The organism is Pseudohongiella nitratireducens (assembly GCF_001642735.1).
In the GTDB taxonomy this organism is placed as follows: Bacteria; Pseudomonadota; Gammaproteobacteria; order Pseudomonadales; family Pseudohongiellaceae; genus Pseudohongiella; species Pseudohongiella nitratireducens.
In genome coordinates, this window is sequence record NZ_LWHM01000003.1 from 1 (window position 1) to 115,343 (window position 115,343).

At 51.0% G+C, this 115,343-nt stretch carries 95 protein-coding genes and 2 pseudogenes (1 of these 97 running past the window's edge); 42 read left to right on the forward strand and 55 right to left on the reverse strand.

Going from position 1 to position 115,343, the window contains the following annotated elements:
• Positions 1-817: pseudogene (locus PSCS_RS16030) on the reverse strand (transposase); the annotation flags it as partial.
• On the opposite strand from PSCS_RS16030, the gene PSCS_RS16210 reads away from it, so the two are divergent.
• A complete protein-coding gene (locus PSCS_RS16210; protein WP_267890006.1) occupies positions 802-1,008 on the forward strand; it encodes a putative 2OG-Fe(II) oxygenase in 207 nt (68 codons plus the stop codon). The pseudogene PSCS_RS16030 and the gene PSCS_RS16210 overlap by 16 nt on opposite strands.
• 95 nt (positions 1,009-1,103) lie before the next feature.
• Here the strand turns inward: PSCS_RS16210 and PSCS_RS01450 are convergent, their stop codons facing one another.
• Entirely contained in the window at positions 1,104-2,051 is a 948-nt protein-coding gene (locus PSCS_RS01450; RefSeq protein ID WP_082866374.1) for an SDR family NAD(P)-dependent oxidoreductase, read from the reverse strand.
• Between the two features lie 269 nt (positions 2,052-2,320).
• On the opposite strand from PSCS_RS01450, the gene PSCS_RS01455 reads away from it, so the two are divergent.
• Positions 2,321-3,562, forward strand: coding sequence for an alginate export family protein (locus PSCS_RS01455; RefSeq protein WP_068810028.1), 1,242 nt, complete (start codon positions 2,321-2,323; stop codon positions 3,560-3,562).
• A gap of 193 nt (positions 3,563-3,755) precedes the next feature.
• On the opposite strand, the gene PSCS_RS01460 is transcribed toward PSCS_RS01455, so the two are convergent.
• The 3 genes from PSCS_RS01460 to PSCS_RS01470 all read right to left on the reverse strand — a co-directional run bounded on the left by PSCS_RS01460 (position 3,756) and on the right by PSCS_RS01470 (position 9,019).
• Positions 3,756-6,149, reverse strand: coding sequence for an ABC transporter permease (locus PSCS_RS01460; RefSeq protein ID WP_068810029.1), 2,394 nt, complete (start codon positions 6,147-6,149; stop codon positions 3,756-3,758).
• Positions 6,150-6,324: 175 nt separating this feature from the next.
• Positions 6,325-7,656, reverse strand: coding sequence for a sensor histidine kinase (locus PSCS_RS01465; protein WP_068810030.1), 1,332 nt, complete (start codon positions 7,654-7,656; stop codon positions 6,325-6,327).
• On the reverse strand, positions 7,637-9,019 hold the full coding sequence (locus PSCS_RS01470) for a sigma-54-dependent transcriptional regulator (protein WP_229694663.1): 1,383 nt from the start codon (positions 9,017-9,019) through the stop codon (positions 7,637-7,639). The genes PSCS_RS01465 and PSCS_RS01470 overlap by 20 nt, the downstream gene beginning before the upstream one ends.
• A gap of 320 nt (positions 9,020-9,339) precedes the next feature.
• Here PSCS_RS01470 and PSCS_RS01475 point away from each other — a divergent pair, with 320 nt between their 5' ends.
• The 5 genes from PSCS_RS01475 to PSCS_RS01495 all read left to right on the forward strand — a co-directional run bounded on the left by PSCS_RS01475 (position 9,340) and on the right by PSCS_RS01495 (position 18,278).
• Positions 9,340-10,020, forward strand: coding sequence for an ABC transporter ATP-binding protein (locus PSCS_RS01475; RefSeq protein ID WP_317621774.1), 681 nt, complete (start codon positions 9,340-9,342; stop codon positions 10,018-10,020).
• Positions 10,021-10,033: 13 nt separating this feature from the next.
• Positions 10,034-12,463 (forward strand): ABC transporter permease, encoded by a 2,430-nt coding sequence (locus PSCS_RS01480; RefSeq protein WP_158662861.1) that lies wholly within the window; start codon positions 10,034-10,036, stop codon positions 12,461-12,463.
• 5 nt (positions 12,464-12,468) lie between these two features.
• Positions 12,469-13,722, forward strand: a complete 1,254-nt coding sequence (locus tag PSCS_RS01485; RefSeq protein WP_068810032.1) for an efflux RND transporter periplasmic adaptor subunit — start codon at positions 12,469-12,471, stop codon at positions 13,720-13,722.
• A 30-nt stretch (positions 13,723-13,752) separates the two neighbouring features.
• Positions 13,753-16,266, forward strand: coding sequence for an ABC transporter permease (locus tag PSCS_RS01490; RefSeq protein ID WP_068810033.1), 2,514 nt, complete (start codon positions 13,753-13,755; stop codon positions 16,264-16,266).
• Between the two features lie 179 nt (positions 16,267-16,445).
• Positions 16,446-18,278: a carboxylesterase/lipase family protein gene (locus tag PSCS_RS01495; protein ID WP_068810034.1), complete on the forward strand. Its 1,833-nt coding sequence runs from the start codon at positions 16,446-16,448 to the stop codon at positions 18,276-18,278.
• Between the two features lie 62 nt (positions 18,279-18,340).
• Here PSCS_RS01495 and PSCS_RS01500 read toward each other — a convergent pair whose 3' ends face one another.
• Positions 18,341-19,387: a hypothetical protein gene (locus PSCS_RS01500; protein ID WP_068810035.1), complete on the reverse strand. Its 1,047-nt coding sequence runs from the start codon at positions 19,385-19,387 to the stop codon at positions 18,341-18,343.
• A gap of 225 nt (positions 19,388-19,612) precedes the next feature.
• On the opposite strand from PSCS_RS01500, the gene PSCS_RS01505 reads away from it, so the two are divergent.
• From PSCS_RS01505 to PSCS_RS01520, 4 genes are all read left to right on the forward strand, one after another.
• Positions 19,613-21,769 carry a TonB-dependent siderophore receptor gene (locus PSCS_RS01505; RefSeq protein ID WP_082866376.1) on the forward strand — a complete coding sequence of 719 codons (2,157 nt, stop codon included), beginning with the start codon at positions 19,613-19,615 and terminating at the stop codon, positions 21,767-21,769.
• A 72-nt stretch (positions 21,770-21,841) separates the two neighbouring features.
• The gene (locus PSCS_RS01510) at positions 21,842-22,132 is read left to right on the forward strand and encodes a hypothetical protein (protein ID WP_068810036.1); all 291 of its coding nucleotides are present in this window, start codon (positions 21,842-21,844) and stop codon (positions 22,130-22,132) included.
• Complete coding sequence (locus PSCS_RS01515) at positions 22,129-23,796, forward strand: PepSY-associated TM helix domain-containing protein (protein WP_068810037.1); 1,668 nt, start codon at positions 22,129-22,131, stop codon at positions 23,794-23,796. The genes PSCS_RS01510 and PSCS_RS01515 overlap by 4 nt, the downstream gene beginning before the upstream one ends.
• Positions 23,793-24,131: a DUF3325 family protein gene (locus PSCS_RS01520; RefSeq protein WP_068810038.1), complete on the forward strand. Its 339-nt coding sequence runs from the start codon at positions 23,793-23,795 to the stop codon at positions 24,129-24,131. Before PSCS_RS01515 ends, PSCS_RS01520 begins: the two co-directional genes overlap by 4 nt.
• A 6-nt stretch (positions 24,132-24,137) precedes the next feature.
• On the opposite strand, the gene PSCS_RS01525 is transcribed toward PSCS_RS01520, so the two are convergent.
• The 4 genes from PSCS_RS01525 to PSCS_RS01545 form a co-directional block, all read right to left on the reverse strand.
• Positions 24,138-25,775, reverse strand: a complete 1,638-nt coding sequence (locus PSCS_RS01525) for a gamma-glutamyltransferase family protein (RefSeq protein ID WP_229694664.1) — start codon at positions 25,773-25,775, stop codon at positions 24,138-24,140.
• Positions 25,776-26,051: 276 nt separating this feature from the next.
• Entirely contained in the window at positions 26,052-26,621 is a 570-nt protein-coding gene (locus tag PSCS_RS01530) for a CBS domain-containing protein (protein ID WP_068810039.1), read from the reverse strand.
• 523 nt (positions 26,622-27,144) lie between these two features.
• Positions 27,145-28,437 (reverse strand): sensor histidine kinase, encoded by a 1,293-nt coding sequence (locus tag PSCS_RS01540; protein ID WP_068810041.1) that lies wholly within the window; start codon positions 28,435-28,437, stop codon positions 27,145-27,147.
• A gap of 1 nt (position 28,438) precedes the next feature.
• Complete coding sequence (locus tag PSCS_RS01545; protein ID WP_068810042.1) at positions 28,439-29,122, reverse strand: response regulator transcription factor; 684 nt, start codon at positions 29,120-29,122, stop codon at positions 28,439-28,441.
• A gap of 211 nt (positions 29,123-29,333) precedes the next feature.
• Here PSCS_RS01545 and PSCS_RS01550 point away from each other — a divergent pair, with 211 nt between their 5' ends.
• The 4 genes from PSCS_RS01550 to PSCS_RS01565 are packed head-to-tail and all read left to right on the forward strand — an operon-like array spanning position 29,334 to position 35,093.
• The gene (locus PSCS_RS01550; RefSeq protein WP_068810043.1) at positions 29,334-30,596 is read left to right on the forward strand and encodes a TolC family protein; all 1,263 of its coding nucleotides are present in this window, start codon (positions 29,334-29,336) and stop codon (positions 30,594-30,596) included.
• Positions 30,593-31,699 carry an efflux RND transporter periplasmic adaptor subunit gene (locus PSCS_RS01555; RefSeq protein WP_068810044.1) on the forward strand — a complete coding sequence of 369 codons (1,107 nt, stop codon included), beginning with the start codon at positions 30,593-30,595 and terminating at the stop codon, positions 31,697-31,699. The genes PSCS_RS01550 and PSCS_RS01555 overlap by 4 nt, the downstream gene beginning before the upstream one ends.
• The gene (locus PSCS_RS01560) at positions 31,699-34,806 is read left to right on the forward strand and encodes an efflux RND transporter permease subunit (RefSeq protein ID WP_068810045.1); all 3,108 of its coding nucleotides are present in this window, start codon (positions 31,699-31,701) and stop codon (positions 34,804-34,806) included. The genes PSCS_RS01555 and PSCS_RS01560 overlap by 1 nt, the downstream gene beginning before the upstream one ends.
• Positions 34,803-35,093 (forward strand): DUF3240 family protein, encoded by a 291-nt coding sequence (locus PSCS_RS01565; protein ID WP_068810046.1) that lies wholly within the window; start codon positions 34,803-34,805, stop codon positions 35,091-35,093. Before PSCS_RS01560 ends, PSCS_RS01565 begins: the two co-directional genes overlap by 4 nt.
• Positions 35,094-35,121: 28 nt before the next feature.
• Here the strand turns inward: PSCS_RS01565 and PSCS_RS01570 are convergent, their stop codons facing one another.
• The 5 genes from PSCS_RS01570 to PSCS_RS01590 all read right to left on the reverse strand — a co-directional run bounded on the left by PSCS_RS01570 (position 35,122) and on the right by PSCS_RS01590 (position 43,738).
• A complete protein-coding gene (locus PSCS_RS01570) occupies positions 35,122-36,900 on the reverse strand; it encodes a hypothetical protein (RefSeq protein ID WP_157885585.1) in 1,779 nt (592 codons plus the stop codon).
• A gap of 18 nt (positions 36,901-36,918) precedes the next feature.
• Complete coding sequence (locus PSCS_RS01575) at positions 36,919-38,745, reverse strand: hypothetical protein (RefSeq protein WP_068893740.1); 1,827 nt, start codon at positions 38,743-38,745, stop codon at positions 36,919-36,921.
• Positions 38,746-38,994: 249 nt separating this feature from the next.
• Positions 38,995-39,861 (reverse strand): tungsten ABC transporter permease, encoded by an 867-nt coding sequence (locus PSCS_RS15435; RefSeq protein WP_188619149.1) that lies wholly within the window; start codon positions 39,859-39,861, stop codon positions 38,995-38,997.
• Positions 39,862-39,916: 55 nt separating this feature from the next.
• Positions 39,917-41,917, reverse strand: a complete 2,001-nt coding sequence (locus PSCS_RS01585) for a TonB-dependent receptor plug domain-containing protein (RefSeq protein ID WP_068810188.1) — start codon at positions 41,915-41,917, stop codon at positions 39,917-39,919.
• A 138-nt stretch (positions 41,918-42,055) separates the two neighbouring features.
• Positions 42,056-43,738 (reverse strand): MDR family MFS transporter, encoded by a 1,683-nt coding sequence (locus PSCS_RS01590; RefSeq protein WP_068810050.1) that lies wholly within the window; start codon positions 43,736-43,738, stop codon positions 42,056-42,058.
• A 198-nt stretch (positions 43,739-43,936) separates the two neighbouring features.
• Between PSCS_RS01590 and PSCS_RS01595 the strand changes: the two genes are divergently transcribed.
• Both PSCS_RS01595 and PSCS_RS01600 read left to right on the forward strand, forming a co-directional pair.
• Entirely contained in the window at positions 43,937-45,628 is a 1,692-nt protein-coding gene (locus PSCS_RS01595) for an SEL1-like repeat protein (protein WP_068810051.1), read from the forward strand.
• Positions 45,625-46,524, forward strand: coding sequence for a formylglycine-generating enzyme family protein (locus tag PSCS_RS01600; RefSeq protein WP_068810052.1), 900 nt, complete (start codon positions 45,625-45,627; stop codon positions 46,522-46,524). Before PSCS_RS01595 ends, PSCS_RS01600 begins: the two co-directional genes overlap by 4 nt.
• A 23-nt stretch (positions 46,525-46,547) precedes the next feature.
• Here PSCS_RS01600 and PSCS_RS01605 read toward each other — a convergent pair whose 3' ends face one another.
• Together PSCS_RS01605 and PSCS_RS01610 are read right to left on the reverse strand one after the other, a co-directional pair.
• Positions 46,548-47,486 (reverse strand): copper resistance protein B, encoded by a 939-nt coding sequence (locus PSCS_RS01605; protein ID WP_157885586.1) that lies wholly within the window; start codon positions 47,484-47,486, stop codon positions 46,548-46,550.
• Positions 47,483-49,288: a copper resistance system multicopper oxidase gene (locus PSCS_RS01610; protein WP_082866378.1), complete on the reverse strand. Its 1,806-nt coding sequence runs from the start codon at positions 49,286-49,288 to the stop codon at positions 47,483-47,485. Before PSCS_RS01610 ends, PSCS_RS01605 begins: the two co-directional genes overlap by 4 nt.
• Positions 49,289-49,484: 196 nt before the next feature.
• On the opposite strand from PSCS_RS01610, the gene PSCS_RS01615 reads away from it, so the two are divergent.
• Entirely contained in the window at positions 49,485-50,165 is a 681-nt protein-coding gene (locus PSCS_RS01615; RefSeq protein WP_068810053.1) for a heavy metal response regulator transcription factor, read from the forward strand.
• Positions 50,158-51,558, forward strand: coding sequence for a heavy metal sensor histidine kinase (locus PSCS_RS01620; RefSeq protein ID WP_068810054.1), 1,401 nt, complete (start codon positions 50,158-50,160; stop codon positions 51,556-51,558). Before PSCS_RS01615 ends, PSCS_RS01620 begins: the two co-directional genes overlap by 8 nt.
• Here PSCS_RS01620 and PSCS_RS01625 read toward each other — a convergent pair.
• A complete protein-coding gene (locus PSCS_RS01625; RefSeq protein ID WP_082866379.1) occupies positions 51,555-52,133 on the reverse strand; it encodes a DUF488 domain-containing protein in 579 nt (192 codons plus the stop codon). The two genes, PSCS_RS01620 and PSCS_RS01625, sit on opposite strands and share 4 nt — an antisense overlap.
• 132 nt (positions 52,134-52,265) lie before the next feature.
• Here PSCS_RS01625 and PSCS_RS15785 point away from each other — a divergent pair, with 132 nt between their 5' ends.
• Entirely contained in the window at positions 52,266-52,403 is a 138-nt protein-coding gene (locus tag PSCS_RS15785; protein ID WP_157885587.1) for a hypothetical protein, read from the forward strand.
• Entirely contained in the window at positions 52,400-52,555 is a 156-nt protein-coding gene (locus tag PSCS_RS15790) for a hypothetical protein (RefSeq protein WP_157885588.1), read from the forward strand. The genes PSCS_RS15785 and PSCS_RS15790 overlap by 4 nt, the downstream gene beginning before the upstream one ends.
• Positions 52,556-52,579: 24 nt before the next feature.
• Here PSCS_RS15790 and PSCS_RS01630 read toward each other — a convergent pair whose 3' ends face one another.
• Positions 52,580-53,422 (reverse strand): M15 family metallopeptidase, encoded by an 843-nt coding sequence (locus PSCS_RS01630; protein WP_082866380.1) that lies wholly within the window; start codon positions 53,420-53,422, stop codon positions 52,580-52,582.
• Between the two features lie 160 nt (positions 53,423-53,582).
• On the opposite strand from PSCS_RS01630, the gene PSCS_RS01635 reads away from it, so the two are divergent.
• Positions 53,583-54,545, forward strand: a complete 963-nt coding sequence (locus tag PSCS_RS01635; protein ID WP_229694665.1) for an alpha/beta fold hydrolase — start codon at positions 53,583-53,585, stop codon at positions 54,543-54,545.
• A 91-nt stretch (positions 54,546-54,636) separates the two neighbouring features.
• Here the strand turns inward: PSCS_RS01635 and PSCS_RS01640 are convergent, their stop codons facing one another.
• Entirely contained in the window at positions 54,637-57,120 is a 2,484-nt protein-coding gene (locus tag PSCS_RS01640) for a DUF305 domain-containing protein (protein ID WP_068810056.1), read from the reverse strand.
• A 188-nt stretch (positions 57,121-57,308) separates the two neighbouring features.
• Here PSCS_RS01640 and PSCS_RS01645 point away from each other — a divergent pair, with 188 nt between their 5' ends.
• The 9 genes from PSCS_RS01645 (at position 57,309) to PSCS_RS01685 (ending at position 67,511) form a co-directional block, all read left to right on the forward strand.
• Positions 57,309-58,961 carry an N-acyl-D-amino-acid deacylase family protein gene (locus tag PSCS_RS01645; protein WP_106387064.1) on the forward strand — a complete coding sequence of 551 codons (1,653 nt, stop codon included), beginning with the start codon at positions 57,309-57,311 and terminating at the stop codon, positions 58,959-58,961.
• A 70-nt stretch (positions 58,962-59,031) separates the two neighbouring features.
• Positions 59,032-59,682 carry a hypothetical protein gene (locus PSCS_RS01650; RefSeq protein ID WP_068810057.1) on the forward strand — a complete coding sequence of 217 codons (651 nt, stop codon included), beginning with the start codon at positions 59,032-59,034 and terminating at the stop codon, positions 59,680-59,682.
• On the forward strand, positions 59,683-60,111 hold the full coding sequence (locus tag PSCS_RS01655; RefSeq protein WP_068810058.1) for a FixH family protein: 429 nt from the start codon (positions 59,683-59,685) through the stop codon (positions 60,109-60,111).
• A gap of 8 nt (positions 60,112-60,119) precedes the next feature.
• Positions 60,120-61,385 (forward strand): cytochrome-c peroxidase, encoded by a 1,266-nt coding sequence (locus PSCS_RS01660; protein ID WP_068810059.1) that lies wholly within the window; start codon positions 60,120-60,122, stop codon positions 61,383-61,385.
• A 114-nt stretch (positions 61,386-61,499) separates the two neighbouring features.
• Positions 61,500-62,744, forward strand: coding sequence for a serine hydrolase domain-containing protein (locus tag PSCS_RS01665; protein WP_068810060.1), 1,245 nt, complete (start codon positions 61,500-61,502; stop codon positions 62,742-62,744).
• 233 nt (positions 62,745-62,977) lie between these two features.
• Positions 62,978-64,255: an efflux RND transporter periplasmic adaptor subunit gene (locus PSCS_RS01670; RefSeq protein ID WP_068810061.1), complete on the forward strand. Its 1,278-nt coding sequence runs from the start codon at positions 62,978-62,980 to the stop codon at positions 64,253-64,255.
• A 16-nt stretch (positions 64,256-64,271) separates the two neighbouring features.
• Entirely contained in the window at positions 64,272-64,964 is a 693-nt protein-coding gene (locus PSCS_RS01675) for an ABC transporter ATP-binding protein (RefSeq protein ID WP_068810062.1), read from the forward strand.
• A 13-nt stretch (positions 64,965-64,977) separates the two neighbouring features.
• Entirely contained in the window at positions 64,978-66,285 is a 1,308-nt protein-coding gene (locus PSCS_RS01680; protein WP_068810063.1) for an ABC transporter permease, read from the forward strand.
• Positions 66,286-66,296: 11 nt separating this feature from the next.
• Entirely contained in the window at positions 66,297-67,511 is a 1,215-nt protein-coding gene (locus tag PSCS_RS01685; protein WP_068810064.1) for an ABC transporter permease, read from the forward strand.
• 63 nt (positions 67,512-67,574) lie between these two features.
• Here the strand turns inward: PSCS_RS01685 and PSCS_RS01690 are convergent, their stop codons facing one another.
• The 3 genes from PSCS_RS01690 to PSCS_RS01700 form a co-directional block, all read right to left on the reverse strand.
• Positions 67,575-68,087: a DUF6702 family protein gene (locus PSCS_RS01690; RefSeq protein WP_157885589.1), complete on the reverse strand. Its 513-nt coding sequence runs from the start codon at positions 68,085-68,087 to the stop codon at positions 67,575-67,577.
• Positions 68,071-70,512 carry a M1 family metallopeptidase gene (locus PSCS_RS01695; protein WP_106387065.1) on the reverse strand — a complete coding sequence of 814 codons (2,442 nt, stop codon included), beginning with the start codon at positions 70,510-70,512 and terminating at the stop codon, positions 68,071-68,073. The genes PSCS_RS01690 and PSCS_RS01695 overlap by 17 nt, the downstream gene beginning before the upstream one ends.
• A 73-nt stretch (positions 70,513-70,585) precedes the next feature.
• Positions 70,586-71,188, reverse strand: coding sequence for a YbhB/YbcL family Raf kinase inhibitor-like protein (locus PSCS_RS01700; RefSeq protein ID WP_157885590.1), 603 nt, complete (start codon positions 71,186-71,188; stop codon positions 70,586-70,588).
• Between the two features lie 249 nt (positions 71,189-71,437).
• Here PSCS_RS01700 and PSCS_RS01705 point away from each other — a divergent pair, with 249 nt between their 5' ends.
• A complete protein-coding gene (locus PSCS_RS01705; protein ID WP_068810067.1) occupies positions 71,438-73,201 on the forward strand; it encodes an ABC transporter transmembrane domain-containing protein in 1,764 nt (587 codons plus the stop codon).
• Positions 73,202-73,304: 103 nt separating this feature from the next.
• Complete coding sequence (locus PSCS_RS01710; RefSeq protein WP_082866383.1) at positions 73,305-74,882, forward strand: histidine kinase N-terminal 7TM domain-containing diguanylate cyclase; 1,578 nt, start codon at positions 73,305-73,307, stop codon at positions 74,880-74,882.
• A 7-nt stretch (positions 74,883-74,889) separates the two neighbouring features.
• Here the strand turns inward: PSCS_RS01710 and PSCS_RS01715 are convergent, their stop codons facing one another.
• A complete protein-coding gene (locus PSCS_RS01715) occupies positions 74,890-75,636 on the reverse strand; it encodes a TrmH family RNA methyltransferase (protein WP_229694666.1) in 747 nt (248 codons plus the stop codon).
• Between the two features lie 181 nt (positions 75,637-75,817).
• Here PSCS_RS01715 and rlmE point away from each other — a divergent pair, with 181 nt between their 5' ends.
• A complete protein-coding gene (gene rlmE / locus PSCS_RS01720; protein WP_068810070.1) occupies positions 75,818-76,438 on the forward strand; it encodes a 23S rRNA (uridine(2552)-2'-O)-methyltransferase RlmE in 621 nt (206 codons plus the stop codon).
• 34 nt (positions 76,439-76,472) lie between these two features.
• Here rlmE and ggt read toward each other — a convergent pair whose 3' ends face one another.
• From ggt to PSCS_RS01740, 3 genes are all read right to left on the reverse strand, one after another.
• Positions 76,473-78,209: a gamma-glutamyltransferase gene (gene ggt, locus PSCS_RS01725; RefSeq protein ID WP_229694667.1), complete on the reverse strand. Its 1,737-nt coding sequence runs from the start codon at positions 78,207-78,209 to the stop codon at positions 76,473-76,475.
• Positions 78,210-78,269: 60 nt separating this feature from the next.
• Positions 78,270-79,148: a D-amino-acid transaminase gene (locus PSCS_RS01730; protein ID WP_068810071.1), complete on the reverse strand. Its 879-nt coding sequence runs from the start codon at positions 79,146-79,148 to the stop codon at positions 78,270-78,272.
• Between the two features lie 940 nt (positions 79,149-80,088).
• A complete protein-coding gene (locus PSCS_RS01740; RefSeq protein WP_157885591.1) occupies positions 80,089-81,276 on the reverse strand; it encodes a serine hydrolase domain-containing protein in 1,188 nt (395 codons plus the stop codon).
• An 81-nt stretch (positions 81,277-81,357) separates the two neighbouring features.
• On the opposite strand from PSCS_RS01740, the gene PSCS_RS01745 reads away from it, so the two are divergent.
• The 3 genes from PSCS_RS01745 to PSCS_RS01755 all read left to right on the forward strand — a co-directional run bounded on the left by PSCS_RS01745 (position 81,358) and on the right by PSCS_RS01755 (position 83,919).
• Positions 81,358-82,185, forward strand: coding sequence for an NAD-dependent protein deacetylase (locus tag PSCS_RS01745; RefSeq protein WP_229694668.1), 828 nt, complete (start codon positions 81,358-81,360; stop codon positions 82,183-82,185).
• A gap of 111 nt (positions 82,186-82,296) precedes the next feature.
• Complete coding sequence (locus PSCS_RS01750) at positions 82,297-82,617, forward strand: 2Fe-2S iron-sulfur cluster-binding protein (RefSeq protein ID WP_068810196.1); 321 nt, start codon at positions 82,297-82,299, stop codon at positions 82,615-82,617.
• Positions 82,618-82,647: 30 nt separating this feature from the next.
• Positions 82,648-83,919, forward strand: coding sequence for a cytochrome P450 (locus PSCS_RS01755; RefSeq protein ID WP_082866384.1), 1,272 nt, complete (start codon positions 82,648-82,650; stop codon positions 83,917-83,919).
• 76 nt (positions 83,920-83,995) lie between these two features.
• Here PSCS_RS01755 and fabV read toward each other — a convergent pair whose 3' ends face one another.
• The 17 genes from fabV to PSCS_RS01840 form a co-directional block, all read right to left on the reverse strand.
• Complete coding sequence (fabV, locus tag PSCS_RS01760; RefSeq protein ID WP_068810075.1) at positions 83,996-85,192, reverse strand: enoyl-ACP reductase FabV; 1,197 nt, start codon at positions 85,190-85,192, stop codon at positions 83,996-83,998.
• Between the two features lie 13 nt (positions 85,193-85,205).
• The gene (locus tag PSCS_RS01765; RefSeq protein WP_068810076.1) at positions 85,206-85,694 is read right to left on the reverse strand and encodes a GNAT family N-acetyltransferase; all 489 of its coding nucleotides are present in this window, start codon (positions 85,692-85,694) and stop codon (positions 85,206-85,208) included.
• Between the two features lie 56 nt (positions 85,695-85,750).
• A complete protein-coding gene (locus tag PSCS_RS01770) occupies positions 85,751-87,166 on the reverse strand; it encodes a M20/M25/M40 family metallo-hydrolase (RefSeq protein ID WP_317621775.1) in 1,416 nt (471 codons plus the stop codon).
• Complete coding sequence (locus PSCS_RS01775) at positions 87,167-87,463, reverse strand: hypothetical protein (RefSeq protein WP_068810078.1); 297 nt, start codon at positions 87,461-87,463, stop codon at positions 87,167-87,169.
• A 3-nt stretch (positions 87,464-87,466) separates the two neighbouring features.
• Positions 87,467-88,270, reverse strand: a complete 804-nt coding sequence (locus PSCS_RS01780) for an SDR family NAD(P)-dependent oxidoreductase (protein WP_082866385.1) — start codon at positions 88,268-88,270, stop codon at positions 87,467-87,469.
• 18 nt (positions 88,271-88,288) lie between these two features.
• Positions 88,289-89,326, reverse strand: a complete 1,038-nt coding sequence (locus PSCS_RS01785; RefSeq protein ID WP_068810079.1) for an asparaginase — start codon at positions 89,324-89,326, stop codon at positions 88,289-88,291.
• A 96-nt stretch (positions 89,327-89,422) separates the two neighbouring features.
• Entirely contained in the window at positions 89,423-89,962 is a 540-nt protein-coding gene (locus PSCS_RS01790) for a DUF924 family protein (protein WP_068810080.1), read from the reverse strand.
• 1 nt (position 89,963) lies between these two features.
• A complete protein-coding gene (locus PSCS_RS01795) occupies positions 89,964-90,239 on the reverse strand; it encodes a DUF167 domain-containing protein (RefSeq protein WP_068810081.1) in 276 nt (91 codons plus the stop codon).
• Complete coding sequence (locus PSCS_RS01800) at positions 90,236-90,766, reverse strand: DNA-deoxyinosine glycosylase (RefSeq protein WP_082866386.1); 531 nt, start codon at positions 90,764-90,766, stop codon at positions 90,236-90,238. Before PSCS_RS01800 ends, PSCS_RS01795 begins: the two co-directional genes overlap by 4 nt.
• Complete coding sequence (locus PSCS_RS01805) at positions 90,763-91,338, reverse strand: YbhB/YbcL family Raf kinase inhibitor-like protein (protein WP_068810082.1); 576 nt, start codon at positions 91,336-91,338, stop codon at positions 90,763-90,765. The genes PSCS_RS01800 and PSCS_RS01805 overlap by 4 nt, the downstream gene beginning before the upstream one ends.
• Before the next feature lie 52 nt (positions 91,339-91,390).
• Positions 91,391-91,639: a GlsB/YeaQ/YmgE family stress response membrane protein gene (locus tag PSCS_RS01810; protein WP_068810083.1), complete on the reverse strand. Its 249-nt coding sequence runs from the start codon at positions 91,637-91,639 to the stop codon at positions 91,391-91,393.
• A 147-nt stretch (positions 91,640-91,786) separates the two neighbouring features.
• Positions 91,787-92,197, reverse strand: a complete 411-nt coding sequence (locus tag PSCS_RS01815; protein WP_068810084.1) for a GFA family protein — start codon at positions 92,195-92,197, stop codon at positions 91,787-91,789.
• A gap of 41 nt (positions 92,198-92,238) precedes the next feature.
• Positions 92,239-92,604 (reverse strand): SpoIIAA family protein, encoded by a 366-nt coding sequence (locus PSCS_RS01820; protein ID WP_308426223.1) that lies wholly within the window; start codon positions 92,602-92,604, stop codon positions 92,239-92,241.
• A 29-nt stretch (positions 92,605-92,633) separates the two neighbouring features.
• The gene (locus PSCS_RS01825) at positions 92,634-93,365 is read right to left on the reverse strand and encodes an META domain-containing protein (RefSeq protein ID WP_068810086.1); all 732 of its coding nucleotides are present in this window, start codon (positions 93,363-93,365) and stop codon (positions 92,634-92,636) included.
• A gap of 80 nt (positions 93,366-93,445) precedes the next feature.
• Positions 93,446-93,787, reverse strand: coding sequence for a zinc ribbon domain-containing protein YjdM (locus PSCS_RS01830; protein WP_068810087.1), 342 nt, complete (start codon positions 93,785-93,787; stop codon positions 93,446-93,448).
• Entirely contained in the window at positions 93,780-94,025 is a 246-nt protein-coding gene (locus tag PSCS_RS01835; protein ID WP_068810088.1) for a hypothetical protein, read from the reverse strand. Before PSCS_RS01835 ends, PSCS_RS01830 begins: the two co-directional genes overlap by 8 nt.
• 77 nt (positions 94,026-94,102) lie before the next feature.
• Positions 94,103-95,056, reverse strand: a complete 954-nt coding sequence (locus PSCS_RS01840; RefSeq protein WP_068810089.1) for a hydrogen peroxide-inducible genes activator — start codon at positions 95,054-95,056, stop codon at positions 94,103-94,105.
• 253 nt (positions 95,057-95,309) lie between these two features.
• On the opposite strand from PSCS_RS01840, the gene PSCS_RS01845 reads away from it, so the two are divergent.
• Positions 95,310-95,960, forward strand: a complete 651-nt coding sequence (locus tag PSCS_RS01845) for a carbonic anhydrase (protein ID WP_068810090.1) — start codon at positions 95,310-95,312, stop codon at positions 95,958-95,960.
• A 15-nt stretch (positions 95,961-95,975) separates the two neighbouring features.
• Positions 95,976-97,628: a SulP family inorganic anion transporter gene (locus PSCS_RS01850; protein ID WP_068810091.1), complete on the forward strand. Its 1,653-nt coding sequence runs from the start codon at positions 95,976-95,978 to the stop codon at positions 97,626-97,628.
• Positions 97,629-97,924: 296 nt separating this feature from the next.
• Here the strand turns inward: PSCS_RS01850 and PSCS_RS01855 are convergent, their stop codons facing one another.
• The 8 genes and pseudogenes from PSCS_RS01855 to PSCS_RS16380 form a co-directional block, all read right to left on the reverse strand.
• Positions 97,925-98,386 (reverse strand): YaiI/YqxD family protein, encoded by a 462-nt coding sequence (locus PSCS_RS01855; protein WP_068810092.1) that lies wholly within the window; start codon positions 98,384-98,386, stop codon positions 97,925-97,927.
• Positions 98,387-98,394: 8 nt separating this feature from the next.
• Complete coding sequence (locus PSCS_RS01860) at positions 98,395-98,838, reverse strand: ABZJ_00895 family protein (protein ID WP_068810093.1); 444 nt, start codon at positions 98,836-98,838, stop codon at positions 98,395-98,397.
• Positions 98,839-98,905: 67 nt separating this feature from the next.
• Entirely contained in the window at positions 98,906-99,526 is a 621-nt protein-coding gene (locus tag PSCS_RS01865) for a peroxiredoxin family protein (protein WP_068810094.1), read from the reverse strand.
• Between the two features lie 52 nt (positions 99,527-99,578).
• Complete coding sequence (locus PSCS_RS01870; protein WP_229694669.1) at positions 99,579-99,854, reverse strand: putative signal transducing protein; 276 nt, start codon at positions 99,852-99,854, stop codon at positions 99,579-99,581.
• A gap of 104 nt (positions 99,855-99,958) precedes the next feature.
• The gene (locus PSCS_RS01875; RefSeq protein ID WP_068810095.1) at positions 99,959-101,938 is read right to left on the reverse strand and encodes a DEAD/DEAH box helicase; all 1,980 of its coding nucleotides are present in this window, start codon (positions 101,936-101,938) and stop codon (positions 99,959-99,961) included.
• 146 nt (positions 101,939-102,084) lie between these two features.
• A complete protein-coding gene (glpQ, locus tag PSCS_RS01880) occupies positions 102,085-103,140 on the reverse strand; it encodes a glycerophosphodiester phosphodiesterase (RefSeq protein WP_229694670.1) in 1,056 nt (351 codons plus the stop codon).
• Positions 103,141-103,359: 219 nt separating this feature from the next.
• Positions 103,360-105,234 (reverse strand): YadA-like family protein, encoded by a 1,875-nt coding sequence (locus PSCS_RS01885; protein ID WP_397387142.1) that lies wholly within the window; start codon positions 105,232-105,234, stop codon positions 103,360-103,362.
• 39 nt (positions 105,235-105,273) lie between these two features.
• A pseudogene (locus PSCS_RS16380) lies at positions 105,274-106,188 on the reverse strand (hypothetical protein); the annotation flags it as partial.
• A gap of 90 nt (positions 106,189-106,278) precedes the next feature.
• Here PSCS_RS16380 and PSCS_RS01890 point away from each other — a divergent pair.
• On the forward strand, positions 106,279-108,663 hold the full coding sequence (locus PSCS_RS01890) for an ATP-binding protein (protein ID WP_068810097.1): 2,385 nt from the start codon (positions 106,279-106,281) through the stop codon (positions 108,661-108,663).
• On the opposite strand, the gene PSCS_RS01895 is transcribed toward PSCS_RS01890, so the two are convergent.
• The 3 genes from PSCS_RS01895 to PSCS_RS01905 form a co-directional block, all read right to left on the reverse strand.
• Complete coding sequence (locus tag PSCS_RS01895; protein ID WP_068810098.1) at positions 108,658-109,314, reverse strand: hypothetical protein; 657 nt, start codon at positions 109,312-109,314, stop codon at positions 108,658-108,660. The genes PSCS_RS01890 and PSCS_RS01895 overlap by 6 nt on opposite strands.
• Complete coding sequence (locus PSCS_RS01900; RefSeq protein WP_068810099.1) at positions 109,295-110,380, reverse strand: VOC family protein; 1,086 nt, start codon at positions 110,378-110,380, stop codon at positions 109,295-109,297. The genes PSCS_RS01895 and PSCS_RS01900 overlap by 20 nt, the downstream gene beginning before the upstream one ends.
• Positions 110,381-110,526: 146 nt before the next feature.
• A complete protein-coding gene (locus PSCS_RS01905) occupies positions 110,527-111,816 on the reverse strand; it encodes an aminotransferase class V-fold PLP-dependent enzyme (RefSeq protein ID WP_068810100.1) in 1,290 nt (429 codons plus the stop codon).
• Between the two features lie 304 nt (positions 111,817-112,120).
• On the opposite strand from PSCS_RS01905, the gene PSCS_RS01910 reads away from it, so the two are divergent.
• Both PSCS_RS01910 and PSCS_RS01915 read left to right on the forward strand, forming a co-directional pair.
• On the forward strand, positions 112,121-114,538 hold the full coding sequence (locus PSCS_RS01910) for a TonB-dependent receptor plug domain-containing protein (protein ID WP_068810101.1): 2,418 nt from the start codon (positions 112,121-112,123) through the stop codon (positions 114,536-114,538).
• A gap of 179 nt (positions 114,539-114,717) precedes the next feature.
• On the forward strand, positions 114,718-115,343 hold the 5' portion of the coding sequence (locus tag PSCS_RS01915) for a thermostable hemolysin (protein ID WP_082866389.1). It continues 76 nt past the right edge of the window; the window shows 626 of its 702 coding nt (coding positions 1-626); its start codon is at positions 114,718-114,720; its stop codon lies off the right edge, out of view.

A 115,343-nucleotide genomic window follows, 5' to 3' on the forward strand; every position in this document is an offset into this window, starting at 1 on the left:
AACGAGGACTCCGATGCCACATATACGCCCTGGTCCATCAATGCCGGTACGATCTGCGTCGGTGCCAGGTCTACAAAGGCCGTCAGGTTGCACAAATTTACGATCTGCTCTTTTTCCTGGTCACTGAGCTTGTTCGTCGGCGCTGGCCTCATGGCTTCGGGGCGCTGATCGGCCTGAACCTGACCGTCCTGATACCAGCGTCGGTAGGTACGAAGGCCGATCTGCGCCTCAGCACAGGCCTTGTGCAGTCGCGCGCCGCTGCCTACTGCTTCGTGTATCAATTCTATAATAATCAGGCGCTCTGGCAGCGCGGTCAGTCGTCCGCGTCGTTGTTCTCCCAGAGCGCATCCAGCTTTTTTCGCAGCACCAGCAGCGCCGCGGTTTCTGCCAGTGCTTTCTCTTTACGGCGCAGCTCCTTCTCAAGCTTTTTGATCTGCTGCTTATCCGCCTTTGACTGCTGCTTGAGCGTTTTATCCTGCTGCTCGGCACTTTGGAACCCGGCCAGCGAAGCTTCTTTCCAGGCCTTTACCTGCTCGACGAACAGACCTTTCTGGCGACAATACTCATTAAGCTGAGCCTCGCTCATCGTGGCTGTTTCTATCACCGTGGCCAGCTTTGCTTCAGCTGACCACTGGTCTGTGTTATTTGGTTTGGGCCCCGGCACGGCGCGTCCTCTTAATCTGGCTTGCTTGCGCCAATTATAAAGGGTTGCTTCGCTGATGCCTTCAACTTTTGCCAGATCCGATACCGTCATGTTGTACGGCGGCAGTAACCGGCTCAAAACTGCTTCCTTACGCTCCTGTGAAAATCGCGCCACTCATATTCTCAATCCGCCCATCTGGTAAAAGTAGATGGTGTCAACTATCCTGCCAGAGCGGGATACAGATGCGCCCCGAAGAAGGACGCCTCTATGTATTCCCGGGATGGCTGGAGCACGGCGTGGAGGAAAACAGGAGTGATCGTGACCGGCTGAGTATCAGTTTTAATGTGCTGGCGGCGAGTCGGTGAACACCCACTCCTGGCGCTGAGCAGCTGTTACAAGCTCACGCGACCAGCCGCATCTGGAACCGCACCTGATGATATCCATTACGTTGATATATCTGTTATGAAGCCGGCGGCAGATTGGCCAGCCTGCGACTCAAGGCATCCAGCGCTTCGCGCGCTTCACTGTCATACGCCTGGTCATTGGCGCGGGCCTCTTCCTGGCCATTGAAATAAAGGCCACTACGCCCGCTGACATCATCACCAACAGCCAGATTAATAACAGCGCTTGCACCTTCATCAACGGTGCTTCTCACCCGTTCACCCATCTCGCGCACCATGGACGTGTCCATCATGGTGGCGGGATGCAATGCATTGATTGTCACCCGGGTGTCCGCCAATTGCTCCGCCAGCGTAAAAGTGTGCATCACCATTGCCAGCTTGCTGTGCGCATAGGCGGTTCCTGCATCAAATTCAGCCGGGTCGGTGATATCGCCAAGATCAAGCGGACGCTGGGCAATGGAGGCAACATTGACGATACGTGACGGTGCACTGTGCTCCAGCAGTGGCACCAGCAAGTCAGTCAGTAAATAATGCGACAGGTAGTTAACCTGAAAGATCATCTCATAACCATCATCGCTCATTGCCTTTTGCCCATCATTGAAGCCACTGGCAATGCCTGCATTATTCACTAACAAATGCAGTCGCTGGTTATCCTGTATGACCTGAGCCGCCAGATCGCGAACCTCCTGCAGGGAACCCAGGTCAGCGCGGTAAAACGCTGCTGTCCCTGGTCCTGCATTAATGCTTTCCACGACTTCCTCGCCACGCTCGACATTACGCCCATGCACCAGGACATGGGCGCCCAGCAGGCCCAGCCGCGTAGCGACCTCGCGTCCCAGGCCGTCGGTGGAGCCTGTTACCAGCACGGTTTTACCAACCAGGGAGGGATGTGCCTGAGAAAAGGCCGGTGTCGGAAAGGCGGCGAAGGTCAGTGCCAGGCACACCAGGGCCGCCAGAGCGAGAAAAGTACGCCTTACAGTATCAGTACCAATCTGCTTCACTTGCATAACCAGTTCCTCCTACTGTGATTGAGGGTCTATCAGGCTATATCAAATTACTCATCGGCTGCAATCCACCCTTTCATATCCAACTTTACAGTCACTCCGGTATATCGCAAGATACAACGTTTTACTTGAATCATTCAGAGTAGGCATCCTCTTGTTGTATAGGTATAGCAGTCAACAGTGGATTTACAGAGAAGCGCCGCCCGAAATAAGGTAATAACAGCATGCCCCCCCAAAAACTTCCCCTCTTTTCCTCCTCCCTGATCCTACTGATGGCTGCACCTGCAGTTATGGCAGCCGAGAACAACACCTGGTCATTCGACGGCAGTGCCCGGCTTCGCTATGAGAATCTGCAAAATACGGTTCGAGCGAACACCTCAGGTAATGACCAGGTTCTCGTTTCTCAGGTATTGTTAAGAGCAGGGTTTGAGAGCGAGCAGGTCATTGCCGGCTTTGAACTCTCGGATCAGCGGGCCTGGATGCATGACTCAGGCACACCCCTGGGTACTGATGATGTCAACACATTGGAGCCGATTAATGCCTGGGTGGGATGGCAGCAAGATGACACCTTCAGCGTCAAAGCCGGTCGCATGACGCTGGATATCGGTAGCCGTCGACTGATGGCAAGGCAGCGCTACCGCAACACCATCAGCGCCTATGACGGGATCTATGGCAGCTATCAGATGGATGGGTGGCAGACACAAGCATTCTACTTTGCCCCGGTTGAGCGACGCCCAGGGGATCGTGATGCCCTGGAAGACAATAAGGCCAAGCTGGACAAACAAAGTGATGAGAGGATCTGGGGCATTCATTTCAGCCAAAGCGACGACACGAATCTGGAGCTTTATTACTTTGGCCTCGATGAAGACGGCAATGGTTCAGACATCAGCACCTTTGGCGCTCGCAGTTTAAAACCTGCATCCGCACAGCAATGGCATTATGAAGTGGAAGGCGCTTACCAAACTGGTGAGATAAATGGACAGCAGGGCAACCTTGATGTCTCTGCGGCACTGCTACATGCCCACATCGGTTACCAGTTTTCCGACCCGCTTTCATCACGCGTCGAACTGATCGCTGACTATGTCAGCGGCGATGATGATCCGAATGATGATGAATTTAACCGTTTTAACTCGCTTGGCGGAGTGACCCGACCCGATTACGGCCCGACTGGGATATATGGTGCCTTTGCTCGAAGCAATATTGTTTCACCCGGCATAAAGTGGGCATTCCAGCCAAACGCAAACGATACGGCCTTCATTACATACCGGGCCATGTGGCTGGACTCAGCACGTGATGCTCAGTCTCGTACCGGCCTGCAGGATGTGAGCGGCGACAGTGGCCGCTTTGCCGGGCACCAGGTCGATGCCCGCTGGCGTTTGAATTTCACTGACCAGTTCCGGCTGGAGCTGGGTGCCACGCATCTTGTAAAAGGTGAATTCCTCGAGGATGCGCCCGGTGCACCCGACACCGGGAATTCGACGTATGTTTATTCACAGGCGTCTTATCGGTTCTAATCAGGCGGCTGATTTTTCCCGCATACGCAACGCTGATCTTGGACGATTTTCTGTTGATCGCCTTGTACGGATCATCAATAAACTGGATGAAGCAACTGAAGTCTCTGTTCAATTAGCGCCAAGGGCAAAGGTCCGTGCCGATGGGGTTCAATACCCAGTTCAATAATCAGAAAACCGTCTTCAAGCATACCCCTTATTCATAATGCAAAGTAGTTACTGGGTTATTCCGCACGACCCGCCAGACATTGCTCGAAACTGCCAGGGCGCCAAGTAGCACCACGGCCAGGGTTGCCTCAAAAAAATACGATAATTCGACCTCAACAGTATCCGAAAAATCAGATAACCACAGTTCAATCAGAAAGAATCCGGTCGGCCACGCGATAACGTTTGCAAGCAATAAAAGTACACCGTACTCTCGTAAGTTGAACCTGAGGATATCAATACCAGAGGCCCCGAATACCTTGCGTATTGCCGTCGCTTTTGCATATTGATTTGCAGAGAATGTCGCATGCCCATACAGGCCCAGGCATGCAATTAGAATAGCAATGAAGGTGAACTCGAACAGCTGGGATGAAAATTCGACTTCCTCTCCCAGCAGGCCTTCTACCCTGTTACTTAACATTTCATACGCAAACGGGTGTTCCGGATAGACGCGCTCCCAGATGGATTCAATTTTTGCTAATCCAGTTTCCATCGCTTGCGGCACCATACGTATACTCACAGCCCAATCAGGTTCGGTCCGGTAGTGGAACACGAAAGGTTCAAACGCATGTTGAGGTCCCTGAAAACGAGCATTAGCAACGACCCCCACAACGCGATAATTCCTTCCATTGCTACCTCTCAGGATTTGACCCACTGGAGTATCTGACCACTCGAAGCTCCGCGCTGCTGCCTCGTTAATAATCACGGAACGCAATTCCGGATTGGTCATCGTGTCATTGAAGTTTTCACCTTCAGCCAGGCTCAGCCCCATAGTTGAGATGAAGTATGGATCTATCAGGGCATAGTTCATCAGCGTTTCTCTATTACTTTGAAACCCTTCCTGAGGCGCATAACCTAACTTACCTACCAAACCGCCGGGGAGGTAACTACTGTTGGTGAATGAAGAAATCTCGGGCAGAGCTTCAAACTCATCAGCGAGTGCCGGATAGCGGCTGAGCATGGACCGTTCACGAAAATCGAGATAAACCACGTTCTGAGGAGAAAAACCAAGTGAGCGGTTTTGCAGAAAGCTAATTTGAGCATTAATGACGAGTAATGCAATGATCGCAATTGTCGAAATAGCAATTTGTACAATAACCAGCCCCCTACGGATAGCGACTCTCGCCCCACTATTCGAGTAGTCGCTCTTGAGACCTCCAATAGACCGTTGAGAACTCAGCATAAACGCGGGGTACACACTCGCAATCACAGCAATACTCATCAAAGTTGCTGAAGCACCCAGAATAAGTATCGGGTTTGCGAATAAATAGCTTAGCGGTCTTTGAATAGTCGGAATCGTTATCCAGGGAGAAATCAGCGCAATGGCAACCAGACTCAGCAGCGTAGCCATTGCCATCATCACGCAAGACTCAGCGATGAACTGTGCGATCAGCTGACTTCGGGACGCACCGACAGTTTTACGAATGCCTACTTCTTTTGCCCGCATCACTGCTCGTGCTGTGGAAAAATTTATGAAATTGCATACAGCTATCATCAGCAGCAACACGGCGATAGCACTCAGTACATACATTTGACGGAAGTCACCTTTGTCTGCATTGACCTCGCTTTGCACTCCCTCAGAGTAGAGGTGGATTTCCTCAAGCGGCTGCAGTACGACCGACATGTATCCGGATTCTTCTCGCTCTTCCATTATCTGCTGAATCTTGTCTTCAACCACTGCTGCGTCGCTGTCCGGGTAAAGTTTGATGTAGGACTGCATGGAGATAGAGCGCCATGATTCCAAATCAGCCGCAACATTCGTTGCGACTTCTGGCGACCACGAAGGGTCCGGTCGGTCAGACATGATCAGGTCGGCCTGTATATGTGAATTTTCAGGCATATCCTCCATGATGCCGACCACTTGCATGTCACGACTATTGAATATATTGATGACTTTACCAATAGCCTCCTGCTCTCCAAACAGCTGCCTTGCGAATGACTGCGAGAGTACGACAGTATTAGGTTCATCCAACGCTTCTCTGCTCTCCTCCGTAATCAGCGGAAAATTAAAGACATGAAAAAACTCAGGGTCAGCCAGAAGTGCTTCGTCCAAATAATGGACCTGCTCACCTTCCCTGACTGTGACAGACAAGGAAAATCGAAATCGAGTCGCCAGCTCGACTTCCGGAACTTCGTTGCGTATTGCCGGAATCAAAGCATTGGTGACCATGCCGGCACGATTCGAATTCGACTGGCTGGTATCTACAGATAATAATCTGTAGATTTGACCAGAATCAGTATGAAAACGATCAAAAGAATTGTGGTAACTGACATAAGTAAAAATGATCAGGGCGCAGGTAATCGCCACGGTGAGGCCTGCGAGATTGATCACACTGAAGGATTTGTCGGCCTGGAACTGACGCCAGTATTGAGTGATAAATCCCATATATGCTCACTTCTTGTTTTCTGCTTTAATACAAAGGAAAGCAAGTATCTAGCCAGGTTGCAATGTCATGTTTATTAAAAAGTTATGAAAATTTCATCGCTTTGTTTTACAGGGCTGTTCCAATTCAGTACAGTGCGGCGTATCAATTTGGTACAGTTCTAAGAAGCCAGATTACTCAGCCAAATGTCAGCAAAAATGTGCTTCCATGTCCCACCTCACTCCTGGCGATAAGTGTCGCCTGGTTCTGGTGCGCAAGTTGCCGGGACAGACTGAGCCCCACGCCAGTTCCTTTTTCTTTTGTGGTGAAGAAAGGTGTGAAGATATCCGGTAGCTGACTCGGGGGAATCCCCTTACCGGTATCAGAGATTTGTATGACAGCACGTTGATACTGATCCAGGCTGCATTCAATCGATACCTGTCTGTCAGATCCTTTCTCAACGGCATCCAGGGCATTATGCAAAAGGTTCAGCAGGATCTGTTCAACCTGATGAGTGTCGGCCTGCACGCAAAGATCATACGGTGTCACACTGATTAACAAAGTGGCATTGATCTCCTGCAACCTGTCCAGCATCAGTGTTTCAATACGTTCCAACAAGCCTGAAACTGAAATTTCTGTCGGCGTTGGTTTTGGGAGCCCGCTTAATGAACGATAGGAATTGACGAAGCTCAGCAGCCCCTGACTGCGTGACGCTATCGACTTTACACTTTTGGCAATATCACTTTCGTCATCTGGTCCAAGATTTTTTTCCAGGTGCGTACTCAACGACACAATGGGCGTCATTGAATTCATGATTTCGTGTGTTAATACTTTGATCAGCTTTTGCCAGCTTGCCATCTCTGTTTCATCAACCGCTGATTGCACATTTTGTAAGGAAACCAGTTTGTGTTCCTTACCCAGCAACCGGAACTCGCGAGCGGCCAGTAACAGCTGCATACTGTCACCGCCAATTTCGGTTTTAACCAGAGTACTCTTTCCCGGTTTCAGTTCACGGATTTCTTCACCAAGTTTGCCGTTCTCCCGATCGACGGCTACCATATTGATAATAACAGCCGTTTGCAGCAACTGCCTGGCAGCCCGGTTGCTGATCACAACCTTGCCGCTGTCATCAAAACACAACAGTGCTGTATCGACATGCTCGATAACCATGCTGAGATATTCATGCTGAGCGGAACGTTCAGCTTTAAGCTGACGATATTTTTCGATCAAGACCTTCTGCGCATCCAGTAAGTCCCTGGTTGCATGATCGCCTTGTAATGCGGTCGTCGTGGAAAAATCATTATGAGCAATGTTTCGTATAAACTGCGCAAAGCGCTCATGGCTTTGATCGACCCTGGTGATTAGCCTGTAAGTTAAAACAATCACAATGGCGCCTGATAATACTGCCAACCCTGGCCACAGTTGCCGTATCACTGAATAGCTCAATGTAAACATGGTCACCAGCAACAGCATGACTGTCAAAACCGTTCTGACTTTATTGCTGATTGTTTTATTCGCTATTGATGCCATATTTTTCCATTTTCCGGTAAAGCGTTGTTCTGCCAAGGCCCAGTGCTTTCGCCACTTTCGTCATGTTGCCACCAAACGCAGTGAGTGCATCTTCAATTACTCGCTGCTCTAACACCTCAAGATTAAAATCTTCTCTATGGCTGCTGGCGGAAGGAACTTCTGACAGAAAATTCTCTGTTTTTAACTCATTACTGCTTGCAACGATAATCGCCCTTTCTGTGGCATGTTTTAATTCACGGATATTCCCCGGCCAGCGATAGGAAGTCAGTTTCTCCAGCGTTGCTGACGATATATACGTATCGGTTCTACCGTATTTATTACCAAATATTGTCTGGTAGTGTGACAGCAATAACGGGATGTCTTCTTGCCGCTCCCGTAGTGGTGGAATATTCACTTCTACTGTATTGATGCGATACAGCAGATCCGACCTGAACTGATCCGTATCCGATAGCTGTTCACGGGATACGTTGGTGGCACTGATCAGCCTGATGTCAACGGGTATTGAGCGGGTTCCACCTACTTTGGTAATACTGCGTGATTCAAGCGCTCTCAATAACTTGGCCTGGATGTCCAGTTCGAGATTACCAATTTCATCAAGAAATAATGTTCCTCCCGACGCTAGTTCAAACTTTCCTGGCTTCTCATTTTTGGCATCGGTAAACGCCCCTTTGGCATGACCAAACATTTCAGACTCAAATAACGAACTGGGTAGTGCACCGACATCTACTGAAACCATCGGTCCCTTTGCGCGCTGAGACTGCTGATGAATAGCCCGTGCGATGAGTTCCTTGCCAGTACCATTCTCTCCTGTCACGAGCACATTTGCATCCGAAGGCGCCACACGTGATATCAGTTCAAGGACTGATTGGAAGGCTGGCGATTGGCCAATGAGGTCGGGAGAGTCAGTTGCTGGCTTTGTGACAGAAAATGCCTGATGCGAATCCCGCAGCATCTCTATCTCGCGTGTTGAGACGCTGATCTTTGCGCAGGCTTTCAATGTCGCAACCAGCTTCTCGTTCAACCAGGGCTTTTGCACAAAGTCTGCAGCGCCCTGCTTGATCGCGGTCACAGCCAATTCAACTTCCCCGTATGCGGTAGACATGACCACCTGAATATTCGGATCAAACCCCTTGATCTTACTCAGCCAGTACAACCCTTCATCACCACCGACCAGCCCTCGGGTAAAGTTCATGTCGAGCAATACAACATCGGGCTCAAAATGTGACAATGTTTCTTCAAGCTCAGCCGGATTTTCAATACAAAGGACATCAGCAAATTCATTTTTCAGAATAATTTGTGCGCTGAGCAATATATCGGGGTCGTCGTCTACCACCAGAATACGTTGCATATTAATGTTGGGCATGAACTTGAGTTCTCTTAATTCGTGTTCCTGACACTCGTTTCGTTTCAAAATAGAACAGAAGTACTGCTTTCGTCCAGTTTTATGGCAAATTTTAATGATGAATATTTCACGGGTACGAATCCAGAGGATATAAATCCACAATTATGTATCACTATGGAACACTTGCTTGTTTTACTATGAAACAATCTGATTCAATCGCGCCTCAAATAAATTATAAGCAACTGAAAATAAAAGAATAAAACTGTTTGGCTCGTAACTTGCTATATTTATAGGAACAATAGCTAACCACCGCTTGCGCAACCGCTCAAAGGACGAATTTCATGATCATAAGAACAAAAGGGCTCAGCAAACTGTTTCGAACCGAGGAAGTTGAAACCACAGCGCTGGATGGCGTTGACCTGAGCATCCAGGAAGGCGACTTCACTTCCATTATGGGACCATCGGGTTGTGGCAAATCGACGCTTTTGCACATTCTTGGGCTGATAGATAACCCGGAATCGGGTGAGTACTGGTTCATGGGCGAGGAGGTCTCTAAATACACTGAGCGTAAACGCGCCATCCTCCGCAAACATAACATTGGTTTCGTTTTTCAGAGCTTCAATCTTATCGACGAATTAAACGTCTATGAAAACGTCGAGCTGCCCCTGATCTACACAAAAGCCTCAGCCTCTGAACGAAAACAGAAAGTTGAATATGTGTTAGAGAAAATGAACATGGCACATCGCACCAAACACTTTCCCAGGCAGCTCTCAGGTGGCCAGCAGCAACGCGTAGCCGTTGCCCGGGCGATTGTTAACACACCTAAACTTATCCTGGCAGACGAGCCAACGGGTAACCTGGATAGTGAACACGGTGCAGAAGTCATGAATCTGCTGAGCGGTTTGAATGCGGAAGGTACCACCATTGTCATGGTAACTCACTCTGCCGAGGATGCTGCTGTCGGCAGCCGGATTATACGCGTACTGGATGGTCGAATCGTTAGCGAAGCGGCTAACGTTTGACGGGAGAGAGGGTATGCTGATCCACCTGAAACTGGCTCTTAGAACACTAAGACAGGAACGCTTCTACGCAGCTATCAACGTAACCGGGCTGATGATCGCCTTTATTTGCACCTTATTAATTGGACTTTATGTATTCCAATCACTCACATACGACCAGCATACGGAAAGCCACAAAAAACTTTATCGCGCGACAATTGACCTGATCAACGGAGACAGCCATAACACATTCGCACTCATGTCAGACGCAATGGCTCCAACACTGGCATTGCAAAACCCGGATATTGAAGGATATGTACGATTCAAAACACTGCCCGAGAAACCGATTGTCTCCATAGGAGAAGAGAAATATTTGGAAGATGCTATTTTCGGCAGTGACAGCAACGTATTTCAGCAGTTCGGTCATCAATCTGTATATGGAGATCCATCAACTGCACTAACTTCCCCTACTTCAATTGCTATTAGCGACTCATTCAACCAGAGGCATTTTTCCGGTGAGAACTCCTTGGGTAGCATCATTACAGTCAACGACATTGATTACCAGGTTACTCTGGTATTTTCAGATGTACCGGGAAATTCGCACCTCAAGTACAACCTGCTTTTCCCCATCAACAGCCCAGGGTTTATTCCATCACCAGCAAATCCGGTCATGGCGCTGTTCACCGTCAACACCTACACCTACTTTATCTTGCCAGAAACCTATGATGTCCAAAAGTTCTCCGACTTCTTTGACCAGTTCTGGGAGGAAACAACAGCAGAAGTTCTGGGTGACAGCGGTATTTCAAGTTCAATGGCGTTAACACCTGTTGCGGACGTGCATTTTGGTCCAACAGTAGAATTCGATCAGCCCACAGGAAATTTACTGACCGTGTATGCCTACGGGATAATCGGTGTGTTAATCATGCTGGTTGCGATTGTGAACTATATCAATCTGGCAACTGCACGGGCCACTCGTCGCTTCAAGGAAGTTGCCATTTCACGTTTACTCGGTGCAAAGAAACGTTCACTAATCATGCAGTTTTTGTATGAATCCATTATGCAGGCACTGATTGCTGCAATACTGGCGTTGATCATCATAGAAATCATCTTCCAAGCTAATGCACCTGCCAGTCTGGTTAATGCGCTTGATCTCACTTCATTACGTACGCCACTGGCAATCACTGGCATACTGTTCTTTGCTGGCATACTAGGAATGCTGGCCGGGCTTTATCCTGCAAGCTGGATTTCGAGGCAAAAATTTTCTTCAAGAACTGTGACCTCCGGGCACAACAGGACAGAACCCATTCTCAGACAGGTGCTGATTGTCTTTCAGTTTGCTGTCACTATTTCAGTTATTGCCAGCACCATACTTGTTCTTAGCCAAATGTACTTCATATCGAACATGCCGCTTGGTTTTGAAACCGAAAACCGTATGGTTATTACAGTAAAAGGTGCATCAGCAATATCAAGAGTACCCGCGCTAAAGAATAGCTTGAATAGCCTGCCACAAATCGAGTCCACCACTTTCACTAACTTCGATCCTGGCGTTGGGTTTTCAGCCGGAAACTGGCGAATCGAATCAGCACAAAGCCAGATGGAAAACAGTTTCATGTCATACCAAAACGCTGACGCTGATTACCTTCAGTCTATGGGTCTTGAACTGATTGAAGGCCGCTTTATGAGCCCGGATGACGAAAATAGAACCGTTGTCGTAAATGAAACTCTGGTTAGAACAATGGGATGGACAAACCCCATTGGAAAACGTTCGGGCATGCCAGGTTCACCTGAAACGCAAGATTCAGAGATTGTTGTTGGTGTTGTCAAAGACTTCAACTTTGACAGCTTGGAAGTACCAATTAACCCCTTGATCATAAGGCTGACTCGACCCGAGTATTATCAGTCCTTACCTGACTCTGTCGCGCCGCATCAAATTGCACGCTTGACCATCGTTTTATCTGGGCCAGCAAGTGGGCAATTGATACAGCAACTTTCATCAACCTGGCAAGAGCACATGCCGGAACTGCCTTTTGAGTTCCGCTTTCTTGATGACATCGTCGCGTCTCGTTATACCAGCGAAACTGGCATATTCAACTCATTATCCTATTTCTCTGGCATATCTGTTTTTATCTCTTGTATTGGTCTGCTTGGGTTAACTGCTTACACAACTGAAAGGCGTACCCGGGAAATTGGTATACGCAAAGTTCTTGGGGCACACCCCAGACAGCTGCTTGGCATGCTGTTTAGAAACATTTTTGTTTTGATCCTGTTCGCAGCAATCATTGCTTCAGTTGTATCTTACTTGTCGATCAATGCCTGGCTGTCTGGTTTTGCTTATCGGGATGAAATCAACCTGTTGGTTTTTCCTGCAGCAGCCATTCTGACTTTCTGTCTGGCTTTATTGACGATGACCTTGCAAGCCTGGAAACCAATCCACCGCAACCCAGTACATGCGCTAAGGTATGAGTAGTATCGATGGACAGAGTGATTGAAAAGCAGCCTCGTCCCTGGTGGCAATGGGTTCTTGCAGCGATCACTCTCGCGGCCGCCGTTTGGGGCATAGTGACACTTCTTCAGGATGCGTCGATTCGTACGCTCAGAGTATCTGCTGATGAATTAATCATTTCCGACGTTTCGTCTGGCACATTGGAAGACCTGACACCTATCAGGGGTTCAGTACAGCCTCTCAATACGGTTTTCCTTGATGCCGTCGACGGCGGTGTCGTGGAAGAAATACTTGTTGAAGAAGGCAGTTATGTTGAAATTGGACAGCCCCTGCTGCAACTCAGCAACAATACCCTTCAACTTCAGGTCGCTAACAATGACACGCAGACCACGGAGCAGCTTAACAACCTGAAGAATATCAGTAATAACCTGGAAACCACTCGCCTGCAAACTGAGAGGCAATTGATCGATATTCGCTTCCGCATTAAAGAGCTGGAACGTAACTATGCCCAACTTACGCCGTTGCTGGAAAAGAATCTGGTTTCAAGATCGGAATACGAAACTGTTCGTGATGAACTGGAATATCAGCGCCAGGTCTATGCCAACACGCAGGAAAGACAAGAGCTGGAAGAGAAGATCCGGGTTGAACGCCTCACCCAGATAGAAGGCCAAATGAGCAAACTGGAAGAAAACCTGGAACTTGCCAAAAATACATTTGAGAACCTGCTGGTCAGAGCACCTGTCTCAGGGCAACTGACATCGCTGCCCATTCAAATTGGCGAAAACATGAATCGCGGTGAACGCCTTGGACAAATTGACTCAGTTGATCAATACAAAATCGTTGCCCAGGTTGATGAATTCTATGTCAGCCGTGTCTCCCCCGGGCAAACAGCACGATTTACTTTGTCAAACCGGGAGAGAGCAGCAGAAGTGACCAAAGTCTATCCAGAAATCACGCAGGGCAGTTTCACCATTGATCTTGAGTTCTCAGGCCCGATGCCGGAAAACATCCGACGGGGACAGACACTGCAGCTTGAGCTGACACTCGGCCAATCCATAGAGACGCTGCTGATTCCCGTCGGTGGCTTCATACAGGATACCGGTGGCAACTGGGTCTTCGTCGTTAATAACGACGGAAGCCAGGCTCATCGCAGGGACATTACCAGTGGCAGACGAAATAATCGCTTCCTTGAAGTGCAAAGCGGCCTTGAAGCTGGCAACAGGGTGATCACTTCCAATTACTCCCAGTTCCTAAACTACGAACGTTTGGACTTGAATGACTGATGCTTTTGATCAGACAATCCGGAGACAGATATGTTGAAGCACTACTTGCTGGCTGCCTGGCTGAGTTTCCGGCACAACACGATATCGAGTATAAGTAATATCTTGATGTTATCGCTTGGCCTTACCTGTTTTATATTTACTTTTAGTCTCACTGAATACTGGAATAATGCGGAGAGTCATTTTCCCAATGCCGATCGCACACTGGTCATAGGTTCCCAATGGCAACTCGCAGATGGCAGTGCTTCCGGAGGCGTTAATCTCCCTCTGTCTCCTCATCACTTACGGGGCTATCTGGAGTCTGATTTCCCTCAACTCGAATCTGTCGCACGGGTTCTCTTTATCAATCAGGACACACCGGTTAGAACTAAAAATACAACACAGAGACTACGCACCTTTGCCGCAGACCCTGAGTTTCTGGATATATTTAATTTACCCTTTGCCCAAGGTGGCTACAGTAATGCCCTGCAATCCCCTAACAGTGCCGTAATAACTCACGATACCGCCATTAAGCTCTTCGGTAATATAAATGTGATTGGTCAAACTATTACATTTAACGAGAACGCCGACTTAACAATTACCGGCGTACTTGCCCCCTTGCCTCAACCCTCTCACATTGGTAATACCAGCAGCTACTCACCGATTAATTTTGAGTTGCTCGTGTCCAGGGACGTTTATGAAAACCTTGTACGCAGAAGAACTGGTGGCAGAGATACCACCGAACTCCCTGCTGACTGGTTTAACCGTGTCAATACGACCTATGTGCTTTTCCCAGAGAACAGCACTTTCAACACGCAACAGTTCTCTGAGCAATTATCATCATTTTCACTGCGTCATATCCCTGATAATTATCGTCAAATAGCAGAGTTCAACTTTAATGCCATTCCAGTAAACAACCTTATGGGAATGGCAATTCGGGACACCATTTTCCCTCAACTCAGTGCTGGTTCAGTACAGGTCGTGTTACTAACCCTCGGGACTATCGTAATGATTGTCGCTTGCGTGAACTTCACTAACCTTGCGACAGCAAGAACAGCGACGCGAGCCAATGAAATAGGCGTTCGGAAAGTTGTTGGCGCTCAGCCACGTCATATTATTGGACAATACTTTTTAGAAGCTGGACTACTAACGACACTGGCAATGGTTTTCGCTATCTTGCTACTTTTTATTGCGTTTCCCTTGATTCAAAACTACGCTGAAATCAGCCTGGATACTCTAGTGTCACCAGGCATCATTGTCAGGGGTGCTTTATTCATTGTAGTGCTGGGCTGTATTACCACTATTACTGCTGGTTTTTACCCCGCCGTTGTGCTTTCTAAGATTCAACCCCTGTCGATTCTCAACTCGGGCGTATTCCGCGGAGGTTCCCTTTTATTTTCAAAAGTCTTAGCCGGCATTCAATTCTCGATAGCAGCCTTTTTGCTGGTCATTATCACTGTCATTTACCAACAGAATGTAAACATCAAAAGCGCTGAAAGTGAAATTGACGGCAGCACGCTACTGGTTATTGAGAATAGTCCTGATATCACAGGGTTGGATCAGGAGACACTAAGACAGCAGTTGCTGCAGCTTCCCGTGGTTGACTCAGCAACGACAATGGAGATCTTGCCCTGGACAGAGAATCCAGCGCGCATGATGTTAGCGTCGTCTCCCGCAGCAACTGCTGTTGAGCATAGCGCCAGTGTTTATGTCGTCGGTGAGAATTTTTTCAATGTGTTTGATATAGACATCATCGCCGGAAGATTGTTTGATCCACTTAGAACAGAGGATATAGCGGCTGCCGGACCAGCCGGAGTGCAACAACAGAACCTGGTTATCTCAGCCACATTAACAAAAGAGCTTGGATACACAAGTGCTCAGGATGTGATCGGTGAATCGGTGTTTATTCCAGGAAATGTTCTCGGTGGCACCCAGGCAAGACCTTACAGAGTCATAGGTGTTGTTGAAGACACAACACTCTCTATTGCCAGCCGTTTCGGCTCCATACCCAAAGTGTTTCTCTATAACCCGGAACTGCGATTTCATATTGTCCGTTTATCAGGCAGCAGTCACACAAGCTCAATCGAAGCCATTGATACGCTATGGGAAACACTTGTACCTAACGTTGCAATAAAAAGACGCTTCTTGAGTGAGTACTTTACAGACAGCTTCGCTGGGTTCAGGCGAATCACCCTGGGTATTTCAACGCTTGCTGCCGTTGCATGGTTCATTTCGATCGTCGGTTTATATGCAATGGCAACTCTGATTGCCAAACAACGCATACGGGAAATTGCTATTAGAAAAGTTCTGGGGGCTGAGAGAAAAGATATTGCACTCATGCTCTTTAAAAACTTTAGTACTCCCGTCATTATCGCGAACTTTATCGCCTGCCCTTTTGCTTATTTTGCCTCCCGCTCATACCTCGATTTGTTTAATGACTCCATCGATATATCACCATGGCCTTTTATTCTGACCATCGTGGCAAGTTTGACGATTACATCAATAGCGACTTGCGGACAAACATGGAAAGCTGCGAGTACCTCAGCGCGGCAGTTTATGCGAACTTAACCAGCAATCGCGATGTAACATTATTAGTACCTATATAAGGAAATGACATTGGCCAAAATTACTGCTCTCATTAGCATTCATCTCAAAACTCTCATCACTAATCCTATCGCCTGTTGACGGCCTCCGGGCATCAGCACATAGTGAACCCATACTCATTGTTGCTGCCCGAGGTTCATCAAATGCCATCCAACACAAGCCTCCAACGATACCTGACACCAGTTCTCCTGCTGGGGTTACTGGTAGTCTCCAACTGTGCACCGGAGCGACCACAACAAACCTCGGCACCTCAATCAACTGAAGAACCAGCCGCGACTGACCCGACTTTAAGAACCATCGAATCAGGCAGATTATCAGGACTGATACAGGAGAACGGCAGCCTGGCCTGGCGCAACATTCCTTATGCCCGGCCACCCGTTGGTGACCTGCGCTGGAAGCTGCCGCAAGGGGTTGAAAACTGGGATGGGGTTTATGAGGCTGTAAACACGATTCAGCCTTGCCCTCAGTTTGTTTCCGGATTGAGTGCAGGCATCCCAGACACCGATGGTGACGGCATAGTGGGCAATGAAGACTGTCTCTACTTAAGCGTGTATGCACCGAGTGACATTCCGGAGGACGAAGCGCTTCCGGTCATGTACTGGATATTCGGTGGCGGCAATAACAGCGGTTACGCTGGCGACTATAACGGTGGCATTCTGGCTGAATCACAGGACGTGATTGTCGTGACGGTGAATTATCGGCTTGGCAGTCTGGGCTGGTTTCTCCACCCTGCCATCCTGGAAGATAATGCCAGCGGCGCTGCTGCCAGTGGCAACTGGAGTACTGTCGATACCATAGCCGGGCTGGAATGGATTCAGGATAATATTACTGCGTTTGGTGGCGACCCGGATAATGTCACCATCTTTGGTGAATCAGCTGGTGGCGGCAATGTAATGAGCCTGGTCACCAGCCCAATGGCAGAAGGACTTTTTCATCGCGCTATTGTGCAAAGTGGCGGCATTGGCACCACCAGCATTGAAGCTGGTATCAATTACACCGATGACACCGTACCCGGCCATGCACACAGCAGCAAAGAAATCGTTAATATGCTGCTGATACGCGATGGTCTGGCTGCTAACCGGGACGCGGCTAAAGTACTGCAGGACAGCATGACCAACGATGAAATCCGTGAGCTGCTTTACAGCCAGTCTGCTTCCGAGTTTCTGAAACTCTATAACCCCAATGCTGCCCGCAATTACCCGGCTCCCAAAAAATTCACCGATGGCACGGTGTTTGTTGAGCAGGATCCTTTAGAGCAACTGGCTTCAGGCAACTACAATCAGGTGCCGATCATACTGGGCACCAATCGTGATGAGCGCCGCATCTACCTTTATGGTGCCTGGGCAGATACCATTCGTAGTGACCCTGAAGAATATATTCGTTTTGCTCACTATCCTTCCCTGCAATGGAAATGGCGTGGTGTTGATAATCTGGCCCGGCGCATGACTGATGCGCAGCAGGCTCCCGTCTACGCATTTCGCTTTGACTGGGACGAACAGCAAACCCGCGAGGATGGATTTGACATGGGTATTGCCATCGGGGCAGCGCACTCTACTGAAATGGCCTTTGTGTTTGGCGACTGGGGCGTCGGCTTTATCAACCCCGACATGCTTTATGATCCGTCCACCAATGCTGGCCGGGATGCACTTTCAGATGCCATGATGTCCTACTGGTCAAACTTTGCCTACAGCGGAGAACCCGGCCAGGGTCGCAGTAACAACCTGCCGGAATGGCAGGCCTGGCAAAATGGAGACGGTAATCCAAAAATGATCATTCTGGATTCCGAGGCCGATGGCGGTATCCGGATGTCAACGGAAGAAGTGATTCAGGAAAGTATCAAAGCCAGTTTTATGGCGGAGTCCTGGAGTGACCCACAAAACCGTTGCCGTGCTTACCTGTCCACATTTGCGGGCACAGCCGCCTTCGATCAGACTGAGTACGAAGGCCTGATTGAAGGCGGTTGTTCTCGCGAATAATCTAGAAAATATGATGCACGACCTCGATAAATTAACCCAGTCGTGCATCATTAATACTAGGTCTACATACTCTGAATTTTACCACCGCTTGCCGAAACCATCAGTTCCACAATCCGTTTAGTCACATTCGGCTCCAGTCCTTCGGTATGACCTTTATCAAGCCTCACTACGTCTGCCACGACCCGCCCATCCGAGCAGTTCGGATACTCATAGATATCCGCAGTACCCAGTCGTGCTTCCCGGCCCCAGACCGGATAACCGGCACGGCCGGTGTCATACAGCCAGCCAGGCTCTGTATCCACCACCCGGGTGTGCTTGCGGGCATCACACTGATAACGTTCAGCCCAGGGAGAGGCATCCGGTAGAGACTCAATTTCATACTCGCCAATGGCAAAAATGTGGGAGAAATTGCAGTCAGGTAACGTCTCCTCAGCCATGCCACGAGGTCGTGATGGCGGAGGTGAACCGTCTGGCAGGGGTGGACCGAAGTTATCGACAAACGGTGCCTGGCCAATCCGTCCACCGGAGAGGCTAAGCATCCCGTCGACTTTATCTGCAAAGAAATCGCTGCAAACGATACGGCGCGATGTCATGCCCCCCTGACTGTGCCCGGCCAGCCAGAATGACTTGATGTTTTCTGCGCCGAATGCACCAATCACCTGCTCGGTGATAGCCTGCAGGTGAGCGTCATCGGCCTGCGGCGTCCAGACACGAACACCACTGCCGCCGCCCATGGACGCTGAACCTGCAGCCGTTGGCGTGGCAACCACCAGTTTATAGTCATCCTTGTAGTCCATGGCCGGAAAATAATGACGCTGCCAGTTGCCGATAGAACCGGCACCGTGAATATTCAACACGAACAGTACATCTTCACCCGGCTGCAAATCGCAGGGGTAATCCAGGAAATACTCCCGACCGCTGCCAGGTTCGGTGACATTGCCACCAACGGCGGTTTTACTGGCACAGTCTCCTTCTGCACAGTGAACCGGTGGCGGCGTCTGACAGGCAACCCCCAACACGTCTGCAGCAAAAGCCAGTGGCGTGGCTGACAATAGTACAAGCGCCAACAGACTCCTTTTCGTGTAACTCACCAGATAGTTAACTTGCATCCTTTCTCCCCTCATCAGTATTCAGATACTGCCTGACTTTACGCTTTGTCAGTCACTTAGACAGCCCTCTCGCGTTGAACTGGATGGAATTTGCGTTCAACGCTGAAAAGGACATAACTGCATGATCTGGCTAAATGGCCATTCGATTATTTTTACCCCTGATATTGAAAACAATAAGTATTATCATTACCATTGCGTTCTTTATAACGATCGGGGGAGACCGTCATGCCACATTTCCAGAGCTCCGCGTTGCACCGCGGCATTATTTCAACCATCAGCGTTCCCATGTTTGTCATGACCATGGCATCAGCAGCACAGGCACAAGACAGCGGAGCAGATGACAGCATTCAGGAAATCGTCGTCACCAACCGCTACTCGACAAACGACCGCCTTGATACCGCTACCGGCCTGGGTCTGACCCTCCATGAAACCCCACAATCGGTGAGCGTGGTGACCGCAGAGAGAATCAGCGACCAGAACCTGCGCTCACTGACTGATGTGATTGACAATGCGGCTGGCGTTTCCGCCCGGGCGCAGGACAGTTCACGGTCCACGTACGCTTCTCGCGGATTCTCCATCAACAATTACCAGATTGATGGCGTGCCGATTTACTGGCAGCCAGGCAACAACGCAGGTGAAACCCAATCCGATACCAGCCTCTATGAGCGCGTGGAAGTTGTCCGTGGCGCAACTGGCCTCCTGACCGGTGCTGGCAACCCTTCGGCCTCAGTTAACCTGGTACGAAAACACGCCGACAGCAAAGCATTTACCAGCACCCTGGATATGTCAGCGGGTAGCTGGAACAACTACACCGCCACTGCTGATGTGGGTACCGCATTAAACAGCTCAGGCACCATTCGTGGCCGCGTTGTCACGCATTTTGCTGATGGCGACTCGTTCCGTGATCTGGCCAGTGAAGAAAAAACCGTACTCTACGGTGTGATTGATGCCGACCTGAGCGAAAATACGCTGCTACGTGTCGGTGCTACCTACCAGGACAATGAGCCAGGTGCCTCTACCTGGGGTGGTCTGCCTGTCTGGCATGCTGATGGCAGCCGAACCGACTGGGATCGGGAGAAGACCATCGCAGCCGACTGGACGACCTGGTCATCCACAGTCGAGAACTACTACCTGGACCTGACACATGAATTCGCGAACAGCTGGACAGCCAAGTTCAGCATCAACAGCAACAGCAATGACTCAGACCAAATGCTATTGTATTTGTCAGGTGCCCCGGACCAGAATACCGGCCTGGGCATGGGCGCCTCACCACGCAACGCAGAAACAGAACGGGAGCAGTTAAGCTACAGCCTGAACGTGAATGGTGAGTACTCACTGTTTGGCCGAACTCATGAACTGACCTTTGGCGCGGTTGATCACAGCGAAGATAATATCGCCTGGTCCCGCGCCCGTAGCAACGTCGCTCCTGTGGGTAATTTCAACCTCTGGGACGGCAGCTATCCACAACCTGACTGGGGCGCACAAGGTGTGGATGTTGACGTCGAGACAGATCAGTTCGGTTTGTATGGTGCCACTCGCCTTTCATTGACTGAACAGTTCAAGTTGATCCTGGGCGGACGTGTTGCTGACTGGGAGCAGGAAGGTCTTTACTACGGCACACCGCGCTCATTTGGTGACACCAATGTTTTCATCCCTTATACCGGCGCCTTGTATGAAATCAATGATCAGCATACGGTTTACGCCAGCTACACCGAGATTTTTCAGCCACAAAACCTGCAAGACCGGAATGGTGATTTCCTCGACCCGATCAAAGGCCAAAGCCAGGAACTGGGTCTGAAGAGCCTGTTTTTTGATGGTGCCCTGCAAACGACTGTCGCGGTATTCGACATTTTACAGGATGACCTGGGGCAGCCAGATGGCAGCTTTATTGTTCCCGGCACTATTAACGGCCAGGCCTATTTTGCCAGCGAAGGCACCGAAAGCCGTGGCTATGAACTCGAAGCCGTGGGCGAAATTCTGCCTGGCTGGAACGTCAGCCTCAGCTACACTAACTTCGATGCTGAAGATGCCAACGGTAACGAGGTCAATACCGACCACCCGAGAAAGCTGTTTAAACTCTACACCAACTACCGCTTCCGCGGTGCGCTGGAAAATCTGACAATTGCAGGCGGCGTAAACTGGCAGGGCAAAGAGTACATGGACACCAGCAACCTGGTGACGGGCGACCCCGAACGGCTGGAGCAGGATGCCTTTAGCCTGGTCAGCATGATGGCGCGGTATGACCTCACATCCAATCTCTCGGCACAGGTGAATGTTGAGAACCTGCTGGATGAGACGTACTACAGCCAGATTGGTTTCTACAATCAGCTTGAGTACGGTCAACCAAGAAATATTACTGCGAGTGTTCGTTATCGATTTTGATAACTCACTCAACAAAGAAGCCGACGTTTAGTCGGCCTCTTTCGTTACCATCCTGAAAAAGAGCCAAAGCACATGAACCTCTCCGCTCCACGCCTGATTGCCCTTGTTGCAGCTGCTCTCATTGGCGGCTACTTCACCGCCATATCCAGTGGTATTTTTGCAGGCAGCCTGTTTGGTTTGATCTGGGGGACTCCTCGATCTGAAGCTGCCCTCACAGGCCACCTGTTAAGCTTTATCAGCTATGCCTTTATTGTGATCTGGGTCTTTCATGACCGTCGCCCCCTGTTTGTCTGGAGCATACTGAGCGTGATTACGCTACTGATGACAACTATCGGGATGTGGTTGGGAGGAATGTTGGCATGAGCACTGACATAACCAAAGGCACCCCGTCTACCAGTTATAACGGAGGATGGCGTACCTCTTCAGCTTGGTTACATACCTGGTCGGGCCTCACACTGGGATGGATACTTTACTTTGTTTTTGTGACTGGCACAGTTGGCTATTTTGATACTGAGATCGACCGCTGGATGCAACCTGAATTACCTCGTTCTCAAACGGGTACCAGCACCGACGAAGCGGCAAACGCAATACTCAATTTTGCCCAGGCCAATGCCCCAGGTGCTGACCAGTGGCTGATGTCCTTGCCTGCCAGTCGCAACCAGCCCTTTGGCAGCCTGTATTGGCGTGGTGCATCCATTGAGTCAGGTGCTGTTTCTGCATCCGGTAATACGCTTATCGACCTGAACAACATCACTGCGCTGAATGCCAGGGAAACCGGTGGCGGACAGCTACTTTATCAGATGCACTGGCGCTTTCCTTACATGACTCGAAACTATTCAGACTGGATCATCAGCATTGCAACCTTCTTCATGTTTGTTGCCATTATCTCCGGCATCATTACTCATAAACGCATCTTCAAGGATTTCTTCACTTTCCGGCCAGGAAAAGGACAGCGCTCCTGGCTCGATGCACACAACGTGCTTAGCGTCGTTGCCTTGCCGTTTCACCTGATGATTACTTACTCCGGCCTGCTCTTTATGGGATTCTCATTCATGCCGCTGGTATTCGCAGCGTACTACGGCAATGACAACGGTGCCCGTGGTCAGTTTTACAGTGAAGTCTTTGATCCCCCTGGCATGGTCGCAGCCGCAGGTGTCGCAGCCCCACTGACGGACCTTGATGCTGTCATCGAGGAGGCTGAGTCTGTGTGGGGAGAAAACCGTATTGCCACGATCGATATCCGCAATCCCGGGGATAGTCAGGCAAGAATTTTTATCTCGGAGAACTTCGATCAGACTGTCGCAGCAGGAGCCGGGCGTCTTGTTTTTGATGGTACTAGCGGCGAATTACTGCACAATGCTCCTTCCGCTTCCTCTCCTGCGAAAGCAGTAAGAGATGTTTCATTGGGGTTGCACGAAGGTTTGTTCGCGACCACTTTACTACGCTGGCTATACTTTTTTGCAGGTGTTGTAGGTACGGCCATGGTAGGTACCGGGCTGGTCATGTGGACAGTCAAACGGCGACAACAGGCTTCCTCCGAGATAGACAAGAAGCACCGAGGCATTCGTCTGGTTGAGAAATTAAATGTTGGTACGGTGGCCGGACTGTTTGTCGCTCTTGCCGCCTACTTCTGGGCCAATCGCCTGCTGCCAGCCAGCATGCCCGGCCGAGCTGATTGGGAAGTCCATACCATGTTCCTGACCTGGGCGCTGATGCTGATGCTGTCAGCTGTCATACCTGCACGGCTGGGCTGGCCACTGCAATTCAGGCTGGGCGGCTTCGCATTCGTTCTATTACCTGTCGTGAATATGGCGACAACAGAACGAGGGTTGATCCACAGCCTGGCGACAGGTGATTGGGTTTTTGCCGGTTTTGATCTGACAGCACTGCTTTGCGGAGCCCTGCTGTTCTGGATTGCTCAACGCGCAACGCAGGTTATGAACAAACACCAGAAACAACGCGCACCACAAACAGGATCGACCAGCCCCATACCGTCAGAACATCCCGTTGAGGGAGCCAGGCAATGAACTCACAGTTACTGACTCTGGCATACAGCCTGCTTCTTGCCGCCGTTTTTGCTGCTATTTGTATGCAAAGTCTTCGCTTTCAACGCCAGCAACAGCAAAACTGGCTTCCCGTTAAAGTGCTGAAATTGTCGGCCTGGCCACTGTTACTTTGTTTAGCCATAATCGCTATTGGCAAGATGGGCTGGGGGTTCGGTCTGGTCACACTGTTTGCTGCCACCAGCCTGGCGGCAGTCACAGTGGTTGCTACCTTTACATACAAGCCTGGCAAGCTGCCTCTGCTCTACAGTCTGAGCTTACCCACCGGCAGCATTTTTCTGGCACTGGGATTACTGTAAGCGTTTCTACCATCCAACCGCCTGACCATCTTTACGGTGGTCAGAGCCGGCACGGTAGATACCATTTACCGGCATATCATCACTTCCCATATCCGGCAGCGGAGCATCCGGATCCAGCGAAAATAGAATGGCATTGTAGCCACCCACGGCTCCACCATTAACCGGTCGCACATTGTGGCCTTTGGCTTCTAGTGCTGAACCCACCAGGTTATAAAGATCAAGCTCCAGCGACAGCAGGTCACGGTTCTGGCTATGCGTAAATCGGGCAACGTCCGTGCTCATTTGCAGGTTCATACCATGATCCACCATATTAACTATATGCTGCGCATGCGTTTCCGGCTGCACACTCCCCCCCATATTGCCAAACGCCATTAGCGGCTGATTATCTTTGGTGACAAAACCGGCAATAATGCTATGAAACGGCCGCTTACGTGGTGCTACCTGGTTCGGGTGACCGTCTTCCAACGTAAAACCGACACCGCGGTTATGCAAAATGAAACCATAACCGGGTACGGTCACCCCACTCCCGTAAACTGAAAATACACTGTGGACCAGTGACACCATATTACCCCAGCGATCTGCAGCACTCATGTAGATAGTGCCACCATCGATGCCTCCAGTGACTGACGGTGGGGTCGCCTTGTTAAGATCAATGCGATCACACTGATCTGCGGCATAGGATTTGGACAGGAGTTGATCCAGAGGAACATCTTCAAAATTCGGGTCAGCGTTATAAGCCTGCAGATCCGAATAAGCTATCTTCTTGGCTTCAACCATGTAGTGCCAGTAGTTCGGGTTACTGGGGCCAAGGTCAGCCAGGTTCAGGTTATGAGTGGGGGCACAGACTTCCAGAATGTTGAGCATTTCCAGTGCCGCAAAACCTTGCCCGGGCGGTGGCAACTGATGCACATCATAGCCATGATAGTTGGTGGAAATCGGCTCAACCCATTCCGGTTCATACTTGGCCAAATCTTCGAGTGTCATGGCGCCACCGGATGCCTGAATCTTATCGACAATCGCTTCTGCAATGTCGCCCCGATAAAAGGCATCTGCACCTCCTTCCTGGATGATTCGCAACGTTTTTGCCAGATCCGGATTACGAATGATGCTGTACAAGGCAGGTGGCTCGTTATCAATCAGGAAGGTATCTACAGTATCCGGGTCGCTTTCAATACGCGTCAAGGCACTGCGCAAATCCGCGTGCCTTCGCTCAGTTAATCCCCAGCCTTGCTCTGCAATGGTCGCCGCGCGTTCAAAAGTCTCAGCAAATCCCATGGTGCCGAAACGTTCAAGCATGGCTTCATAACCAGCGACTGCTGCATCAATGGCATTGCCACCATTTTGCAGAATTTCCAGTCCAGCTTGCGAGGCCAGTGGATCGCTGGTGGCTACCATCCCGTTTCGAGCGAGAACTTCAGAGCGACCTTGAGCCTGCCAACCTTGTGCACGTGAACCGGGAGCCGCGGTCACAATGGCTGCCGGAGAAGGAACAGACTCACTGGGCTCACCAAAGGCATTGGGTGACTGAGCATTTGCAAATGGCGTCATCAGAGTCAAAGCCACTAAACCAGAGAACCGATAAAAATGCGTAACGGGTGTGCGGTCAAGTAATGTGTGAAAGCCTTTCATCGAATCACGAATCATGTGCAGTCTCCAGATTTTAAACACAGGTTAACAACATCTCGGCTTGACCTTTGTTGTTACGCCTTTGTTCCAAAATAGGCAACAAAATTTACTTGCCAATTTTAAACAAGTTAAATCAATCTGTTACATGCACAATAATGGGAACGAGGCGCGCACTTTTGGGGCACCAAATAGTACGAAGTACGATACTGCCAATTAACCAACGCAATAAAAAAATTGGAGCCAGCACAGCACTCCCGTGCTGACTCCAAAAACCGCCAGTAGAGGCAAGAGTTATTACATAACAGGATGTCTGACGTTATTGAAAATATCGATAAACGTCGGGATCTTTTCGATTCTGATCGGCACATGGAGGCGGCGCTCCACTTCACTGGCAGCAATCAGACCACGGATATGGTCACGGCTTTTATCGACAACCAGGCAATGCGACTGACCGGATCGCTGTAATGTCTCAATGACATCACCGATGGTGGCATCCTCAATTTCATGTATGTCCATGGCAAGAATGTCGCGCTTGGGGCACATCATCTCACTGACCGTGACATCTTTCAGACGCTCGCCATTTGCCACTTTCACCATGAGATTCACATCACTGAGGTCATCTATTGTAAGGGTGCCTATGAACTCGCCTTTAACATCGGTCACCAGTTTCATTCTGGCATGTGACCGGCGCATTAGCATGGCCGCATCCAGTGCTGGCGTGCCACCTTCAATGATTAAAGGACGGTGTTTTTTGAAATCAGTAAAGAATTCTGTGGCTGGGGAATCCATATCAAGACCACCAAATTCTTCTGGTTGAACCAGATGACTGACATTGTCCACATGAAATAACGTAATCTGTTGCATAGCATTCTCCTGATACAGCTCGGGGCTGGTATCAACGCTCTCAATCAAACAGAGTCAGATTGTCTGAACCCTGGTTGTTAATTTGAAATAAATTGACGCTTGCCTGAAAAAGGCAGATGAGATGCTATTGCGCAGGTGGACCGCGAATGAACTGAAGGGCAGGTTTGTGTATTGCAACTTGAACGACAGAAGGAAGGAAAACACTGCAGTAACCTGACGCAGTGTTGAGGCTGGTTTCACTCCATAGCACATCGCCATGGTCATCAGGCGTGCTTCGAACACAACCACCATACTCACCGCTATGCGCCTGTATCGATGCTTCCCCAAGTGAGGATGATGCCTGACCTGTCGCGGAAAACGACAGGAAGCAAAATAGCGCTGTGAAAATGATTAGTAAACGTTGCACGGACTCACCTGATGCGGGTAAAACCTTATTACCTTCTATTTCAGTCTATGCCTTTCGTCACCATTGTCAAAAGAAAATTGTAACGGGATGCAACAGAAGTAGAATAAGCGCATACGCCTATTTTTTATGGTGCTCAAAACGAATGCTTACACAGGTTCCAGACCCGACTTGACTGTCTATTGAAACTTTCCAGCCCAGACGGTCGCATAACCGACGCACCAGGCTCAAACCCAATCCAGTACCTCCAGGGCGCGTCGAGAAGCCGCCATCGAAAACCTGAGATAAATGCTCATCAGAAATTCCACTGCCGGTATCAATCACCTTCAACGTAGTATCACTGCCAATCACCTGGATTTCACCATCGTGTGTGTGCTGGATCGCATTCCTTATAACATTACTCACTATGACCTGAAGGAGTGATTCAGACTGATAAAGGGGTATTTCGTTTATGAAATGCTGTTCCACCCGAATGTTATGATCATTGAGCTGTGTTCGATATTCGTCAATGATCTGACTGACCAGCTCTGATAGATTAATTGCCTCATCTGACTCCACTGGGTGAGCACTTTCCCGTGATAACAGCAGGCTGACCTCCATGAATCCCTGCATGTCATGACATGCACGGTTGATTCTGGAAAGAGCCCGATGGACGGATTCGTTTGATGATGACTTTATATCTGGCTGCGACTCGAGCACTTCAGTCGCGCCCATGACAACCGACAATGGGGTTCTAAGTTCATGGCTGGCAGCCTGTGTAAACAACTTCTCTCTTGATACAAATTCATCAAGCCGTTCCATGTAGCGGTCAAAGGCCTGTGCAATCTGAGCCACCTCCTTGCCATTGTACTCGGCGCTTAACCTCACACCCCGTTGCTGAGGCTTGATATCGTTCAAAGAAGACGTCAATCGTTGCAAGGGGGATAGTATCGTACTTGCTGCCTTTACGCCTGAAACCGCTGCTATAACAAGAACTAAAAGTGCACCGAACAGCATTATCTCTAGCACCCAATGCTCTTGTTGTTCCCATTCAGTAATATCATAAGTCAGGACAACTTTGTCCAAACCTTCTCCGCTGACGCGTACCTGCAGATATTGATCTTCAACAGAAAGACTGTGATATGAGCCGGCACTTAATTCCTGAAGGCGACCTGGTAATTGTTGCAAATCCGAACCGGCATAAAGCACCCACCCATTCAGTAAATCTGTATCAATCGAGCTGAGGTCATCTGTTGCCTGTCGCAAAAGTTCAAGCTGCGAGTCCACCATGTGACCAAATACAACCTCTTCCAGCCCAACCTTGATTTTCCACACAGCAACCGCAAAAATTGCGCTGGTCACCGTCACAAGAAGAATAACAGCCAGTACGATTCTTTTTCGAAGGCTCAGCGATGTTTCTTGAATATCAATCATATTATTCGTCACTATTCTGGCTTAACCGATACCCTATGCCATGCGCTGTATGTATCAACTTTTGGGAAAAGGGTTTATCAATAATATTACGCAATGAATAGATATGGGTGCGTAAAATATCACTGTCTGGCCGGTCTTCTCCCCAAACCTGATGCTCCAGCTCCTCTCGCGATACGACCCGGTGTGTGTTTTTCATCAGTAGAATCAGCAGTTTTCGTTGAATAGGATTTAACTCTAGTTCTTTCCCTGAGCGGGTCGCCTGTAATGTTTCCTGATTGTACAGTAGCGGGCCCACCGTCAATTCTTCACAATGTTCCCGCCTGTCTTTTCGATCAACCAGTGCATGCAGTCGCACCTCAAGCTCTTTAATCGAGAAAGGTTTAACCAGATAGTCATCGGCACCTGCCGAAAAACCAAGCAATTTATCATCCAGTTCGTCACGAGCCGTCAGCATGATAACGGGAACGTCTTTATTTGAACTCTCTCTGATACCCCGGCACACCTCGATACCACTAAGGCCCGGTAGCATCACATCCAGAATAATGACGTCATACTGTGAGTTTGTCGCCAGCTCCAGCCCTGATCGGCCACTAATGGCGAAATCAAGGTCATGCCCTAATGGCTCCAGATAATCTGCAATATTTTCCGCGATATCGCGGCTGTCTTCTACGATCAGAATTTTCATCATTCAGCCTGCCAAGTACAGATGCACACAGCTTGTATCACCATTGTGCCGGCCATCATGCAAAAATTTTGTCAACAAGCAAAGAAAACTTGATCTAAAGCAAATTAATTAATGGCTGTTAGCGCCTAACGGCGTTTGTAGACAAAATTTCCACATTTGACTGGCTATCCTTGCCAGCAAATTGTAACCGCTCGATCCAGAGGACTATAGCGTGACGAAAACTTTTTCTCCCGGCAAACGAGTCAATATTTGGACAGCAGCAATAGTTGTTTTCCTGCTCCCCTTTAGGCTGACCGCCGCAGAGCATGATCATCGAATTACTCTGAGCGACATCAGCCTTGATACCGTTCTGGAGCATGCGCTTGAAGCAGCCCCAGAGCTGATCCTGGCCGATTCAGCTCAACTGCAAGCTGACTCCTTTACCTACCTTGGTAGTCGCTGGATCAATGGCTCCCCTTCTCTCGAAACGACCTTCATTGATGATGCCATGGGTAGCGATGTTGGATTGCGCGAGATGGAGGCCGGCGTCAGCATCAACCTTTGGCGCCCGGGTGAACGCCAATCTGCCCAGGCATTAGGTAATGCCTATCGCCTCAGAAGCGAAACATGGCAAGCATGGTTTGAATGGATGGTTGCCGGACGCGTGCGAGACTCATTGGCTAACCTGGAGAGCGCCGACCTGGCGTTACAACGTGCCGAACAGGCAGAAGCCGATGCTGAAGCTCTCTTCGAAATGGCAACGACATTGAAAGAAATCGGCCTGATTTCGGACATGGACCTCTACCAGGTGGAATCACTCTGGCTAAACGCGCGTAAAAAGACAGTCGCCTCAGAAGCTGTCCTGGTTGATGCCGAACGGGAATACCAGGTGCTGACTCAAGGACTTGATACACGCCCAGATACTCCCTTGCGTGAGGAACAGTCTTCAGTTGCGCTTATCGACAGTCAACACCCAGCCATGGCGTTACTGCAGTCCGACCTGAATATCAATATGGCAGAGATAGAAACCGCCAAAAGGCAGGCCAAAGGCAGTCCGACGATGCGGATGGGCGTCCGAAGAGAGCGAGGTGGTTTTTCCCAGCCTTATATCGACAGCCTGGGGGTCTCAATATCAATACCACTGAACTCAAAACATATGATTGATGCCAGCACCGCAGATGCTCGGGCAGCAAGGAATGACGCAGAACTGACTGTTATCAATCAACACCGTCTGCTGACAAGTCAGCTTCATGAAATCGAGCACCGCCTGTCTTCTTTTAAAACCGAAATACCCTTGGCCGAGCGGGAAAACGAGCTGGGAGAGCGCCGCCGAAAAATGGCTGAAATCGCCTATAGCAACGGCGAGATAGACTCTACTCAGGTGATCCAGGCCATTCAGCAAGCACAACAAAGTGCTTACGCCTATCAACGCGTACTGATGGAACAGCAGCACCTCATTTCTCAATACAATCAAATTGTCGGAGTCATACCATGAAAAACAGGGTTTCCACGAAAGTCATTATCATCGCGGCTGCCTTGTTACAGTCAGTTGCCTGCATGAATAACGTTTATGCCCAAGCACAGATCCCCTTGTCACAACAGGAGATTGAGGATCTGGGTATTGTCTTTGAACCTGTGGTAGCTGTCTCTGACAGTGATGGCGAGAGGGTCTCGGCCAGCATCATCACGGCTCCGGATGTGAACAATACCGTGAGCGCCTGGTTTGATGGACAAATTCTTTCCTGGGAGGTCGCTCCTGGTGAGGCCATAAATGAAGGCACGCCTGTGGCTATCGTATCCAGTGAGTCATTCATAGAAGCCCAGCAGGCGTACGTGGATGCCAGAATTGAAAATCATCAGGCTCGCATTGCCCTGGATAGAGATCAGCGTTTGTATGACGCTGGCATCATTGCCGCTGTTCGCCTTGAAGAAACTCGCCGGCAACAGCAACAAGCAGACATCGCTTATCGCTCAAGACGTCAACGATTGCTCAACGCAGGCGTATCCACTGCAGACCTGGAGCAGCTCGATACCGGTAGTGTAACCCTGGGCGAATACCGGGTCCGCTCCCCCTTGTCAGGCACTGTTGCACGCCGTTATGTCATGGCAGGCGATCATATCAGTGAGGGTTCACCATTACTGGGTGTCGCCAATACCGCTGAAGCCTGGTTGTTTGCCCGGGTACCCTCTTACCTCTCCTCGTCACTGTCTGCCGGTCAGACGCTGACGCTCAGCGAAAGTGGTGAATCACTGCGTATCCAGTCTGTCGATCGCCAGGTGGATACCTTGACCCAGTCGATTGGTGTATATGCCACATTCACTGAAAGCACTGACTGGTTACCAGGGCAGCAGGTATCTGTGCGGCTACCTCCCGCCGCACAAGGCATGAGAGTGCCCGACAGCTCAGTGGTACACAATGGTCACGAAACAACGATCTATGTCCGCACGGAAAATGGTGTAGAAGCACGCACCCTGATTTTGCAGCCAGCTGGTCGAAACTATCTGGCAATACAAGGCTTGACTGCATCCGAACAAATAGTGACTCGCGGTACGGCTGTATTAAAAGGCATCCAACTCGGATTGGGAGGAACTGAATAATGTTAAGCAAACTGGTCCAGTTTTCTCTCAGCCAGCGACTGCTGACGGTGTTGTTCGCCTTGATGGTAGGCGGTTTTGGCGTTCGCGCGTTAATGCAATTGCCGATTGACGCGTTTCCGGATATTTCTCCAACGCAGGTGAAAGTCATCATCAAAGCGCCTGGCATGACACCTGAAGAAGTGGAGGCTCTGATTACTCAGCCTGTTGAGGTAGAACTGCTGGGCATACCCAGGAAAACCATCCTGCGTTCAATCTCCAAGTATGCCTTAAGCTCTATCACAATGGACTTTGAAGAGGGCACCGACATCTACTGGGCACGACAACAAGTTGCCGAACGGCTGTCTAATGTCTGGGGCGACCTACCAGGAAGTATCAGTGGGGGATTGGCACCCATGAGCACCCCATTGGGTGATATGTTCATGTTTACAGTGGAGAGTGACGCATTAAGCCTGGAAGAGGAACGTTACCTGGTCGACTGGGTAATACGCCCTGCCTTGAGGACAGTACCAGGCGTTGCCGATGTTAACGCACTGGGCGGCTTCGTTCGCACTTATGAAGTGATTCCCGACCCCGAAGCCATGGCAACCATGAATGTGAGCCACGACGCTATCATTGATGCCCTGGAAGCCAACAACAGAAATGATGGTGCCGGCCGCATCGACCAAGGTGAAGAGACATTACTGGTACGTGTTTCAGGCGCCATCATCGACCTGGAAGATATCAAGAGCATTCGTGTCAGCACCACAGATGGTGACTATGTCCCGCTGAACCAGGTGGCTCACCTGACGACGGGGCAGCTTGAGCGCTATGGTTCTGTGACAGGAGATGGCGAATCCGAAGTGGTACAGGCTCTGGTTATCGGCATGACCGGCGCCAACGCGCGTGAAGTGGTGAATGGTGTGAAAGCAAAACTCAGCGAAATTGAAACCACATTACCGGAAGGCACTTATTTTGACGTGTTTTACGATCGCAGCATTCTCATTCAGGGCGCCGTAAGTACCGTTTCACGCGCTTTGATAGAAGCCGTAGTACTGGTAGTCATCTTGCTGATGCTGTTTTTGGGCAACGTCCGGGCAGCCCTGACGGCAGCCATCATTCTGCCGTTCTCGGCACTGGTCACCTTCCTGATGATGAACAGCATGGGTATGAGTGCCAACCTCATGAGTCTGGGCGGACTGGTCATTGCCATCGGTATGCTGGTGGATTCCGCCATTGTGGTGGTGGAAAATATTGTCTCCACCATGAGTCATCACCAAGCCAGCAATCGACTCCCCAGACTTCATATCATCTATCGTGCGGTGAAGTCTGTCGCCACGCCAGTCACCTCCGGCATCCTGATAATCATCATCGTCTTTCTGCCCTTGCTGTCACTGGAAGGACTGGAGGGCAAACTGTTCGGCCCAGTGACCATGACGATTGTGTTTGCCTTGATTGCTTCGCTGACACTGTCTCTGACAGTTGTCCCGGTCGTGGCCTCTTACTTAATAACCAAAGCCAGCCACGAAGATCCATGGCTGGCTCGTAAACTGCTCGGCTTGTACCAACCATCGCTGAAGAAAGCACTCGCCAACCCCATTTATGTGGTTGCAACAGCAGCTATCATGTTGGTCTGCACCGTCGCCATTTTCCCTCTGGTTGGCAAAACATTCATGCCGACCATGGATGAAGGCGATATGATTATCCAACTTGAGACCATTCCATCGATCAACCTGGAAACCTCAACGGCTATCGTCTCACGGGTGGAAAAAGCGTTATTGGCAGACATCACTGAAATTAAGCGCCTGGTATCACGCTCTGGATCTGACGAAATTGGCATGGATCCCATGGGACTCAACGAAACAGATATGTTTCTGCACCTGAAGCCCATGGATGAATGGGAATCTGAGAGCAAAGCCGAACTGGAAGATAAGATTCGCAACATCATGGATGGCTTCCCCGGCATTAACTACGGTTTCACCATGCCAATCGATATGCGCGTGTCTGAAATGCTGACTGGTTCTCGTGGAGATGTCGCCATCAAGTTATTTGGTTCAAGCCTGGACACATTGAACGGCTATGCCCAACAAATTTCCGACCTGGTGAGTGGAATCCCAGGTGCAGTCGATACCACCGCATCGCTTAACGAAGGTGCACAGTACCTGCAAATTACCGTCGACAGAGTTCGAGCCGGTGAAGTGGGACTGGATGCTAATCAGTTACAGCGACGTTTACGCGCTCAAATCGAAGGACTGGAAGTCGGCACCGTGATAGAAAACAGCGCCCGCGTCCCTCTCATGATCCGCTTCGACAAAGTCGCCGGTGATGGCCTTGCAGCCATGCGCAACAATCTGATCAGCCTGCCTGATGGCGATTCCATACCATTGAGCAGCATTGCCCAGATAGAGCGTGTAGAAGGCCCAGTCGGCATCAACCGGGAAAACAGTCAGCGCTTCTCAGTGATTCGTACCAATGTTGAAGGCCGGGACCTGGTTGGGTTTGTCGACGAAGCCAGAAACCTGATTGCGGACGAACTGCCCTTACCCGAAGGCTATACACTCGAATGGGGCGGAGAGTTTGAAAACCAGCAACGTGCTTCTGCGAGATTGGCCCTGGTGATCCCAATTGCTCTCTTGCTGATTGCTCTGGTGCTGTTTATGACGTTCCGATCCATTAAACAGACCCTGATTATTCTTTCTAACATTCCCTTTGCCATGACGGGTGGATTGATGGCGCTTTGGCTGACGGGTGAATTCCTGTCAGTCCCTGCCTCGGTCGGTTTTATCGCCCTGCTGGGTATTGCCGTATTGAATGGCGTAGTGATGATGTCGCACTTTAATTACCTGGCAGACAAAGGTTTGAGTGCTGCCGAAGTTGCCTTTGAGGGTGCCCTGCGCCGATTGCGACCGGTCATGATGACCGCTTCGATTTGTGCTATTGGACTGGTGCCCTTGCTACTGGCCTCAGGTCCCGGTTCCGAAATTCAGAAGCCCCTTGCCATTGTGGTCATAGGCGGGCTGATCAGTTCAACTTTGCTCACCCTGTTCCTGCTACCCATCATTTATGAATTCTTTCATCGCAGTGCAGTACAGGGTACCAGTGCGATGAATATGCAAGGAGCTCAATCATGAGAACATTATTAATGATTAATATTCCTCCGACACTGGAAGAAGACATGGTGGATTACCTACTTGCGCTGGATGATGTCGACGGGTTCACCACATTTGCCGTAAACGGTCATGGAGAAGGCAGTTATGCTAATGTCGCTGAGCAGGTCAGTGGTCACCGTCGGCGCATACATTTCGAGGTCCTGGTGGAACCCGGCACTGTGGGAACAGTCATTGCCGGGCTCGCCAATCAGGTCGGCAAAGGTATTCATTATTGGTATTTGCCGGTTTCTGGTTTTGGCCAGACCTGATGAATTACAGATCCACCACAGCCAATACTTAATGTAACGGCGGGACTGATCCGAAAGGCCGCCAAATAAATGAGCTGACATTCTGCCTGTCTAATGAGAACGTCAATGCGTATTCTCCATTGACCAATACGTTGTACTCACCCGCGGGTGCTGCATATACGGGTAATGGATAAACAAAGTCAAAGTTTTCGTCGCCCGTTGCACATATGCCTTCACTTGCTTCAGTCTCATCAGGCAAGTATTCGTAAAAATTCACTTCCAGTGTATTGGTCACGTTATCAAATCTTGAAACAAGATTACCGGGCCCATTGCAGCCATGACTGTAGCTACCTTTGACATTGAGAAAAACCTGTTTGACATCATCACCAAATTCCAGCAATTCAACAGTGTCGATTCTTTCCAGCATGTTGGCTTGACGTAAGTCAGCTATTTGCCAGCGGTTCTCAGCCACTTCACGAAGCTCAATATTTTGATACCGCCCCGCTTGGTCTGGCATATCAACAAAGGGTAAAACCAGGGTGGAACCATTCAATGTTGCACTATAATTCTTTGGCTCGACTACCGTGCTACCAGCTAGTTCCTGATGCACATTATCATCGTTCAATGTTAATGGGAGTGTATAATTTCCGTTAACGACAACCCGGTACTCTCCTGCAGGCAACCCATACACAGGTAACGGCTGATAGATAAGATAATCAATAATATTACCGGTGCAAGCACCTTCACCTGGGGGTAACTCCGATGTTCCATTGTAGAGGTCAACATAAATTGTCTGGGCACTCTCATCATAGTGAGTCACGCTTGCACCTAAACTGCCACACCCACTTGAAAAATAACCTCTGACTGTCACAAACATCTGCATTGCACTGTTCTGATCAACGGCAAAACCTGAAAAACCAACACTATTCACATGTAATAAATGGTGTGAACGTCTGACACTTTTTAATTCAAACAATTCATCACTTATCGGTTCTAACTCAACACGCTGATACACCTCCCCATCACTCTCATTTCTAACGAGCGGAACGTGTAACTTGTTTCCTGTGAAAAGTGGGTTTTGGGGTATGGTTGCGTATATATCTTCTCGACTGGCAGGAATTTGTTCACCTGGCGCCTCATCAACCAAAAACCCTTGATAACTGGACCAAAATCCTGACTCCATTTTATCCAGGATGTAATTGCAATTAATCACTGCTGTGGTTTCTACATACTCAGGTACCTCTCCGGCCAGCCCAACATTATCCCTGGTCACCCAGCTAAGAGAGACTCCACCGTCGAGGATAACTCGCTGAAACTCTGCTTCTAGTTGCGCTTTTCCTTCAGGGGATAACGTAGCAATAAAATCCAGATAATGTTGATCCAAGCTCTCTGTCGCAAGGATACGCTGTGCATCCAGTATTCCTGCAATATCCAAGGCTGCTGTCGAAGACTCACGTTGGCTGATAGCGCTAATTTCCTCGCAATCTGTCGACATCCGGTTTAACACCGGCACATTGAACTGGGCATGCCGGTGAGAGGGAAGCGCCAGCATTTTATCCCAGTCATCACCACTAAACTTGTAACGATGCAAGATCGGATTCCATAACAGATCCTGGAAGACTGTTTTATAGCTGACATTAAGTGGCAGGCCTTCCGGGTTATCTTTAGTGCTGGCATTGATCACGTTATTAAGGAGAGCTTCCTGAACTGTCTCTCTGGAATAAAGCTCAAAAACCTCTTCCAGTGACATACTGGACGCTGATGTCGTTGGTACTGACAAAAACATTATACATAGGGTGAATAAACGGATTTTTCCCACTACAGTCATGACCCACTCCCTGATTACTTATATTCGACAGTTACCACAGTTGATTCTAGGTATGAAGTCACCTGTTACGTATGTTTGCGCTTGCGTCTCATCACTGATGACTTCTAAAGAAACATGATGCTCATTATTAACCTGGACCTGATACGTACCTTCTTCGACATCTAAGAGCGAAACGGGATAGACTAAATCGAATGCCTGACTCTGCTCGTTACATGACTCACTGGTACCATGGTCACTAAAGAAGTTCACTTCTATCACCTTATCTTCTTCACGGAAGCGTGATACCACCTTCACATTCGTGCATGTAGCCTGATACTGCCCCTGCACCCTTATCAGGGCCTGAATAGGTCGATTACCTGTTTTGACAACTTCCACATTCTCTATGCCATCAAGCAAATCGGGTTCTGCTAGTTTGACCAGTGCCCATTCATTAGCAGCAGCCGGACGAAACTCTGCACCCTGATAGGCACCCGCCAGATCAGGCATCATTACAGTAGGTACCTGCACGGCATCGGACTTTAACTTCGATAAACCCGAATATGGACTGATCACTGTCGCATTGACATGCTCAGGAATCACATCATCGTTAGGTAGTAATACCGGATGAGCTTCATCATCATTGATGATCAGTTGGTACCAGCCCTCATCGAACCCGTAAGTTGGCAGAACCACATGAAATGAATAGATGGAAAGTGGATGAGTACAATCACCATCATGCTCTTGACTGCCAGTGACGTCCTTAAAGAAATCCACATAAAAGGCGCGGGTATCTTCATGATAATCTACCGTCACTTCGCTGATTTTTTCACAACGACTTGTATCAAGCTCGAGTGTCCCCTGTACCACTATTTGCCCTTCCCCACGCCCAAAGTTCGGGTGCACATAGATATTTTTTACTGCTTTCAGGCGATGTACTTCATTTACACTGTCTACCACCCATTGGTTATTCGACAGTGGACTCAGCGACACATCCACGAGGCTATAATGAGGTGTTGTCGAGCGGATCACTGACATTTTCAAGCTTTCCCCATCATAGACCGCTCCTGGTGTGGAAAATCGCTTTGTGATACTACCTCGGGGCGCAGGTGGACGTGAATAATCAGGCACCTTGCCTGCAATGAGACTTGATTGAGCGACATCAAAAAGGGAAAGATCAACCACCTCCAGGCAATCCACAAACACCTTATGTCTATAGTAATCAGGTAATGTCTCGGCGACGCCTATCTGATCCGTTTTCAGCACTGGAATGGATATCGCTTCTGCGGGAAATTGAGCTCTGCTTACAATTTCTCCACGTGCATTTTCTGACAACCTGGACAATAAATTTTCATAATGAACCTCCAGGCGCTGGCGATCATTTATCACTGCAGTATTCATTAGCCTGGCTAAAGCAACAGCTTTTTCCTGTGTGTCTCTGCTACTATACGTGATATCAAATGCGGTTCTGCATAAGGCTTTTTGTTCTGTGATTGCTGGCACGATAAAGGCTGCATCATCGTGATCAGGAGCAGACTCCAGAATCTCCCAGTCTCTTTCAGTGAAATTCCAACGCAGCTCCCTGTCAGGCCATGCCAACAATCGATATATCTCACGTCGATAAAGTGTTGCCTTAGGATACTCCTCCGGTCCGAAATGCATAATATGTGTGTTCTCAGCATAGGCTCTGCGAACCTCATCAATACTATATTGACGAGAAAATTCGCTTTGCAAAGGTTGCTTGGCATTCGCTGAAGAAATGTGGACAGAGAAACATATCCACACGCATAACACTTTAAATAAAGCAGAGGCAGACATTGAACGGGTCTGGCATAAAATTACATGTAGAATTTGTGCTTTCTCAAACATATGTACCCCTCTTGTCTATCTTCACTGATGCCAACAGATCACTCCATAGCATGCATCTTAGAGGGTTAACTATTTCACACAATTAACCAATAGTCGTAGTGATGAGATAAAGCGTGTGACTGAGTGCACAAAAGGAATCAAAATCTGAGACAACGCCGATTAATGATCGGTTTTAAGGCTGGGCAAAGTTTGAAGTTTGAGACTAACTAGTAGTGTCAGATAACACTATTCAAAAATATAGGTACTACTTTATTCTTCATTGCCCCTTGTCAGTTCTATGCTGGCTTCTGCCCGCGGCAATATCCAAACGTCGTCCATGGCTCCTTCCGGCAACATGGCCGATTGACCCGCGTCTGACAATAGGAAGTCAGCCAGCCGAGCGGCTTGGACTTTGGCACTTTCAGCTGCGGGATGGTTGATGCCAGGTGTGGCAATCACATACGCTCTGCGCATGACAGGGTCACCAGTCACCATGATCTCCATACCTGGCGACGACATACGTCCAAACGCCACAGGGATATGACCGACCAAAGCATAAGCGCCACGCTGTGAAGCCTGGCGTAAAATCTGTTGAGGACGTCTCGCTCCATCTGCTACCCAGGTAAAGTCTGCTGGCGTCATACCTGCTTGCTCGAACAGTTTTTGCAGGATGTTGTAGCTGCCCGGATCCCGGAAGAGCATGACGGGCTGACCAGCAGCCTGAATACGCTGCACCGCCTCCTGGCCACTTTCCGCTCCTCTCACTCCTGCCGGATCATTCTCTGGGCCGACAATGGCAAACTCGTTGTATCCCCAAGTGCGAAGCATGTCGGCGTAACCCAGTGCCTGAAGAGCAAAGGTTTCATCACCACCGTGTATCAGCAACAGTTCGGCGTGGCCATTCATGAAAGCTGGTACGATTCCCTCTTTTGGCGAAGCCATGACAGTATTGATCGTGATGTCAAGCGCCTGCTCTGCTGCGCTGACGACTCGTGACCAGACACCGCTCATTTCAATGCCGCCAACCACAGCGACACGAACTGATGCCTCCTGAGCGTTTGCATAAGGCGCGCCTGGCATCATGACAAGCAGGAAACAGCACCATAACCGCAGCACCAACCCAGACCATTCTGCCACCTTATTGAACCACCGAACTTTCCGAGCGCAACCCATCATAAAATCAACCACTGCTTCAAAGATTAAATGTCACATTACTGTACCAGCGGCGTCCCGGCATCGGTATACCATCTGAAAGTTCATAAGCGTTGTCTGCGACATTATCGATACCCGCCTGCAGATTAATGCCCTGACTGACCCGCCAGGTGCCATTAAACCCCCAGTTGCTGAAGCCACTCAGATCAACAACCTGGGACTGTCCAGACCCCGCGAATGGCACTAACCGGCCCGATTCAATTTCCAGTGTCACAGCCAGGGTAAACGCCGGCGTCACAAACCAGCGACTATCTGCAAAGAGCCGGTGTTCCGGTGTACCGGTCAGGGGTATTGACGAATCCTGCAAGTTATCCCGATCCAAATACGTATACGCCAGGGAAGCTGAACCTAAGCCCGACCAGCGCTGATTAACTGAAAGTTCAACCCCCTGATGCCTGGCCTCACCAACATTTTGGGCCTGGTCGCAAAACTGACCACCGCACTGATCTGATATCACCACATTGTTTTGAATCAAATCATCAATCCGGCTTTGAAAAAGCGCTACGGTGAGATTGGCACCCTGCCAAGGACTTGTTTGCACACCAATCTCGGCATGTAACGCCGTCTCCGGGCGCAGATCGGGGTTAGGCAAAGCACGTCCCAGCCTGGCAGAGTATCGATCCTTGATCGTTGGGAAACGCGTTTTGTGAGCCAGAGAGGTGAAGATATCCAGTTGCGGGCTCAGGTTGCGCTGGTATTCAATCATGGCGTTGCCTGCATCGGCAGAGCCAGTCTCCCACTCATGAACTTCCCTGCCCTCTCTTGATTCATAGCTGCCCCCGATTCGTAGTTGACTCGCCGCATCAATATCAATGATGTCCTCTATCGCAACGCTCTGTGTCACATCACGATAACGAGCAGCCGGAGAGGTGGAGGCAATTTCTTTGTGTCGATCAACTTTATGATGCAGCGCCAGATGAATTTCATGACCACTAAAGCTCTGATTGATCCACTCAACCGAAGCTCCTACATTTTTATCATCGTATACACTGGGGAAAAAATTGCGCTGACCGGGCCGTGTGTATGTATCATCGGCGAATGCGTTAATGCGGTTTTCGTACGTGTCATGGAACAGTCTGACTTGCAAACGATTGTTTGCATCCAGCGCGGTATTACTGAGGAAATAAAGGCTGTCCTTGTTCCAGTAGGGCCACTGCCAGTAGCGAATCCCCTGTTGCGATTCACCCGTATAAACAGGGTTTCCTTTTTCTCCTTCCTGCCTTGAATAGCCCAGCGCATACTCATCGGTTCTGTTGGGCGTGTAGCCGATTTTGGCTGACAGTTTCCAGTCATTTGAGTAGGCGTTCTCTCGATCATTGCCTGTATCTGTCGGGTTATTCTTGCGATCCACAAACCCGTCAGCCAACGGGAAGCTGTTTACATCCAGGTAGGACAATCCCGCTTGTGCATACCAGTCACCCTGGCGCGCACCCAGATTCCAGGCGGCCATGCTTCTATCACCGCTACCTGCTCCCAGCCTCAGATCGCTTTCAAACGCTTCCTGAGGCTGACGCGAAACCAAATTGATGGCGCCACCGAGCGTGTTCGGTCCGTAAAGAAGTGACGCGTTACCTTTACCTACACGGATCTGAGCCAGGTCATATGTCGTAAATCGTCCAAAATCGACATACCCATCGTAAGGAATGTATAACGGAACACCATCCAGATAGACTGGCACCTGTCGTGAATCAAAACCGCGAATCGAGATAATATCTTCATTACGTGCATTACGTGATAACGACACACCTTCCTCAGTGGCCAGTGCCACACCCACTGTTTCCAGGTTCAGTTTACTCAGGGTATCTTGCGTAATCACCGACTCGCTTCCCGCGCCACCGGCACGTGCCCGAACATCCATAATACCCAGAATAAAGGCATTTTCGGCGGCACCAGCCTGCGACTCTCCCGGCTCCTCTGTCGCAATAACCATTGGGCTGATACCCAACGAGAAAATAGCAAGAAACCGTGCAGACCTTCGCATAATCACTCCCGAATGATTGATAAAGACAATTTCAATATATACCAAAGTATACATTGAAATTGCTATTTATCAAGCCAGATACTGAAAGGCGCTTTCACAACGCCATTCTAATCACCTGTTATCCTGCAACAATAGTGACTATTCGCCGCCCTCTTGCTCTTCAGCCTTGCCCGTATGGGAATGATCCCTCAGCGGTATAACGGGAATAAACAGCGTCACCAGCAGACCCAGAATAATGATCCACAGGCTGGCCGAAAACATACCGGTGATGGCATTGGCAAAGGCAACCTTCAGTCCTTGCTGTACGCGAGAGACCAGCACATCGGTGTCCATCGCAGCCAGTTCCGGGGATTGTGCCTGCGCCGCCTCAACCCCGGCACGCAATGCTTCTGGGTTCATGGCACTGGACTGCGCCTGACTTAAATCCAGCGCCTGGCCCGATGTTTGCGCCTGTGCCAGCATCGGCACCTGCTCTGGCAACTCTGCTGTCAAATTCAACGTCAGCAACGTGCCAAAGACGGCAACCCCAACTGTATTGCCGATCTGCCTGAAAAACTGGGTAGAGCTGGTGGCGACCCCGATCTGGGACATAGGGAAAGCTGCCTGGACAACCAGGTTCACCAGACTCTGTGATGGGCCAAGCCCCAGACCGACAATGACCATGCGCCAGCTTAAATCCACCATACTGGTATCTGGCCCCACCTGCGTAAGCAACCAGACACCCACTATCAGCATGGCCGTGCCGCCCACCATCCAGGGTTTATAGTGCCCGTTACGTGACACCATACGACCACTGAGCAGGCTGCCCACCATCATGCCAGTCATTAGTGGAAACATGGTAAAACCACTGTTCGTTGCACTGACGCCCATCGCCACTTGCATAAACAGCGGCATGAACATCACTACGCCAAGAAAAGCCATATTGACGACAAAGCTGCTCAGGTTGGTGATCACAAACACGCGGTTTCGAAACAGATTCAGCGGCATGACCGGGTCGTCGACCCTGGACTCCACCAAAATAAACAGACCCAGTGCTACCAGACTTGCCATAAACATGCTCAATAAGGGGACCGACGTCCAGGCATATTGATTGCCACCCCAGGTCAGCGCCAGCAGGAAGGGAACAAATGCCACCAGCAACAGTGCCGCGCCAAGATAGTCAATCTTGCCACCGGTTCCGGTATTCAGTGGTGGTGTTTTGCGAATAATCATAAACAGGGACACTAATCCCAGCGGTATGTTTACATAGAACACCCAACGCCAACCCGCTATCTCCAAACCAAACCAGTTCACCGTAGCGAAATCCGTCAAAAAGCCGCCCAGTGCCGGGCCAATGATGCTGGCCAGGCCAAAGATGGCCCCGAACAGTCCCATAAACCGCGCACGCTGCATCGGTGGGTACAAATCCGCAATAATGCCGATAGCACTGGTAAACAGGGCCGCACCGCCAATACCTTTAACTGCCCGGAAAATGATCAGTTGCTGCATGCCATCACCAAGTAATGGCAAAGTACCAAACTCACCACTGATACCGCACAGAACGGAACCCAAAAGAAAGATGGTGATACCAATGACCAGAATACGTTTACGCCCGTAAAGGTCACCCAGCTTGCCATAAATAGGCACCAGTACCGTGGATGCCAGCATATAAGAGGTGCTGACCCAGGCATACAGTTCCAGGCCATCCAGCTCAGCCACAATTCTAGGCATCGCTGTCGACAAAATGGTCATGTCCAGGGCAGCAAGCAAAAAAACAATCAACAGGGCAATCAGCGTCAGCCGTTTATCAGCGTCACTAATGGTCAGGGCGGGGTTATCCATGGCGAATCCTACAACAAAGATACAACAAGTAGGCCGCGTAGTTTACGCCTGCTTCCCCCGGAACGACAATGGCATACGCCTCAGATACCCGTCCGCTAGCCCTGCAAAAAAATAATCCCATGCTGTGAAAATTGAAGAAACCGAGGCGCTGACATATACTCGCTGACTCCTAGAATCACAATGCTCAGATGTATCCCCATGAGTCAGCCCAGCAAATCAGCACGACGCAACAACAAAAAAAACCGTGCCAGCCAGACACAGCAAACGGCCACACAACACACTGCCGGCGCCACAGCTACAGCCAGCCCAGAGGTGAAATGGTCAGTTGCTGGCATCAATAATGTGGTGCTGATCCCGGCATTGTTCACACTGGCTTTACTGGCGTTATCTTTTACATCACGTGTGCAGCAGCATGACGTTCTGCTTTACTCCTTCTGGGCCGCCTGCCTGGGACTGGTATTGTTCCAGGGCGGGCTGATTGCCCGATGTAAAAAGCACGGTGAAGAGCGCTCCTTTATCATCGCATTGAAACCCCAGCACTATGTGCAAGCCATGGTGCATACCTCTGTTTTCATCTACTGGGGGTATTACTGGGAGCCGGTGCAAGATCATGTTGTACTGATTATCGCGCAGATTATTTTTGCCTACGCTTTCGACATGATGCTGTCCTGGTGGCGACGGGAGAACTACCAACTGGGATTCGGGCCCTTCCCGATTATTTTCAGCACCAACCTCTTTTTGTGGTTCCGGGATGACTGGTTCTATCTGCAGTTCATCATGGTTGCCATCGGCTTTCTGGGTAAAGAATTTGTGCGCTGGAATCGCGATGGACGCCGCGTACACATCTTTAACCCCTCGGCATTTACGCTGGGGCTATTTTCCCTGGTGCTTATTACCACCAACACCACAGATATCACCTGGGGCCCACAGATTGCCTCAACACTCACACTGGCACCCAACATTTACAGCTACCTGTTTATAGCCGGTCTGGTGGTGATGTATTTTTTCTCTATCACGCTGGTTGCAGCGTCTGCTGCTGCAGTGTTGTTTCTACTCAGCGCCGTCTACTACGCAGCGACCGGGGTGCCTTACTTCCTGGATTCCGAGATTCCGTCTGCCGTTTTTCTGGGTCTGCATCTGCTGATTACCGACCCGTCCACATCGCCACGCACACCGACCGGCAAGTTTGTCTTCGGTATCCTGTACGGTATCGGTGTCTTTGTACTGTATACGCTGTTAAGCCTGTTTGGTGCGCCGACTTTCTATGACAAACTGCTTTGTGTCCCGCTACTCAACCTCAGTGTGCAATGGATTGACCGGGCGGTTTACCCCCTGCGCAATGTGAACTGGCTGGAGAAAATCGGACTGGGCGTAACGCCCAGCCGCAAAGCCAACCTGGGGCACATGGCTGTCTGGATTCTGTTCTTCGCGGGTATGACCCTGTTTGGAAAAACTGACGCCAAACATACCGGGGACAGTTATCCATTCTGGGTGCAGGCCTGCGAGGAAGGCCGACCGACTGCCTGTGACCGGTTAATTTTGCTCGAAACCACCTACTGTAATGATGGCTCCGGCTGGGCATGTAATGAACTGGCAGCCAACTTTGCCAATGGCCGTTTTGTAGAGCAGGATCAGCAACAGGCATTGTCCTACTTTGCCCGCGCCTGCGAACTGAAATACCAGGCGGGTTGCGTGAACCTGCTGGATCCCTCGACCATCAGTCAGACGGACCCGAGAATGTTCGACTTGCGATTATTACTGCGCGAAGGCGGGCAAAATCTGCTGGAAACGCCAGACGACGAATTAATCCAGCGAGCCTGTGATCATGGCTGGGCCTTCGCCTGCCGGTCGGCATCAGGGGATGGCAGCAACCAGGTGACGCAACGATGATGGATCCATTCAGCACACTGTGTCGGCACGCGCGCCGCGTTGTTTTCAGCAGCCTGACCGCACTTCTGTTCGGCATGACTGCACCATCCATCGCGCTCGCACAGGATAACCCGGCATTTAACCCTGCGACATGGCATTTGCCTGATGAAGCAATGCTGGGGTTTGTGGAAATACCTGCCGGTCGGTTTGCCATGGGCAGTGATCCCAGGGTCGACCGCATGGCTTTCGCCAATGAGCGCTGGTCAGGCTTTATGCGCCAGGGCAATGTGAATTTGCCCACGTTCTATATTCAGCGTTACGAAGTCACCACCGCTCAGTACAAAGCTTTCGTGGCCGCCACTGGATACCAGGCTGCACCTCAATCACTGTCCCAGGCGGACATTTATCCGGCGGCCTTTGTATCCTGGACTGATGCGCTGGCATACGCTCGCTGGCTGGAACAGGAGTTGCGCACATCAACGCAAACACCGGACCACATACAGCAGCTATTAGATGATGGCTGGCAAATTACCCTGGCCAGTGAAGCCCAGTGGGAAAAGGCCGCACGTGGCACAGAAGGTAGAGTTTTCCCCTGGGGTAACCAGCCTGATACCAGTAAAGCAAATATCGGCAGTGCTGCCAGTGATCCGGTTGGTGACCAGAATTGCAGCGAATGTGCTTATGGTCTCGCTGACATGAGCGGCAACCTTTTTGAATGGACCCGCAGCCCATACCAGGCTTATCCCTATACGTCAGAGGACGATCGGGAGAACCTGATGGAAGATGCGTTATGGGTCATCCGCGGCGGTTCATTCAATGATCAGATCAATAATGCCAGGGCAGCCGTACGTGGTGCCGCCGACCCGGGAGCACGTCGCGCCTTCATCGGCTTTCGCCTGGTGCTGACGCCAGAGTAATAGAGAGCGATATCTGGCTGGTTTTACAGCCAGAAGCGTAACCCGATTACCCAGCGGTTTTCTTCATCCGCCATGTTATTCTCACGTAACAGCTTTGCCGTCTCAGCAAAACTCCGACTCCATGAGAGTCCCAGATAAGGCGCAAACCGTGGCGTGAATTCATACCTCAGACGCAACCCGGCGGAAAGCTCTGCCAACCCTCTTCCCAGCCTGTTCACCACATCTGAGCGACTGTACCAATCCAGCTCGACTCGGGGCTGTAAATAGATGCGCCGACTCAACCGCAGGTCATACTCACTTTCAGCACTGAAGGCAAAACGACCGGATTCTCCCAGGTAAGCTGTGGCCGAGACCTCAAACCAGTTTGGGGCCAACCCCTGTATACCGGCAGCTAGCCATTGACGGTTTTCACCACCGACATACCTGTCAACCCTGACACCCGCTTGCGTGTCAAAGAAAGCACTCATGGCCCTGTTCCAGAATAACTGCCCGGATGCGGACTCAAGGCCTTCATTGCTGGCATGTGCATCCAGCGTGAACCCCATTCGACTGAATGTCTGCCCGTACCAGCCCAGCAAATCCACGTCATAGTTGCCTGAGTCGCCATAGCGTTCAACTCGATCACCTAACACAGCCCAAAACGCATGATCATCCGCCAGCGAAAGGTGGTGTCCTTGCTCAGCAAACCGGTCTGACGCTGGCAGACTCTCAGCGTAAGCATGCGGATCCCGCGAGAAGCTGACAGTAGCGGAGTTTTCCTCCATTGCCGACATGTCAGTCATGTCATGGGCGTTCATGTCAGGCATGATTTCATGCTCATCGTGTACGTGCTCGTGAGGTGCAGGTGCAGGTGCAGGTGCAGGTGCAGGTGCAGGCATATGCTGGTGCTCGGCATGAGACTGTGCAAACCCACTGGCAGGCAGCATAAGCAGTGTGGCTACATAGATCATCGAGCGACTCATGAAACAACGACCTCTCTGAACATGCCTGCATCCATGTGGAATAACAGATGACAATGCCATGCCCACCGCCCTAGATCATTCGGCGTGGCCAGGAAACTTATTCGCTGAGCTGGCTGAACCGGAATGGTATGACGTCGAACCAACAAATTGCCCTGTGTATCCTGGAGATCACTCCACATGCCGTGCAAGTGCATAGGGTGAGTCATCATGGTGTCGTTGTGTAAAGTCACTCGAATGCGTTCACCCTGGCGCATGGCAACCGGCGTGCTGTCACCGAACTCCAGCCCATCAATGGACCAGCTATATCGCTCCATATTACCGGTCAAGTGCAACTCGATTTCACGAGTGGCTACACGTGTGTCTTCAAACACGCCTTCGACTGAATGCAAATCACTCAACGTCAGCACACGACGACCATTGTCGCGTAGCCCAACGCCAGGATCATCAAGATTCATACGCGGACTATCTACACGCATATCAACACTGGGGCCAAGCTCAGTGCTGGCATGACGTACATGCACAGGAGGCACATGATTCTGCGCCATATTGTGGCCTGCATGCTCATCATGCCCGCCTATAGTATTGTGATTATCGTGCGACATGGACCCCATCATATCCGCCATCGTTAACCACGATACGTCATCAACTTCAGGAATCTCTGCACGAAGTTCTGGTGACGTTGCTAATGTGCCACTGACATAGCCGGTGCGATCCATGCTTTGTGCAAACAGGGTGCAGGCATCCACTTCCGGCTGCACGATAACGTCGTAGGTCTCACCAGGGCCAAAACGAAACTCATCCACAGTCACTGGTTCAACAGGCAATCCATCAGAGGCCACGACCGTCATGGTCACGCCTGGAATCCGAAAATCATAAAAGGTGTTACTCGAACCATTTATGATTCGCAGTCTGACTTTTTCTCCCCGGCGAAAATGCGCCATCCAGTTTCCTGCCGGTGTCTTGCCATTCATCAGATAAGTCAATGTGGCTGATGAGAGATCGGCCAGGTCGGTTGGGCTCATTCGCATCTGGTTCCACATTTTCCGCTGATCCACCACAGCAGCGATGCCATCATTTGAGATATCTCTGATCAGATGACCCAAGGTTGGCTGATTCAGGTTATAAAGGTCACCCTGAACTTTCAGCTTTCGAAATACATTCATGGGGTCGTCGTCAGTCCAGTCAGACAGCAAGACAATATGTTCCCGGTCGGCTGAGATAGAATCAGATTCGCGCGGCTCAATGATCAGTGCACCATACATACCTGTCATCTCCTGAAACCCACTGTGAGAGTGATACCAGTAAGTTCCACTTTGCCTTAGACGAAAGCGATAGGTAAATGTCTCCCCTGGTGCGATTCCCTGAAAACTGAGGCCAGGTACACCATCCATTTCATAAGGGAGCAATATGCCATGCCAGTGCAAACTGGTACGCACAGGCAGCCGGTTGGTCACACGGATTGTGACTTCATCACCTTCTCGAAATCGTAATGTTGGCGCCGGGATAGAACCATTAATCGTGGTTGCCATTCTCGGTGAACCAGTAAAATTCACCATGGATTCAGCGATGACCAGCTCAACGTTAGGCCCTGACAGTTCGGGAGCCACCCCGGTGTGCGTGTCATGACCCGCAGAGCGACCGAACTGCGCCAATGCACCCCGGGCCGATAACATGACACCGCCAGCAACCAGTCCCGCAACAAAGCGACGACGAGACAGTGACGGCAAGGCAGCAATCCGGCCCGGCTCAACCGCTCTTTCGGCTCTATGGCTGACAGGTTTGTTAAACAGCGAATGAATCATGAATGCCTGACTCCTCTTGAATTGTCCCCAGTCTATTCATCACGCCTTGCCTGGGCATGACAATTTTGTAATCTGTGGGCAGTTCTTTTGCCTGGCGGATAACGATAAGCTTATAACCGGGTGAGAAAGTGAATCTGTCGCAGCAAGACGGCAACAACGCACCCGAAAGCACACGGGCAGCAAAGTGGGAGAGTGAATGCGCATCCTGATTGTAGAAGATGAGATAAAAACCGGCGATTATCTCCGTCAGGGGCTGAACGAATCAGGCTTTGTTGTGTCCCTGGCCCGAAACGGCCTTGACGGCCACCACGCTGCAATGACAGAGACGTTTGACCTGATTATCCTTGATGTTATGTTGCCGGATATCGATGGGTTCAGGATCATAACGGCGATTCGGGCGGCCGGCCACACGACGCCAGTACTGTTCCTGACCGCCAGGGACAGCATTGATGACCGGGTACAGGGCCTTGAAGCTGGCGCAGACGATTATCTGGTAAAGCCATTTGCCTTTCCCGAACTACTGGCCCGAGTCCGCACTTTATTGCGCAGAGGCAACTCTCAGCCGCAACTGGATCATTTGAAGATAGCGGACCTGACGCTTGATCTTCGGCGCCGCAGGGCGACTCGCGCCGGGCAAAAGATTCCCCTGACGGCGAAAGAGTTCAACCTGCTTGAGTTATTAATCAGACGACAGGGAGAAGTGCTGCCGCGCTCTTTAATCGCCTCGCAGGTATGGGACATGAATTTTGACAGTGACACCAATGTCATCGACGTTGCCATTCGCCGGCTTCGATCCAAGATGGATGACGCGTTCTCACCCAAACTGATTCACACCATTCGTGGCATGGGTTATAAACTGGACCTTGAGAATGATTAAGCTTAAACACAGAAACATACCTCTTACTGTCCGGGTACTCGTGTTTGTGGCAGTCGCTATCGTGATATCACTCAGCGTCAGCAGCGTACTGATTACCAATTCTGTCCGGCACCATTTTGCGGAACAGGATGCCAGCGCACTGACTCGTGTCGCCAACACCATCGCCCAGGACCTGCGCGACCTTAGCATTCGTGCCGATACCCCGCAGTTTTCCGCTCCCACATTTTCGCAGGCCGGTGTACTGGTTCATGTCGAAACCGATGAAGATGTTGTGATTTATCACAGCGGCACCGCTGACTTCATGCCCGTTAACATTGCAGCCACGGTTAATACCAGCATCAGTGAAAGCAGCATGTCTGTCTGGCGCGAAAATGAATCAACGTACCGTGGCGCCAGACTTTTCGTGGCGACAGAACAGGGGGATTTCTATATCACGGTCGCCATGAATATGAATTTCCACCTGCAGTTTCTGGCAGACTTCAGACGCAGTTTGTTATGGATTCTGGCTGGCACCGGCATTGCAACCCTGCTAGCTGCCTGGTTTGGTATTTATCAGGGGCACCTGCCCCTCAGAAAACTTGTCAACAAAATGCAACAGGTTAAGACCAGCCAGCTTCACCTGCGCCTGAATCCGGATGATGTCCCCAATGAATTGCGCGAACTGGTTCAGTCATTCAACGAAATGGTGGAGCGTCTGGAAGATGGTTTTGATCGGCTTTCCTATTTTTCATCTGACATTGCTCACGAATTAAGAACCCCGTTGAGCAATCTGATCACCCAAACTCAGGTAACTCTGACGCAATATCGCTCAGAAACAGCTTACAGGGAAGCCCTTTACTCCAGTCTGGAAGAACTTGAGCGAATGGCAAAAATGATCGGTGACATGCTCTGGCTGGCCAAGAGTGACAATCAGCAAATCAAGCTGGAACTGGAAACTGTCGACTTGTCTCATGAGATAAGCGAGCTTATTGATTTCTTTAGTGCTGTCTCTCAGGACGAGAACGTTGATATTCAACTGACTGGCAAACCGGTTTTTGTTCAAGCTGACCGGAGCTTGCTGAAACGCGCCATTTCAAACCTGCTATCAAATGCCATTCGATACACGGGAGAGCACAAGACAGTCACTATTTCGATGAACGAAGATATTGAGCAAGATCGGATTATTATCAACGTCAGCAATCCTGGGGCGGCCATTAACAAAGATCACCTGCCGAGACTGTTTGATCGTTTCTACCGGGCAGAGCCTGCCAGGGACAGACATAAAGACGGCGCAGGGCTGGGACTGGCTATCGTCAGGTCCATTATGCTTTGCCATGGCGGGAACATAACGGTTCACTCAGCATCTGACATGACAACATTTACCATTGAGTTACCACGACAGCCACTCACCTAGCCAGTTTTTCGATATGCGTGACTCAGACACTGCTTACGGTAAGCCAGCCCCAGAGCCTCTTTTTCCGTCATTAGCATATCACTGCCGGTGTCAGTGAGTGATAACAGCCGATGCTCAAGTTGTCCCTGTGTTTCAATATCACCTTCATGAGTAATATGGTGCAATTCCATACCGCGCTTATGTTGTAAGTGCCAACCAATCAAAAGGCTTCGATGACAAATAGCGGCATCCTTCTCAGCACAGGTCATCGCGATAGCATATCCCTTGCTTTCACCATCAAACAATCTCTCAATTCCTGATTGAAAGTTCTCTGACGCCATCAAGCGATCAAACTGAACCTGACCATGTCGATCATAATGCGCATCATCTTTAGAGCGTGGTCCCAGTTCATTACCCAGATAAACATAGCGAATTCCCGCCCTCTTGAGATGCTGCATTAGCGCATCCTGATGGTAATCGAAAAACCGTTTGCTGAACGGCACCGATCGCACATCGGCAACCACATCGATTTCATACGTTTTAAGCTGATCCAGATAGATATCAATGGGTTTGGTCGCGTATCCAATGGTGTACATAGTGTTCTGTCTTATCATTTTTGTCGGCAATGCTACTATGGTAATTCACTGATACCAACGAGTCATATATAAACGGAAATAACAATAATGCGACTGACACCAGGAAGCTGTACACGGAAACTCTGCCCAAAGATGTCCAGGGCCAAAAAAGTGACTCAGGCTGCATTAGTGGCTTTGTTAAGTGCCTGCCCGTTTATGTCGACTTCCATGGTCATGACCCCAGCGATGAGTCTTACTGGTACCGGTACCGGGAAATGGAAGCGGCCATGACAGGATCTGGCAGCCTGGTCGCCCCCATCTCAGGCGATCACGGCTGGTACTTCCTTAACGATAGCGAGCAGGAGATCAGCATTGATCTCAGGGTGACGGGTTACTTTAACGAATTGAAGGATCTGGGTATTTTCCCACCTTCAGAAGAGTAAGTGAGTGAGAATGCCTTATGCATATCACTGTGGCAGTGCAAAGTTAAAATACTGATCAGAGAAGGGCTCGTTATTTAGGGTGAAGTGCCACCACTCCTGACTGTAATTTTCAAAACCGCTTTGCTCCATCAAATCCCTGAGCAGATCACGATTGGCTCGCACCGTGGCGGTCACATCCGGGTTATCCGTATGTGACTTTTCATCAAAACAGTCATACCCGGTACCCATGTCGATACTGTTATCCGGATAACGCTGCATAACAGATCCTCGACAATCATACCCTCCCCCTAGTGGTGAAGCGGCAGGCTGTTGCGTATCCAATGGCACCAGCGTCAGATCGACTGTGCTACCCCTGCTGTGTCCGGAGCGCTCGGCTATATAGCCCTGGGGAAACAATTCATCCTTATTCAGGGCCGGAAAAAAGCGCGACTGCATCAGATTGTCATCCTCATCCGCTGCCCAGCGGACAAAATCATCAACAGCATGTTGTGGCCGGTAACAGTCGTAAACTTTTAGGGAGTAGCCCAGGTTAACAGCTTGCTGCTGAACCCGTTCCAGAGCCATTGCCGCTGCTTCAGTAATGACACAGGCATTGATGAAATAGCCATCGACCGGACGTCCAAGGAAATTATTGGCCGTAGCATAACGGATATCTTGCTGAATTGACGGCGCCACATCAGCCAGCAACGTAAAGCCAGCAACAGGTTCATACTCAGCGATCGGTTGAGGGCGGCTTGCTGGCTTGCATTGCAAGAGCAATAAAGAAAAAAATGCACAGACCAGCCCCCTGGCCAGCAGCAAAGAAGATTGCACCTGGCTGGATTTGACTCGTGCAGCTGAGCTGACTTTGCCCGACCACTTCGACATAGCGACGCTCCGAACGATCTGCCTTTACCTATTATAGGCATCATTTGATCAAGGTACAGCCCTGATTCACATTCCTTTCAACACGCTTTGTCGCATTGCACCAATATGAATCACATTGCTGTGCTAGGGTAGTGAGAAATCGATAAACAGGAGACTCACCATGACTGTTGCTAGCCGATCACTTTTTTCGTCACTGAGCCGCTCTCTGGGCTGCATGATGACAGCACTCTCAATCAGCCCAGCCATTAGCGCCGATGTCTGGCAGGAAGTCGAACATGGTTTTGTCGATAATGACGGTGTCAAAATACATTATGCAGCCATGGGCGATGGTCCACTGGTTGTCATGATTCACGGTTTCCCGGATTTCTGGTACAGCTGGCGACACCAGATGGACGGCTTAAAGGGTAACTATCGCGTGGTCGCAATCGATCAGCGAGGCTATAACCAAAGCGACAAACCAACAGGCAATGAAAACTACGCAATGCCCAGGATGGTCTCCGATATTGCAGCCGTGATTGCGCATTTCGGTGTTGATAAAGCCACGGTTGTCGGACATGACTGGGGCGGCATGGTGGCCTGGAACGTGGCTTTTCGACGACCGGAACTGGTGGAACGCCTGGTTATCATGAACCTTCCGCACCCCAACGGGTTGAACCGCGAAATGACCATAAACCCGGACCAGAGAGCCAACAGCGATTACGCTCAACGTTTCAAGGCCGGCAGCCCGACAGATCCGGATATTTTCTTTGATGGCCCTATGACACCACAGACACTGTCTTCCTGGGTTACTGACCCTGAAGTCCGGGTACGGTACCAGGAAGCATTCGAGCACTCTGATTTTGATGCCATGCTGGCGTATTACAAACAGAACTACCCTGACCTGCCCGAGTTTTCTGACCAGGCACCACCGCCTAACCCGCATATTCCAAAACCCACCATGCCTGTGCTGATTTTCCATGGACTGGCCGATACCGCGCTGGATGCCAGAGGGTTGAATAATACCTGGGAGTGGATCGATGCCGAGACTACCATTGTGACCATACCGGGCGCTGGCCATTTTGTGCAGCAGGATGCTGCTGAGAAAGTGACTAACACGCTAACGTGGTGGTTATCAGCTCACTGAATACCTGATTACGCCCTTCAACGAAAAAGGTGGCGACCAGGTTAAACCCGATCGCCACCTTTTTGTAACGGCCTGCTTTAAACCGAATTATTTACGGTGAGACGCGATCTGCAATGCGAGTCAGCGTTTCTCTCAACCCCGCCACGCGGCGCTCAGTGATCGCATCAGCACCTGAGACGGCATTGGGCAGTGACTCTGCCAGGACACGCAACTCTGATGCCAAATCAGCATCGCTCAATTCACTACCAATGGCGCTCTCTGCACTATCGAGAGAAGCGGACAAGCGTTCCGCCGCCATGCCATCAATCGACTCGTTTCTCAGCAGTTGATCCAGGTAGGCTTTTGCCACCACAGGTTCCGCTGGCCACTCAACACGCCGCTGAGTCTGCACATTTTCAACGGCATTTGGGTTTTGGAACGAGGCGGCGGCAATCTCATTTTGCGTGAGAAAATCACTTTCTGTCATCGTGAACACATCCAGCCCTCTGGCAATCTCTGTGCCAAACAGATGACCGTTGTGCCAGTAGGCTGACCAATAACCGCCCATCACCAGCTCTTCTTCGTCAATCGGACCACGGTCGAAGTACGCAATCTCTACCGGATTGGCCGAATCGGTAAAGTCCATCACAGAAATACCGCCCTGATACCAGGATTGCGCCATGATGTCGCGACCAGGTACAGGGATCAATGATCCGTTATGCGCCACACAGTTCTCCTGCTCGCTTTGAGGCGCGGGCATTTTGTAGTAACTGCGGAATTCCAGCTTGCCGTCAACGATGTCATAGATAGCATCAGCACCCCATGTGTCCGGATCAGAAGCCCGGCAACGTGGCCGCGAACCACCACCCCACTCATCGGTGAAAATGACTTTGGTGCCTTCGTTATTAAAGGTCGCCGAGTGCCAGTAGGCAAAGCCGGTATCGATCACTTGATCCAGGCGTTTAGGGTTAATCGGATCACTGATATCAAACAGAATACCGTTACCTGAGCAGGCGCCAGCTGCCAGGTTTAATTCAGGGTAAGCTGTGATGTCGTGACAGTGGTTGGTTTCTGCACTGCGCTGCGTATCCGGGCCGTGATCTCCCCCTTCCCACAAACCAGCCAGCACACCGGAATCCGGGTCAGAGAAAACGAAGGGGCTGTTCACAATACGGGAATCTTCTGGTGAATCCAGTGGCACTTCAATGATATCGATACGGAACCGGGACGTTTCCGGGTTTTCAAATGGCGAGTCATTCGCACAGCCTTCCAGCTCCTGTCCATCCCGGACCACGCTGGTACCGGAGTTATAAAGATAAATGCGATTACCACCTTCCGGGTCGGGTATCACGGTATGGGTGTGCGACCCCCGGCAAGTCTGAACAGCAGCTACCTGGCGAGGCATCCGAATATCACTGATATCAAAAATACGAATACCACGGAAACGGTCATTACTGACCGTATCGGCAACACCCTGCAACCCGCAATCCAGTCGCCCACGGGTCTGTTCGACAGACATAATCAACAGGTCCCCATAGACCGTCACATCCCCCTGACCGCCGGGACAGACAACTGAAGTCAGCAACCGGGGCGCGTTGACTTCGGAAATATCGTAAATGTTATAGCCATGATAATTGCCTGCCACCACCATATCGCCGGCAAAAGCCAGGTCCGTATTGGCAAAATTCAACAGCGATGGGCGTGGTTCTGACTCTTCATCTTCCTCGTCGGTCTCTTCACCGGTATCCGGGTTCAGTCGACTCATCGGCAATCCAGCCGGGTTCTCCGGATCAAAGAAACCGTCAGGCTTTGGCAGAGATGCCATCAGGTTCATGTTCCAGGAGGCCTGCCCGGCATCATCATAGCCTGCCGCCAGATTGACACGGGGGTCAGGAGAGAATCCGGACAGCATGGCCAGCATGCGTTCAATTTCTGCGCTTTGATCGGCCTCAACCTCGGAAGTGAACTCAAACATAACCGAGTCCTGCGCTGAACCGGGCTGGTCCAGCAGGTCCTCCACCATAGTCAGTGCACCTTCGTGGTGCTTAATCATCAGTTCCAGAAAACGGTTATCGAACTCAGCACCTTCCAGCGATGCCAGTTCGGCCATCTCCTCTGGTGTTGCCATACCAGGCATACGCTCTGTCATGGTCTCGCCGTGCATGGCATGACCACCTTCAGGCAGAGCCGTGTACTCGCCCCGGCTGCTGAGCCAGTTTTCCATCATCAGCATTTCATCTTCCTGGGACAGTGAAATGCGCTCCGCCAATTGGCGCAAGCTGTCGCGCTGCGAGCGATCCGGCACCAAAGCCGTCATTTCAACCGCCTGCTGGTGATGGTGAATCATGCCCTGCATGAATTTCACATCCGCATCGGTATAACTGAGCCCAGCCAGGTCAGAGGCCTGTTCTGCTGACAAATGACGGCTGTCCTGACCTGGTGCCCCAGGTTGAACAATCGGCACTTGCGCACTGGCTAACGAACTCATACCTACCAGCGTCGCAATGGCTACAGCCAGCTGTGAGCGACGGGCAAATGATCTGTCAGATTGAGGAGATGGCTGGCAAAGCTGCCTGGCTAGCTCTGTAATGGGCATGGTGTACTGACTCCGTACTCAAAAACGATTAGACGTAACTTGCATGAATATAGAACCAATAAACCATAATTACATCAGTCTGTCATTATCCAGCGGTAACAACCGTTGCCAAACCGTAACACGGGTACTATGCTGGAACTGGCTTTTCGGGGGAGCTGTACTAATTACTAACCGGGAGTAGCTGTAGAATGACAACAAAAACCACAATGGCAGGGATCACAACACAGCGCTCTGCGCTACTTGCCCTCGCCTTTACAATCCTGGCGGCTTGCTCTGATCCTGCCACCGAAAGTACGCCTCCTGTGAACTACGATGTCGTCATACGCGGCGGCACCCTCTATAATGGCGCAGATCAACCCCCTGTCACGGGGGATATCGCGATCAATGACCAACATATTGTCGCTATCGGTGCACTGGACAACTGGAGTGCTGACACCGAAATCGACGCCACTGGTCTGGCCGTGATGCCCGGATTCATTGATATTCATAGCCACGCCTTGCGCAGCGATCCGGAAGAAGGCGGTATTCTTCGCTGGCCGGATGCGGAAAACCTGGTTCGCCAGGGTGTGACCATGGTGGTGGGCGGTAACGATGGTTCTTCACCTGTCCCCCTCGCTCCCAGCTTTGCCCAAATCGCCGAACTCCCCCCGGCCATTCATTTCGCGTCCTTTGTCGGTCATGGTTCGGTCAGGGAGGCCGTGGTGGGTGAGGAAGACCGTCCTCCTACCGGCGATGAGCTGGATGCCATGCGCGAACTGGTAGCCGAGGCAATGGAACAAGGCGCCTTTGGCCTGTCCAGCGGCCTGATATATGCACCCGGCCGATTTGCAGATACCGATGAAGTGGTGGCGCTGGCTGAGGCAACCGCTCCCTATAATGGCATCTATATCAGCCACATGCGTGAAGAAGGCCTTGGCCTGATTGACAGCGTCAACGAAACCATTGCGGTAGGGGAACGGGCTGGCATCCCCACACAGCTGACTCACCATAAAGTTGTCGGTTATCCCATGTGGGGCAGCTCAGAAGAAACGCTGAGGCTGGTAGATGAAGCGATCGCACGTGGTGTTGATGTTTCCATAGACCAGTACCCCTACACGGCATCATCAACCAATCTGCAAATACTGTTCCCCGGCTGGAGCCTGGACGGCGGCCGACAAGCCCTGCTGGAAAGAGCCGCAGATCCGGATTTGCGCACACAGCTGCGAAGCGACATCGCTCACAACATAGAAGTGGATCGTGGCGGCAACGATCCGGCCAATGTTGTGCTGGCCGGCTGTCCCCATGACCCATCCCTCAATGGTATGAACCTTTCCCAGGTACTGGTGCAGCAGGGCCGGGAGCGTACCAACAATAATGCTGCCGAATTGTTAATTGAGCTGGTTGAGGCTGGCAACTGCTCTGCAGTTTTCCATGCCATGGTTGAAGAAGATGTGCTGAGAATCATGCAACACCCAACCACCATGATTGCCTCTGACGGCGGGGTAGAAGCTCCCTCCGACCGCGCTGTACACCCACGTAACTACGGGACATTTGCACGTTTCCTCAGCCACTACACACAAAACATGGAAGTGATGCCCATGCACACGGCTGTGCATAAAATCACACAAATGCCCGCTGACCGGCTGAATATTAATGACCGGGGCAGACTGGAGGAAGGTGCTTTTGCAGACATTGCTGTCCTGGATCTCGAGGCGATCAAAGAACTGACGACCTTTGCTGAACCCCACCAGTATGCTGAAGGTGCGGTTCACGTATTTGTGAATGGCGAAGCTGTCTTGATTGACGGTGAAATGACAGGCACGCGCCCAGGGCAGATTGTCAGATCAAGTGATTACCGTTAAGGCGATAAAACGATAGGAGCGTGTTGTCTGTCACACAGCAGCACGGCCTGAATGTGGAGCTGAACAACTGATGTGGCTATCGTCACCAAGCAATAATCCCATCGGCAAAAAAGCACTGCTGTTGCTCATGATGGTGACAGTACTGACCAGGGGATCCTCTGCGCACGCTCATGGCAGTGTGGTCGACGGTGGTGATGGTTGCACGATTCAGCTCGATTTCTACAGCGCCCACTTCAGCATCTATCAACCCGACAGATCAGGCCATCGTGCATACTGCGAAGACATTCCCGTTGCAACTGACACTTTGTTTGTCATGGAATATCAACATAATGCCATGCGTGAAGTGCCTATTGAGTTTCGCATCATCCGCAACGACAGCCCGCTTGGCCGTTTTGTGCGCTGGTCTGATATTCAGCAAATTGAGGATATAGATGCCGTGACTGCCTATTATCAATCGGCACAACCGCGCCCCGATGGCGTATTGAGCATTCAACATGTTTTCCAGGCTGAAGGTGATTATGTCGGTATCGTAAGCGCACCTCATCCGGACGGCAGTCCTACTTACCATGCCGTATTCCCATTTCATGTCGGCCGCCCCCTGGTCCCGGTCTGGGGATGGCCGATACTCGGCATTGGCATTCTGCTGTTATGGTGGCGATATCGTAAACACACACAACCGGCCTCAGCCATGTCCGGCAACCAACCTCATGAGACCATGTGAATGATGAGAACTACCTGGCTCCCTAACAAGATCATAATCACAACCCTGTTTATACTCACTTCAACTCTGCTGCTCAGCAAGAAAACCATTGCAGCATCTGAATGGGAAACACAGAGCCAACCGCCAGGACTGACTCTTCACCTGAAAAGCCAGCAAACGCCGGTTCCGCTAAATCAGATGCACCAGTGGGAGATCGAGGTTATCAGCTCACAAGGCACCCCGGTAGAAAATGCAGACATTACAGTCACTGGCGGCATGCCAGAACATGATCATGGGTTAGCGACGGCCCCCAGAGTCTCGGGACAACCTGGTGAAGGTAAGTATTTGCTGGAAGGGCTGCGCTTTCATATGCCCGGCGAGTGGAAGCTCGACTTCGTCATTATGATCGACAATAAAAGATACCAGGTGGAACACTCATTTTCTCTGTAGTGGGGCGTATGCGATCACGAACAAAAATCATCATCACATTATCGCTAACACTGGCCCTGGCCTGGGCGGGCTGGCAGTATGCTCCCATACCTGCATCAACAACCTGGGAAGACAGCGACATCGCCCTTTTACAAAGCATGTCCTTAGATGCGCTTCCCCCACTGCCGTCCTCCCCCGGCAATGCTGTCGCAGATGATCCGGCAGCTGCACAACTTGGCCACCAGATTTTTTTCGACCAGCGTCTCAGCAGTACCGGTACGGTGTCATGTGCCACCTGTCATCAGCCAGACAATTACTTCAATGACCAACTTGCGCTGGCCGTCGGGGTAAGCCAGGCCACGCGCAACACGATGGGGCTGCTTGGCGCGGCCTATAGCCCCTGGTATTTCTGGGACGGGCGCAAAGACAGCCTCTGGTCTCAGGCACTGGCTCCGATCGAAAATCCTCTGGAGCATGACAGCTCCCGCAGCCAGGTTGCCCATCTGGTATCCAGTACCACCGAATACCGGCAGCAATACCAGGCTTTGTTCGGCAATCTGCCAGACCTCAGTAACCGCGAACGTTTCCCTGTTGATGCCACTCCACTAGGAACAAACTCACAGCAACAGGCCTGGCAGTCCATGACAGGCTCGGATCAGCGGCTTGTCAATGACATATTTGCCAACGTGGGCAAAGTGCTGGCTGCCTACCAGCGCAAACTGCAGCCGGGCGAGTCTCCTTTTGACAGCTTCGTCGCTCAACTTGCCAGTGGCGAGCCAGCCACAGCGCTTAATTCAACCGAACAAGCCGGGTTAAAGCTGTTTCTGGACAAAGCGCAATGCATTAACTGCCACAATGGCCCACTGTTTACCAACAATGCATTCCACAACACGGGCGTACTTCCTCCAATCGGTGAGCTACCCTCTCCAGGTCGCTCAGAAGGTCTCCGGCAAGCTCAGTCTGACCCATTCAACTGCCTGGGCCCCTTTAGCGATGCGAACCCTGGACAGTGCAGCGAACTGCGCTTTGCCCGTGGGGGCGACGAGCTGATTGGTGCGCAGCGCACGGCGAGCCTGAGAAATCTGGCTCATACCGCACCTTATATGCATGCCGGACAGCTAGACACACTGGCGGAGGTCATCGAACATTATGATCAGGCCGAAGACGCCATTTTCGGTCACAATGAAGCAAAACCACTGGGGCTAAGAGCCATTGAACGACGTCAGCTGCAGGCATTCCTGGAAAGCCTGAATGGTGAAATAGCTGTCGATGGAAAGTGGCTGAACCCGCCATAACATCGGCGCACCGCAGGGATACCGAGGTTTAACCCGACGTGTTTGTCAGAAGGTGACGCCTCCATTATGATCAACCTATTATGATCGGCCCATCAAAAGAACAAGGGGAACTAAATGACAGCGCCATCACTAAAACACTGGTTACAGACCTCAGCATTAGCAACTGTGCTGTCGCTGGGTTGTGCAGCCGCCATTGCCCAGTCCGAGGCAAGCTCAATCAAGCGAATAGATCCGTCCAATTTCAATATCACTGAGGATGAAATCAGCGATATCCGCTCACAAATGCAGGCCGCGGTGGACGGCAATCATATTGCGGGTGCCCTGATCCTGGTGGGAAATGACGACGGTATCGGCATGCTGGAATCGGTGGGCACCCAGGGGCCTGAAGATGACACACCCGTTGATGCACAAACGATTTTCCGTATTTACTCCATGACCAAACCGGTTGTCAGCGTAGCAGCCATGTCGCTGGTTGAAGATGGACTACTGTCTGTTGAGGACCCGGTCAGCAAGTACATTCCGGAATTTGGCAGTCTGGAAATCATTGATAATGAGACCGGCGAGATAACGCCGGCTGAAAACACCATGACGGTTGAGCACCTGTTGACGCACAAATCCGGCATCGTGCAGGGTATTTTCGCCGGTGGCACCAAATTAGGCGAACTATACAGTGAAGCGGTCAACACCGATGGCAGCATGTCCAACGCAGAATTGGCCGCAGCCATTGGCAATCTGCCGATGTTATTTGAACCTGGTACAGCCTGGCATTACGGACATTCCACGGATGTATTGGGCGCGGTACTGGAAGTTGCTGCCGGCCAACCCTTGGACGAAATCCTCAATGAGCGGATTTTCGAGCCGCTGAACATGGACGAAACTACCTTCTATGTACCATCCGAAAAATCTTCACGCATTGCCCAGCCAATTCATGGCGCCATGGCAGATTACACCATAGAACGCCCTCAACTCTCCGGGGGTGGCGGGCTGAACTCAACCACTGAAGACTATATCCGCTTCGCCAACATGCTGTTGAATGACGGTGAATACCGTGGCTCGCGTATTCTTGACAAAGAAACCCTGGACTGGATGCGTGAAGAGCGTCTGACGCCTGAAGTCTCACGTGAATACTTCTTTTATGGCAATCGCGGCGGCTGGAGCATGGGCTTCCACCTGCAGCCAGTCCCTGGCCATGATGGCAGCAGCTTTGGCTGGCGTGGTATCGGCGGCACCTTGTTCCTGGTAGATCAGGAAAACGACATGTTCATGCTGTACATGGAGCAGAAGCGTGGTGGCCCACGTGGCGCCCCCTTCGATAACAACATCGCCCAGCGAGTTGTCTATGAAGCGATTGCTGACTGATAGTTAAGAAACTGCTCCGCCAGCACATTCAGTTGCTGGCAAGACAGATAATTGCCAGCCTACACAATAAACGCGGAATCCTCATTCCGCGTTTTTTTTCGCCAATTATTAGTGAACCCCGCTAACAACACCCACCTCAAATATATCTATCTAATTGTATTTAAAATGATTTCCATTGTTGGCCTTGTTTTTGCTGTATCCCTGTCAGAAACATAAACAAGGAAGAAAACAAAATGAAAATTGCGGATACATCAGCGCAGGATACTGTCCTGACGGTTCAACCAGACCGTAAAAAGCGCTATGCCGTCATCACCGTCGTCGCTCTCAGTTTAATCACTGTTCTTTGGTGGGCTGTTCCTACTTTTTCCAGATGGGGCCAGGCTCAGGATTCGATGTCACTCGACCAGATCCGGGTTGCTACCGTGACACGTGAAAGTTTCATCCGTGATGTGACCGTACCTGGCCGCGTCGTCGCTGCAGTCAGCCCGGTGCTGTATGCCAGCGATGATGGTGTCATCACTTTTTCTGTCGCTGCAGGTGATACTGTCAAATCAGGTGAAGAGCTGGCCAGCATTGACAGCCCGGAACTGGATAACCGGTTACTCCAGGAAGAGTCACGCCTTAACTCCATGCGGGTTGAACTGGAGCGTCAGCAAATCACCACCCAGCAACAGCAACTGGTCAACCTGAAAGCGATGGATGATGCGGCTATTCGCCTGAATGCAGCCCAGCGGGAGCTGACCCGGGCAGAACAGGCATTCGAGCGCGGCGCATTATCGGCCGTGGATCTCGAGCGTGCTCGTGATGACCTGGAAACCGCACAAGTGCTACACCGGCACGCCGAAATGGATGCAGAGCTGGACAAGGAACGTCAATCTTTTGAAGTGCAGACACGCGAACTTTCGGTTGAACAGCAGTCGTTGATTGTAGAGGACCTGAAGCGCCAGGTTGCTAATCTTACACTCCTCTCTCCCGCCAGCGGCATCGTCGGTAACCTGCTGGTTGAGCAGAAATCCAGCGTTTCACGCAACCAACCCGTGATGAGCGTCGTTGATTTATCCGCCTTTGAAGTGGAAGTACAAATTCCTGAATCTTATGTGGCTGATCTGGCTATTGGCATGGAAGCAGAAATACAGCTGCCCCAGGAAAACCTGACCGCCACACTGGTCGCCATCTCTCCGGAAATCGTGAACAACCAGGTTACCGGACGCCTGCGCTTTCCAGAATCATCACCTGACACACTGCGCCAGAACCAGCGTCTGACAACCCGAATCTTGCTGGAACAACGTGAGAACGTACTGACCCTGCCCAGAGGACAGTTCATCGAGAGTGGCAGCGGTCGTTTCGTTTACATCATTGAAAACGGTCTGGCGCACCGCCGTCCCATCACCATGGGTGCCACCAGCCTTAGCCATGTCGAAATTATTGACGGAGTGCAAGAGGGCGAACGCGTGATTGTTTCATCAACTGACGCAGTCAGTGGCGCAGAAGCCATACTCATAAATAACTGAACCAGGAGTACACACCATGCTACAGATGACAAATATTGGTAAAACATTTTTGACCGGACAAGTGCAAACCAAGGCATTGGACCAGATTAACCTCGAGGTAGATGAAGGTGAGTTCGTCACGATTACCGGCCCATCCGGATGCGGAAAAACCACCTTTCTCAACATTGCAGGATTGTTAGAAAACGCAACCGCCGGCCAGTACCTGCTGGATGGCGAAGACGTCTCCCGCCTTGGCGACCGGCAACGTGCCAAATTGAGAAACCAGAAGATCGGTTTTATCTTCCAGAGCTTCAACCTGATGCCCGACCTGAACTTGTTTGACAATGTGGATGTCCCCCTTCGCTACCGAGGCCTGGGGCGTGGTGAACGACATCAGCGCATTGAGGAGGCACTAACCAATGTGGGGTTGTGGTCACGACGCAAGCACCTGCCTGCGCAGCTCTCCGGTGGTCAACAGCAACGTGTTGCCATTGCTCGCGCACTGGCAGGCAGCCCCAGATTCCTGCTGGCTGATGAGCCAACCGGTAACCTGGATTCAAAAACAGCAGCAGGCGTTATGTCATTGCTGCATGAAATTAATGCCAAAGGCACTACCATCATTATGGTGACACACGACCCTGTACTGGCCCAGAACAGTCGCAGAAACATTGACATCCTGGACGGCCAGATCCGCGATGACGCACGCCGCAACACAGCAGCGGTAGCCTGAGAGAGGGTAAATCATGTTTTTTTATTATATCAAGCTGGCTTTACTCAGCTACCGTCGCAACCCCGTACTCAGCTCACTGATGGTCCTGGCAATCGCGGTGGGTATCGGCGCCTTTATGGTTGTATATACCCTGACCTACATCATGGGCGGCGATCCTATTCCTCAAAAGAGTGATCAGCTATACCACATACAGTTTGATTATGGCGATCCTGCTATTTCAGCGTTTGAGCCTCCACCACAACTGACATACCGTGATGCGATGGCCATGCTGGAAGCGCCTTTTGATTACCCGCGCACCGCCACTTCAAGATTCTCTGAAGCGATTGAACCACCAAGCCGGAATATTGCGCCATTTTTTGCTAACGGCCGAGGCGCACTCAGTGATTTCTTCACCATGTTTGACGTGCCTTTCCTGTATGGCGGCCCCTGGGGCGCAGAAAGTGACAGTAATGGGGAGCAGGTTGTTGTCCTTTCCCGGGACATGAATGATCGCCTGTTTGGTGGCGAAAATTCAGTCGGCAAAAACCTGGATCTTGGTGGCCTGGTATTCACCATCGTCGGCGTGCTTGATGAGTGGCAGCCAATTCCTAAATTCTACGACCTTAACAATGGTCAGTTTAATGTCAGTGAAGAAGTTTATGTGCCCTGGCACCTCATTGCTTCCCAGGAATTAAGGAGATCTGGTAATACCAATTGCTGGGCACCACCGGAAGGTGACGACTTTCAGGCTTTCCTGAATGCTGAGTGTGCCTGGATACAGTACTGGGTGCAATTGCCGGATCAGAACGCTTTCAATGAATATCAGTCATTTCTGAACAGTTATGTTGAAGAACAGCGTGCTTTTGGGCGGATGCGGGTTCCTGTCGATAAACGTCTGTTCAATGTCATTGAATGGATGGAAGAGCAGGAAGCGCTCCCCAACGAAATCAAGGTTCTTACCGTACTGGCGGGCCTGTTGTTAGCCGTTTGTCTGCTCAACACCGTAGGATTGTTGCTGGCCAAGTTCCTGGGAAAATCGGCTGAACTGGGCGTTCGCCAGGCGCTGGGAGCCAACAAATCATCATTGATGATTCAACACACCATCGAAACCGGTGTACTTGGCACAATTGGTGGACTGCTTGGGCTTGGTTTTGCCGTACTGGGCATGGAAGGCGTCAAGATCTTGTTAAGTGGTGATATCCCTCTCGACTGGCTCGGCATTGATATGACGATGGCGATGACTACCGTTGGCCTTGCCATTATCAGCGGCGTCTTTGCCGGTCTTTACCCGATCTGGCGTACCAGCCGGATTAACCCTGCCATTCATCTGAAAACGCAGTAAGGAGCATTCATATGGAATTCGGACCGATACTAAGATCATTACTGCGTAATAAAACCGGCGCCTTACTGATCGCACTACAAATCATGGTGACACTGACCGTGATCGTCAATGCCATTTACATCATTCAGGAGCGCTCACAACACATGACGAAACCAAGTGGTCTGGATGAGGCGAATATAACTCATATCCTCTCCATCGGGTACGGTGAAAGTTTTAATGCCGAAGCAACCACAGATAATGACTTGAGAGTGTTAAGAGGAATGACGGGGGTAGCCGATGCTACCGTCATTAATGCAATACCCGTTAGTAGCAGCGGCTCATCAAATGGGTATATGGTTGAACCCGGTCGTTTGGAGCTGGCCGTGATGGCGGCACAATACAGAAGTGACGATCATGCGATTTCAACGATGGGACTGGAGCTGATCGCCGGAGAGAATTTTTCGCCGAATGAAATTGTTCGACATGAACCCGGCACGGCCAGAACAGACACTTCAGTCATTGTCACCCGTGCGATGGCAGAAGCGCTTTACCCGGATGACGCAGCGGAAACCACAATAGGTCGAATTTTTTACGCTGCCGATGACACGGCATTGCAGATCAAAGGCATTGTCGAGAGATTGCAGGTTCCCTGGCCAAGTGCCGACTTTGCAGAAAACTCTGTGATCTATCCGGAAATTGAACTGGATGGGGGAAACTACTACCTGGTTCGTCATGAGCCAGGGTATCGCGACGAGAACCTGCCACGGGTGGAGGAAACTCTTGCTGCGCAAAATGACACCCGGGTATTACGGGAAAATCAGACCTTCGAACAGACCCGTACAATCACTTTCATTCCCGATAATGCGATGACCAGCATCCTTTCCATTGTGGTCAGCATTCTGATGTTTATTACTGGCCTGGGTATTGTCGGACTGGCCGTATTTACAATCAACCGCAGACGACGCCAGATTGGTACACGGCGCGCTCTCGGTGCAGGACATATACAGATATTGCGTTATTTTCTGGTTGAAAATTTTGTTATCAGTACCGTGGGAGTCATATTCGGCGCCATCATGACCGTGGCTTTGAATATGTTTCTTGTCAATAACTTCGACCTGGCGCCACTGCAATGGTACTTCGTGCCAGCCGGTATGGCGGTGTTATTGGTACTGGGTCAACTGGCAGTGGTAGGCCCTGCATGGCGAGCTTCCCGAATGTCTCCTGCTACCGCTACCCGAAACATATAACAGTGTTGCAACGAGTAGCAGTTAATTCATGTAACAGAAAAAGAGCATAGCGACGTTGGGAGATCAGGGCAGTTGCGCCTGCAGCTGCTCTACTTGATCCCGAAAGGTCAGGCTGGTTACCTGACCTTCTTTTTTTATATTGACCGTATTAATTTGCGAAGGCCATATTTCGCGCAAACTGTTATTAGTCACAGTCATCGCATTCATATCTTCTGGCAAGGAAATCTCCTGATACACCCAGAAGAAATTACCATCCGCTTCATACCCTACAGGCCTCAGCTCAAGTGAACGTCCGGACTCATCAATGATGGCGAAGTTCGATTGCACATATTCTGCAAAGCGACGCTGGCTTTCCGGCGAACCGATAATATCCGCATTGGCATCAACTACATCCCGGATTGCATGCTCCGCATCATGCAGGTAAAAACGATGTACGACCTCCAGAGAGCCGCTGCGCTCATTAAAGAGGATTTCAGTAAGCGCCGCCTTTTGCTGATGCGACCAGGCTGGACTGACACTCAGCAGAGCCAGCAACAATGCCAACCCTGCACACAGACTACTACTCTTCTTCATCATCACTGTTCAGTTCGGTTTTAATGTCCTGCATGATGTCGCGATCAACCAGACGAGAACTCTGCGACGATTTATAAGCTTCAACACGGGAAGGAATAATACGCCGTGGATAATAGTTGTTATGAATATCGGCATCGGCAATTTCCCACTCCGGGTCCAGAACGACTTCTTCCAGTGCTTTGTCCGACACAATCAGTTTGCTGACCTGATGCGCATTTCGACGCCAGATCTCGGCGGGGATATCGACTCGCTCAGTGCTGCCATCTTCATAGGTCAGCTGCAAAGGCAAGGGCATCACCAGCCCTCCTTGATTACTGAAAGATAAAACATAGTAATGTCGATCTTCTTCCAGTGCCCGTTCCAGGGTTGCCTTTTCCCAGGGCTCCAGGCTGTCCAGGAAACTCTGGTACTCGTTACGTTCCTTGTTGGTCACCGTATAAATATCATTTTCATCATAAAAATCGCGTACATCAGGGTTGCGCTCTACCCAGGGGCGCATACCTTCTTCGCGGTTTCTGAGCGCTGATGTTGACGCAGGTTTGTTGGCCTCCGCCTCACGCTGACGATTCAGGTCAATATCCGGGTCATGGGTATCCAAGCGCATTTCATAGACCTGCTCCAGCGCAATATCAACATGGTCAGTGGTGTAGAACCAGCCACGCCAGAACCAGTCCAGGTCAATGCCGGAAGCATCTTCCATGGTACGGAAAAAGTCCGCAGGCGTGGGACGTTTAAACTTCCAACGCTGAGCAAATTCACGGAAGGCAAAATCAAACAACTCCCGCCCCATCACAGTCTCACGCAGTATGCGAAGTGCCGTGGCTGGTTTGGAGTAGGCATTAGGTCCAAGGCGTGTAACGCTGTCGGACTGAGTCATAATCGGCTGCTGATCCGTCGATACCATATAAGGCACGATATTGCGGGGTTCATTACCCCAGGGGATATCAGGATCCCACTCCAGTCCTGCTACAGCATCCAGAAAACTGTTTAGGCCCTCATCCATCCAGGTCCACTGACGTTCATCAGTGTTGACTGTCATCGGGAAATAAATATGGCCGATCTCGTGAATCACCACACCAATCAGGAACTGTTTTTCTGACAGTGAATAGGTACGGCTGCCATCATCCTGCAAGGTAGTACGCGGACCATTAAAGGTGATCATGGGGTATTCCATGCCGCCTACCGGCCCATTGACCGACTGTGCCACAGGATAAGGATAATCAAAAGCGAACCGGTTGTAGACTTCCATGGTGTGGATGACGACTTCTGTCGAATAGTCCGACCAGAGCGGGTCGCCTTCTTTGGGGAAGAATGACATGGCCATGACGAATGGCACTTCTTCACTATCCTGCTCAAACCCTTTGGCATCCCAGATAAACTTGCGTGACGATGCCCAGGCAAAATCGCGCACGTTATCGGCTTCAAAGCGCCAGGTTTTGGTATCACTGCTGCCTTCGCGCTCATTCTCCAGGGCTTCTTCCGGGGTCACAATGTAAACCGGACGTTCGTCGTCACGTGCAGATTCCAGTCGCTGCTGCTGAGTGGCAGTCAGCACTTCAGCCGGGTTTTGCAGCACCCCGGTAGCAGAGACAATATGATCATCTGGTACAGTGATTTCGACATCGTAATCACCAAACTCCAGTGTGAATTCGCCGCTACCCAGGAACTCTTTGTTGGTCCAACCTTCATAGTCGGTATAGGCTGCCAGACGCGGGAACCACTGCGCAATCACAAAGATATCATTGCCGCCCTCGCGCTCATCTTCCGGAAAATGCTCATAACCACTTCGCGCAGATACCGCATCCTCTTCGGGAATGTTGAAACTGAAATCGATCTGGAATTCGACCTCTTCGCCTGAGCGCAGTGGCGCAGGCAGGTCCAGGCGCAACAACGTTCCGACCACGGTGTAAGACAACTCGTTACCAGCGACATCTGTCACTGACTCCAGGTCATACCCCATCGGCGTGTCTTCAATAAACTGCATACGGCGCAGTTCCGACAGGCTCATACGCGCCGGTTCACTTCTGGCACCACTTTCGACAGGCAGTGATCGGCCACCGCTGCGGGAAAAGTCACTGGACATCGATGCCCGCGAGTCGGGACGGAAAATATTCTGATCAAGCTGCAGCCAGAGGTAGCTCAGTGTATCCGGTGAGTTGTTCTCATAGCGGATAGTTTCACTGCCACTGAGCCGTCTTCGGGACTCATCAAGCGTGACCTGAATGTCATAATCTACCTGTTGCTGCCAATAGGCGTGACCAGGCTGGCCGGCTGCATTGCGATAGATGTTGGCGGTTGGCAGAGATTCATCCAGTTGCCTGAACTTATCAATGTAATTGCCTTTGCTTTGCACCACCGGCTGCGCGGATACGGCTCCCGCAAAAATTGCCATTGCCAATGTACCCAGCCCTGCGTTCCGCCATTTCATCTTGCTGCTCCTCATTTGCAACCTTGCGACCCGACAGCGTTAAATGCCGGGTCGTTGACAACAGATCAGATTATTACTTCTCTTCGTAATGTCCCATTAACATGCCTGTGCCCAGCACATGGCCATCAATAGCCTCCAGCAACTCAGCTTTATTCAGGCCCGCTGGCAGATCAAGTTCGCTATCCAGCGCATATATTCGGAAGTGGTAAGCATGCAGTTTACCGTCTTTTGGCGGTCTAGGGCCAAAATAACCGGTCTGTCGCAAACCGTTTACGCCGTTTATCATACCCTCCAGCCCGTCAACATTCACTTCTGCTTCTCGGGTCAGACCTTCCGGGAGGCCCTCAGCGTCTGCAGGAATATTATAAGCCACCCAATGCACGAAAGGCTGAGGTGTCGGTGCGATTGGATCATCCATGACCAGAGCCAGTTGCTGAGTTCCTTCCGGCAAGTCTGACCAGGTGATTGACGGCACAGTATTGTCGCCATAGGCAGAATAAGCCAGCGGCACAGTACCATGATGCTCAAAAGCGGTACTGCTGACTGTGATCGTGTCTTCCATTTCAGCTGCCTGAGCCGTGGGAAACACAATCATTAACGCCAGCATGGCCAGATACTGAGTGGAAACTGACCTGACTTTGTGCACTGTATTAATGATCATTGCGTGATATAACATGACTGATACTCCTTTTTGCATGCCAATGATTTTTATGTAGATACTTTTTGAAGATTTTTATGAAAATGCTTTCATAAAGCACTATTACGATAGCAACTGTACTGTAATGACGACAGTCAGCCGATTCGCCTGAAATCAGGATAGTCGACACCTAGCCGCTTCACAACTGTCCGGGCAGGAAATAGCAGTGCAATACACTCCGTTTAACGCATCATCAGTCAAATCAGCCAGCAAGCAGCAACTATCCCTATGAGTTCACCTTCCCGACAACGACCGAACAACCGCCACCCACTTCTTCAGGCCCTGGGGTTTGTCAGGCCATATCGCTGGCAAATGCTCACCGCCATGCTGGCTCTCATTTTCACAGCTGCTATTACATTAGGACTGGTTCAGTTCGTGCGGGTCATTGTCGATTCGGGGTTTGTAGCCGGCTCTCAGCAATCCCTTACCCAGGCAATTGCCGCTTTTATTGTCATGGCCATGCTGCAGGCAGCCGGCACCTTCTGCCGGTTTTACTGGGTCTCCTGGCTGGGTGAGCGAGTGACAGCAGACATTCGGCAGGCTGTCTTCCGCCATTTGCTCTCATTACCGCCTGCGTATTTTGAAGAAAACCGCAGTGGTGAAATTCAGTCGCGAATCACCACCGACACTACCCTGTTGCAGACTGTGATCGGCTCTTCCGCCTCTGTCTCACTGCGTAATATATTGCTGCTGTTTGGCGGAGTGATTTTTCTGTTTATCACCAACCCACGCCTGACCAGTGTGGTTCTGCTTTGTATTCCCGTTGTTATTGGCCCCATCGTGCTATTCGGCCGGAGGGTGCGCCGCCTGTCGAGAAGCACACAGGAAGAAGTCGCCCATGTCGGCGCTTACGTCGGCGAAAGTATTCAGCAAATTAAAACCGTACAGGCCTACAATCACCAGAGCGAAGATATCCGCCAGTTCGGCCAGCACACCGAGCTGGCCTTCCGCGCAGCACTGTCACAAATCAAGTCCCGTTCCATCATGATTGCCCTGGTGATGACTCTGGTATTCACTGCTCTGGCCGCCATGATCTGGGTAGGAGGACAGGACGTCATCAGCGGCAGGATGAGTGCCGGTGAACTCACAGCTTTCATCGTCTATGCCGTAATGGTGGCGACCGCTGTCGGTGCTGTCAGCCAGGTAATCGGCGACCTGCAGCGTGCTGCAGGTGCTACTGACAGGTTAATGGAACTGCTGAATGTCGAGGTCGCTGAATCTCAGACTAAAATCACTGATTCCCTGCCGGACAGAATCACCGGCAAAATAGAAATAAATAACCTTAAATTCTACTACCCTACACGCCCCGAACAGGCTGCCTTGCATGATCTCAGCCTCGAAATACCTGCCGGCAGCAGCCTCGCCCTGGTGGGCCCGTCAGGTGCCGGAAAATCGACATTACTGGATTTACTACTGCGCTTTTACGACCCCGATAGCGGCGACATCAGACTTGATGGCCAATCCCTGTTAAAAGTGCCTCATGAAGATCTACGGCGCCATGTCGCGCTTGTCAGCCAGCAACCGGCCATTTTCACAGGAACCATAGCCGACAATATTAAATATGGCAGACCCGAGGCCAGTGACGATGACATGCAGGCAGCTGCCGACGCCGCTTTTGCCAGTGAGTTCATTAACCGCCTGCCTGACACCTGGCACAGTTTTTTAGGCGAGTCAGGAACACGGCTGTCGGGCGGCCAGAAACAGCGCCTGGCCATTGCTCGCGCCATTTTGAAAGACCCGAGAATTCTGCTACTGGATGAAGCAACCAGTGCCCTCGACGCCGAAAGTGAAAGGAATGTACAGCTCGCCATCGAAAAACTGATGCCTGGACGAACGACTATCGTGATCGCGCACCGCCTGGCAACTGTCCGCAATGTCGATCGAATCGCCGTTCTCGACCAGGGCCGCCTGGTAGCGCTTGGCAAACATGACGAACTGATGGAAACTTGTGACTTGTATGCCCGGCTGGCAAACCTGCAGTTTTCGCAGTAGTAACAAAGGTAACGACACCTGTCACTGCAGAAAAATTGACGTTAGAATCTGAGTCTGCAAGAATCCAGCGAACTCCACTCTACCTTCAATATTGGTGCTACGGATGTCCTGGTGGGCGCTTCCATCCTTCGTCGGCATGCTGACGGCATTATATGCAGCATTAAACAGCAACAAGTATGTTCGCTATCCGGCCAACCTCTACTTTAGTCTGTTGAGCTTCCTGATTGCCTGGTGGTGTATGGGCCAATGGATTGTATTGCCATGGGAGATATATTCTTACCGATATTTCTTTGCCAAACTGCAGTATATCGGCATCGCCTTTACGCCTTTTATGTGGCTGGCATTTGCCCTGTCATACAGCGATTACAACCACTGGCTAAGAAAATATCAGACTGTCCTGTGGATATTACCGGGCATCACAGTTTTTGCCGCTTTTACTAACGACTACCATTCTCAGCTTTGGCAATCTTTTCAGGTCATTCCCGGCCAGCTTGCCAGCCAGATTGAATACGGCCCCTGGTTTCAGGTGTACGCCCTTTGCGCCTATATGGTGGTGCTTGCTGGAACCGTTATCCTGATTTTGCGCATCAGGGCATCATCCGGTCATTGGTCACAGTTACTGGCAGTCTCTTGCGCACCTGTGTTTGTGCTGATCGCCAATATGGCTTATCTGTTTGATCTCAACCCCTTACCTGTAGACCCGACTCCCAGTGGTTTTGCTATTGCATCCCTGATTGCCCTGGTTGCCTTGCGTCAGAAACTGTTCTCAGTCTCCCTGGTCGCCAGGCGTGAGATTTTCAGGCAACTTGCTGACGGCATCATTGTCATCGATCACCGCCTGTTGATTGTAGACAGGAACCCGAGTGCGCAAAAACTGCTTAACAATGAACTGGCCATCGGCGAAACAATTGACACCTTGCTTCCGGCAGGATTTCTTCACAAACCGGAGAATGAAAGCAGCCAGATGAGACTGGGAGGTCTCTGGTTGGACATTCGGTTTTCCTCACCCCTGAACCTGAACAACCATAGTTATGGCCGAATTGTCGTTATGCGGGATATTACCCAGGAAGTCGCCACTCAGGAAACGTTGATTCAGACACAGGTGCAACTCAAGGAACTGAACAACAAACTGGATCACATGGCCCATATTGATGAACTGACTGGCCTGGCCAATCGTCGCCGATTTTACGAGCAACTTAACCATGCATGGTCAATCAGCCAACAGTTGAATAATGACCTGTCTGTTGCCATTCTGGATTTTGATTACTTCAAGCAAGTCAATGACACCTATGGGCACCAGACAGGTGACCGCGTTCTCAGCCAGGCGGCACAGTCAATGCAACACCAACTGAACGAGATGGATCTGCTTGCGCGGCTGGGAGGTGAAGAGTTTGCCTTGCTGCTCCCGGGCAGAGACCTGGAAAGCGCACTTCATGTTGCTGACCGAATACGTACAGCCCTGACCAGGGAAGTTTTTATGGCGAATGAAGGCACACAATTCCATATTTCGGTCAGCATCGGGGTTGCCAGCCTGCTCTCCGCGAAAGGTAGCGCTGACCTGCTGATATCCAAAGCCGATGAAGCGCTGTACTACAGCAAACAGTCAGGACGTAATGCCGTGTCATTTGCACGTATGGATGGTGAAATTCGCCGTTATCCATTAGCTACCCGGAGTCAGTAATAACGGGTTAGCGGTTTCGCTCATAGATGGCCATATTAAGCACACTGGCCAAATTCAATGACTCGATATTTCCGCTGCCAGGGATGGTAAACCGTTGACAATGTTGATTATCCGCCAGCCATTCGGGTAGTCCCCTGGCTTCATTGCCAAACACCAGGCAATCAGCACGGCGAAAATCAGCTGAGCTCATTGGATCTCCTCGCATATCCAGGCAGGCAATCCGGGAAAACCGCTCTGACAACGTGGCTGGTTCAACCTGGGTTTCCACCGGAACATGATAAATGGCCCCCATACTGGCACGCACGCATTTACCATTGAAAGGATCAACGCTGTCCGGGCTCAACAGGCACTGATACTGTCCAAACCAGGCAAGCGTGCGCAATATGGTACCCAGATTACCTGGATCCTGAACCTGGTATAAGTATACAGCGGGAATGCTCTTGCCACTGTCCGGCGGCGTTACTGACCGGGGAAGCGCCGACTTTGGCACACAGGCAATAACGCCCTGAGGCGTTTTTGTATCGCTGATCCGGGCCATAATACCTGACTTAATCGTTTGCACACCAAACCCGGACGGCAGCTCCCCGGTATAGTTTTCATCGACCAGCAAGAGACTGTTACATAGCTCAGGATTGCTGACTGAGGCTCGTGTCAGCTCACTTATCAGATGCTCACCTTCTGCCAGAAACCAGGGCGCCTGCTGGCGAAACTTTTTCTGGGCGAGCTGTTTTAACTCTGTCGCGGTAAATCTCAACGTTATTTTGCCTGTCATCGCTATGGGTGTTATTACTTTTATTGCTGCTAGTAATCATTCCTGTCCATTACAGCCCGGCTAATATTTGCGACGCCAATGGCGCCCTCCATCCTGACTGTCAGCAAGAAATACTGCAGATATGCTATGCTTTTGTTTTTGCAATGTCACCGAAAACATCCTTATGGCTCGATCCAAAAGCAGCAAACGCTGGCTGAATGAACACGTCAGCGACCCTTATGTAAAACAGGCCCAGGTGGATGGCTACCGTTCACGCGCCAGCTACAAATTGATAGAAATCCTGGATAAAGATCAACTGCTGCCTCGACAAGGAGCAGTACTGGACCTGGGGTCAGCGCCAGGCGGGTGGTCACAGGTAGTCGCGGCCAGATTACAGGCCAAAGGTAAAATCATTGCTTCAGATATCCTGCCCATGGACAGTATTGCCGATGTTCATTTCATACAAGGCGACTTCACAGAGCAGGCAGTTTACGATGAAATCATCACAGCCCTGGATGGCAACCAGGTCGATCTTGTCATGTCAGACATGGCGCCCAACCTGTCAGGCATTGATGCCACAGATCAGGCTGCCTCGATGTACCTGGTAGAGCTGGCACTGGATATGGCCAGAAATACACTAAAACCTGGAGGCGGCTTTTTAGCCAAAGTGTTTCAGGGTGAAGGTTACGAGGCCTATGTGAAAGATTTGCGCAGCAGCTTTGATAAAGTCCTGATCAGAAAACCGAAAGCGTCCCGGCCACGTTCCCGTGAAGTGTACCTGGTGGGCAAGGGCTTTCGCCCTTGAGCCCACACATCTGCACTATCGACTTTATCGCCTGTTAATATCCAACCGCAGCGCCATCTCCGGCACGGGAATCGGCAGCACCGTGATAAAGACCACTTTCTGCATCATGGTAAATACCCATGGCGTGCCCCTGAGTGCCTCTGACACGGGTTTCATGCCCTTTGGCCTCATATATTCTTAATGTGTCAGGAGAAAAACGCATGGCTTCCATGCTGGTCACGTCCGGTAACCACTGGTGGTGAATACGGCCGGCTTCCACTGCTTCAGCGACATTCATGTCGTGATCAATCATGTTCAGGATGACCTGCATGGTGGTGTTAATAATGGTACGGCCACCGGGGCTGCCAATCGCCAGCACTGGTTTGCCATCTTTGGCAACAATGGTCGGCGACATGCTGGAAAGCATGCGCTTCTGGGGAGCGACCAGATTGGGATCCGTACCGATTTGCCCAAACCGGTTAGTGACACCGGGAACCGGGTTGAAATCGCCCATCTCATTATTGAGCAGGTAACCGCCACCTTCGGCCACAATACGTGAGCCATAGCTGTTTTCCAGGGTATAAGTCAGGGATACCATATTGCCTTCTGCATCCACTACTGAGAAGTGTGTTGTCTCTTCACTTTCATAAATGCCGGCATAAGCAGATTCATCACTTTCTGAGGCCTGCTCCATATCAATACTGGCTCGCAGGCTGGCAGCGTGCTCTTTGCTGGTCAGGCGAGTCAGAGGCATATCCGGGTTAAAATCGGGATCACCCAGGAACTCAGCACGGTCGGCAAAGGCACGGCGCATCGACTCGGTCAACACATGCAGGTAGTCGGCTGAATTATGCCCCATCGCCGCCAGGTCATACCCTTCCAGGATATTCAGCATTTCCACAATGGCAACACCACCGGAACTGGGCGGTGGCATGCTAACGATATCGTACCCGCGGTAAGTGCCACGAATGGGCTCGCGCTCAACCGCTTCGTACTTGGCCAGGTCTTCTTCGGTGATCAGACCGCCGTTCTCTGCCATGAAGTCTGCCAGCATTTTGGCGTTCTCACCTTTGTAAAAGCCGTCCCGGCCTTCATCACGGATTCGCTCCAGCGTCCGGGCAAGGTCGGGCTGTTGCCAGGTATCACCAATCTCGTAGGATGAGCCATCAGCCTTGCGGAACACGGCTGCGGAGGAAGGGAACTGATCCCAGAAAGACTGGTTCCGGTCAAAGCCAGAATAGAGTGCGTAAGTGATCGGGATACCGTCTCGAGCCAGTTGCACAGCAGGGTCAACCAGCTCAGCCCAGGGCAATTTGCCATATTTCTGGTGCGCCTGGTACATGCCGGCTACCGTGCCCGGCACGCCCACCGACAGAAAGCCACGGTGCTGCATGTTGTTGCTTTCTCCGTCCATGCCGACATACATCTGCTCTGTAGCCGCCAACGGCGCTTTTTCACGAAAATCAAAGGTTGTCGCGTGGCCGTCTTCCCCGTGATAAACCAGAAAACCACCCCCACCGATATTACCGGCAGTGGGCCAGGTCACGGCCAGCGCAAATGCTGTTGCCACGGTGGCATCAATCGCATTACCGCCATTTTTGAGAACATCAACACCCACTTCCGATGCGATCCGTGAGGCGCTCGTCACGATCCCGTTTTCTACCCGCAGCGGTGTTCGCCCACCTTCGGCATACAGCGCCAAAGGAAACAGCACCAGCAAGACTGCAATAACAGCTTTGCAACGCATGGCACAGGAACGTAAAACCACAGAATGCATAGTCTGTGATTGCATGGAAAGACGGTTCATTTTAACCTCACTTGCTACTCATTTAGGTACGGTAGTGAATCTAAGTCATATGGATTTCGCAGCTGCTTCGTCCAGCAGGTGCTGTTTGTATAATGCGCGCAAATTACGAGTGACTGGTCCCGGGCTACCATCACCGATGGAATGGCCATCAATACTGGTTACCGGCAAGATCAGGGTAGTCGCGCTGCTCAGCATTGCTTCATCAGCGGCCAGGGCTTCTTCCACCGAGAATGCGCGTTGTTCCAGACGCACTCCTTGAGACTCGCACAGTTCAAGAATGACCCGGCGACGTATACCCGGCAAAATAGTACGGGACAGGGGGCGAGTGACCAGTACACCATTACTGACGATAAAGGCTGAAGAAGATCCACCCTCTGTCACCATGTCATCTTCTGTCATCCAGGCCTCGAAAGCTGATTTCGCAGCTGCTTCCTGCTTGGCCATACACTGCGCCAGCAAATTCAGTGACTTGATGTCACGTCGTTTCCAGCGCAAGTCAGGCACAGTCACCACCGACACTCCCGACTCCGCCGCAGGGTTTTCAAGAATATTCCGCTCGGCACTGAACATCATTAATGTCGTGGGCGTATCTTTTGGATAAGCAAAGTCCCTTTTAGCAACGCCACGGGTTACCTGCACATAAACACTGCCTTCGTGCAGCTTGTTACGTGCAATCAGTTCACGCAAATTATCCAGGTACTCATCGCGCCCGCACGGCCAGGCCATCTCAATAGCCTCCAGACTGCGGCTAAGGCGCTCGACTGAGTAGGCTTCATCCACGAGTTTGCCCTCAATGACAGGTATCACCTCATAAACGCCATCACCAAACAGAAAACCACGGTCGAATACCGACACGGTAGCTTCCTGAGCGGGTACAAACACCCCATTGATGTAAACCTGACCGATACTTGCTTCAATGCCCATTATGCTCTCCTGCTATTCAGCGTCATCAACCACATATTAACAACCCGCCGTCCATCAGATCAGGCAAGGGTGCAGCATGCAGACAATTCCGCCATCATTAAACTTAACACTGTCGGAAACCAGAAAGCCTCCCCGCTTCCTACTATATTTATACCCGTTGAGTTTCTCCATGAATATTATCGGGTTTTACGGTGATTATTGTTGGTCGGAATGGTTCAGATTGAAAAGGAGGACGGCCGAACCGTCCTAGCCTTCTGGCGAGTTTTCAATTGCGAGGATCGATCCAGCTTGCGTGGGAAAGCAGCCAGGCCATCATTTCACGTAGCGCGGCCAGTCAGCCAGGGCACCATAGACCAGATTGCAGACAATAAAGACCACGTTCAGCACCTCGGGCGTCGCTCGATAAAGCGGGCGGACTGTTTGAAGCCGTCAGGCTGAGTTTCCGCCCGCCGAGCGACGCCCGAGGTGCTGTGGTCGTCTGCAATCTGGTCTATGGTGTCCTGGCGATACGCGATACGCGGTACGCGATATGCTAAGCACAATAAAAAAGGGAGCTTGCGCTCCCTTTCCGTGATGCCCGGTTCCAACGGAACCAACTCTTGCAAACTTGCTGTCAAACTTGTGGCTGGGACTGACTGTACTGCTGCCTCTTTACCAGCCAGTTACCGGCCAGAGTCGTTCATCAAACAGCTCAGGCCACTGGCAGGTTGTACAGCCTCAGCTGCAATCAGTGCCAACAAAAATCTGTCATCCGTTCAACAAGAGTGGAGTGTTATCAAACCGCCAGAATGTTACCTCTGGTTTTATCAATACCACCAACATCCATTGAAACCACAGCCATATCACTAGACATTGGATCACCTCCTTTTCACTCTCAGTTGAACATGGATTTAGACTAAAGTGCGCAGGAATTATCTGTCAACCTTTAATTTCTGTTTTTTTACTGCGACACCAACTCAGTCTCAACTGCTCGAAACATGGCATTACGATGCAGTTCCAGATGTTGACGGCTGGTTGCTTCTGGCCAGGCACTGAATACGACAATTGCCAGGTTTTCATCCGGGTTAAAGTACACGCCCTGTCCGAAAATACCACTGGCACGGAAAGCACCGTTATCTTCCAGCCACCACAGGTAACCATACTGATCACTTGCCGGTGATGGCACAGTCGACTCCTGCATCCAGCCTGGAGGCAAGACATTCGTACCATCATCCAATTGCCCGTCATTTAACACGAACGTTGCCAGACGCCCCCAGTCCCTGAGCGTTGCTGCAATACAACAGCCTCCCAACTCACCGCCATTGGGGCCATGACTCATCCAGTATGCATCTGCACCCATACCCCAGGGTTTCCAGATTTTCTCACTGAGGTATGCTGAGAGGTTATTACCAATGGCTGCCCTGACGATAGCCCCTGCCAGATTCGTTTCACCTGTGTTGTAATTGAAACGTGTTCCAGGCTCAGCGATACGTTGCTTGCTTCCCAGGAAGTGCATCAGTTCCAGCATATCACCTGGCGAAGACGCTACATCCGACTCCGGATCAGCATAGTCCTCATTCCAGTCAGTGCCGGAAGCCATTTGCAGCACATCCCGTATGCGGACCCCGTCATAACTGCTGCCTTTCATTTGCGGCAAATAGTCAGTCACCGGATCCTCCACACTGCCGATGGAGCCATCCGCAATGGCGGCCCCGGTCAGCAATGAAACAACAGATTTGGTCATGGAAAACGAGACCCAGCGATGATGGGGCTGGTTACCCAGGCCGTAGCGCTCCAGGCGGACCTCACCGTCTTTCAGCACCAGCAGTCCGGCAACATGGTTGTGCTGCATGAAATCATCCAGGTCATAGGAAACATTATCAATCTGGTAGCTGAGTTGTCCGAAGTCATGCGTGTCTTTTGGCAGATACCTGGCTTGCTCACCTGACTCAATATACCGGGTTGAACTCAGCCGATGCGTGTTCCTGAAGCCGGCAATCTGGGTATCACCCTGCCAGAACAGGATACTTCCGCCCTCTGGCAGCATCTCAATATCTTCAGAAGGAGCCAGCCACCGGGGCTCACTCATTTCATGTGCATTTAACGCAGCTCCCATCACATTGAAAGACAAAGCCACAGCTATGCTCATTTTGACAGAGGTACTCCTGAACCCTCGTGTTAATCCAGGTATCCGCTTCATGAGTTCTCCTTGTAGAATACACAGATGAATATGATGTCAAAGCATACACAGCAGGCCGCAGACAGGCTATACCAGTTTCTTCAACAGCATGCCCCCATTGCTGTTATCACCGGCGCTGGCATCAGCACTGCTTCCGGCATACCTGACTACCGTGATCAACAAGGACAATGGAAGCGCAAACAACCGGTACAACACCCGGATTTCATGCGCTGCCACCTGACCCGCCAGCGCTACTGGGCACGCAGCCTGATCGGCTGGCCAACGCTACGCAACGCCAAACCGAATGTCGCTCATCATCAACTGGCCAGACTCAGTCACTCACCATTGGTCTCCGGTGTTATCACACAGAATGTTGATCGCCTGCACCAGAAAGCTGACACACTTAACACCATTGACCTGCACGGCCGCGCTGACCAGATCATCTGCATGGGCTGCGCCCGACAACGCCCCAGGCAATGGATGCATGATCGCTGCAGCCAGGATAACCCTTCTTTCCTGAATTTTTCCGCCACAGTCGCACCTGACGGTGATGCGGACCTGGAAGTTGACTTCAGTCAGTTTCAGGTGCCGTCTTGCGAAGATTGTGGCGGCATTCTTAAAACGGATGTGGTTTTCTTTGGCGACAATGTGCCCCGGGAGCGTGTGGATGCTTGTCGTGACGTGATCCGTCAAAGCCGGGCTCTGCTTGTCATCGGCTCCTCATTGATGGTTTATTCGGGTTATCGCTTTGCCCGGCAATGTCTTGAAAATGACCAGTCTATCGCACTGCTGGGGTTTGGAAAAAACCGGGCTGACGATATTGCCACGCTTAAAATTGAAGCTGATATATCCGAAACCTTACAATGTATAAATCATTAACCCAGATCTACCCAACTGTTTTTTAACGCTAAAAATAAACTACAGACAAAAAGTTGTAACGCGTTCAGTTTTCGCTTAGGATTTTTACTGCAACAAAGGATGACCGAGCATATGCCAACTATCACTTATATCGAACACGACGGAAACACTCACACGGTTGATGCGGACAATGGCGATACCGTCATGTCAGCCGCCATAAAAAACATGGTGCCTGGCATCGATGCCGACTGTGGCGGTGGCTGCTCTTGCGGCACCTGCCATGTATTCGTGGAGCCAGAGTGGCAACCAGTGGTTGGCGGACCCGGTGAATTTGAAGAACCCATGCTTGACCTGAACCCAGAACGCAACGACCAGTCACGCCTGTCTTGCCAGATCGATGTCACTGATGAACTGGATGGACTGGTGGTTCGCTTGCCCGAGTTTCAGTTCTAGCAGTATCAGCAATTTGAGGAATGGGTAAACGTGAGCACATCAACTGAAAAGCTGCAAAACAAACAACCCTCCTCACGCAGTCTGGTCGGACGCGACCCCTGGACGACTCCCCTGCGCGAAATCGATCTGGCTCACCCCGGGATCTGGCAGGCTAATGAATACCTGCCTTTTCTGGCCAGACTCCGACGTGACGCCCCCATTCATTATTGTGCGGATTCAGCAGTCGGCCCTTACTGGTCGATAACCCGCTTTCAGGATGTCATGGACATTGAAAAGCGCACTGATCTGTTCAGCTCCGAACCAACCATCGGCATTGTTGATCCAGACCCGGATTATATTCTGCCCATGTTTATCGCCATGGACCCGCCAAAGCATGACGTGCAGCGCAAAACGGTTCAGGGCGTGGTGGCTCCTGCTAACCTGAAGAATCTTGAACCACTGATCAGACAGCGTGTCTGTAAAATACTGGACAACCTCCCCAGTAATGAACCCTTCAACTGGGTAGAGAAAGTATCACGTGATCTGACCACACAGATGCTCGCCACTCTTTTTGATTTTCCTTTTGAAGAACGCAACAAACTCACCTACTGGTCCGATGTAGCCACTGCTATTCCCGGTGCCGGCCTGGTCGACAGTTATGAAGAAAGCCAGAAAATACTTCAGGAGTGCCTGATGTGTTTTTCCAAAATCTGGCAGGAGCGAGCCAGCAAACCACCGGGTGATGATCTGATTTCAATGCTGGCACACGGTGAATCTACCCGCAATATGCCACCACTGGAATTCCTCGGCAACCTGATTCTATTGATAGTCGGCGGAAACGACACCACACGAAACTCAATCACTGGCAGCGTGCTTGCACTGCACCAGAATCCGGCTGAACACGACAAGCTGCGTGCAGACCCGACACTGATTCCGTCAATGGTGTCTGAAACCATTCGCTGGCAAACACCCCTGGCTTACATGCGTCGTACAGCAACCCAGGATGTCAGCATTCAGGGCGAAACCATTAAAAAGGGTGACAAGATACTGCTTTGGTATGCATCAGCTAACCAGGATGAGTCAGCCATCGAGAATGCCGACCAATATATTATCGACCGGCCAAATGTCCGTCAGCACTTATCATTTGGCACAGGCATTCACCGCTGCATGGGCAATCGCCTGGCTGAAATGCAGCTACGTGTACTTTGGGAAGAAATATTGCCGCGCTTTCGGGCCATTGAGGTGGTCGGTGAACCTGAGCGAATCTACTCAAGCTTCGTGAAGGGATACCACAACTTATCCGTTGTGGCTCACCCTCACTAAACTCTGGCGTAACCTCGCCAGCATGATTTTATCTGCTCATGCCAGCGACCGGCTGTGGCAGTTGCTTTACGTTCCCTTACGCCTTGAAATCAACTTCTGGCGACACATCAGCTTCATAGTCCACATCGTCACGATTAAAGCCAAAGAGTTTCAGGAAATCGTGCTTGTAGCCTTCGTAATCAGTCAATTCAGACAGGTTTTCGGTCGTCACTTCTGACCACAGTGCTTTACACTCTGACTGCACATCATCTCGCAGCTCTTTATCGTCCAGGCGGAAACGATCTGCCTCATCCAGGTCAAATGCCTTGCCATCGGTACGATAGAGCTGCTCTTTGAATAGTCGGTTTAACTGCTCAATCGTACCTTCATGCAGACCTTTTGCTTTCATGACTTTATAGACCAGCGCAATATACAGTGGCATCACTGGTATCGCCGCAGAGGCCTGAGTGACGACTGATTTCAGTACGGCCACATTAGCCCCACCCTGGTAAGTCCCCGCCAGCTTGGCATCGATAGCATGAGCGGCCCGATCCAGGTCTTCCTTGGCTTTACCCAGCGCACCATGCCAGTAAATCGGCCAGGTCATTTCCGTGCCGATGTAACTGAATGCGACACTGCGCACCCCTTCTGCCAGAACATCGGCACCGCTCAGTGCCTCCATCCACAGCTCCCAGTCTTCACCGCCCATCACTGTTACGGTATCGGCAATTTCCTGGTCTGTTGCTGGTTCGACTTCAGCCTCAATGATCTCATTTTTGTTTGTATCGATGGCCGTGGCGCGATACACCTCACCAATCGGTTTGAGTACAGAACGTTTGACTTCTCCGGTATCCGGCATCTTGCGAACGGGTGAAGCCAGTGAGTAAATCACCAGATCCACTTGTCCCAGGTCTTCTTTGATTGTCTCAATCGCTTGCGCCCGAACCTCATCAGAGAAGGCATCCCCGTTGATTGATTTTGCGTACAACCCGGCTTTTTTGGCTTCTTTTTCCAGCGCCCATGAGTTGTACCAACCTGCCGTACCCGGTTTACGCTCATTCGCTGGCTTTTCAAAAAACACGCCCAATGTGTCAGCGCCATAACCAAAAGCCGCGGTAATTCTGGCTGCCAGTCCATAACCGCTTGAAGCGCCGATGACCAGGACTTTTTTCGGCCCAGAACCTTCACCAATGGCGGATTTAGTGACCGCTATCTGCTCTTCCACATTACGGTAACAACCGGTCGGGTGGGTGGTCGTGCAGATGAAACCACGGTATTTGGGTTTAATGATCATAATTGTCCCTCGTTTAAATAGTGTCGGCGGCAAAGCGCTTTAAAGCCTCACCTTCCAGCCGGTATCGAATCCACTCACTCTGTGCTGAGGCACCGATAGATTCATAAAACTGAATAGCTGGCTCATTCCAGTCCAGCACGCTCCACTCGAAGCGTCCGCAATTTTCTGCCACTGCCTCTTGGGCCAGGCTTTGCAATAGCGCCTTGCCAGCCCCGACGCCACGATATTCGGGCGAGACATACAAGTCTTCCAGATAGATACCATTCTGACCTTGCCAGGTAGAATAATTGAAGAAATAAACGGCAAACCCGGCAACCTGCCCATCCACAAAACACATTTTGGCACGGACAGTGGAGTCATCACCAAAAATGGACCGGGTAATTCCTGCAACGTCGGTAACCACCTCATGCTCGGCTTTTTCATAAATCGCCAGTTCGCGAATAAAGTGCAAGATATCGCTGGCATCATCTGCGGTAGCGGCACGAATCTGAATCTCTGGCATTTACCCGTCCCTCATTTGCTAAAGCCGCGTATTCTAATGTCCGGGCAAGCAGAGGTCTACTCTGCGAGGTTAATGGCTCCGGTCGACACATCCATAATCATGCGTGTCATCAGGTATAACCGGGGGACGACCGAGTTAAGGTCTACATACTCATCATTACTGGTATGTGCGCCAAACCCCTGCAAACCAAAGCGCTCAATCACCGGGGCATCCGTCTCCAGTGCGGCAAAGGCCGCATCAGTACCACCGCCAGTTGCCTGGTCACTGACTGCCAGCTCCATATCCAGTTCCTGATATACCACCTGAGCGTGAGCAGCCAGCGAGCGGGCTGCATCAGTGGCATTCAATGGAGGACGACGATTTTCGAAGCTGAGAGAGATATCGGTATCAGGGATGCGCTTATTGGCAATGCGTTCACGAATGCGATCTTCCAGCCGACTGAAGTCTTCCTGGCGCAACATACGCACATCCGCAGTCGCAACGGCTTCAGCTGGAATCACATTGCGCTTGGTGCCGACCTGGGCCAGCGTCCAGTTCACTTTAAAACCGTTCTCCGGTTCAGAAAGATCATCCAGCTGCAGCAACTGATGCGCCATCTCATACAAGGCATTTCGCCCTTGCTCTGGTGCTGCGCCGGCATGAGATGCCCGGCCATGCACCGTCATAGTTGCTGCGCCAATGCCAGAGGTGGCTAACGATAGCGTGTCATTGCCAATGCTGGAGGGCTCCACTGAAAACACAGCATCATGCTCACTGCCCATACGTACCAGGGTCGCACGTGAGCCTGGTGAAGACACTTCTTCATCACCATTGATCAGGACAGTCAGCGTCCCGTAGTCAGCAAAACCCAGCTCCTGCAGCATCGCCACCGTATGAATAATGAGTGCCACACCTTGCTTGTCATCCGAAATGCCAAGGCCATAGGCCCGGTTCCCGTCAATGCGGAATGGCTGATCATCAATCATGCCCCGCAAATAAACGGTATCCATGTGCGCAATCAGCAAAATACGTTTATCACCGCTACCCTCAAAACGAGCATGAACCATGGGGCCAATCTGCTCTGGCGTATCAAACATACGATACACCTCCTCGTTGGCATCCAGCAGTTCAACATCTCCACCTAACTCACTCAGCGCCTCTGCGATATAGTCAGCCAGCCTGGCGAGCCCTTCATAATCACCACTGCCTGACTCAATTTCTACCACTTCCTGCAGAGTCTGGATCAATGCGGGTTTTTCCGCGTTGGCCAATGCCAAAACGTCATCGTCCAAAGTCTGGGCCTGTGTCAATGCGGGCCAAGATAAACACGTCAGTAATCCGGCAACCAGCCCCACTGTTAATTCTGCTAATGCTGCTCGCGGATAAAGTCGGGACCTTGCTTTGAAAGACTGGAAAAACATGATTCTGAGCCCTCTTGTGCATACAAGTGTGTGATTAAACGTCATTACCGTTGAACACAATAGCAATCGCATTCATTCAGGCGGTTCTATGCGGTACTTCATCATATACCAAAGTGTAAAAGGCACTTCCATGGCAAAGTAGCTGATTAAGGTAAACCAGAACCAGTTGAATTCGATGCCTATCACCGAGATGGAAATATCGCGCCCCATATATAAAGAAGCTGCTACACAAATCACCACAACAGATGCCATGACATCGTTTAACGCCAGCTTTTGTAAATCCCTGCCCACCACACGTGGAAACATCCATAAATAACAGAATACCAGGGTAAGAGCATTCAACAGGACAATTGTGGCCGCTGGTGACATAAACTAATTCCTTAAATGAGAAGCGCCATTAGCATCAATGATGGCTCCTGTGAGGTACTCGGCATCCCCTTCTGCCAGGAACGCTGCCAGCGCAGCAATTTCCTCCGGCCGCCCGACACGGTTTAAGGGGCTCTGAGCAGCAACACCATCCCAGCCTTGTGCTGCAATACGGGGCGAAGCGGAAGGCGTTTCTGTCCATCCAGGGGCGATGGCAAAAACGGCAATTCCCCGCCCTCCCAGGGCCAGAGCCAGCGACTGTGTCGCAGAGTTTAATGCCGATTTTGCTGCGCCATAAGCCGGGGCCGCCGGCTCTCCTCGAAAGGCGCCACGTGATGTAATATTTATGATGCGACCTTTACCCAGTGCTGACATGATTGGGGCAACGAGGTAACAAAGGTTGACGGGGGCATGCAGATTCAACGCCATGCAGTCCAGCCAGTCATTATGCCAGTCTGTTACACCAGCACTGTCCAGTGATTGCGGCGTATAACGACCGGCAGCATTAACCAGAACATCGATACGACCATAATCTCGTTGAATGCACTGCACCATGTCAGCCAGCGCTTCCGGTTGGGTCACATCTGCCTGATAACAGCGATGTCCACTGCCCGGAAGTGCCTCACAGACTTTCTCTGCAGCGTCCCCTTGTGAGCGATAATTCATGGCAACCTGGTAACCTTTGGCAGCAAGCGCTTCGGCACAGGCTTTTCCAATACCCGTTGCCGCACCTGTGACTAAGGCAACGGGAAGCTCACTGGCACTCCCTGGTTCATCAGGCTGTTTTTTAACGTCGTCAACTGCCGACATGCGTTTCTCCTGTCTGTTTTACGAAGGTAAATGCATTTCGCCTGCCAGCGATACGGATAGTATGTCTTTAATTTCCCGACTATCGTAGCCAGCAGCAATGAGATAGTACAACTTAGTGACGGCAGCTTCCGGGGTAATATCGAGCCCACTGACAGCACCGGCACCCGCAAACTCATGTGCGGCGGCATAGCGATCAAAGTGCACCACACCATCCAGTGGTTGCGACACCACCAGCACAACAATACCTTTGGCAATGGCCTCGCGGATAGCAGCAGTAAAAGCGGGATCACTGACCGGGCCGTTTCCTGACCCATACGCTTCAATAATGAGCGCCTGTAAATTTGTGTCCTGGCAAATCAATCGCAAAATATTGGCACTGATGCCGGGATACAGCCGTAGCAGAACCACCGCATCATCTGCGGGAATTGACAAGGCCCGGGCATTGACTGGCAAGGGCAGCGGCGCACCTTGCTGACCTTGAAATTCGATATCGATACCAATGCGTCCCAGCTCACCAACGCGTGGCGAGGCAAAAGCATCGTAAGCACGTGCTGATATTTTGGTAGCACGGTTACCTCGCAGAATCCTGGAACCAAATACCACACAGACCTGCGTCAGATGTTCAGGCAAAGTAGCTGCCACTTCCACTGCCGAAATCAGGTTGCTTCGCGCATCGCTGCGAGGATACCCGAATGGCAACTGAGCACCGGTTACGATAACGGGTTTGCCCCGCTTCTGAATAAAGAAACTTAATGCCGAACTGGTGTAAGCGAGCGTATCTGTTCCATGTAGCACAACAAACCCATCGTACTGATCATAAACAGACTCTATCCGCCCGGCTAACTCGATCCAGTTGCCAGGGCGCATATCTGAACTGTCTATCAACGGGTCGACCGTCTGGACAGAAAGTTGCGGTGGATCACTTGCCAGCGTCCGGCCAGAACCGATAAGGGCAGAAATATTAGCTGCCAGGTCAGGGGCGGGTGCCAGGCCCTTCTCCGTGTGCTGCATACCGATTGTGCCACCGGTATACAGAATTAGTAAGCGTTTACTCATGCCTTGATCCTTTAAAGACGTCAGGCAGAGTCACCCGCTGAGAAGTATTATCAAAAGGCTTGGGCCTGTTCACACTACCAGGACTATGGACTTGCTTTAGAAAGAGGATCCTGGCTGATCCAGAAATTCAACCTCTTCAGGTGTACTCTGCCTGCCTAGAATAGCATTGCGGTGGGGGTAACGGCCAAAACGTTGAATAATCGCCCGGTGGCGCTTTTCAAAATCAAGGTTGTTCTCAAGGCCTGTCTGTTCGTAAAGCTTGATAGCCTGCTCATGAATCAGCAGTGACTCGCTGTGCATGTAGGGCATGTACAAAAATGCTCGGTGACTTACCGGCAACGCCATATCTGCACCAATAGCGACAGCTTCCTGTGCAAGCGCTAATGCCAGCGCATCCTGGGCAAATGCCTGCGCGGTATCGCGGTAAATATTCCGGGAGAACTGATCGAGGACGATAATTTCCGCAAGTCGGCCATCGGGCGTATTACGCCAGGCATAAAGCTCACACGCAGCCGCTGCCAGCAAAACATCACCGAATTGTGTTTTAATCAAGCTGTCCAGCCTGTCATCCTTGCGAAACCAGTCTTTGGCCTCTAACTCCTTGAACCAGAACTTAAGCACCTGTTTATATTGCATGTCATTGTCCTTTTTCTGGCAGGCATTTTTCCAGTTCATCCGACTCCAGCCCTTCGATCGCAATCACTTTGCGAGGCTGACTTTGACCACTGATTATCTCCATCTGTGACAACTGCAAAGACAAGGCTTCGGCCAGCACAGCCAGAACTGCCTGATTGGCTTTGCCTCCTTCAGGCGGTGCGGCTACACGGATTTTCAGGCTCTCACCCAGCCAGCCTGCAATTTCGGTCCGGGATGCGCCTGGCACCACTTTGACAGACAGTTTTGTCGTACTCATGACAATAACACCTCTCGCCAGCGTTGCTGTTTCTGGATCAGGTTGAGACTTGCATGCGCCGGACTGCTGGAAGGTAACACGGCTGTCCGCAGCGCCGACGGAACCGCCTGCTCGGGCATCACATATTTATGCCAGTATCGCGCAGCAGCCTGGCCATTAAAGGCAACCAGGCGGATCTCTGGAAAATCCCGAAATAGCCTTGAGAAGTCGTTGACAACAATAGTGCTTTCAGCAATTGCACTATCGAGACTACCCGGTCGAATACAAGCCTTTAATACATCCCAGACGGCGACACCTTTTTCTGTGAGCTGGCGCGCACGGCTTTCATAGCTTTGCTGACCATCAATAGCAAAAAGCGCTGCCATGATCGGCCAAAAGGCGTTTCGCGGATGGGCATAGTATTGATTGGCTTCGAGGGAGGCCTGTCCCGGCATACTGCCAAGAATCAAGACTCGAGGCCTTTGCCCCAGAATAGGAGAAAAGCCTCGGGCGATGTGCTCAGCTTGATCACTGAGGATCTCTTTCATTGCGGGCGATGAAAACGACCCACGTATACTGATTTGCCCAGCACATGTCCTTCCATCGCAGCCATTACGGCATCACGAGTGCTCAGTTCATCACTGTTTGGCATCACATCCAGCGTGGTATCAAGCGCATAAACTTCGAACAGGTAATGATGGCGCGGCCTGGACGCCGGAGCACCTGGTCCACGATACACTTGTCCGGTAGCGCTGATCTGGTGAGCACCATTAGGCAGTGTCGCTCCTTCAGGCTGCCCCTCACTCAAACCAGTTGCATCTCCCGGAATATTCCAGACCACCCAGTGAACCTGCGGACGGGCACCCTGGTTGGGTGCGAAATCCAGATCAGCCATATTAACCACAAAACTGCGTGTTCCCTGCGGTGCATTTTCCCAGCTCAGTTCAGGGGAAGTACCACCGCCAGGGGCCGCGTCAGCAGCAGCCTGTGAAAACCTCACTGGTATATCCTCGCCATCAGCAAAACCATCAACTGTCAGCACAAAATTCTGGGCTTGCGCCTGTGTGATACCCAGTACCACGCTAAATAAAACCGAACCAATCACTCCAGTTAACTTCATTACCAATCTCCTGGTCTTATAGTGCGATATGGCTCTACTAATGCGAATCATACTATGATCGTATTAGGCGAGCGATGAACAAAAATATGATGGCCCCCACTGTTGCGGTGATAATAAATCCAAGCAAACCATCAGACGTCAAACCAATAAGCTGAAAGACAAAACCACCGACGAAAGCGCCAACAATACCGATAGCCATGTTACCTAGCAGACCAAAACCTGACCCTTTCATGATTTGTCCTGCCAACCAGCCTGCAATCAGGCCGACCAGCAAAAATGAAACTAGTGATGTTACTGACATATTCTACTCTCCCGATCTTGCATCAATATATTATTAGCATGCAATATTTTGATTTTACTGAAGCTCTCAGCAGGAACTATAGTGCGCATCTCATTGACAAAGCGCAACCCTCCTGTGCCGCTGTTAACAGCTACAGCCAGTTGACCATCATGGCTGCTTATCGAAAACCGGAACCCCATCCGGTATGTCGTACCACGCCTGCTTCTCGCTGACCCACACATGCGCAGTGGGCCTGAGCATTGTAGTATCCGACAGGTTCGCTGGCTTCAGCTTGATCGTATCCGGCTTTGCCGGATCGCGATGATAAATGCGGTTGCCACAGGTACGACAAAAATAAGCCTCATTTATGTTGCCGCTCTCGGCAACCCGGCTCCATTCAGCCATATCGCCAGAAAACTTAAGCGCATCAACATCAACCATTGCAGTGATGCTGAAAGCACTGGTTGATAGTTTTTGACACTCCTTGCAGTGACAGGCGACCACTTTTCTTGGCGCTCTGAGCAACTGATAGCGAACGCTGCCACACTGACAGCTACCTTCAACCGGATACTGAACCATTCAATGACCTCTTATTTTTTCTCGTTTACTTCTGCCGCCCACTACCTGGAAGCCAGCCAGATTTCAGCTTCAGCTTTCTGGTCACGATGGAAAGACTTTATGGTCAACCAGGGCAGCAGATGCCCCTCCCATTCGCTAACCTTTCTTATCCAAGTTTCATCGGCCAACACGGCAGCGGAATCAAATTTCCGAATAAAGGACAACATGGCAGGCAAGCGGGAAAGCTCTACCATGATTGCACCGATTGTCGGCATCTGAAAATCAACGATATCAAACAACATTGTACCGTCTTTGATGCCCTCTGATTCAGTAATCAGCTGCTGCAGAATTTCTGCCATGGCATCTGAATCAATTTTCCCCGTCATTACGATATCAAGTCTGTTTTTTCCAGATCGCTCAACTTTCATCACTCACCTCAAACAAGCATTCGATGTTATTAATGATGACGCTGACAATGAAATTCCTGACCTTCATCTGTCAGGCGTGCCTCTTCGCCCCGATTCCAGAATTCATATCTGGCATTCTGATAACGCGCACCGGAAGCAGATCTCACCCGGCTGAGTATTGACGACTCTCCGCTCTCTTCAAATTGCATGGTGATAGTTTCTGGCCCAACGAATTTCACTCGCATCACTATGGATTCATCGCAGTGAAAAACTGATTCCTGACTGGCTACCGCATCCTGTGGCACCCGCCCTGCCTGGGCATTCTCTTCACCTTCGTTTAAAGTAGCCCGCACTCTGAGATTGCCTTCCACATCGAACAACATCAGTTTAGTGTCCTGCTCGATGCGGTATGACTCAATCGCAGCCATGGTATGTAAAAACGTTTGCTCCTGATCCATCAGCGCCGGTTCACAAGCGCGCCGGGTACTGCTTATCTGGTTGAACATAACGTCACCATCTGATGGCGCCAAGGAGCCTGAGTAGCTGTTACAACCGGCAACACCTGATACCTGGCCACCATTGAAAGCAATAGTGATCATAGCGTTGAAAATAATATCGTTACCATCAATGCCTTTTACATGCCAGCTTGTGCTATCCAGCCTGCTTACATTGGTCTGGTTTTGTGCGACTCCGGCTGAGCCTTGTTCAGGAGTTACCTGACAGGCAGCAAGTGTCATCACCCATAAAGCCAGTAGCGACAATTTGACTCCATATGTTTTCATGCCTAAGAATCCTTGTTTTCAACCCATGTACTAACGGTAACGAGCCAGTGCCAGGATTGTTCCAGTTGTCGCGCTGATAGTTACGATACCTTTTTAACGAACTCAGATTTCAGCTTCATGGCTCCGATACCGTCTATCTTACAATCAATGTCGTGATCGCCATCAACCAGTCTGATATTTTTTACTTTAGTGCCTACCTTCACCACAGACGAGCTGCCTTTGATTTTCAGGTCCTTGATGACTGTGACAATATCCCCATCGGACAATACATTGCCTACCGAATCCGTTACCTGGCTTTCAGCTTCGGCATCATCGATGTCGGCCTGGGTCCACTCATGAGCACACTCCGGGCAAATAAAACTGCTGCCATCAAAATAACTGTATGTCGACTGACATGCAGGACATGCTGGAACTTCACTCACCTGACTTCTCCTGTTTACTAGTATCACCACCTATGCCGGAACTCCACATCGCAGCTGTCAACGCGATACCGACGCCCATGCCCAAAGCCGGATCATTTTGTGATACACCCAGTGCGACACCGCAACTCACCCCAATTGCCACTGCAACCCCAAGGTTCCTCTGTTTTCCGGATCTATTTGGCCCAGACTCTTTACCTGACTGCTTGCCTGTCTTCTGCCCTGTTTTATCGTCGTTCATCCGGCCTCCTGTAAGCGAACCTGCCAAGGAATAAGCTAACAGTATATCAACCCTTGTCGCTTGTCTCTTGTCAGGATTTACTTCTCTTCAAACGACAATGCATCTGACAAGTGACTTGTCGCCAGAACTCTGATAAAAATGGCCAGATCGCGGTAGAAATTGCGCGAAGGCGATGTATTTCGCCAGGCCAGTACATGGTGTCGGGCGACAGGCTGATCCTGAAGCTCGCAAATAAATAATGCCTGGGGATTATGTAATTCTGAGAAGATGTACAGACTGGGCAAAAATGTAGACCCCATCCCCATAACCACCATTTGTCGCAATGTATCCAGACTGGTGCCTTCATAGTCTCGAGCGACATCGGCCCCGAGCCTGGCACAGACTTCGAGCACCTGATGGTGTAGCTGGTGACGGTCTTCCAACGTCAAAATTCTCTCACCCGCAAGATCCCTGGCAAACACTTCGCGGCGCCCGGCCAGTCGATGTTCGCTTGGCACGACCAACTTCAGTGATTCACTAAAAAGGTGATGCGACACAATCTGACCATCATCGCGGGAATCATCTGATAATGGCGTCATGATCAGGTCATATTCACCACTCAACAACCCTTGATACAACTGCTGAGGTGCAGCCTCTCGTACATAGAATCGCAGTTTTGGGTAGCGTCGATGCAGTGCCGGGAAAATGTGTGGCAGCAAATAAGGCCCCAGTGTTGGCGGTACACCCAGACTGTAAGTGGTGTTCTCACCTTCCGCCAGCTCTTTGGCAGACTCCAGGAAATTCACTGCGCGACTAAGCACCAGTTCCGCGTCTGGCAACAATGCTCGTCCTTGTGGAGATAAATGAGTGCCTGAGCGAGAACGCTCAAACAGCGTCATACCCAGTAACTGCTCCAGCGAACTGATCTGGGTGGTCAGTGTCGGTTGACTAACCCCAAGCGCCTGAGCTGCCTTTCTGTAGCTCAAGTGACTGGCAACACTCACAAAATAGGTCAATTGATTTAACGAGAATGTCTTTTCCAGTTTTTGCATGCTCTCCCCTATCTGCAACTTGTCATTACCTGTTAGACCAATCAGATGTTAGCTGGTGAAATTTTCATATTTCTGTGTATCTGCTGAGAGCCCGTATAATGAAGCATCGCGCAGGTTATAGTCTGTAATATACAACCCTGCTGATAGTTTAATGCTATCACGAGCACATCTATTATTCTATTTGGCTATCAACGAAAATTCACCAGATCGGAAGTGGCCACCCGACAGGATTGAAAACAACAGGAACCCATTTATGAAACATGTAATTTTAGGCGTCGAAAAATTCCAGAAAGAAGTCTTCCCTGGAAAGAAAGCAGAATTCGAGAGACTGGCTAATGGTCAAAGCCCGGAAGTGCTTTTCATTACTTGTTCTGACTCTCGCATCGATCCCAACCTGGTGACTCAGACAGAGCCAGGCGATCTATTCATCTGTCGCAACGCCGGCAACGTTATCCCACCACACAGCAATGTCACGGGCGGCATGACAGCCTCGATTGAGTTCGCAGTCGCAGCACTGGGAGTGACTCACATCGTAGTTTGTGGTCACACTGATTGTGGTGCCATGAAAGGCGCACTGAGCCCACAAAAGCTGGACAGTCTGCCCCACGTCAAAGAATGGCTGAGCCATTGCCGCGTAGCGACAGAAGTCGTTAAAGAACGTACAGGCAGCGCTGAGCTTGATGACAACCACCTCGAAGAAGTGACCAAAGAGAACGTAGTTCAGCAAATTCAACACCTGCGTACTCACCCGGCAGTAGCCGCAAAACTGGCTGCGGGCCGTATCCAGCTGCACGGCTGGGTGTACAACATCGAAACAGGTGATGTGCTGTGTTACGACGATGAGACTCGGGAGTTTACGCCGGTCAACCAGCAGCCTGGCGGCAGCGACGCCGCCACAAGTTAATTCTCAGGAGATATCATGAAGTTTGACTTATCTAATCTGCGTGGCGATCTTGCTGGCGGTTTGACTGCCGGCATCGTTGCTCTGCCTCTGGCACTTGCATTTGGTGTCGCCTCAGGCCTCGGCCCGATGGCTGGCCTTTATGGTGCGATTGTACTGGGCTTTTTTGCTTCCCTTTTCGGCGGCACACCATCACAAATTTCCGGCCCCACCGGACCGATGGTTGTTGTTATGGCTGGTCTGTTTGCCAGTTTATCTGGGGACGCCACACTAATCCTGACAGCAGTCATGCTGGCAGGTGTGATACAGATTGCATTTGGTGTGCTGGGACTGGGCCAATACATTCGGCTGGTTCCCTATCCCGTTATTTCAGGCTTCATGACCGGTATTGGTACCATTATTATCATTCTGCAAATGGGGCGCATGGTCGGTGGTGAGCCACCTAGCGGCACGATTGCAGCAATTGGCTACCTGCCGACAGCACTGGGCTCAATCAACTGGATGGCACTGGCACTGGGTGCTGGCACATTGGCTATTGTTTATACCTGGCCTGCAAAGTTTGGCAAGATCATCCCAGGTCCTCTGGTAGCGCTGATTATCGGTACGGTTGTCAGCCTGATTGTTGGCGGCGCACCCGTGCTGGGTGACATCCCAAGCGGACTGCCAACACTGCATCTGCCGGTACTCAATTCTGACCAATGGGTACTGATTGTTGAGGCCGCCATCATACTGGCAGTCCTGGGTGCTATCGACAGTCTGTTGACGTCTCTGGTGGCAGACAACATGACCCGAACCCGCCATGAAAGTAATCGCGAACTGGTAGGCCAGGGTATCGGTAATACCTTTGCGGGCTTACTGGGTGGTATTGGTGGTGCTGGTGCAACCATGCGTACTGTCGTTAACATCCGCAGCGGCGGCCAGACTAAAATCTCCGGCATGACACACTCGCTGGTGTTGTTAGCCATAGTACTGGGCCTTGGCCCAATGGCTTCCAACATTCCACACGCAGTGCTGGCTGGTATTCTGGTCAAAGTTGGTCTGGATATCATCGACTGGCGTTATCTGAAACGTGCTCACAAAGGACCACGCTGGGACCTGATCCTGATGGTGCTGGTACTCGGCCTGACGGTCTTCGTTGACTTGATCACTGCAGTCGCCGCAGGTGTTGTTCTGGCAGCACTGGCCTTTGTTCGCGAAGTTGCACAGCTGCAGATCAATGAACTGAAACCTGCCATGGCTGGCGAAGGTACGCCGGAAGAAGCCGAGTTACTGAAGCAGGCCAAAGGTAGAGTCAGCCTGTTCAGCTTTGGTGGCCCAATGAGCTTCGGTGCTGCTGCAGACCTGGGGCACCACGTCCGTGAACGAGCCCCTAAAGGCTCTCAGGTCTTGATCCTGGATTTCAGTCGAGTACCCAAAATTGATGTATCTGCTGCCATGGCAGTGGAAACCATTGCTACTGATGCCCTTGGCTCAGGACGCAGCCTGGTGATAAGCGGTGCCAACGATGACATCAAGGAAGTATTGAAAGGCCTGCTCAGCGAATACCAGGAAATCACCCTGGCTGATAATCAGATTAGTGCCCTGAAAAAAGCACTGAAGGAAATCAATCCTTCATCAAACGATGACGACAACCTCGCAGACGATCCCGCATTACGGCCTGCGAGCACTTAATAGTTGCGTTCTCACCAACTATAAGTCTTGGGCGCGGCATTTGCCGCGCCTTTTTTTTGCCCTGCAGAAACACGACAAGGTCAGTGCATCATAGATCCGAGGGCAGACAATAAGACCACGCCCAGCACATCGCTTGTTGCTCGAAAAAGCGGGCAGATTGTCTGAAGCCGACAGGCTGAATTTCCGTCCGCCGAGCGACAAGCGATGTGCTGTGGTCGTCTGCCCTCGGATCTATGATGCACTGACCGCCAGCCGGTAGCGCAGGAGGATGGCGAGGATAATTACGCCCCCTTTCTTTACGCAGAGTTGCGCTGCAACCAGCGATCAAGCTGGTCCGCAAAAGCCTTTCTTTCCGTCTGACTAAGTGCCGCCGGCCCGCCTGTCTGTATCCCTGAACTGCGCAACGTATCCATAAAGTCGCGCATATTTAAACGTGCTTTAATGGTTGCCGGTGTGTACATCTCACCCCGAGGGTTCAACGCCCGAGCCCCCTTTGAAATCACTTCATCAGCCAGGGGAATATCGGCAGTAATAACCAGATCACCGGCAGCAGCACGCTGCACGATTTCATTGTCAGCCACATCAAACCCCTGCATGACCTGGACAGTCCGGATAAAGCGGGAGTTAGGTACACGCAAAGGCTGATTGGCGACCAGTGTCAGTACAACCTGCGCTCTCTCAGCGGCTCGGTAAAGAATCTCTTTGATAACAGTTGGGCAGGCATCAGCATCTACCCAGATTTGTGCTGGTCGGGACACGGGCGTGGTCACTCTTTTACTTGATTAACTTGTTCGGCAAATTTGCGGGAAGACCAGGCGAATATCCAGTTAAGAACCAGATAGTGAATGCCAATCACCACCACCGTCAGCAATGCGATTGCCGGCCATGACATTGCCTCAATCAGTGAGGGTAATTGGCCATAGGCCTCTTCTGACATCTGCATAGGGAGCAGCAAAGTGAGTGCCATGGATGAAATACACAAGCAGATTAGCAGACAAAGCAAAACGAGTTTTCGCCTTTCCTGCGGATATGGCGCACGCTGGTGATCGATGACAAAACGCATCGCCGTGCCGTAACCAGCACCGATGGCCATCGCCAAACTGATGCTGTTGCCCAGACGAGATTCAAAAAGCACGCTGGCCAGCATCATCATGATAAGTACGGCGAGGGAAAAAAGACTGAACGTTAATACATACTTGCCATAATTCATTGCTTGTCGTTCCTGGCCTCTTCCCTGGGTTTCACGTATTTTCTCAGTTGATGTGCGTAACGCAGACTCAGAGAGTCTGCGCGGCTTCCATCACTAGCTCAAATGCAGGTCGCACCCGGTAATCTTCTTCGGCAAATTTTGCATGAATTGTCCCATCAGGCCGTAATAAAAAAATGCCCGGATAAGGAATACCGTATGCCCGGCTGCCTGGCTCGTACTCAGTATTCAACACACCCATTGCCATGAAATGCTTTGTGTCTTCATCCCTAAGCAAGGGAAAGGTGGTCCCATAATCCACTTCAGCTGCTTGCAAGTGTTCAAATGTGTCATAAGTCATGGTCGCAACCCCCAACCCCATTTCCTTGAACCGGGGTGCCACTTCAACCAGGTCCTGTAACTGTCCGATGCAGTAAGGACACCAGTCGAATGAGCGGCTCAGCACCAGCACCAGACCATTGGGACCAGTCAGATCTGACAAAGACAACGGGTTGCCATTTTGATCAGGCGCATTGATTGGCGGGAGTTTACTGCCTTCGGGAAAGTCCGGTGCCCAAACAAATTCCTGGGCATAGGATGCCGAACTGAAAAGCACTACCGTCAAATAAAGTGAAAATCGTTTCAGCCACTGGCTGACAGAAGGGCGTGCTGCTAGCAACGCAAGGATGGCAGAGACAGGTATTCTGATCATTATTATTCTCCAGTTGAATGAAAGAACGCTGGGCTTGAGCTGCCTGGTTAATTCAAGCCAAAAGGTTGCCGTCGACTGGCCCGGACGTTTGACTGGCTGAATTCTGCTCTTGTTCTGCACTGGCTTCATATTCCGTGATCAGCGATCTTGCAACACCAACATCACTCTCCAGCACCTGCACATCAGCAAAACCCTGAACAGCCAGGTCGCCGACAGCTCCCTGGAGATAGTGACCGCCGACAAAGGTTTTTATTCCCTCGGCCTGCAACATGCCAGCCACAATATGGGCTTCTACAATATCGTTTGCACGAAACACTGTCTTCAACATGATGAATAGATTGACATATCTTCGCGCTGTTTACCACGCTATCAAAGCGCGGCAATCAGGCCACGCTTGCGCATGACCTGACAGACACGAAAGAACAGGGAGGGTTATGACTTCGGTGTGCGACGCTTACCCTTGTCCTTGTTGACCTTTTTCTTGGTAGTGCCGCGCTTTTTGGGCTTTTCAATTTTACTGCCAGCTCTGGACTTTTTTGGCGCGTTGGTAAATTCACCAGGCGCTCTGTCCGGTTCAATAAACGCATCCCGTCGCGGCTTTCTTTTGGGCGGCGGCATATCACCTGTTGCCATCGGCGCAGAACGATGCCCACGGGTATCACGACCTCCAGTGTTTTTACCTGGACCGCCCCTGCTACTTCGACCGCGCTTCTCAGGCACCTTGCCCTTGATGCGTTCCATATTCAACGGCTGATTACAAACACGAGTGCGTTGCAGTGTTTGCAGAATATCTTCTGGCATACCTTCAGGTAAATCGATGGTAGAAAAATCATCGAAAATCTGAATGCGGCCAATATACCGGCCTTCGATGCCGCCTTCGTTGGCTATGGCACCAACAATCTCTCGCGGTGACACACCGTGCTGATGACCAACACCGATCTGAAATGACTCCATTTTGACATCTGCGTCATCATCAGAGTTACGTTCTTCGCGGCGACGACGGGCTGGCCGCTCGTCTTGATTCGAGCTGCGCTCACGAGAGTCATCAGACCGTTTTGGTGCTTTACTGGGTGGGTCCAGCGGGCGGTCTTTCTGCATCAGATAAGCCATCGCTGCTGCTGCATCTTCCATGGAGCATTCATATTCTTCGCACATTTCAATCATGACCTGGCGGAAGAATGATAAGTCCTGGGACTTCAGCGTCTCAGCAACGGTTGCCTTGAATTGCTGGCTGCGTTTTTGGATCAGCTCGCCACGAGTTGGCAGCTCCATACGCGTGATTTTCTTGCGTGTAGTGCGCTCGATGGACTGAAGCAGACGCTGCTCTCGCGGGGCTACGAACAGAATCGCCTTGCCACTGCGTCCGGCCCGACCGGTACGGCCAATGCGGTGTACATAGGCCTCATTATCATAAGGAATGTCGTAGTTCATCACGTGGCTGATGCGTTCCACATCCAACCCGCGTGCCGCTACGTCAGTCGCTACAACGATATCGAGCTTGCCGTTTTTCAACTGCTCCACTGTTCGTGAGCGCAATTGCTGATTCATGTCACCGTTCAGCGCTGAAGCAGAGAATCCCCTGGCATTCAGCTTATCGGCCAGTTCCACCGTGCTGTTTTTGGTGCGCACAAAGACAATCATGCCATCGAATTCTTCCACTTCCAGCATACGTGTCAGAGCATCCAGCTTATTGGTGCCCTGTACCAGCCAGTAATATTGCTCAATATCGGCATTCGTGCTGCTCGAACTCTTAATCCGGACTTCTTTAGGGTCGCGCAAATATTTATCCGCTACCTTGCGGATTGGCGCTGGCATTGTCGCCGAAAACAGCGCAACCTGCCGCTCCGCAGGTGTCTTCTGCAGAATCATCTCAACATCATCAATGAACCCCATGCGCAGCATTTCATCCGCTTCATCCAGTACCAGGGTCTTGATCTGGCTGAGGTCCAGTGACCGGCGGCTCAAATGGTCCAGCAAGCGGCCAGGCGTACCAACCACCACATCGACGCCGCTTTTCAGCGCCTGCAGCTGGCGACGCATGTCCTGGCCACCATAAATTGACAGCACACGAAAGCCCGGGAAGCGTGAACCATAGGTTTGAAAGGCTTCGGCGACCTGAATGGCCAGCTCTCGCGTTGGGCACAGAACCAGCGCCTGGATACCGCTGCGCTTCTGCTCCAACTGAGCAAGGATAGGTAATGCGAAGGCCGCGGTTTTACCCGTGCCTGTTTGCGCCATGCCAATCAGGTCCTGACCTGACAGCAGTGTAGGAATAGTGGCTTTCTGGATGGGCGATGGCTTTTCGTAGCCGATCTGCTCCAGCTTTTCCAAAAGGAATGTAGGAAGATTTAGCTCAGCAAAACCCGAGCCCGTATCAGTGTCGCTTGAAGACCCTGAATCAGTCGTTGACATAGTCGATTGCCTGCGCGGCGCGATGAATTCGGCCGTTATAAGGGGGAAATGATCAAAAGGGCGGGCATTATACGTGAGGTAGACGCTCTCGTACAGCAATTTTATCGACCCGTTCGCGTCACTTCGCTACGCAGGGCAGTGAAATATCAACGGTAATGCTGAATAAAATGCACGGCGCGGTCTGGGAAATCAGTAAAAACGCCATCAACATTGGCTTCATAGAGAAACAATTCCAGCATGTGCTCGAAACTGTCTGCATAGGCTGGCACCTGCCCTTCATCCTTTCTGAATGTATAGGGATGAACCGCCATACCTGCCTGGTGAGCATCCCTGACCAGCGAACTGATCATCAACTGGTCTTTGGTAGAGGACGACAGAATAATCATTGATTTGTCCGGACCGACACCATCGGCATAACGAGCCAGTTCCTGCATGCCACCTGGCGCCAGCATCCAGCCGTACTCATCGCTGCCGGCCATCAGTTGCACCAGTTTGAGATCCATATCCAGTGCTGGCAGGACCGTCTCTTTAACGCGTTTTAGTTCATCAAACTCAAACGTCTGCACATAGACATTGCTGTCTTTGCTGGTATAGCCAAAACGTTTCAGTTCGCTTAACACCGCTGTAGCCAGGTCTTTGCCATGCTCATGGTGGAAGGCGGGGGATTTTAATTCAGGATAAATACCGACATTGCGGCCGGTTGAGCGGTTCAGGCCGCGAATCAGTTCCAACTGTTCCGCAAAGGTATGAACCCGAAAATTGGACTGCCACATCGGAAAACGCTGTTCATAGATTTTATGCTCCTGAGCATTTTCATCCAGGCGATAACCTTCAGTAACCTGCAGTTGACGTAATTCGGCCAGGGTAAAATCAATCACATAGTGACGACCATCCTCCCTGGCACGGCCAGGAAAGCGAGTGCGCACATCCGTATTCCGATCCAGGGTCAGGTCATGCCAGACAATCAGTTGATCATCCTGAGTCATGACCACATCCTGTTCCTGAAAGTCGACTCCCATGGCATAGGCCATGGCAGCAGCAGGCAAGGTATGCTCAGGCAGATAACCACTGGCACCACGGTGCGCAATAACCACCTTGTCTGCGCCATCGCGCTGCGCCATCGCAGGCGAAAGATTGACCACACTGCTGATCAACGTCATGAAAAATGCCCCGAACCAGAAAGCAGATTTAGCTTGTGTCATCAGTGTAGCCCTTTTTATAGCGGTTGTATTGTTCAGGAAAGGATACCAATCTGGCAAAAAACTACCAGCATCCCACGTTTAAAGGGAGTTTATGCAACAGTTGTGACAGAAGAATGAAGGGGAAACAACTACAGGCTAATGAGCAGACAAAGTGTGTCAAACACCCACCCGGACAATCCTTGTCCAGGGTGGGCCCTGACGTTGGGGATAATCGTTGACCTAGAACTCAACACCGACACTGGCTCTAAACAGTGAGTCATCACTGCGTTCACCCAAAGCAGCACCAGCACTAAAAAGCACACGAGCATTTTCCGAGTTCATTCTCAGCCAGTGACTGATATTAAAGCCGACGGCACTTTCTGATTTAAAGTTGCCATAACCGGCGCTGACAGTCGTTTTACCTGGCGCAGACGGCATCATGGCATTCGCCGCTGCCGCTGCCGCTGCAATGCCACGGCGAGCCTCCTGGCGCACTGCATTCATCTGGTAAACATTGACTGCATCACTGAGATCGATACCCGATGAGACGTTGGTCAGCCGACGAGTAAAGCCACGCTGACCAATCGACACAGTGTAGTCCTCAGTAGCAATCGACCCGGCACCCAATGCGACAGAGTTGGCGCGCTGAGCCTGGGCATTATGACCGATGGCAACACCTGAGTCCTGGGACACCTGGGCATTATGACCAACCGCCACAGCTGAGCTGGCATCAATCTTAATATTTTCACCCAACCCGACGTTGTGATTACCAACGATTTCAGGGTTACCTGTCACCTGCCCTACATTGTTATTGCCGGTAATGTAACCGTCACCGGAAACACCAAACACATTGTATTGGCCGGTCACAACCACCGGGTCACCAAAAATCGAGTTATTGTTGCCACGAACCGTAATGTTATTCCCCATGACTGTGTTGTGAGAACCACCACTGATATCAAGGTTAGTCCCCAGAGCTGAGTTTTCGACCCCACCCTCTACTCTAACTTTCGACCCCATTGCCAAAGCATTTTCACCGGTCACATCATTGTTAACACCAAATGTGACCGAGTAATCTTCTACTGCAGTCACACCCGCACCCAGTGCAACTGAGTTGACACCCAGGGCCACTGCACTATCACCCAACGCCAGTGAGTTAACTCCAACAGCTTCCGAGTTTCGTCCACCAGCGAACGATCCCTCGGCATGTGCTACTGAGCTTTCACCTAACGCAATGGAGTTAACAGCCTTGGCATTTGCGTTTGCACCAATGGCCACCGTATTTTCAGCACCGGCAATCGCGCCCTGACCGATCGCCACCGTGTCTGCCGCAACGGCCCTGGCATTGGCACCGGCACCAATCGCTACCGTATGGTCAGCAATTGCGCGAGAAGATTGCCCCATCGCCAACGCCTGCATGCCAGCTGCCATTGCATTGTTACCATAAGTCAGTGAACCCTGCCCGGATGAAACGGCAGCAGTACCTATCGCCGCACTGTTCCGCCCTGAGGCATTAGCACTGACACCAGCGGCGAATGTATTTGCTCCGCTTGCGTTGGCATACCCACCCAGTGCGATGGCATGACTGCCTGTTGCCTGGGCCTGGGTACCACCAGCAAATGTGTTTTCTGCCACAGCCTGGGCCTGGGTACCGAAAGCGAAAGATTGCTGACCCGAAGCAACAGACCGGTCACCTAGTGCAGCTGCGCTACTTCCGCTGGCCACACTGCTGTTACCCATCGCCATCGCGTTGTCAGCATTCGCTGTGGCATTATGCCCTGTAGCCAGGGAGTTAGTCGCAGTCGCTGATGAGCTGTCACCAATTGCTATCGCACTAACACCACTTCCTACGGCCGAATCCCCCACAGCGACTGCACTCGTACCACTGCTCAAAGCATTACTACCCAGAGCCAAGGCATCTGTCGCCTCTGACCGGGCATCATTACCAATTGCTGTCGAATTGACTTCCAGAGCAAATGCGTTATTACCCACTGCAGTCGCATTGGATTCAATGGCGACCGCATTATTGCCCAGACCAACAGCATTCTCACCTGTTGCAGCAGAGTTTCTACCTGCTGCAAAAGCACCTTCTGCTCGGGCTCGAGCACCGCTACCCATCGCCAGCGCATCTTCAGCACTGGCCTCGGCCTCTTTACCCAAGGCCACAGCGTTTTCACCAGAGGCTGAGGCCTGAATACCCAAGGCTGTCGCATTCTCACCAGAAGCGACACTCGCATTACCAAATGCAGCAGCATTGATAGCAGTAGCCTGGGCGCTGTCACCAACTGCCAATGCATTTGTCTGGGTGGCAACGGCTGAATCACCCAGCGCTAATGCGCTATCACCGCTGGCAGACGCGTCATTACCCAGAGCGACTGCATTAATCGCTGACGCCTCTGCTGATCGTCCTGCCGCAACTGCATTTTCTCCACTGGCTGAAACATCGCTACCCAGCGCCAGCGAATTCGTAGCTGAAGCTTCTGCATTATGGCCACCGGCCAAAGCACTTGTTCCTGACGCTGATGCTGAAGTACCCAGCGCTGCAGCATCACTGCCACTGGCAACCGCCGAATCCCCTAATGCCGCCGAGCTGCTACCGCTGGCATTGGCGCTATCACCCAACGCCACTGAATTCAAAGCGGAAGCGGTGGCGCCATCGCCAGTAGCAATGGCACTATCACCGGATGCTGAGGCAGCATTACCCAGCGCCAGGGCATTCAGCTCTGAGGCACTGGCACCATCACCGGCAGCCAGAGCACTCTCAGCCGTTGCCGACGATTCATTACCTAATGCCACGGCATTCAGCGCAGAGGCACTCGCTGAATCACCTGCCGCCAAAGCACTGTCACCTGAAGCCTGGGTTCCATTGCCGAGAGCAACAGTATTCTGGTTTGATGCTGAGGCCCCATCACCTGCAGCCAGCGAACTGGTGCCGGAGGCGAAGGCATCATTACCCACGGCGGTCGCATTATCACCACCAGCGCTTGCCGAATTACCTAGCGCCGCGGCATTGTCACCACTGGCAGAGGCGGCATTACCGACGGCTGTTGACTGGCTGCCACTGGCGACAGCCGTGTTACCGAATGCTGACGCGCTGGTACCACTGGCCTCAGCGCTACTACCAAAGGCAGACGCATTATCCGCCGTTGCCGAAGCAGTGACTTGCTAATCAGCAGTGCCCAGCAGGACAACCTGTTCCGAATTTACGATATTGAGCAGTCAACTGCTATTTCCAGTCTGGAGTACTCTTCCCCCTTACCTGAGCTGATTGGCAGAGACGATGAAATTCAGTTGTTCAGGCAGCAATGGCAAAGAGTACTGAACAATGAGACCGGGGCCTTATTGATTATCGGCGAACCTGGCATTGGCAAGTCCCGCTTCCTTACTGAGTGCTGCCAAGAAGTATCGAGTGACGTCAATGATACCGACCTGACGTTGATAAAAGGTCAGCAGCAGAATAATGAGCCTTTCGGGGTTTTCACTGACTGGCTGCAGCGCGAATTCATTCCACCTGAAGTCAATGATGTCAGCACCTGGCTCTCAGCCAGGTTCGGCTGGCTAAAGGAGAAAAGCGCCTGTATCGCTTATCTTGTTCAAAGTGAAGAGCCTGTCGTCACACGTTTGGCCAAACAACCGGCTGCTTATATTCACAAAGAGATCAGCAAGCAGTTATTGGCATTAATGCATGCGATAACCGGGCACAACCAGCCTGCCATTCTTGCTATTGAAGATATGCACTGGGTAGATACAGATTCTATTGATGTCATTCGCCAGTTAATACAGCACCCACCAAACAACACGTTAATACTGGCAACCAGTCGCCCGGAATTTGATACCGATTCCCTGAATGCAGATTTGCTTCGCCTGCAAGGGCTTAGTTCAAAACATATTGAAGTGCTAATCCGCAGTAAAATAGCTGATGACGTATTCCCTGAGTATCTCCTGGAGAATGCCACCCGGCGCGCAGATGGCAATCCATTGTTTGCGGAAGCGATCTCCGCCCTGCTCAAAGAGGGAAATACCGATAAGCGTATTCCTGAGTCATTGCTAGAACTTCTGGTTTTTCGCCTGAACCTGCTGGGAGAAGAACTGCTCACGGTTATCTCTGCCGCGTCGGTTATTGGTCGTGAATTCGATGTCTTCAGCCTGTCAGATTTATTAGACAAGCCAACCAGCTATCTCAGTGAATTACTTCAGACAGCCAGTCAGTACGAACTCCTCGAACTTCGCTCCAATGACCGGTATCTGTTTAAGCACTACCTGATTTATCAGGCAGCTTATGAATTGCTGGATTACTCCTATCGCCGCACTTTACATCGGCGGGCAGCAGAATATATTGAACACGGCACCCTCCACCCAATGCAGTACCGCTCACTGGATGCTCATTGGCTCAAAAGTGGCAGTCCGGCAAATGCCGTCAAGTATCGCCTCTTGCACTGTGACCGACTTATTGCCCTGTCCAGCTACCAGGAAGCTCTGGATTATAATCAGCAAACACTGACTTACTTTGAAAGTGGTGAACTTGACAACACTGAGCAGCACATAGACTGCCTGCACAAGCAGGGACAGTTAGCGATGATGCTCAGAGGGTATGGCGACCCGCTGATCGTAGAGTTCAGTCGCAAAGAAATCGAACTAGCCAGACAAACCCAGAACTTGCGAGCAGAATATTTTGCACAGCTGGTGTTATGGTTTACTTCCAGCTCACGTGACGGCCATGAAGCTGCTGTCGATGAAGCTTTGACGCTGCAACAAATCGCCATTGCCCTGGATGATTTGCCTCTGCAAGTGCAGGCACATTACTGCCTGGCCAATGGCTATATGTTCATGGGTGAGTTCGACAAGGCTGAAGCAGCGTGCCTCTGGGCAATCAAGCATGCAGATGACAATTACGACAGCCAGGTCGACCACTTTGGTGAGCACGCAGTTGTGCTTTGCCTGTCGTTTCTGGCATGGATCGATCAATTTCGTCACAATGACCTGGATGCGGCACTGAAGAAGTTTGATCGTGCCATCCTGCTAGCCGAAGAGGTAGACCATAGTTACAGCCTGGCATTTGCCCAGGGATTTCGCATTCTGTTATTAGCCTGGACCGATCGCTTTGACCTGGTCGAGAAGTTCCTTCCTTCTCAGCGTCAACTGGCTGATGACTATCATTTTGCCTTCTGGCAGGTTGCAGGGAAGCTGGTTAACCAGCTTTGTCTGATAAGAAATGGCACCGTCGACGACTGTCAGGAAATCCGCGAGCAATTGGATGTTATTTTGCAGATAATCCCTGGGCATTTTGTCAGTTTTGCAATTCTCCACATCAAGGCACTGGCGATTCTTGAGGACTGGGAGGCACTCAAGAAACACACCAGCCAATTACTTGCCTTTGCTGACACCAAAACTGACAGATACCACCTTGCAGATTTGTACTACCATCTGTCGCTGGTTCCTGATGCCAATCTTAAAGCAGAATCTATCAGTAAAGCACAACGCTGGGTGACAACAGTCGGCTCTCCACACGTTGCCAATAAGCTGGCAGCTTTAAACATGACATCATGAGAAAACGCGCAAGCCCTTTTTAATCAGCTTTTTCAGCCGGTTTGAAGGCTTGCCTGCAGACTGACCCGTTATTTCGAGCTCCATTTCCTGCAATGCAGACATCCGGTTTAAGGGCATCCCTTCGCCCTCACGACTTAATGTCATATAAAACTCGCAACCCACGGTTGGGTGAAAACTGAGCTCCTTCAGCTGAATAAGCCCAAGGTCGTAAAGGTCCTGAATCAACAGACGGAATGCATGTGGCACAAAACACCAGGCATGCACATCGAGCCACTCCCCCGCTTCTTTAGCGCGAGAATAATTGATCTGCCCTGCATCTGGCGGATGCGAGAATGCCAATGAACCAGCCTTTCTGGAGTCCCAGGCATCTTCACCTTCACACCTCACCACATTGAGATAGTATTCTGCAACATAAGTCTGGCCATGCCAGACATGGTCGACCTCTTCTATATTATCCGTATTGATGCGTTGACCCGAGTACTTCTTTATCAACCCCTCTCGATCAAGGTGATCGATGATTTCAACATTGAAGCCTTTGCGTTTTGGAGCGACAGGACTGTGACAAGGTCCTATTTCAATACCCGGGCCATCCGCATTAATATGCTTTAGAATACGTGACTGGCGATTCACATTACATTTCGCAATCGCCACCAAAGACTCCGCCCCCACCACAGTAAGAAATATGCTGCAGTTGTAGCGCCAAACCATCAGGATCTGAGAAGTATACTTCTGGTGTACCACCTGGCGCCCCGCCGCGCTCAGGCATACGCATACTGACCCAGTGCTGTAATGGTAGCTCTTCACCACCTTCCTCGCGCGGAGATAAACCGTAATCTGTCAGACGTTGCAATACTGACTCGACAGTGAAGTCATCAATATTCAGGCTGACATGATCAATGCGGCCGGGCTGCGAGGGTTCTCCTGCCTGAGTCCCCCCAACAAACATCAAAAACTGCTTACCATCTTCCCCCACATCCAGGGTTGGGAACTGTGCCTGGTGAGCCAGAGTACCAAATCCAAACAGACGACGATAAAAAGCATTGGTTGTTTCGTAATTAGCCACAAAGGTTGTCAGATGATTCAATTCGCGCAGTTGAATGCTGCCTTGTGTCGGAGCTGGCTCAGGGCTGTCACAATTTAAGTCACCTGCGCCGCAGTCACCAGGCCGGCTCAGCTTTACCTTGACCCCATTCGGGTCGGCAAAAAACATTTCATGATTTTCTGCCAGCATAGTGTCGCTGTCGCCCGGCAGCCGCTCCAACCAGCTCAGCTCTGCCAGATCCAGTGGTGATCTTCTCGAATCATACGCAGACTCGACCGTTCTGCCGATACCGTGTTCAGAAAGACTGCTTTGCAGGCGATAACGGTTGAAACCCGGAACCGCAAGTCCAAAGGACTCGATATGCGGGCTTTCGCCTCGACGAGTCGGAGACAACGTGAAATACTGCGTGCCATCCCCGATTTGTAATGAAACACTATCACCAACACGGGCCAGGACGGGCAGACCAAACAGCCCCTGATACCACTCCAGCGAACGCTCTACATCACTGACGCGAAGTGTAAAACAATTCAGACCGCTTACTGCAATCTGTTCAGCACTGGCCTGCTGCGCTGCGCTGCGCATGGCAAACGGAGTTATCGACAGGCCGATGAGAAGGCTGCGTCGGGAAATTCTGAGTTGTTCCTGCTTTTTTTGTTCAGTCACGGATGCGTTCATGCGTACTCTCCACTTCCAGGCCTTATTAATACGGGCCTGCTAATTACTTGTGAACGGATAACTTTTTAGAATCTGTTCCCCTCAGAATAATCCGCTCAAAGCCAAGAGTCCAGCCTGGTAATGATGGAAGCGGGTCCTTCAGACAATTACGCCAGACGACGCATGGCCTCAACCAGTGTCGCTATCTCATTTTCGGAGGTAAAAACCTGTGGAGTAATCCGAATACAGGCACCGCTATTCAAGGCATAGCGAGCCACGGTGAATATGCCAAAGTCGTGCTCCAGGCGTTGCTGCAATTCCCTGACATCAGCACCCGAATTTTTCCCCCTCAGCCGAAATGAGGCCAGACCGGACCAGGCAGCTTCATCACCACCCCCCAACACCTCAATATGACTCATATTTTCGGCCTCATTCGTCCACAGGCCGCGCAAATAACGCAGTCGCGCTTCTTTATTGGCAGCACCGATCGCCTGGTGGAAATCCAGCGCTGCAGGAATCGCCAGATTGGCTGCGAAGTTTGATGTTGCAGGATGTACGCGACGGGCAACTGAAGTATTTTCCGGGTCAAGCTCACCAGGGTAAGGAGCGACTTTGTGCAACGTGCCCCGACGCATGTAGAGCGCTCCCACGCCAACTGGTGACCCAATCCATTTATGCAAATTAAACCCCGCCCAGTTCACTGCCAGCTGGGGTAGCTGGAAATTCAACAAACCCCAGGACTGAGCACAGTCACAAACAACATCGACCTGGTGCTCACCCGCCAGTTGCGCGATCTGCTCAATGGGCAAGACCATACCCTGCTGGTTACTGGCATGAGTCAGCAATGCCAGTTTCAATGATGGGTAGTCTTCAAAAGCCTGCCGGTACAACTGCAACATTTCGGACTGGCTGGCACGATTAGGAACGGTTAGCTGCACCGCCTTCACACCCCGGTTAGCTTCCAGCCAGCGCATGGTGCTTTGAAAACTGGGGTAATCAATATCAGCAAAAAGAATGCTATCTCCTGCCTGCAACCCTTGATAATTCAACAGCAATGCATGAATCGCTTCCGTCGCATTACGCGTCAGCACTATTTCATCGGCATTAACACCCAGGGCGTCAGCCACACGGGCAGTACTGCGCATCATGTCAGCACCGTACTGCTTTCGTGCATAGTAAGAATTCTGTGCATTGACCATAGCGGTGGCACGTTGATATACCTCCAGCACCGGCTTTGCCATCTTTCCCCAATAGCCATGCTCAAGATTGATAATGCCTTCTGTACGGTCATAGTAAGTGGCCACTTCCCGCCAGAACGATTCATCCTGTGCCAGCCGGGTTGCCCCCGTATCCGGTGGTACAGGAAATTGCCCTTGCTCAGCCTGGCTGGCAGCAATACCAGACGCCAGAGCCAGCCCAGTTCCGGCAATGCTTTTAATCGCTGCTCTTCGGTTCATTGTTGATTGCTTACTATTCGATGACACGATGGATCTCCTGCAGAGGGGCAAACGGGTGATATCAAGGGGCATTCTAAGTCTTGTTTATGACAAAACCGCTTCCTGATGATGACAATGGGATACCGTCACGGGGTTTATCTCTCATCGCGACAATCGGAGCATAGTGACAGTCGGGTGAATTTTTTATGACGTCACTATAGCTTCACTCAGCTGTCATGAACTCAGCTTAGGGTGTGCCTCGCACAAGCAGCAGACTGTTTCCACAGCAGTCTGCCAGTATCGCTACAATAATGAGGTTCACCCTATGCGAATTCGTTACCCACTACTCCCAACTTTACTTGCTGCAGCTGTTTCTGCTGCAAGCACAGGCTCAGCGCTGGCACAGCAGGAGCAATCTGCCGAGGCACTGGAAACAATCATTGTGACCGGCACCCGCCGCAGCGAACGCACTGTTTTTGACAGCACCAGTCCCATTGACATTGTTGGCACATCCGATATCAGCAACACCGTATCCGAAGATTTGTCCGACACCATGGCGCAACTGATTCCTTCATATAAAGTACAGCGCCTGCCAATGAATGACGGGCTTATTTATGTGCGACCCGCAACTCTTCGTGCTTTATCACCTGACCATACCCTGGTAATGATCAACGGCAAACGTCGACATCGCTCAGCACTACTCGGCGGCAATGGCGCCCAGGCTCCTGACCTTGCCCAGATACCCTCTTATGCCATTGAGCGCATCGAAGTTTTGCGCGATGGCGCATCGGCCCAATATGGCTCTGATGCTATCGCCGGTGTTATTAACATCATCTTGCGCCAAAGCACTGAGCTGAAAGCATTCGCCCAGTATTCTGAATACTCTGAAGGCGACGGCGAGAATAATCGCATCGGCCTTTCAGGCGGCCTGCCAGTCGGCAATGACGGTTTTATCAATGCCACGCTGGAGTATTCGGACGCGGACCGCACCTCACGCAGCCGGCAGCGCCCCGACGCCATTCAGTTTCAACAGGACCACCCTGATGTCGAGGTTCCCAATCCGGTTCAGCGCTGGGGGCAGCCAGAGCGGGAGTCGACCCGGTTTGCGATCAACTCCGAATTCCCCCTGACCGATGACAGCCAGCTTTACATGTTCTCGACCTATGGTACAGGCGAAGGCTTGTCAGATTTCAACTGGCGCAACCCAGACAGCACCAGTGCATTTAATCAGACAGATGTATTCCCGGACTTTGACCTGAGGGACATTTATCCGGCAGGTTTTTCTCCCCAGTTTGGTCAGGAAGATCGCGACATGGCCGTTACAGGCGGTGTTCGTGGTGAGCTGTCGAACGGCATGAGCTGGGATTTCAGCGCCGGCACGGGCAACAATGAAATTGATTACCATATGTTTAACAGCATCAATGCATCATTAGGCCCCATGTCTCCCACTGCTTTTGACATTGGTGTTCTCGAGCAAAGTGAAATGACACTCAACCTGGACTTTAATCACCAGGTTTCATGGGCAGCGCTGGCTCAACCGACCAATATAGCCTTTGGTCTGGAGTGGCGAGAGGAGACCTATAAAGTCTCAGCAGGTGAACCTGCCTCTTATCAAGTGGGGCCTGGCGCTGCAGAAGGTCTGCCTTCAGGCTCCAATGGTTTTCCTGGCTTCAGTCCCGACCAGGCAGGAGAATCCGATCAGATCAGCCATTCAGCCTACGTGGACTTTGAAGTACCCGTTAGCGACAGCTTCACACTGGGACTGGCGGGTCGCTATGAAAACTACTCTGAACATGATGATGACATTTTCACTGGTAAAATCAGCGGTCGCTATGAAGTATCGGAAAGCCTGGCACTTCGCAGCACATTCTCCACTGGTTTCCGTGCCCCAACGCCAGGACAGTTATTCAGTGAACGGACATCGCAGGGGCTTGATACCGTCACGCTGAACATCTTTACAGCCGGACGGTTCTCACCAGAAGGTCCCATTGCCGACCTGATCTCGCAGCGTCCCGGTGCCAGCATTCAATCTCTCGAAGCAGAAGAGTCGACCAACTTCAGCGCTGGGGTTGTCTACCGCAACGACTATGGCTTTAATTCGTCTATCGACATCTACCGTATTGATGTTGATAACCGTTTTGGCACTTCCGAAAGCTTCACTTTGACCGATACTGAGCGCCAGCAGTTGATCTCTCTGGGTGTACCCGGTGGTGAAGGTATCACGCGTGTGAACTTCTTCCAGAATGACTTCGACACACGCTCGCAAGGTATCGACGTTGTTGCAGGCTATGGATTCGAGGCAGGTCCGGGCCGCCTTAATCTGACCGGCTCATTCAACTACAATAAAACTGAAGTGGTCGGCGGCTCACTGGAAAGCAATGACACTAACCGCATTCGTTTCGAGAAAAATTTGCCGCAACGCACCATGAACCTGACTGCCAATTACAACATGGGCGACTGGGACTTCCTGGCACGCGCCCGTTACTATGGCGAATGGACGGATTTTTCGTTTAACGCCGACGGCGATATCCATCAGGACTTCGGTGCGGAAGTGTTCACTGATGTCTCTGTTAGCTACAACGCTACCGATACACTGAGCCTGCGCCTGGGTGCCGAAAATATCTTTGACTCCTACCCGGAAGAAGCTGAGTTCCAGGCTAACCGCGGACTGATTTATTCGCGTAATGCGCCATACGATACCGATGGCCGTCGTGTTTATCTAAGAATTGACTGGCAGCAATAAGTATTTTTCCTGGAATGCTGGCACCAGAGGACTCACCCTCCGGTGCCAGCTGACCAAATGACTATCTTGCCATATTACTATTTCATAACTTACCAGCATTCCACTCCTGGCAATCCTTAAGGTTGACTTCAGCTTCGCCCTGCAATCTGGCACCAGTCACAATAGCAGGAGCCTCCAGCATGGAGCTGAATTACCAGGATAATGACATCAATACCGCCAATCTGTACTTGAATTCTCAACGAGTTTCACAGATTAGTAAACTCACACCTTGTGTGGTCAACATTACACGCTTTAACTCAGTAGAACGAGAACGTGTAGAGCACTTCATCAAGGACATTTACCGAGAAAAGTATAGCGCCAACATCCAGGTCGATTACCCCATACTGATGAGCGTGCGCAATGAGTATGATGAAATACTGGCAGCTGTCGGGTTTCGTTTTGCCAACAATCATAGGCTTTTTCTCGAACAGTATCTTGAGTCGCCCATCGAGTTTGCTTTAAATAGTCAACGCAAGAAGATCGTTGAAATTGGCAACCTAGCTTCTGCTGGCAAAGGTGCATCTGTCTTCCTGTTTGCTGCACTGGCATCTTTCCTCAATTATAACGGCATCAATTATGCAGCGATTACAGGTACCGATTATTTGCATCGCTATTTTGTAAAAATAGGCCTTAAACCGACTCATCTCGCCGATGCTGATGTGTCATCCCTTCTTGAAGGCAGTGAAAACTGGGGGACTTATTATGAGCAAAAGCCTCGCGTCTTAGTTGGTAATGTCCAGACCGGCATCAAAAAATTAAACCGCCT

What these genes read in the sequence shown, in the direction of transcription:
- PSCS_RS01680 (WP_068810063.1), top strand. Translation starts at nt 64,978, where the DNA reads ATGTTTTTTTATTATATCAAGCTGGCTTTACTCAGCTACCGTCGCAAC.
- PSCS_RS01650 (WP_068810057.1), top strand. Translation starts at nt 59,032, where the DNA reads ATGTGGCTATCGTCACCAAGCAATAATCCCATCGGCAAAAAAGCACTG.
- PSCS_RS01815 (WP_068810084.1), bottom strand. Translation starts at nt 92,197, where the DNA reads ATGGTTCAGTATCCGGTTGAAGGTAGCTGTCAGTGTGGCAGCGTTCGC.
- PSCS_RS01600 (WP_068810052.1), top strand. Translation starts at nt 45,625, where the DNA reads ATGATGGATCCATTCAGCACACTGTGTCGGCACGCGCGCCGCGTTGTT.
- PSCS_RS01865 (WP_068810094.1), bottom strand. Translation starts at nt 99,526, where the DNA reads ATGATCAGAATACCTGTCTCTGCCATCCTTGCGTTGCTAGCAGCACGC.
- PSCS_RS01655 (WP_068810058.1), top strand. Translation starts at nt 59,683, where the DNA reads ATGATGAGAACTACCTGGCTCCCTAACAAGATCATAATCACAACCCTG.
- PSCS_RS01555 (WP_068810044.1), top strand. Translation starts at nt 30,593, where the DNA reads ATGAAAAACAGGGTTTCCACGAAAGTCATTATCATCGCGGCTGCCTTG.
- PSCS_RS01745 (WP_229694668.1), top strand. Translation starts at nt 81,358, where the DNA reads ATGATGTCAAAGCATACACAGCAGGCCGCAGACAGGCTATACCAGTTT.
- PSCS_RS01475 (WP_317621774.1), top strand. Translation starts at nt 9,340, where the DNA reads ATGATCATAAGAACAAAAGGGCTCAGCAAACTGTTTCGAACCGAGGAA.
- PSCS_RS01780 (WP_082866385.1), bottom strand. Translation starts at nt 88,270, where the DNA reads ATGTCGGCAGTTGACGACGTTAAAAAACAGCCTGATGAACCAGGGAGT.
- PSCS_RS01700 (WP_157885590.1), bottom strand. Translation starts at nt 71,188, where the DNA reads ATGTTATATCACGCAATGATCATTAATACAGTGCACAAAGTCAGGTCA.
- PSCS_RS01910 (WP_068810101.1), top strand. Translation starts at nt 112,121, where the DNA reads ATGCGAATTCGTTACCCACTACTCCCAACTTTACTTGCTGCAGCTGTT.
- PSCS_RS01660 (WP_068810059.1), top strand. Translation starts at nt 60,120, where the DNA reads ATGCGATCACGAACAAAAATCATCATCACATTATCGCTAACACTGGCC.
- PSCS_RS01620 (WP_068810054.1), top strand. Translation starts at nt 50,158, where the DNA reads ATGATTAAGCTTAAACACAGAAACATACCTCTTACTGTCCGGGTACTC.
- PSCS_RS01460 (WP_068810029.1), bottom strand. Translation starts at nt 6,149, where the DNA reads ATGGGATTTATCACTCAATACTGGCGTCAGTTCCAGGCCGACAAATCC.
- glpQ (WP_229694670.1), bottom strand. Translation starts at nt 103,140, where the DNA reads ATGACACAAGCTAAATCTGCTTTCTGGTTCGGGGCATTTTTCATGACG.
- PSCS_RS01705 (WP_068810067.1), top strand. Translation starts at nt 71,438, where the DNA reads ATGAGTTCACCTTCCCGACAACGACCGAACAACCGCCACCCACTTCTT.
- PSCS_RS01840 (WP_068810089.1), bottom strand. Translation starts at nt 95,056, where the DNA reads ATGCAAAAACTGGAAAAGACATTCTCGTTAAATCAATTGACCTATTTT.
- PSCS_RS01770 (WP_317621775.1), bottom strand. Translation starts at nt 87,166, where the DNA reads ATGCGATTGCTATTGTGTTCAACGGTAATGACGTTTAATCACACACTT.
- PSCS_RS01800 (WP_082866386.1), bottom strand. Translation starts at nt 90,766, where the DNA reads ATGAAAGAGATCCTCAGTGATCAAGCTGAGCACATCGCCCGAGGCTTT.
- PSCS_RS01530 (WP_068810039.1), bottom strand. Translation starts at nt 26,621, where the DNA reads ATGCAACAGATTACGTTATTTCATGTGGACAATGTCAGTCATCTGGTT.
- PSCS_RS01645 (WP_106387064.1), top strand. Translation starts at nt 57,309, where the DNA reads ATGACAACAAAAACCACAATGGCAGGGATCACAACACAGCGCTCTGCG.
- PSCS_RS01900 (WP_068810099.1), bottom strand. Translation starts at nt 110,380, where the DNA reads ATGAACGCATCCGTGACTGAACAAAAAAAGCAGGAACAACTCAGAATT.
- PSCS_RS01505 (WP_082866376.1), top strand. Translation starts at nt 19,613, where the DNA reads ATGCCACATTTCCAGAGCTCCGCGTTGCACCGCGGCATTATTTCAACC.
- PSCS_RS01615 (WP_068810053.1), top strand. Translation starts at nt 49,485, where the DNA reads ATGCGCATCCTGATTGTAGAAGATGAGATAAAAACCGGCGATTATCTC.
- PSCS_RS01790 (WP_068810080.1), bottom strand. Translation starts at nt 89,962, where the DNA reads ATGCAATATAAACAGGTGCTTAAGTTCTGGTTCAAGGAGTTAGAGGCC.
- PSCS_RS01605 (WP_157885586.1), bottom strand. Translation starts at nt 47,486, where the DNA reads ATGAGTCGCTCGATGATCTATGTAGCCACACTGCTTATGCTGCCTGCC.
- PSCS_RS01635 (WP_229694665.1), top strand. Translation starts at nt 53,583, where the DNA reads ATGACTGTTGCTAGCCGATCACTTTTTTCGTCACTGAGCCGCTCTCTG.
- PSCS_RS01575 (WP_068893740.1), bottom strand. Translation starts at nt 38,745, where the DNA reads ATGTTTGAGAAAGCACAAATTCTACATGTAATTTTATGCCAGACCCGT.
- PSCS_RS01835 (WP_068810088.1), bottom strand. Translation starts at nt 94,025, where the DNA reads ATGAACGACGATAAAACAGGGCAGAAGACAGGCAAGCAGTCAGGTAAA.
- PSCS_RS01795 (WP_068810081.1), bottom strand. Translation starts at nt 90,239, where the DNA reads ATGAGTACGACAAAACTGTCTGTCAAAGTGGTGCCAGGCGCATCCCGG.
- PSCS_RS01810 (WP_068810083.1), bottom strand. Translation starts at nt 91,639, where the DNA reads ATGTCAGTAACATCACTAGTTTCATTTTTGCTGGTCGGCCTGATTGCA.
- PSCS_RS01485 (WP_068810032.1), top strand. Translation starts at nt 12,469, where the DNA reads ATGGACAGAGTGATTGAAAAGCAGCCTCGTCCCTGGTGGCAATGGGTT.
- PSCS_RS01510 (WP_068810036.1), top strand. Translation starts at nt 21,842, where the DNA reads ATGAACCTCTCCGCTCCACGCCTGATTGCCCTTGTTGCAGCTGCTCTC.
- PSCS_RS01870 (WP_229694669.1), bottom strand. Translation starts at nt 99,854, where the DNA reads ATGTTGAAGACAGTGTTTCGTGCAAACGATATTGTAGAAGCCCATATT.
- PSCS_RS01885 (WP_397387142.1), bottom strand. Translation starts at nt 105,234, where the DNA reads ATGGGTAGCGGTGCTCGAGCCCGAGCAGAAGGTGCTTTTGCAGCAGGT.
- PSCS_RS01685 (WP_068810064.1), top strand. Translation starts at nt 66,297, where the DNA reads ATGGAATTCGGACCGATACTAAGATCATTACTGCGTAATAAAACCGGC.
- PSCS_RS01500 (WP_068810035.1), bottom strand. Translation starts at nt 19,387, where the DNA reads ATGCAAGTTAACTATCTGGTGAGTTACACGAAAAGGAGTCTGTTGGCG.
- ggt (WP_229694667.1), bottom strand. Translation starts at nt 78,209, where the DNA reads ATGCAATCACAGACTATGCATTCTGTGGTTTTACGTTCCTGTGCCATG.
- PSCS_RS01765 (WP_068810076.1), bottom strand. Translation starts at nt 85,694, where the DNA reads ATGCCAGAGATTCAGATTCGTGCCGCTACCGCAGATGATGCCAGCGAT.
- PSCS_RS01540 (WP_068810041.1), bottom strand. Translation starts at nt 28,437, where the DNA reads ATGATTGATATTCAAGAAACATCGCTGAGCCTTCGAAAAAGAATCGTA.
- PSCS_RS01625 (WP_082866379.1), bottom strand. Translation starts at nt 52,133, where the DNA reads ATGTACACCATTGGATACGCGACCAAACCCATTGATATCTATCTGGAT.
- PSCS_RS01495 (WP_068810034.1), top strand. Translation starts at nt 16,446, where the DNA reads ATGCCATCCAACACAAGCCTCCAACGATACCTGACACCAGTTCTCCTG.
- PSCS_RS01730 (WP_068810071.1), bottom strand. Translation starts at nt 79,148, where the DNA reads ATGGGCATTGAAGCAAGTATCGGTCAGGTTTACATCAATGGGGTGTTT.
- PSCS_RS01570 (WP_157885585.1), bottom strand. Translation starts at nt 36,900, where the DNA reads ATGACTGTAGTGGGAAAAATCCGTTTATTCACCCTATGTATAATGTTT.
- PSCS_RS01905 (WP_068810100.1), bottom strand. Translation starts at nt 111,816, where the DNA reads ATGAACCGAAGAGCAGCGATTAAAAGCATTGCCGGAACTGGGCTGGCT.
- PSCS_RS01515 (WP_068810037.1), top strand. Translation starts at nt 22,129, where the DNA reads ATGAGCACTGACATAACCAAAGGCACCCCGTCTACCAGTTATAACGGA.
- PSCS_RS01785 (WP_068810079.1), bottom strand. Translation starts at nt 89,326, where the DNA reads ATGAGTAAACGCTTACTAATTCTGTATACCGGTGGCACAATCGGTATG.
- PSCS_RS01775 (WP_068810078.1), bottom strand. Translation starts at nt 87,463, where the DNA reads ATGTCACCAGCGGCCACAATTGTCCTGTTGAATGCTCTTACCCTGGTA.
- PSCS_RS01845 (WP_068810090.1), top strand. Translation starts at nt 95,310, where the DNA reads ATGAAACATGTAATTTTAGGCGTCGAAAAATTCCAGAAAGAAGTCTTC.
- PSCS_RS15790 (WP_157885588.1), top strand. Translation starts at nt 52,400, where the DNA reads ATGACAGGATCTGGCAGCCTGGTCGCCCCCATCTCAGGCGATCACGGC.
- PSCS_RS01520 (WP_068810038.1), top strand. Translation starts at nt 23,793, where the DNA reads ATGAACTCACAGTTACTGACTCTGGCATACAGCCTGCTTCTTGCCGCC.
- PSCS_RS01590 (WP_068810050.1), bottom strand. Translation starts at nt 43,738, where the DNA reads ATGGATAACCCCGCCCTGACCATTAGTGACGCTGATAAACGGCTGACG.
- PSCS_RS01805 (WP_068810082.1), bottom strand. Translation starts at nt 91,338, where the DNA reads ATGAAGTTAACTGGAGTGATTGGTTCGGTTTTATTTAGCGTGGTACTG.
- PSCS_RS01455 (WP_068810028.1), top strand. Translation starts at nt 2,321, where the DNA reads ATGGCTGCACCTGCAGTTATGGCAGCCGAGAACAACACCTGGTCATTC.
- PSCS_RS01675 (WP_068810062.1), top strand. Translation starts at nt 64,272, where the DNA reads ATGCTACAGATGACAAATATTGGTAAAACATTTTTGACCGGACAAGTG.
- PSCS_RS01850 (WP_068810091.1), top strand. Translation starts at nt 95,976, where the DNA reads ATGAAGTTTGACTTATCTAATCTGCGTGGCGATCTTGCTGGCGGTTTG.
- PSCS_RS01750 (WP_068810196.1), top strand. Translation starts at nt 82,297, where the DNA reads ATGCCAACTATCACTTATATCGAACACGACGGAAACACTCACACGGTT.
- PSCS_RS01465 (WP_068810030.1), bottom strand. Translation starts at nt 7,656, where the DNA reads ATGGCATCAATAGCGAATAAAACAATCAGCAATAAAGTCAGAACGGTT.
- PSCS_RS01740 (WP_157885591.1), bottom strand. Translation starts at nt 81,276, where the DNA reads ATGAGCATAGCTGTGGCTTTGTCTTTCAATGTGATGGGAGCTGCGTTA.
- PSCS_RS01470 (WP_229694663.1), bottom strand. Translation starts at nt 9,019, where the DNA reads ATGCCCAACATTAATATGCAACGTATTCTGGTGGTAGACGACGACCCC.
- PSCS_RS01560 (WP_068810045.1), top strand. Translation starts at nt 31,699, where the DNA reads ATGTTAAGCAAACTGGTCCAGTTTTCTCTCAGCCAGCGACTGCTGACG.
- PSCS_RS01630 (WP_082866380.1), bottom strand. Translation starts at nt 53,422, where the DNA reads ATGTCGAAGTGGTCGGGCAAAGTCAGCTCAGCTGCACGAGTCAAATCC.
- PSCS_RS01595 (WP_068810051.1), top strand. Translation starts at nt 43,937, where the DNA reads ATGAGTCAGCCCAGCAAATCAGCACGACGCAACAACAAAAAAAACCGT.
- PSCS_RS01875 (WP_068810095.1), bottom strand. Translation starts at nt 101,938, where the DNA reads ATGTCAACGACTGATTCAGGGTCTTCAAGCGACACTGATACGGGCTCG.
- PSCS_RS01480 (WP_158662861.1), top strand. Translation starts at nt 10,034, where the DNA reads ATGCTGATCCACCTGAAACTGGCTCTTAGAACACTAAGACAGGAACGC.
- fabV (WP_068810075.1), bottom strand. Translation starts at nt 85,192, where the DNA reads ATGATCATTAAACCCAAATACCGTGGTTTCATCTGCACGACCACCCAC.
- PSCS_RS01825 (WP_068810086.1), bottom strand. Translation starts at nt 93,365, where the DNA reads ATGAAAACATATGGAGTCAAATTGTCGCTACTGGCTTTATGGGTGATG.
- PSCS_RS01820 (WP_308426223.1), bottom strand. Translation starts at nt 92,604, where the DNA reads ATGAAAGTTGAGCGATCTGGAAAAAACAGACTTGATATCGTAATGACG.
- PSCS_RS01710 (WP_082866383.1), top strand. Translation starts at nt 73,305, where the DNA reads ATGTCCTGGTGGGCGCTTCCATCCTTCGTCGGCATGCTGACGGCATTA.
- PSCS_RS01565 (WP_068810046.1), top strand. Translation starts at nt 34,803, where the DNA reads ATGAGAACATTATTAATGATTAATATTCCTCCGACACTGGAAGAAGAC.
- PSCS_RS01640 (WP_068810056.1), bottom strand. Translation starts at nt 57,120, where the DNA reads ATGCCCATTACAGAGCTAGCCAGGCAGCTTTGCCAGCCATCTCCTCAA.
- PSCS_RS01610 (WP_082866378.1), bottom strand. Translation starts at nt 49,288, where the DNA reads ATGATTCATTCGCTGTTTAACAAACCTGTCAGCCATAGAGCCGAAAGA.
- PSCS_RS01490 (WP_068810033.1), top strand. Translation starts at nt 13,753, where the DNA reads ATGTTGAAGCACTACTTGCTGGCTGCCTGGCTGAGTTTCCGGCACAAC.
- PSCS_RS01525 (WP_229694664.1), bottom strand. Translation starts at nt 25,775, where the DNA reads ATGATTCGTGATTCGATGAAAGGCTTTCACACATTACTTGACCGCACA.
- PSCS_RS15785 (WP_157885587.1), top strand. Translation starts at nt 52,266, where the DNA reads ATGTCCAGGGCCAAAAAAGTGACTCAGGCTGCATTAGTGGCTTTGTTA.
- PSCS_RS01665 (WP_068810060.1), top strand. Translation starts at nt 61,500, where the DNA reads ATGACAGCGCCATCACTAAAACACTGGTTACAGACCTCAGCATTAGCA.
- PSCS_RS01695 (WP_106387065.1), bottom strand. Translation starts at nt 70,512, where the DNA reads ATGAAATGGCGGAACGCAGGGCTGGGTACATTGGCAATGGCAATTTTT.
- PSCS_RS01860 (WP_068810093.1), bottom strand. Translation starts at nt 98,838, where the DNA reads ATGAATTATGGCAAGTATGTATTAACGTTCAGTCTTTTTTCCCTCGCC.
- PSCS_RS01670 (WP_068810061.1), top strand. Translation starts at nt 62,978, where the DNA reads ATGAAAATTGCGGATACATCAGCGCAGGATACTGTCCTGACGGTTCAA.
- rlmE (WP_068810070.1), top strand. Translation starts at nt 75,818, where the DNA reads ATGGCTCGATCCAAAAGCAGCAAACGCTGGCTGAATGAACACGTCAGC.
- PSCS_RS01585 (WP_068810188.1), bottom strand. Translation starts at nt 41,917, where the DNA reads ATGCGAAGGTCTGCACGGTTTCTTGCTATTTTCTCGTTGGGTATCAGC.
- PSCS_RS01545 (WP_068810042.1), bottom strand. Translation starts at nt 29,122, where the DNA reads ATGAAAATTCTGATCGTAGAAGACAGCCGCGATATCGCGGAAAATATT.
- PSCS_RS01690 (WP_157885589.1), bottom strand. Translation starts at nt 68,087, where the DNA reads ATGATGAAGAAGAGTAGTAGTCTGTGTGCAGGGTTGGCATTGTTGCTG.
- PSCS_RS01450 (WP_082866374.1), bottom strand. Translation starts at nt 2,051, where the DNA reads ATGCAAGTGAAGCAGATTGGTACTGATACTGTAAGGCGTACTTTTCTC.